This is a genomic window from Glutamicibacter sp. X7, assembly GCF_054889245.1.
The window spans coordinates 905,369-1,020,174 of record NZ_CM142678.1; the positions used below are offsets into that span (position 1 = coordinate 905,369).

Annotated in this window: 106 protein-coding genes, 1 tRNA gene and 1 riboswitch (1 of these 108 cut by a window edge); of the genes, 67 read left to right on the forward strand and 40 right to left on the reverse strand. The window is 61.0% G+C overall.

The annotated features are described in order from the left end of the window. Window positions 1-1,022: the 5' portion of a DUF885 domain-containing protein gene (locus ACYU0X_RS04485; protein ID WP_461902222.1), read on the reverse strand. It extends 646 nt beyond the left edge of the window; only the first 1,022 of its 1,668 coding nucleotides appear in the window; the start codon lies at window positions 1,020-1,022; the stop codon falls past the left edge of the window. A gap of 268 nt (window positions 1,023-1,290) precedes the next feature. On the opposite strand from ACYU0X_RS04485, the gene ACYU0X_RS04490 reads away from it, so the two are divergent. From ACYU0X_RS04490 to ACYU0X_RS04530, 9 genes are read left to right on the forward strand one after another with little or no spacing between them, the layout of a single operon-like run. Beyond that, a complete protein-coding gene (locus ACYU0X_RS04490; protein WP_461902223.1) occupies window positions 1,291-7,494 on the forward strand; it encodes an Ig-like domain-containing protein in 6,204 nt (2,067 codons plus the stop codon). A gap of 41 nt (window positions 7,495-7,535) precedes the next feature. Further along, window positions 7,536-8,516 (forward strand): AAA family ATPase, encoded by a 981-nt coding sequence (locus ACYU0X_RS04495; RefSeq protein ID WP_461902224.1) that lies wholly within the window; start codon window positions 7,536-7,538, stop codon window positions 8,514-8,516. Window positions 8,517-8,524: 8 nt separating this feature from the next. Beyond that, window positions 8,525-9,829, forward strand: coding sequence for a DUF58 domain-containing protein (locus ACYU0X_RS04500; RefSeq protein ID WP_461902225.1), 1,305 nt, complete (start codon window positions 8,525-8,527; stop codon window positions 9,827-9,829). Continuing rightward, complete coding sequence (locus tag ACYU0X_RS04505; protein ID WP_461902226.1) at window positions 9,826-12,189, forward strand: transglutaminase family protein; 2,364 nt, start codon at window positions 9,826-9,828, stop codon at window positions 12,187-12,189. The genes ACYU0X_RS04500 and ACYU0X_RS04505 overlap by 4 nt, the downstream gene beginning before the upstream one ends. A gap of 3 nt (window positions 12,190-12,192) precedes the next feature. Continuing rightward, window positions 12,193-13,317, forward strand: coding sequence for an RDD family protein (locus tag ACYU0X_RS04510; RefSeq protein ID WP_461902227.1), 1,125 nt, complete (start codon window positions 12,193-12,195; stop codon window positions 13,315-13,317). Next, window positions 13,314-14,120, forward strand: a complete 807-nt coding sequence (locus ACYU0X_RS04515; RefSeq protein WP_461902228.1) for a PP2C family protein-serine/threonine phosphatase — start codon at window positions 13,314-13,316, stop codon at window positions 14,118-14,120. The genes ACYU0X_RS04510 and ACYU0X_RS04515 overlap by 4 nt, the downstream gene beginning before the upstream one ends. After that, window positions 14,117-15,592 (forward strand): FHA domain-containing protein, encoded by a 1,476-nt coding sequence (locus ACYU0X_RS04520; protein ID WP_461902229.1) that lies wholly within the window; start codon window positions 14,117-14,119, stop codon window positions 15,590-15,592. The genes ACYU0X_RS04515 and ACYU0X_RS04520 overlap by 4 nt, the downstream gene beginning before the upstream one ends. Further along, window positions 15,589-17,163: a serine/threonine-protein kinase gene (locus ACYU0X_RS04525; protein WP_461902230.1), complete on the forward strand. Its 1,575-nt coding sequence runs from the start codon at window positions 15,589-15,591 to the stop codon at window positions 17,161-17,163. Before ACYU0X_RS04520 ends, ACYU0X_RS04525 begins: the two co-directional genes overlap by 4 nt. Next, window positions 17,156-17,884, forward strand: a complete 729-nt coding sequence (locus ACYU0X_RS04530; protein ID WP_418908618.1) for a hypothetical protein — start codon at window positions 17,156-17,158, stop codon at window positions 17,882-17,884. The genes ACYU0X_RS04525 and ACYU0X_RS04530 overlap by 8 nt, the downstream gene beginning before the upstream one ends. A gap of 160 nt (window positions 17,885-18,044) precedes the next feature. Here ACYU0X_RS04530 and ACYU0X_RS04535 read toward each other — a convergent pair whose 3' ends face one another. The 6 genes from ACYU0X_RS04535 to ACYU0X_RS04560 all read right to left on the reverse strand — a co-directional run bounded on the left by ACYU0X_RS04535 (window position 18,045) and on the right by ACYU0X_RS04560 (window position 22,263). Beyond that, window positions 18,045-18,623: a hypothetical protein gene (locus tag ACYU0X_RS04535; protein ID WP_461902231.1), complete on the reverse strand. Its 579-nt coding sequence runs from the start codon at window positions 18,621-18,623 to the stop codon at window positions 18,045-18,047. Then, window positions 18,620-19,150: a hypothetical protein gene (locus tag ACYU0X_RS04540; RefSeq protein WP_461902232.1), complete on the reverse strand. Its 531-nt coding sequence runs from the start codon at window positions 19,148-19,150 to the stop codon at window positions 18,620-18,622. The genes ACYU0X_RS04535 and ACYU0X_RS04540 overlap by 4 nt, the downstream gene beginning before the upstream one ends. A gap of 70 nt (window positions 19,151-19,220) precedes the next feature. Next, complete coding sequence (locus ACYU0X_RS04545) at window positions 19,221-19,727, reverse strand: hypothetical protein (RefSeq protein ID WP_461902233.1); 507 nt, start codon at window positions 19,725-19,727, stop codon at window positions 19,221-19,223. A 125-nt stretch (window positions 19,728-19,852) separates the two neighbouring features. Beyond that, window positions 19,853-20,374, reverse strand: coding sequence for a GNAT family N-acetyltransferase (locus tag ACYU0X_RS04550; RefSeq protein WP_461902234.1), 522 nt, complete (start codon window positions 20,372-20,374; stop codon window positions 19,853-19,855). 28 nt (window positions 20,375-20,402) lie between these two features. Further along, entirely contained in the window at window positions 20,403-20,624 is a 222-nt protein-coding gene (locus ACYU0X_RS04555; RefSeq protein ID WP_309408386.1) for an acyl-CoA carboxylase subunit epsilon, read from the reverse strand. A gap of 28 nt (window positions 20,625-20,652) precedes the next feature. After that, window positions 20,653-22,263 (reverse strand): acyl-CoA carboxylase subunit beta, encoded by a 1,611-nt coding sequence (locus ACYU0X_RS04560; protein WP_461902235.1) that lies wholly within the window; start codon window positions 22,261-22,263, stop codon window positions 20,653-20,655. Between the two features lie 198 nt (window positions 22,264-22,461). On the opposite strand from ACYU0X_RS04560, the gene ACYU0X_RS04565 reads away from it, so the two are divergent. From ACYU0X_RS04565 to ACYU0X_RS04600, 8 genes are all read left to right on the forward strand, one after another. Continuing rightward, window positions 22,462-23,322, forward strand: a complete 861-nt coding sequence (locus ACYU0X_RS04565; RefSeq protein WP_461902236.1) for an SDR family oxidoreductase — start codon at window positions 22,462-22,464, stop codon at window positions 23,320-23,322. Window positions 23,323-23,364: 42 nt separating this feature from the next. Next, the gene (locus tag ACYU0X_RS04570) at window positions 23,365-24,231 is read left to right on the forward strand and encodes a biotin--[acetyl-CoA-carboxylase] ligase (RefSeq protein ID WP_461902237.1); all 867 of its coding nucleotides are present in this window, start codon (window positions 23,365-23,367) and stop codon (window positions 24,229-24,231) included. An 84-nt stretch (window positions 24,232-24,315) separates the two neighbouring features. Continuing rightward, window positions 24,316-24,864, forward strand: coding sequence for a hypothetical protein (locus tag ACYU0X_RS04575; protein WP_418908626.1), 549 nt, complete (start codon window positions 24,316-24,318; stop codon window positions 24,862-24,864). Beyond that, window positions 24,861-26,075: an adenylate/guanylate cyclase domain-containing protein gene (locus tag ACYU0X_RS04580; protein WP_309408376.1), complete on the forward strand. Its 1,215-nt coding sequence runs from the start codon at window positions 24,861-24,863 to the stop codon at window positions 26,073-26,075. Before ACYU0X_RS04575 ends, ACYU0X_RS04580 begins: the two co-directional genes overlap by 4 nt. Then, window positions 26,075-26,992: a PP2C family protein-serine/threonine phosphatase gene (locus tag ACYU0X_RS04585; RefSeq protein WP_309408375.1), complete on the forward strand. Its 918-nt coding sequence runs from the start codon at window positions 26,075-26,077 to the stop codon at window positions 26,990-26,992. Before ACYU0X_RS04580 ends, ACYU0X_RS04585 begins: the two co-directional genes overlap by 1 nt. Then, window positions 26,955-29,315 carry an NAD-dependent DNA ligase LigA gene (gene ligA, locus ACYU0X_RS04590; protein WP_461902238.1) on the forward strand — a complete coding sequence of 787 codons (2,361 nt, stop codon included), beginning with the start codon at window positions 26,955-26,957 and terminating at the stop codon, window positions 29,313-29,315. Before ACYU0X_RS04585 ends, ligA begins: the two co-directional genes overlap by 38 nt. A gap of 2 nt (window positions 29,316-29,317) precedes the next feature. Then, window positions 29,318-30,112: an inositol monophosphatase family protein gene (locus ACYU0X_RS04595; protein WP_461902239.1), complete on the forward strand. Its 795-nt coding sequence runs from the start codon at window positions 29,318-29,320 to the stop codon at window positions 30,110-30,112. Beyond that, complete coding sequence (locus ACYU0X_RS04600; protein WP_461902240.1) at window positions 30,102-30,719, forward strand: nucleotidyltransferase family protein; 618 nt, start codon at window positions 30,102-30,104, stop codon at window positions 30,717-30,719. The genes ACYU0X_RS04595 and ACYU0X_RS04600 overlap by 11 nt, the downstream gene beginning before the upstream one ends. On the opposite strand, the gene ACYU0X_RS04605 is transcribed toward ACYU0X_RS04600, so the two are convergent. From ACYU0X_RS04605 to ACYU0X_RS04615, 3 genes are all read right to left on the reverse strand, one after another. Next, a complete protein-coding gene (locus ACYU0X_RS04605; RefSeq protein WP_459274743.1) occupies window positions 30,716-31,522 on the reverse strand; it encodes a glucosamine-6-phosphate deaminase in 807 nt (268 codons plus the stop codon). The genes ACYU0X_RS04600 and ACYU0X_RS04605 overlap by 4 nt on opposite strands. 156 nt (window positions 31,523-31,678) lie before the next feature. Further along, window positions 31,679-33,085, reverse strand: a complete 1,407-nt coding sequence (locus ACYU0X_RS04610) for a glycoside hydrolase family 3 protein (protein ID WP_461902241.1) — start codon at window positions 33,083-33,085, stop codon at window positions 31,679-31,681. Window positions 33,086-33,153: 68 nt separating this feature from the next. Beyond that, the gene (locus ACYU0X_RS04615; protein WP_461902242.1) at window positions 33,154-34,305 is read right to left on the reverse strand and encodes an ROK family transcriptional regulator; all 1,152 of its coding nucleotides are present in this window, start codon (window positions 34,303-34,305) and stop codon (window positions 33,154-33,156) included. 206 nt (window positions 34,306-34,511) lie between these two features. Here ACYU0X_RS04615 and ACYU0X_RS04620 point away from each other — a divergent pair, with 206 nt between their 5' ends. The 3 genes from ACYU0X_RS04620 (at window position 34,512) to ACYU0X_RS04630 (ending at window position 37,615) form a co-directional block, all read left to right on the forward strand. Then, complete coding sequence (locus tag ACYU0X_RS04620) at window positions 34,512-35,042, forward strand: GNAT family N-acetyltransferase (protein WP_461902243.1); 531 nt, start codon at window positions 34,512-34,514, stop codon at window positions 35,040-35,042. 90 nt (window positions 35,043-35,132) lie between these two features. Continuing rightward, on the forward strand, window positions 35,133-37,046 hold the full coding sequence (locus ACYU0X_RS04625) for a penicillin-binding transpeptidase domain-containing protein (protein WP_461902244.1): 1,914 nt from the start codon (window positions 35,133-35,135) through the stop codon (window positions 37,044-37,046). A 14-nt stretch (window positions 37,047-37,060) separates the two neighbouring features. Further along, on the forward strand, window positions 37,061-37,615 hold the full coding sequence (locus ACYU0X_RS04630; RefSeq protein WP_461902245.1) for a maltokinase N-terminal cap-like domain-containing protein: 555 nt from the start codon (window positions 37,061-37,063) through the stop codon (window positions 37,613-37,615). Here the strand turns inward: ACYU0X_RS04630 and ACYU0X_RS04635 are convergent. Beyond that, a complete protein-coding gene (locus ACYU0X_RS04635; RefSeq protein WP_461902246.1) occupies window positions 37,598-38,203 on the reverse strand; it encodes a GNAT family N-acetyltransferase in 606 nt (201 codons plus the stop codon). The genes ACYU0X_RS04630 and ACYU0X_RS04635 overlap by 18 nt on opposite strands. Before the next feature lie 206 nt (window positions 38,204-38,409). Between ACYU0X_RS04635 and gatC the strand changes: the two genes are divergently transcribed. Genes gatC through gatB form a run of 3 tightly spaced genes read left to right on the forward strand, consistent with a single transcriptional unit; the run spans window position 38,410 to window position 41,768 of the window. Further along, on the forward strand, window positions 38,410-38,706 hold the full coding sequence (gene gatC, locus ACYU0X_RS04640) for an Asp-tRNA(Asn)/Glu-tRNA(Gln) amidotransferase subunit GatC (RefSeq protein ID WP_309408360.1): 297 nt from the start codon (window positions 38,410-38,412) through the stop codon (window positions 38,704-38,706). Between the two features lie 3 nt (window positions 38,707-38,709). Further along, window positions 38,710-40,248 (forward strand): Asp-tRNA(Asn)/Glu-tRNA(Gln) amidotransferase subunit GatA, encoded by a 1,539-nt coding sequence (gene gatA / locus ACYU0X_RS04645; protein WP_461902247.1) that lies wholly within the window; start codon window positions 38,710-38,712, stop codon window positions 40,246-40,248. An 11-nt stretch (window positions 40,249-40,259) separates the two neighbouring features. Further along, window positions 40,260-41,768 carry an Asp-tRNA(Asn)/Glu-tRNA(Gln) amidotransferase subunit GatB gene (gatB, locus tag ACYU0X_RS04650; protein ID WP_461902248.1) on the forward strand — a complete coding sequence of 503 codons (1,509 nt, stop codon included), beginning with the start codon at window positions 40,260-40,262 and terminating at the stop codon, window positions 41,766-41,768. Between the two features lie 79 nt (window positions 41,769-41,847). Here gatB and ACYU0X_RS04655 read toward each other — a convergent pair whose 3' ends face one another. The 5 genes from ACYU0X_RS04655 to ACYU0X_RS04675 form a co-directional block, all read right to left on the reverse strand. Beyond that, entirely contained in the window at window positions 41,848-43,047 is a 1,200-nt protein-coding gene (locus ACYU0X_RS04655) for an IS30 family transposase (RefSeq protein ID WP_461902777.1), read from the reverse strand. A gap of 574 nt (window positions 43,048-43,621) precedes the next feature. Beyond that, complete coding sequence (locus ACYU0X_RS04660; protein ID WP_461902249.1) at window positions 43,622-44,968, reverse strand: flavin monoamine oxidase family protein; 1,347 nt, start codon at window positions 44,966-44,968, stop codon at window positions 43,622-43,624. A gap of 9 nt (window positions 44,969-44,977) precedes the next feature. Beyond that, the gene (locus ACYU0X_RS04665; RefSeq protein WP_461902250.1) at window positions 44,978-45,310 is read right to left on the reverse strand and encodes a cupin domain-containing protein; all 333 of its coding nucleotides are present in this window, start codon (window positions 45,308-45,310) and stop codon (window positions 44,978-44,980) included. 35 nt (window positions 45,311-45,345) lie between these two features. Next, complete coding sequence (locus ACYU0X_RS04670) at window positions 45,346-46,812, reverse strand: APC family permease (protein ID WP_461902251.1); 1,467 nt, start codon at window positions 46,810-46,812, stop codon at window positions 45,346-45,348. A gap of 17 nt (window positions 46,813-46,829) precedes the next feature. Further along, window positions 46,830-47,630 carry a MoaF C-terminal domain-containing protein gene (locus ACYU0X_RS04675; protein WP_461902252.1) on the reverse strand — a complete coding sequence of 267 codons (801 nt, stop codon included), beginning with the start codon at window positions 47,628-47,630 and terminating at the stop codon, window positions 46,830-46,832. Window positions 47,631-47,787: 157 nt separating this feature from the next. Here ACYU0X_RS04675 and ACYU0X_RS04680 point away from each other — a divergent pair, with 157 nt between their 5' ends. Both ACYU0X_RS04680 and ACYU0X_RS04685 read left to right on the forward strand, forming a co-directional pair. Further along, complete coding sequence (locus ACYU0X_RS04680) at window positions 47,788-48,375, forward strand: TetR/AcrR family transcriptional regulator (RefSeq protein WP_461902253.1); 588 nt, start codon at window positions 47,788-47,790, stop codon at window positions 48,373-48,375. A 935-nt stretch (window positions 48,376-49,310) separates the two neighbouring features. Further along, window positions 49,311-49,541, forward strand: coding sequence for a hypothetical protein (locus ACYU0X_RS04685; protein WP_461902254.1), 231 nt, complete (start codon window positions 49,311-49,313; stop codon window positions 49,539-49,541). A 13-nt stretch (window positions 49,542-49,554) separates the two neighbouring features. Here the strand turns inward: ACYU0X_RS04685 and ACYU0X_RS04690 are convergent, their stop codons facing one another. After that, a complete protein-coding gene (locus tag ACYU0X_RS04690) occupies window positions 49,555-50,097 on the reverse strand; it encodes a HutD/Ves family protein (protein WP_461902255.1) in 543 nt (180 codons plus the stop codon). 242 nt (window positions 50,098-50,339) lie between these two features. On the opposite strand from ACYU0X_RS04690, the gene ACYU0X_RS04695 reads away from it, so the two are divergent. From ACYU0X_RS04695 to ACYU0X_RS04735, 9 genes are all read left to right on the forward strand, one after another. Beyond that, on the forward strand, window positions 50,340-50,930 hold the full coding sequence (locus ACYU0X_RS04695) for an isochorismatase family protein (RefSeq protein WP_461902256.1): 591 nt from the start codon (window positions 50,340-50,342) through the stop codon (window positions 50,928-50,930). Window positions 50,931-50,939: 9 nt separating this feature from the next. Further along, window positions 50,940-51,836: an aminoglycoside phosphotransferase family protein gene (locus tag ACYU0X_RS04700; RefSeq protein WP_461902257.1), complete on the forward strand. Its 897-nt coding sequence runs from the start codon at window positions 50,940-50,942 to the stop codon at window positions 51,834-51,836. Between the two features lie 356 nt (window positions 51,837-52,192). Then, window positions 52,193-53,125 (forward strand): ROK family protein, encoded by a 933-nt coding sequence (locus ACYU0X_RS04705; protein ID WP_461902258.1) that lies wholly within the window; start codon window positions 52,193-52,195, stop codon window positions 53,123-53,125. Between the two features lie 142 nt (window positions 53,126-53,267). Then, a complete protein-coding gene (locus ACYU0X_RS04710) occupies window positions 53,268-54,869 on the forward strand; it encodes a peptide ABC transporter substrate-binding protein (RefSeq protein WP_461902259.1) in 1,602 nt (533 codons plus the stop codon). Between the two features lie 74 nt (window positions 54,870-54,943). Then, window positions 54,944-55,867: an ABC transporter permease gene (locus ACYU0X_RS04715; RefSeq protein ID WP_461902260.1), complete on the forward strand. Its 924-nt coding sequence runs from the start codon at window positions 54,944-54,946 to the stop codon at window positions 55,865-55,867. 117 nt (window positions 55,868-55,984) lie between these two features. After that, a complete protein-coding gene (locus ACYU0X_RS04720; protein ID WP_461902261.1) occupies window positions 55,985-56,782 on the forward strand; it encodes an ABC transporter permease in 798 nt (265 codons plus the stop codon). Continuing rightward, window positions 56,782-57,801, forward strand: coding sequence for an ABC transporter ATP-binding protein (locus ACYU0X_RS04725; RefSeq protein WP_461902262.1), 1,020 nt, complete (start codon window positions 56,782-56,784; stop codon window positions 57,799-57,801). Before ACYU0X_RS04720 ends, ACYU0X_RS04725 begins: the two co-directional genes overlap by 1 nt. Continuing rightward, window positions 57,782-58,819 carry an ABC transporter ATP-binding protein gene (locus ACYU0X_RS04730; RefSeq protein WP_461902263.1) on the forward strand — a complete coding sequence of 346 codons (1,038 nt, stop codon included), beginning with the start codon at window positions 57,782-57,784 and terminating at the stop codon, window positions 58,817-58,819. Before ACYU0X_RS04725 ends, ACYU0X_RS04730 begins: the two co-directional genes overlap by 20 nt. A 53-nt stretch (window positions 58,820-58,872) precedes the next feature. Continuing rightward, window positions 58,873-60,054, forward strand: a complete 1,182-nt coding sequence (locus ACYU0X_RS04735) for a Gfo/Idh/MocA family protein (protein ID WP_461902264.1) — start codon at window positions 58,873-58,875, stop codon at window positions 60,052-60,054. A 120-nt stretch (window positions 60,055-60,174) separates the two neighbouring features. On the opposite strand, the gene ACYU0X_RS04740 is transcribed toward ACYU0X_RS04735, so the two are convergent. From ACYU0X_RS04740 to ACYU0X_RS04750, 3 genes are all read right to left on the reverse strand, one after another. Next, entirely contained in the window at window positions 60,175-61,212 is a 1,038-nt protein-coding gene (locus tag ACYU0X_RS04740) for a YkvI family membrane protein (protein ID WP_461902265.1), read from the reverse strand. 252 nt (window positions 61,213-61,464) lie between these two features. Then, window positions 61,465-62,073, reverse strand: a complete 609-nt coding sequence (locus tag ACYU0X_RS04745) for a GNAT family N-acetyltransferase (RefSeq protein WP_461902266.1) — start codon at window positions 62,071-62,073, stop codon at window positions 61,465-61,467. Between the two features lie 9 nt (window positions 62,074-62,082). Continuing rightward, window positions 62,083-63,048 (reverse strand): LysR family transcriptional regulator, encoded by a 966-nt coding sequence (locus ACYU0X_RS04750; protein ID WP_461902267.1) that lies wholly within the window; start codon window positions 63,046-63,048, stop codon window positions 62,083-62,085. Window positions 63,049-63,186: 138 nt separating this feature from the next. On the opposite strand from ACYU0X_RS04750, the gene tdh reads away from it, so the two are divergent. From tdh to ACYU0X_RS04815, 13 genes are all read left to right on the forward strand, one after another. After that, window positions 63,187-64,233 (forward strand): L-threonine 3-dehydrogenase, encoded by a 1,047-nt coding sequence (tdh, locus tag ACYU0X_RS04755; protein ID WP_461902268.1) that lies wholly within the window; start codon window positions 63,187-63,189, stop codon window positions 64,231-64,233. Window positions 64,234-64,249: 16 nt separating this feature from the next. Continuing rightward, entirely contained in the window at window positions 64,250-65,464 is a 1,215-nt protein-coding gene (locus ACYU0X_RS04760) for a glycine C-acetyltransferase (RefSeq protein ID WP_461902269.1), read from the forward strand. A 177-nt stretch (window positions 65,465-65,641) separates the two neighbouring features. Next, on the forward strand, window positions 65,642-66,832 hold the full coding sequence (gene hutI, locus ACYU0X_RS04765; protein WP_461902270.1) for an imidazolonepropionase: 1,191 nt from the start codon (window positions 65,642-65,644) through the stop codon (window positions 66,830-66,832). Between the two features lie 74 nt (window positions 66,833-66,906). Next, window positions 66,907-67,404, forward strand: coding sequence for a thiol peroxidase (gene tpx, locus ACYU0X_RS04770; RefSeq protein ID WP_309408323.1), 498 nt, complete (start codon window positions 66,907-66,909; stop codon window positions 67,402-67,404). Window positions 67,405-67,635: 231 nt separating this feature from the next. Then, the gene (locus ACYU0X_RS04775) at window positions 67,636-68,508 is read left to right on the forward strand and encodes an SIS domain-containing protein (protein WP_461902778.1); all 873 of its coding nucleotides are present in this window, start codon (window positions 67,636-67,638) and stop codon (window positions 68,506-68,508) included. Window positions 68,509-68,517: 9 nt separating this feature from the next. After that, window positions 68,518-69,447, forward strand: coding sequence for an ROK family protein (locus ACYU0X_RS04780; RefSeq protein ID WP_461902271.1), 930 nt, complete (start codon window positions 68,518-68,520; stop codon window positions 69,445-69,447). Continuing rightward, window positions 69,447-70,376, forward strand: a complete 930-nt coding sequence (locus ACYU0X_RS04785) for a 1-phosphofructokinase family hexose kinase (RefSeq protein ID WP_461902272.1) — start codon at window positions 69,447-69,449, stop codon at window positions 70,374-70,376. The genes ACYU0X_RS04780 and ACYU0X_RS04785 overlap by 1 nt, the downstream gene beginning before the upstream one ends. 16 nt (window positions 70,377-70,392) lie before the next feature. Further along, entirely contained in the window at window positions 70,393-71,229 is an 837-nt protein-coding gene (locus ACYU0X_RS04790; RefSeq protein WP_461902273.1) for a class II fructose-bisphosphate aldolase, read from the forward strand. A 270-nt stretch (window positions 71,230-71,499) separates the two neighbouring features. Continuing rightward, on the forward strand, window positions 71,500-72,753 hold the full coding sequence (locus tag ACYU0X_RS04795; protein ID WP_461902274.1) for an extracellular solute-binding protein: 1,254 nt from the start codon (window positions 71,500-71,502) through the stop codon (window positions 72,751-72,753). 95 nt (window positions 72,754-72,848) lie between these two features. Beyond that, window positions 72,849-73,772: a carbohydrate ABC transporter permease gene (locus tag ACYU0X_RS04800; protein ID WP_461902275.1), complete on the forward strand. Its 924-nt coding sequence runs from the start codon at window positions 72,849-72,851 to the stop codon at window positions 73,770-73,772. Between the two features lie 3 nt (window positions 73,773-73,775). Beyond that, window positions 73,776-74,633, forward strand: a complete 858-nt coding sequence (locus ACYU0X_RS04805; RefSeq protein ID WP_309408312.1) for a carbohydrate ABC transporter permease — start codon at window positions 73,776-73,778, stop codon at window positions 74,631-74,633. A 16-nt stretch (window positions 74,634-74,649) separates the two neighbouring features. Continuing rightward, window positions 74,650-75,372 (forward strand): copper homeostasis protein CutC, encoded by a 723-nt coding sequence (locus tag ACYU0X_RS04810; protein WP_461902276.1) that lies wholly within the window; start codon window positions 74,650-74,652, stop codon window positions 75,370-75,372. Next, window positions 75,369-76,154: a DeoR/GlpR family DNA-binding transcription regulator gene (locus tag ACYU0X_RS04815; RefSeq protein WP_461902277.1), complete on the forward strand. Its 786-nt coding sequence runs from the start codon at window positions 75,369-75,371 to the stop codon at window positions 76,152-76,154. Before ACYU0X_RS04810 ends, ACYU0X_RS04815 begins: the two co-directional genes overlap by 4 nt. Here the strand turns inward: ACYU0X_RS04815 and ACYU0X_RS04820 are convergent. Continuing rightward, window positions 76,151-76,990, reverse strand: a complete 840-nt coding sequence (locus ACYU0X_RS04820; RefSeq protein ID WP_461902278.1) for an aminoglycoside phosphotransferase family protein — start codon at window positions 76,988-76,990, stop codon at window positions 76,151-76,153. The genes ACYU0X_RS04815 and ACYU0X_RS04820 overlap by 4 nt on opposite strands. A gap of 91 nt (window positions 76,991-77,081) precedes the next feature. Here ACYU0X_RS04820 and ACYU0X_RS04825 point away from each other — a divergent pair, with 91 nt between their 5' ends. Continuing rightward, window positions 77,082-77,855, forward strand: coding sequence for a CPBP family intramembrane glutamic endopeptidase (locus ACYU0X_RS04825; RefSeq protein WP_461902279.1), 774 nt, complete (start codon window positions 77,082-77,084; stop codon window positions 77,853-77,855). A gap of 10 nt (window positions 77,856-77,865) precedes the next feature. Continuing rightward, entirely contained in the window at window positions 77,866-78,303 is a 438-nt protein-coding gene (locus tag ACYU0X_RS04830) for a GNAT family acetyltransferase (RefSeq protein WP_461902280.1), read from the forward strand. Between the two features lie 53 nt (window positions 78,304-78,356). Here the strand turns inward: ACYU0X_RS04830 and ACYU0X_RS04835 are convergent, their stop codons facing one another. After that, window positions 78,357-79,001 (reverse strand): VOC family protein, encoded by a 645-nt coding sequence (locus ACYU0X_RS04835; protein WP_418908664.1) that lies wholly within the window; start codon window positions 78,999-79,001, stop codon window positions 78,357-78,359. 353 nt (window positions 79,002-79,354) lie between these two features. Beyond that, a riboswitch (SAM riboswitch) is annotated at window positions 79,355-79,474 on the forward strand. A 92-nt stretch (window positions 79,475-79,566) separates the two neighbouring features. On the opposite strand from ACYU0X_RS04835, the gene ACYU0X_RS04840 reads away from it, so the two are divergent. Together ACYU0X_RS04840 and metX are read left to right on the forward strand one after the other, a co-directional pair. Continuing rightward, complete coding sequence (locus ACYU0X_RS04840; RefSeq protein ID WP_461902281.1) at window positions 79,567-80,910, forward strand: bifunctional o-acetylhomoserine/o-acetylserine sulfhydrylase; 1,344 nt, start codon at window positions 79,567-79,569, stop codon at window positions 80,908-80,910. Window positions 80,911-80,915: 5 nt separating this feature from the next. Further along, a complete protein-coding gene (gene metX / locus ACYU0X_RS04845; protein WP_461902282.1) occupies window positions 80,916-82,067 on the forward strand; it encodes a homoserine O-acetyltransferase MetX in 1,152 nt (383 codons plus the stop codon). Between the two features lie 13 nt (window positions 82,068-82,080). Here metX and ACYU0X_RS04850 read toward each other — a convergent pair whose 3' ends face one another. The 3 genes from ACYU0X_RS04850 to ACYU0X_RS04860 are packed head-to-tail and all read right to left on the reverse strand — an operon-like array spanning window position 82,081 to window position 83,908. Then, window positions 82,081-82,305, reverse strand: a complete 225-nt coding sequence (locus tag ACYU0X_RS04850) for a hypothetical protein (RefSeq protein ID WP_461902283.1) — start codon at window positions 82,303-82,305, stop codon at window positions 82,081-82,083. A 4-nt stretch (window positions 82,306-82,309) separates the two neighbouring features. Continuing rightward, on the reverse strand, window positions 82,310-83,047 hold the full coding sequence (locus ACYU0X_RS04855; protein ID WP_418908667.1) for a class I SAM-dependent methyltransferase: 738 nt from the start codon (window positions 83,045-83,047) through the stop codon (window positions 82,310-82,312). Window positions 83,048-83,062: 15 nt separating this feature from the next. Further along, entirely contained in the window at window positions 83,063-83,908 is an 846-nt protein-coding gene (locus ACYU0X_RS04860) for an SGNH/GDSL hydrolase family protein (RefSeq protein WP_418908668.1), read from the reverse strand. 54 nt (window positions 83,909-83,962) lie between these two features. Between ACYU0X_RS04860 and ACYU0X_RS04865 the strand changes: the two genes are divergently transcribed. Continuing rightward, window positions 83,963-84,622: an alpha/beta hydrolase gene (locus tag ACYU0X_RS04865; protein ID WP_418908669.1), complete on the forward strand. Its 660-nt coding sequence runs from the start codon at window positions 83,963-83,965 to the stop codon at window positions 84,620-84,622. On the opposite strand, the gene ACYU0X_RS04870 is transcribed toward ACYU0X_RS04865, so the two are convergent. Further along, complete coding sequence (locus tag ACYU0X_RS04870) at window positions 84,619-84,843, reverse strand: RNA-binding S4 domain-containing protein (RefSeq protein WP_418908670.1); 225 nt, start codon at window positions 84,841-84,843, stop codon at window positions 84,619-84,621. The two genes, ACYU0X_RS04865 and ACYU0X_RS04870, sit on opposite strands and share 4 nt — an antisense overlap. A gap of 163 nt (window positions 84,844-85,006) precedes the next feature. Between ACYU0X_RS04870 and ACYU0X_RS04875 the strand changes: the two genes are divergently transcribed. The 3 genes from ACYU0X_RS04875 (at window position 85,007) to ACYU0X_RS04885 (ending at window position 88,397) form a co-directional block, all read left to right on the forward strand. Continuing rightward, window positions 85,007-86,392 carry a glycine--tRNA ligase gene (locus ACYU0X_RS04875; RefSeq protein WP_309408289.1) on the forward strand — a complete coding sequence of 462 codons (1,386 nt, stop codon included), beginning with the start codon at window positions 85,007-85,009 and terminating at the stop codon, window positions 86,390-86,392. 3 nt (window positions 86,393-86,395) lie between these two features. Continuing rightward, complete coding sequence (locus tag ACYU0X_RS04880; RefSeq protein ID WP_418908671.1) at window positions 86,396-87,316, forward strand: GNAT family N-acetyltransferase; 921 nt, start codon at window positions 86,396-86,398, stop codon at window positions 87,314-87,316. A gap of 94 nt (window positions 87,317-87,410) precedes the next feature. Continuing rightward, entirely contained in the window at window positions 87,411-88,397 is a 987-nt protein-coding gene (locus ACYU0X_RS04885; RefSeq protein WP_461902284.1) for a DMT family transporter, read from the forward strand. A gap of 101 nt (window positions 88,398-88,498) precedes the next feature. Here the strand turns inward: ACYU0X_RS04885 and ACYU0X_RS04890 are convergent, their stop codons facing one another. The 4 genes from ACYU0X_RS04890 to ACYU0X_RS04905 all read right to left on the reverse strand — a co-directional run bounded on the left by ACYU0X_RS04890 (window position 88,499) and on the right by ACYU0X_RS04905 (window position 92,894). Next, window positions 88,499-88,849: a hypothetical protein gene (locus ACYU0X_RS04890; RefSeq protein ID WP_418908674.1), complete on the reverse strand. Its 351-nt coding sequence runs from the start codon at window positions 88,847-88,849 to the stop codon at window positions 88,499-88,501. 347 nt (window positions 88,850-89,196) lie between these two features. Further along, window positions 89,197-90,993 carry an ATP-binding cassette domain-containing protein gene (locus tag ACYU0X_RS04895; RefSeq protein ID WP_461902285.1) on the reverse strand — a complete coding sequence of 599 codons (1,797 nt, stop codon included), beginning with the start codon at window positions 90,991-90,993 and terminating at the stop codon, window positions 89,197-89,199. Window positions 90,994-91,234: 241 nt separating this feature from the next. After that, the gene (locus ACYU0X_RS04900) at window positions 91,235-91,798 is read right to left on the reverse strand and encodes a dihydrofolate reductase family protein (RefSeq protein ID WP_418908676.1); all 564 of its coding nucleotides are present in this window, start codon (window positions 91,796-91,798) and stop codon (window positions 91,235-91,237) included. An 88-nt stretch (window positions 91,799-91,886) separates the two neighbouring features. Next, window positions 91,887-92,894: a LacI family DNA-binding transcriptional regulator gene (locus ACYU0X_RS04905; protein ID WP_418908677.1), complete on the reverse strand. Its 1,008-nt coding sequence runs from the start codon at window positions 92,892-92,894 to the stop codon at window positions 91,887-91,889. A 131-nt stretch (window positions 92,895-93,025) separates the two neighbouring features. On the opposite strand from ACYU0X_RS04905, the gene ACYU0X_RS04910 reads away from it, so the two are divergent. Both ACYU0X_RS04910 and ACYU0X_RS04915 read left to right on the forward strand, forming a co-directional pair. Further along, complete coding sequence (locus ACYU0X_RS04910; RefSeq protein WP_461902286.1) at window positions 93,026-94,435, forward strand: APC family permease; 1,410 nt, start codon at window positions 93,026-93,028, stop codon at window positions 94,433-94,435. A gap of 46 nt (window positions 94,436-94,481) precedes the next feature. Beyond that, window positions 94,482-96,104 (forward strand): amidohydrolase, encoded by a 1,623-nt coding sequence (locus tag ACYU0X_RS04915; protein ID WP_461902287.1) that lies wholly within the window; start codon window positions 94,482-94,484, stop codon window positions 96,102-96,104. Here ACYU0X_RS04915 and ACYU0X_RS04920 read toward each other — a convergent pair. The 4 genes from ACYU0X_RS04920 to ACYU0X_RS04935 all read right to left on the reverse strand — a co-directional run bounded on the left by ACYU0X_RS04920 (window position 96,101) and on the right by ACYU0X_RS04935 (window position 99,630). Further along, entirely contained in the window at window positions 96,101-96,529 is a 429-nt protein-coding gene (locus ACYU0X_RS04920) for a hypothetical protein (RefSeq protein ID WP_418908680.1), read from the reverse strand. The genes ACYU0X_RS04915 and ACYU0X_RS04920 overlap by 4 nt on opposite strands. 413 nt (window positions 96,530-96,942) lie before the next feature. Beyond that, on the reverse strand, window positions 96,943-97,386 hold the full coding sequence (locus ACYU0X_RS04925) for a ribosomal protein L7/L12 (RefSeq protein WP_461902288.1): 444 nt from the start codon (window positions 97,384-97,386) through the stop codon (window positions 96,943-96,945). A 160-nt stretch (window positions 97,387-97,546) separates the two neighbouring features. Further along, window positions 97,547-99,169: a DUF5671 domain-containing protein gene (locus ACYU0X_RS04930; protein WP_461902289.1), complete on the reverse strand. Its 1,623-nt coding sequence runs from the start codon at window positions 99,167-99,169 to the stop codon at window positions 97,547-97,549. Continuing rightward, the gene (locus ACYU0X_RS04935; RefSeq protein WP_461902290.1) at window positions 99,169-99,630 is read right to left on the reverse strand and encodes a hypothetical protein; all 462 of its coding nucleotides are present in this window, start codon (window positions 99,628-99,630) and stop codon (window positions 99,169-99,171) included. Before ACYU0X_RS04935 ends, ACYU0X_RS04930 begins: the two co-directional genes overlap by 1 nt. Window positions 99,631-99,732: 102 nt before the next feature. Between ACYU0X_RS04935 and dusB the strand changes: the two genes are divergently transcribed. The 7 genes from dusB to ACYU0X_RS04970 all read left to right on the forward strand — a co-directional run bounded on the left by dusB (window position 99,733) and on the right by ACYU0X_RS04970 (window position 106,919). After that, complete coding sequence (gene dusB / locus ACYU0X_RS04940) at window positions 99,733-100,929, forward strand: tRNA dihydrouridine synthase DusB (protein ID WP_459274668.1); 1,197 nt, start codon at window positions 99,733-99,735, stop codon at window positions 100,927-100,929. A 38-nt stretch (window positions 100,930-100,967) separates the two neighbouring features. Further along, entirely contained in the window at window positions 100,968-102,251 is a 1,284-nt protein-coding gene (locus ACYU0X_RS04945) for a deoxyguanosinetriphosphate triphosphohydrolase (RefSeq protein WP_461902291.1), read from the forward strand. Between the two features lie 83 nt (window positions 102,252-102,334). Next, window positions 102,335-104,215 carry a DNA primase gene (gene dnaG, locus ACYU0X_RS04950; RefSeq protein ID WP_461902292.1) on the forward strand — a complete coding sequence of 627 codons (1,881 nt, stop codon included), beginning with the start codon at window positions 102,335-102,337 and terminating at the stop codon, window positions 104,213-104,215. A gap of 53 nt (window positions 104,216-104,268) precedes the next feature. Beyond that, window positions 104,269-104,341: transfer RNA gene (locus tag ACYU0X_RS04955), tRNA-Asn, on the forward strand. A gap of 185 nt (window positions 104,342-104,526) precedes the next feature. Further along, complete coding sequence (locus ACYU0X_RS04960) at window positions 104,527-105,012, forward strand: hypothetical protein (RefSeq protein WP_461902293.1); 486 nt, start codon at window positions 104,527-104,529, stop codon at window positions 105,010-105,012. A gap of 132 nt (window positions 105,013-105,144) precedes the next feature. Continuing rightward, a complete protein-coding gene (locus ACYU0X_RS04965; protein ID WP_461902294.1) occupies window positions 105,145-105,645 on the forward strand; it encodes a GNAT family N-acetyltransferase in 501 nt (166 codons plus the stop codon). Window positions 105,646-105,998: 353 nt separating this feature from the next. Further along, window positions 105,999-106,919, forward strand: coding sequence for an aminoglycoside phosphotransferase family protein (locus ACYU0X_RS04970; RefSeq protein ID WP_461902295.1), 921 nt, complete (start codon window positions 105,999-106,001; stop codon window positions 106,917-106,919). Window positions 106,920-106,994: 75 nt separating this feature from the next. On the opposite strand, the gene ACYU0X_RS04975 is transcribed toward ACYU0X_RS04970, so the two are convergent. Continuing rightward, window positions 106,995-107,645, reverse strand: a complete 651-nt coding sequence (locus ACYU0X_RS04975) for an HAD family hydrolase (RefSeq protein WP_461902296.1) — start codon at window positions 107,643-107,645, stop codon at window positions 106,995-106,997. Window positions 107,646-108,153: 508 nt separating this feature from the next. On the opposite strand from ACYU0X_RS04975, the gene ACYU0X_RS04980 reads away from it, so the two are divergent. Both ACYU0X_RS04980 and ACYU0X_RS04985 read left to right on the forward strand, forming a co-directional pair. Further along, entirely contained in the window at window positions 108,154-108,555 is a 402-nt protein-coding gene (locus ACYU0X_RS04980) for a nuclear transport factor 2 family protein (RefSeq protein ID WP_461902297.1), read from the forward strand. Window positions 108,556-108,898: 343 nt separating this feature from the next. Beyond that, a complete protein-coding gene (locus ACYU0X_RS04985) occupies window positions 108,899-109,600 on the forward strand; it encodes a GNAT family N-acetyltransferase (protein ID WP_461902298.1) in 702 nt (233 codons plus the stop codon). Window positions 109,601-109,858: 258 nt separating this feature from the next. Here ACYU0X_RS04985 and ACYU0X_RS04990 read toward each other — a convergent pair whose 3' ends face one another. The 5 genes from ACYU0X_RS04990 to ACYU0X_RS05010 form a co-directional block, all read right to left on the reverse strand. Next, window positions 109,859-110,497, reverse strand: coding sequence for a LysE family translocator (locus tag ACYU0X_RS04990; RefSeq protein ID WP_461902299.1), 639 nt, complete (start codon window positions 110,495-110,497; stop codon window positions 109,859-109,861). A gap of 728 nt (window positions 110,498-111,225) precedes the next feature. Then, the gene (locus tag ACYU0X_RS04995) at window positions 111,226-111,990 is read right to left on the reverse strand and encodes an ABC transporter permease (protein WP_461902300.1); all 765 of its coding nucleotides are present in this window, start codon (window positions 111,988-111,990) and stop codon (window positions 111,226-111,228) included. After that, on the reverse strand, window positions 111,987-112,778 hold the full coding sequence (locus tag ACYU0X_RS05000; RefSeq protein ID WP_461902301.1) for an ABC transporter ATP-binding protein: 792 nt from the start codon (window positions 112,776-112,778) through the stop codon (window positions 111,987-111,989). The genes ACYU0X_RS04995 and ACYU0X_RS05000 overlap by 4 nt, the downstream gene beginning before the upstream one ends. A gap of 2 nt (window positions 112,779-112,780) precedes the next feature. Further along, window positions 112,781-113,152 carry a DUF1048 domain-containing protein gene (locus tag ACYU0X_RS05005; RefSeq protein ID WP_418908688.1) on the reverse strand — a complete coding sequence of 124 codons (372 nt, stop codon included), beginning with the start codon at window positions 113,150-113,152 and terminating at the stop codon, window positions 112,781-112,783. A gap of 2 nt (window positions 113,153-113,154) precedes the next feature. Then, complete coding sequence (locus tag ACYU0X_RS05010; RefSeq protein ID WP_418908689.1) at window positions 113,155-113,499, reverse strand: PadR family transcriptional regulator; 345 nt, start codon at window positions 113,497-113,499, stop codon at window positions 113,155-113,157. Between the two features lie 317 nt (window positions 113,500-113,816). Between ACYU0X_RS05010 and ACYU0X_RS05015 the strand changes: the two genes are divergently transcribed. Beyond that, entirely contained in the window at window positions 113,817-114,782 is a 966-nt protein-coding gene (locus ACYU0X_RS05015) for a squalene cyclase (protein WP_461902302.1), read from the forward strand. Window positions 114,783-114,806 lie beyond the last annotated feature (24 nt).

Consider the following 114,806-nt stretch of genomic DNA (forward strand, 5'->3'; position numbering starts at 1 on the left):
ATCCCGCCATCCTGGGTCGGGGCGATCATGCACTCGATCTGATCCATCGGCGCCGGGATTTCGAAGTGCACATCCTTTAGATCGCGAATGGCCGCGTCGGCCTTGGCCTGCATCCATTCGCGCAGGGCATCGGTTCCCTGCAGACGGCGTTCCGGGTCGTCATTCAGAATGCGTTTGGCCTCGGCGATATCGGCACCCGGCTTGATCTGCTCGGCCACCATCCGTTGCTCGGCGATGATGCGATCGAGCTCCTCCACGCCCCACGCGTAGGTTTCCTCCAGGTCCACCACGGCGCCGAGGAAGTCTTGGGACACCAATTGGTAGTACTCGCGTCCCACCGCGTCCTTGGCCGGGGCGATGGGCAGTAGCTCGTCGGCGACGCACTGGGCCAGCATGCGATAAGCCTGCTTGGCCGCCGCGGCGCCGCGCTGGAGCCGTTCGGCTAGCTCCGGGGCGGCGGTAGCGCCGGCACTGGCGAGCTGGTCGAAAAAGCCTCCGTCCTTGGCGTAGTCGGTGGCCTGCTCGATGGCGATCTTCAGCTGGCGCACCGGGGCAATATGTCCGGCGCTCGCCGAGCCGCGCAGCGACTGCAAGTACCCTTCGATGGCCGCGGTGACATTATGCAGCCGGTCGCCGATATGCCCGAAATCTTCGGCGCTGTGCTGTGGCATCAGGTCAAAGGCGGCACGGATTCCCTGCACCGGGGAGGCGATGTTGTTCAGTTCGGTGCGGCCGGTTTCATGCAGCGTGACCGCTAGCGTCAGTCGCTCGGTCATGGCATCGAGGGTCACCTCGTCGATCTCGTCGACCGGCTGGGTCTGAGCTAGCTTGCTCAGCGCTTGGCGGGCTAGATCCGCAACGGCTTCGCGGCCGGCGGGGGAGTAGTCCGAGTATTGGCTCTCGTATCCGGGCAGGCCGAGTTCCGAGCCGAGTTCGGGCGTCAGTTCGAGGGACTGCTCGAAATAGGCGTCGGCGATGGCGTCAATGGCGCTGGGCTGCCGGGAGGTTTCTGTGGCTGTCATGTGGCCTACATTACTTGATCTGAAACAGATGTTGAAGAGATTTCTGACGGCTCTTCGTTACGCGGCTTGCCGTAAAAGTGACCTCCCGGCCCTGCCCGTGATGAAGTTTAACCCCACTGGTCAGCCGCGATTCTGCGGCTATGGGGAGTTCTCTCCATGGTGATGATTTTTTCTTTTCCTTAGAATTGGATGAGGAACCGGTCTAGCTTGCGCACCCGCGTGGACCGGAACCATCACTCATCACTCGCACTGCAAGGACAAAGTAGCCATGGCGAAAGCCCCTCGGACCGGATGGACCGGGTTGCTCAAGAGCACCGGTTTTAAGGCCACCGCCATTCCGGTGGCGGCCGCGCTGGCCGTTACCGGTGCCATCATCTACCCGGGTTTCGAAACCGCCGATGTCGAATTGAATGACGGCGGCGTCTGGGTTGTGAACCAATCCGAGGGCAAAATCGGGCACATCAACTACCAGTCGCGCACCATCGACGGGGGCGTGGTAACCCCCTTGGCGAACTACGATCTGGCCCAGAACGCCGAAACCGTGCTGGTGCGCAACCTCGAGCAGGCCTCGCTGACCACCATCGACCCGGCCATGGTGCAGTTCGCCGGAGATAACGCGCTCCCGGCGAACTCTTCCTTCTCCTTCGGCGCCGCAGTCGTTGCCGTCACCGATGACGAGCACGGCACCGTGCAGGCTACCCACCTCAAGCAGATCTCCAACTTCAAGGGTGAAAGCGCCGAACCCTTGGTCGAATCCAAGGGCGAAGTCGACGCCGTGGTGGGCGCCGATGACACCGTCTGGACCGTGGACTACGCCACCGGCACCATGGCAAGCTTCACCATCGACGAAGAAGGCCAAGCCCAGCCTGGCATCCAGCAAGAGCTTCCGCAATTGAGCGAACTCGAAGAGCCCCAGCTCAGCGCCGTGGGCGACACCGGTGTGGTCTTCGACCCGGCCAGTGGGGTGGTCATCACCTCAACCGGTAGCACCGCCCACCTTGAAAACACCGCCAACGCCCGCCTGCAGGCCCCGGGGCCGGAGGCCGACTCCGTGGCCATCGCGCTGGATCAGTCGCTGGCCACCGTCTCACTCGACGGCAAGGAGACCGGCTACGACCAGGTGGACACACCCGGAACCCCGATCCAGCCGGTGCGCGTCGGCAGCTGCACCTACTCCGCCTGGCAGACCAGCGGCGAATACTTGCGTCACTGCACCGATGAATCACAGAACCAGCGCATGCTGATTCCAGACATGCTCACCGGTGCCGAACTGGCCTTCCGCGTCAACCGCGATGTCGTGGTGCTCAATGACGTGCACTCCGGGCAGGTATGGCTGGCCAACGAGGGCATGGAGATCGTAAGCAACTGGAGCGATCTGGAGCCACCGGCCGGCGAGGGCGAGGCGAAGGAGGAAGAAACCAAGGAAATCACCGACGCTATCGAGCTGCCCAACCGCACCGAGGAAAACCAGGAGCCAATCGCCGAAGACGACAGCTTCAGCGTGCGCCCCGGACGCACCACCTTGCTGCCGGTGCTATATAACGATGTGGATCCCGACGGCGATCTGCTCACCGCCCAGCTCGAGGGGCCGGGACCTAAGCTCGGCGAACTGCAACCGGTTTACGATGGCACCGGTTTCCAGATTGTGGTGCCGGAGGATGCCGCTGGCGCCGGAAGCTTTAGCTACACCACCGAGGATGGACGCGGCGGACGCGATACCGCCACGGTGAAACTCAACGTGGTCAACGAGGAGACAAACACCGCCCCCGAACAGCAGCGCACCACCGTGCTACGCGTGCAACAGGGCGAATCGGTCAGCCGCAACCTGCTCAGCGACTGGACCGACGCCGAAGGTGATGATCTGCAACTGCTCGGCGGCACCTCCGAGGGCGATGACGTGATTCGCGTGCGCCCCGATGGCACGCTGACCTTCCAAGACGATGGCAAGAAGCTGGGGCAGAAGGAAGTTGCCATCCAGGTCTCCGACCGCCGCGAAAGCACCAAGGGGCGGGTGATCGTCGAGGTGCTGGCCGATGCCACCGTCAAGCCCGTCACCGCCACCGACCACGTGCTGGCCCAGGCCGGGGAACCGACCACCTTCGAGCCGTTGGCCAACGACACCGATCCCTCCGGCGATGGGCTTCGCCTGGCCGGGGTGGACGACGTGCCGGGCCTCGAGCTGACAACCAATGTGCAGACCGGCGTCGTCAGCGTGAAGGGGGACCGTCCGGGGACCTACTACGCCGAATATATGGCCACCAACGGACCGGCTAGCGCCCCCGGGCTGGTGCGCATCGATATTGCCGCCCCGCAGGAACAGCCGCGGGACCCGGTCGCCGTGCGCGATGTCGCGCTGCTCCCGGCCGGACAAGACGTGCTGGTCAATGTGCTCGATAACGACACCGATCCTTCCGGCGGCGTGCTGGTCACCACCGCGGTGGAGGGGGCCAACGATCTGCCCTTCACCGCCAGCGTGGAACGCAACACCTTCGTGCGGATCACCGATGTGCGCGGACTGACCGACCCGACCACGGTGAACTACACGATCTCCAACGGCGATGGCCAGGCCACCGGCGCTATTCGTGTCATCCCGATCCCGGCGCCACCGCGCATGGACCCGCCCCAGGCGAACCCGGACACCGTCAGCGTGCGCGAAAACGACGTCGCCACCGTGAAGGTGCTCGACAATGACATTCACCCCAACGGTGGCAAGCTGACCCTGCGCCCCGAATTGCAGGAGGCCGACCAGCTCGGCGAAGGCTCCCTGATCTCGGTGGCCGATGACACGGTGCGTTTCCGCGCCGGCGACTTCGGTGGCAAACCGCGCCAGGTCAGCGCCGTGTACACGGTCGCTGGCCCCGATGGCCAGGAAAGCAGCGCGAGCGTCACCTTTAACGTGCAACCGGCCGCGGACGCCAACGACCTGGAAAAGAACAGCCCGCCCAACCCGGTGCCGGTAACTGGCCGCGTCTTCGCCGACAGCAGCACCAACGTGGTGATCCCGTTGGAGGATATCGATCCGGAAGGCGACTCGGTATCCCTCGTGCAATTCGGTGACTCGCCGCGGCTTGGCACCGCGAAGATCCGCGGCGCCTCCATCGACTACACGGCCCACCGCAATGCCAGCGGCACCGACGAATTCAGCTATGTTGTCGAGGATCGGCTCGGTGCTCGGGCTACCGGCACGATCAAAATCGGCATCGCCCCCTTGGCCGAGGCCAATAACCCGCCGGTAGCTGTCAATGACTTCATCACGGTACGCCCCGACCGCCCGGTCGCGGTTGATGTGATGGACAACGACACCGACCCGGACGGGGATCCCATCGCCCTGCTGCCCGAGGTATCCACCGAATCCAGCCAGAAGGTTGAGGTTCAGGACGGACGGGTGGTACTGACCAGCCCGCCGGAGGACGGCAGCGTCTCGGTGCGCTACCGGATTTCCGATGGCCGCGGTGGTACCGCCGCCGGCACGTTGACCGTTTCCTCGGACCCCGAGGCACAGCTGCTGGCCCCGATCGCCCGCGATGACCGCGTCTCGCTCGAAGAAGTGATCGGCACCGACACGCTAACCGTGGATATTCTGCGGAATGACGAGGATCCCGACGGTAGCGCCAGCGAACTTGAAGTTTCGCTTCCCGACGCCCCCGAGTCGGCCCGCGTCACCGACGAAGGCCTCCAGGTGCGCGTGGGTGAGTCCGCCCAGGTCATCGCCTACACGCTTACCGACCCCGACGGCTTGACCTCCACCGCCTTCGTGCATGTGCCGGGCATCGCCGACGCCCGTCCCATCCTGGCCAGCGGGCTGAACCTGCAGGTCCAGGCCGGACAGAGCTTGCCGTTGAACCTCAACGACATTGTGCTCGTGCGCGAGGGCCGCAGCCCCCGGCTGACCACCGAGGAATCGGTGAGCTCCGTGCCGGAGAACGATGGGGAACTGGTGCGTTCGGCCACCGAACTGACCTTCAAGGCCCCGCTCGATTTCTCCGGCCCGGCCGCCGTGAGCTTCGAGGTGACCGACGGCAGCGGACCGGACGATGAGCGCGGTCTGACCTCGAAACTGACCGTGCCGATCAATGTCACCCCGGCGCCGGCCAACGAGCGCGGCGACGAACGCGTCGATGAGAAGCAGGACGGCCAGCCGGAGGAAGAAGAGAGCGAGGAGCCCTCGGAGGAACCCACCGAGCAGCCCGACGAGGAGAACTTCCCGCCGACCTTGCAGTCCAACGCGCTGACCGTGGGCCAAGGCGAAGAGCCCGCGTTGATGGATCTGCGTTTGGCGGCCAACGACGCGAACCCCGAGGACGTGCCGAACCTTTCCTTCGCCCTCGGCCAGGTGGACATTCAGGGAGTACAAGCCCAGCTGATCGATGGCCACACGCTGCGCGTCTCCGCCGAGGCAAGTACCCCGAAGGGCACCAGCGGCACTATCGGCGTGAGCGTTTCCGATGGGGTCAACCCACCGGTGACCGCAACCATGAGCGTGACCGTGACCGGTTCCACCCGTGAATTGCCGGTGGCGGTGGCCGACAATGTCGCCGACGCCCACCAGGGCAAGACCGAGCTGGTGGACGTTTTGGCCAATGACCACAACCCATATGCCGATCAGGGGCCGCTGCGCCTGCTCAACGCCCGCGCCCTGCAGTCGGGGACCGGCGCCGTTGCGGTGCGTGGAGACAAGGTTTCGATCACCCCTGCCGATAAGTTCGTGGGCACCATGCGCGTGGAGTACACCATTGGCGATGTCACCGAGGACGTTTCACGCAATGTCATCGGCACCATCACGCTGAACGTCAAGGGTGCCCCGCAGGCGCCGGGACTGCCACGCGTGCAATCCACCGGCGACCGGAAGGTCGTTCTGGCCTGGGACCCACCGGCAAATAACGGTTCGCCCATCACCGGATACACGGTCACCGGCGGCGGGCACACCCAGCAGTGTGCCGCCACCACCTGCACCATTACTCCGTTGACCAACGACAAGGTCTATAACTTCACGGTGACCGCCACGAACGCGGTGGGCACCTCCCCGGCCTCGCCGGCTTCGGCCGACGCCCGCCCCGATGTGGAGCCCGAACAGCCCGCGGCCCCCACCGGCAAGGACGGAGACCAACAGGCAAGCTTTAGCTGGACCGCACCGGTTAGCCGAGGTTCAGCCATTCAGAGCTATACCCTGGAACTGTCTCCGGCCCCACCCAACGGGGTCACCCAGGTCACCGGGATCACCGGCACCTCGTACACCTGGAAGGGCCTGAAAAATGGCACCGCCTACCAGGCCCGCGTGCGCGCGGTGAATAAGGCCTCCAAGCCTTCGGCCTTTAGCTCCTACTCGGCGGCGGTCACCCCCGCCGGCGTGCCCTTCAAACCGGGCGCGCCCACCGCTTCGCGCAAGGATTCGGCCGTGGACGGTGGCGTGGTGAACGTGGCCTGGAAGGCCCCCGGCGGCAACGGGGCGCCCATCACCGGGTACACCCTGCGCGTGTTCAAATCCGGCACCCTGGTCAAGACGATCGGCTCGATCGCAGCCAACCGCACCACCCAGACCGTGACCGGACTGAGCACCTCCGGGTCCTACACCTTCTCCATTCAGGCGAAGAACCGCGTGGGTAACTCCGCACAGAGTGCGCGTTCGGCGGCGGTCACCCCCTACGGGCGTCCCAAGCCCGTGGGGTCGGTGAAAGCCAACGCGACCGGAACCAACCGCATGGTGCAGCTGAACTTCACCGCGCCCGGGGCCAACGGCTCAAAGATCACCGGCTACCAGTACTCCACCGACGGCGGCGGCTGGAAGCCCTTCGGCGGTCCCGGAGCGGTGATCGATACCGGTTCGAACGGCACCGTGCACACCTGGCGGGTGCGGGCGCTGAACGCGGCCGGACCGGCCCAAGCCAGTAGCCCAAGTAATAAGGAAAGCGCCTACGGGCCGCTGCGCAAGAATGCCAATATTTCCGCCACCCACGGGGATCACTGGATCAAGTTCACCTGGAATAAGGACGCAGGTGCCCCGAACGGACGTAATGTCACCCAGACGGTGACCGTCAACGGCAATAAGATCGCCAACGACGGAGCCAAACGCATCGAAGGTTTGGGCTACTCTACGGAGCGCACGCTGAAGATCGTGGCCACGGACACCGAGGGGCAGCGACAGGTCTGGAGGAAGACGGAGAAGACGAACCCGAAGCCGGCGCGTTCGGTCAAGCTTTCCAAGGGCCCGAACTACAACGGGTACTCGAACTCCACCTGTGACCCGAACTGCTACAAGTACCATGTCGAGCTCTACAACTTCGACCCCGGTACCCACACCTATATGGCCAAGTGCTACCACTCGGGCGGTAACTTCTCGAGCAACTACGTGACCTTCTCGGTGAACGGCAAGGGACGGGCCTCCAAGGACCTGCCTTGCGTGGTTGAGCCGGGATATAAGCAGCCCTATTACGCCACGGTGGACGGCGTAAAATCGAACACCACCAACTTCTGACCCGCCCATTGAGCCCTTCACGGATGTATGAAAGAGAGACCATGTCGAGAACGATGAGCACCGAGCAGGCCAGCTGGTTCTGCGATACCTTCGCCAAGCTGGTGTCCAATGTGGGCCAGTCGGTGCTGGGCAAGGAGCAGACGATCAAGCTGGTGCTCACCGCGCTACTGACCGAGGGGCATGTGCTCCTCGAGGACGCTCCGGGCACCGGTAAGACCATGCTGGCCCGCTCGCTGGCCGCCACCGTGAAGGGCACGAACTCGCGCATTCAGTTCACCCCGGATCTGCTGCCCAGCGACGTCACGGGTATCACCATCTACGATCAGCGCACCCAGTCCTTCGAGTTCCATCACGGGCCGATTTTCGCGAACCTGGTGCTGGCCGACGAAATCAACCGCGCCAGCCCGAAAACCCAGTCGGCGCTGCTCGAAGTGATGGAGGAGGGCCGAGTCACCGTCGATGGCACCACCTACACGCAGGCCCGCCCCTTCATGGTGATCGCCACGCAGAACCCCATCGAACAGGCCGGTACCTACCGCCTGCCCGAGGCACAGCTGGACCGCTTCTTGATCAAAACCTCGATCGGTTACCCGGACCGTGCGGCCACCGTGGCCCTGCTTACCGGCAGCGCCCAGAAGGATCGCTCCGCGGCGCTCAGCCCGGTGATCACCACCGAGGCGCTGGCCGAAATGGCCGACCTCGCCACCGGGGTGCACGTGGATGAGGCCGTGCTGGACTATGTCGCGGCACTGTGCGAAGCCACCCGCGAGGCCCCGGAAACCCGGCTGGGCGTATCGGTGCGTGGCGCACTGGCCATGGTGCGCGCGGCGAAGGTGTGGGCCGCCGGCCAGGGACGCAACTATGTGCTGCCCGACGATATTAAGGAACTGGCACCGCACGTGTTCACCCACCGTCTGGTGTTGGATCCGGAGGCCGAATTCACCGGGGCCACCGCCGCGAAGGTCATTGACGCGGTGTTGCGCGAAGTACCGGCTCCAACCCGCCGCGGTAGCGAGGCCTAGGGCAGATCATGGTGAGCAGACGGGCCGCGCTACGCCGCGCCGCCGGAAAAGTACCGAGCCTGCTGAGCGAAAGCTCGGCGGTGCTCGGCCAATACCTGCGCCCACTAGGCGATGGGGTGCGGGCCGTAAGCCAACGCTACCTGTCCCCGGTGGCCCGCGTGGTCTCCCCGCTGGGCTTCGTGGTGGCCGGTACCGCAATACTGCTCTGGGTGCTTGGCGCCGGCTTCGGCTGGCAGGAAGCACTGCTCGGGGCCTTCATGGCCAGCGTACTGCTGGTGGTCGGGGTCGGGTTCATCCTGGGTCGCAGCGACTTTGACGTGAGCCTGGATCTAAACCGCACCCGGGTGGCCGTGGGAGACCGCGCAGTGGGCGCGATGCAGGTGCGCAACCGGGCCGCACGCAGTTCGGCCGGAGTCATGATGGAGCTGCCGGTCGGCGCCGGGGCCGCGGAATTCCGTATCCCACGGCTAGATCCCGGGGCCAGCCACGAAGATCTGTTTACCATTCCCACCCGTCGCCGCCAGGTGCTCGAGGTTGGTCCGGTGCGCTCGGTACGCCAGGACCCCTTCGGCCTGCTACGCCGCCAGGTGCGCTGGACGGACACCTACGAGCTGTTCATCCACCCGAAAACCACCGGACTCGATGGTTCCTCGGCCGGCTTCATCCGCGACCTGGAGGGTATGCCCACCCGAGACTTGTCGAACTCGGACGTGTCCTTTCACGCCCTGCGCGGTTACCAGCCCGGCGATGACCGGCGGCATATTCACTGGAAGTCCACCGCCCGTACCGGCGAACTCATGGTGCGGCAGTTCGAGGAAACCCGCCGCTCGCATTTGGCCGTCGCACTCTCGCTGAATTTAGGGGACTACGGACCCCATGCGGAAGCAGCCGAAGATGTGGAGCTGGCCATTTCGGTGGCCGCCTCGATCGGGCTGCAGGCTGCGGTGGAACAACGCAAACTGGACGTCTACAGCCAGTTCGGGCCGGTCCGCGCCGACACCGGGCGTCACCTGATGGACGGGCTAACCCGTCTGGAGGTGCGCACGGGCCTGCGCGAAAACGTGGTGGATGTGGTGCGCCACACCGCCGACGCGGTTCCCGGCGCCTCGGTGATGTTCATGCTCACCGGCGCACAAACCACGGCGCGCGAACTGCGTGAAGCGTGGATGCATGTGCCGGTGGGAGTACGTGCCATTGCGATCCGGTGTGGGCTGGGACTGGCACCGGCGCGGGCCAGCATCGGTGAGCTGACCGTCCTGACCCTCGGAAACCTCGACGAGCTGGGGTTGATGTTGCGAAGGGCCGTCGCATGAGCCAGCCGCTTCCGCTCTGGCGCTATTGCGTCGACGCAGCCTGCCTCGGTGCGGCGCTACTACTCGGCGCCCTGGGGCTCTTCGACGCCTACGGCGGCAGCCTGGCCTTCCTGTTGGCCGCCATCGGCGGCATTGTTGCCGGGCTCGGGCTTGCCTGGGCCAATGTGTGGTTCCGGCTGGGCACCTGGCGTACCGCCGCCGGCTTCGCCGTGCTCTACCTGCTGCTCGGTACCCCCTTGGCGACCCCGCGCGAGGCCGCCTACTCGGTGCTGCCGACCCTCGAATCGCTACGCACCCTGCTGGCCGGGCTGGTGTTCTCCTGGAAAGACATGCTCACCGTAGCCCCACCGGTGGGTTCCTTCGGGGGCGTGCTCATCGTGGCCTTTTTCTCCACCCTGCTCACCGCTTTACTCACCGGGCTGGCCGCCTGGCATCTGCGTTCGCCCTACCTCACGCTGCTACCGGTGCTGGCGATGTTCGTGGTGGGTATCGTCTTTGGCACCCGCGATGTGCCGATGCCGGTGGTGCGCGGCGTCGCCTTGATCGCGGTACTCGTGGGCTGGCTGTCCTGGCGGCGCTATGTGGCGCAGATCGTCAGCGATGGTTTCCGCTCGCTCAATCATGCGCCGGAGGACCTTGCCGGCGGGCACCAGCTCCGGCTGCGCCGGGTAGCCATCGGCGCACTAGTGTTGGCCGGGGCCGGGGTGCTCACCGCCGCGGCGGCCCCACTGCTCAGTCCGCAAACCCCGCGTCAGGTGCTGCGTGATGCGCTTGAGCCGCCGGTAGACCTCTACGACTACCCAAGCCCGCTGACACGTTTCCGTAAATACGTGAAAAACATGGCCGATGACACGCTGCTCACCGTCAAGGGGCTTCCGGAAGGCGAACGCATTCGGCTGGCGGCCCTGGACTCCTACAACGGCATGGTCTTTTCCGTGGACCCGAAGTCCGGCGGCAATTTCGCCCCGGTCGGTGATTCGAGCGATATTCGCTCGGCCGAGGGCGGCAGCAGCCGCAACCAGGGCGAGCTGCAGATTGAAATTCGTGACTATCAGGGCGTATGGCTGCCGGCCGGCGGTAAGCTCGCCGGGCTCGAGCTGACCGGGGAACGCCGCGACGAGCTGGCTCGCTCGCTGTTCTACAGCGACGAGGCCGAAACCGCGCTGAGTTCCATCGGCCTGCGCTCCGGCGATGCCTATACCGCCCAGGTGTACTTCCCGCCGCGACCCAGCGACGAACAGCTGGCGGAGTTGAACTTCGCCGAATTGCGCCTACCGGAACTGGCGAATGTGCCGCCGCTGGCGGGGGCCAAGGCCGTGGACTTCATCGGTTCGGCCCAAGGGGACCTGAACCGGGCACGCAGCCTCGAGAGCACCTTCGCGAATACGGGCTTCTTCTCCAACGGAGCCGAGGGGCAGGTTCCCTCGCTCTCCGGGCATGGTGCCGGGCGCATAACGAGCCTGCTCGATGCCGAGCAGATGATCGGCGATGATGAGCAGTATGCCGCGGCCATGGCCCTCTTGGCTCGAGAACAGGGGATCCCGGCCCGCGTGGTGATGGGTTTCTACCCCGAAGAGTACGCCCCGCAACGTGCGGTGGAGCTGACCGGTTCGGATGTGCACGCGTGGGTAGAGATCGCCTTCGAATCGGTGGGCTGGGTGGCCTTTGACCCGACCCCGGACGATGATGAACAGCCCACACCGCCGGAGCAGGAACCCAAAGCCGTGCCGCAGCCGCAGGTGCTGCAGCCGCCACCTCCGGGGCAGGAAGAAGCCGACCTGCCGCCAGAGACCGCGCCGGAACCCCAAGAGGTCGAAGAGGAACCGCAGACCTGGTGGGAACGCTGGGGAGTGCTGGTGAGCATTATCGGTATTTCGGCCGGCTCACTGCTCGTCTTGGCCTCGCCCTTCCTGCTGATCTTGTTGCTGAAGGTACGCCGTCGCCGCCGCCGCGAACGCACCGGCGGTCCCGAACAGCGCATGGCCGGCGGCTGGCAGGAAATCCTCAGTACCGCCACCGACCATCAAGTCATCAGCCGTGTGGGAGCCACCCGCTCGGAGAATGCGCGCCTGGTGGCCGGGGGCTTCCCCGCCATGAGCGAACCGGTGCTGAACCTGGCCCGCCGAGCCGATGCGGCCAGCTTCTCACCGGTGCAGCCCACCGAGGAAGAGGTGCGTAGCTACTGGGAAGAAGTGCATCGCCAGGCCAAGGAGATGCAGGCCTCACGTGGCTTCTTCGGCCGGCTGCGCGCCAAATATTCCCCGCGCTCGCTCGTCCACGAGGTGGCCGGTGCACTGTCCACCTCCGGGCGGCTACCCCGTCGCCCGCGCCGTAACCGTTTCGAACAACCACAGGAGTAAGCCATGGCACAAACAATGAACCTGGTGGATGCCAGCGCAACCCAGCGATTGCTCTCCTGGTTGCTCGACAGCGTGCCGCTGATTATTCTCGCGGCGATCTTCATGCCGATCATCAGTTCCAAGTTGTTGCAGGCCGCCGTTGACCCGCAAATCCTCGGACAGATTGCCGGGACCTATCTGCTCTTTGGCGTGCTGTCGCTGGCTTATACGGTGGGGATCTGGTGGTGGGAGGCCACGAGCGGCAAGACCCCGGGCCAGTTCCTGCTCAAGCTGCGCACCACGAATCTCGAAGGCAACCTGCCCGGTTGGGGTAAGGTGATCGGTCGCCGTTTGTTGATCGCCGTTGCCGGAATTATCCCGGTGGTCGGCCCGGTGCTGACGGTGATCTCCAACCTCTTCGACGCCAACGGCAAACGCCAGGGCTGGCACGATAAGGCCGCCGGCACCCTGGTGCTGGACGTCGCCGCCGGCCGCGACCCGCTGACCTCCGGCGGAATTGCCGGACCGCAGTCCTTTGCCCCGCAGGAGCACCCTTCGCCGGCACAGCCGGAGTCACACGATGAGGATGAGCGCGCGGTGGACGCGCCGGAAGGCCCTGAGGACGTGCCAGAGTCTGCGGGACCGGCCGTAATCGATTCGGTGCCCGGCGCCATCCGGCAGGCCAACGAGGAGCCCAGCCCTGCCAAGGCCGAGGTCATCTCCGAGGTTAACGCAGCTGCCCCGGCTTCCGCCCCGGTGCCAGAGCATGCCGATCCGGACGATGAACTTGGCTCCACCCGGCTACGCGTCGAGCGGGATCCGGTGCTGGTGCTGCACTTCGATGACGGCCAAGCGCTCACCATCGAGCACAGTGCGCTGATCGGCCGCAACCCGGCCCCGGCCGCAGGCGAACAGGTGGACGAGCTGATTAGCCTCGATGACCCGGAGCGCACCGTGTCGAAAACCCACCTGCTGGTGCAGTCCGGTGCCAGTGGTCTGTGGGTTACCGACCGCCAGTCGGCCAATGGCTCCTACATTGTCGATGGCCAGGGCGGCACGCGTGATCTGGTGCCGGGGCAGCCCCAACAGGTCAGCCCCGGACAGACCGTGTACTTCGGAGAGCGTAACTTTAAGGTCGAACGCGCGTGAGTGCGGTTCCCGAAGAGCACTGGGTGGCGCTGCACCACGGGCAAAGCACCGACCGTGGCTTGCGCCGCGCCTTGAACGAGGACAGCATGCTCGCCACCGACACGCTGCTGCTGGTCGCCGACGGCATGGGCGGACATGCCGCCGGGGACGTGGCCAGTTCGGTGTGCGTGCAAACCTTCGCCGAAGGGGTGCGGCAGGCCCACGGACTCATCGATGCCCAGTTGATCGATGACCTGCTGCAGCGCGCCGACCGGGCCATCCTTGCGGCCGGGTCGGCCCGCGCCGGCACCACCGTGTCCGGAGCGGCAGTGATCTATCAGGAGGGGCAGCCGCAGTGGCTGATCTTCAACGTGGGGGATTCGCGTACCTACCGGATGGCCGATGGCCTGCTCGAACAGGTGACGGTCGATCATTCAGAGGTGCAGGAGCTACTGGACAGTGGTCGGCTCAGTGCCGGTGAGGCCGCCGACTACCCGCGCCGCCATGTCATCACCCGGGCGTTGGGGATGCGCGCCGATAACCGCGCGGACTTTTGGATGCTCCCGGTCAAGGCCGGGGACCGGCTCCTGGTATGTTCCGACGGGCTGAGCGGGGAACTGAGCGATGAGCAGATGCAACAGGTGCTCGCCCGCTTCCCGGACCCGCAACAGGCCGCCGACGAACTGATCCAGGCGGCCCTGCGTAGTGGGGGACGCGATAATATCAGCGTGATCGTTGCCGATGTGGCAGCCGGGCACCCCGACGACATCGACATCACCGTACCGCGCCAGATCATCACGACCGACACAGAGGAGAAATCATGAACAGCCTGCGTTACCTCCCCGGCGACGGGTATGCCCTGGTGGGTACCGGTCACATCCTCATGCTGCCCGTGGGCACCGAGCCGGAACTGCTCGATCGGCTGTGGTCGAGCCTGGGCCCCGAAGCCAGCGTCGAATCGTTGCTGTCTGCCCTGCTGGGCAGCGTCGAGATGAAAATCAACGAGCTACCCGACCTCGCGATAATTTCGCGGCAGCCAGCCGCCCACGTCGTGGTGCGCGGTACCGCGACGTTCACCGGTCACACCGGCGCCGGCAGCGAAACCGCCAGCGGAGCCGACATCGCCACCTGGCAGGAACGGCGCTTCGCCGCGTTGGACTCCTGGACGGCCAGCCTGCACGCCGAGACCCCCGAGGGGCAGCAGCTTCCCATCAACGAGGGCGTGGTGCGCGCCGCCGCGCTGAACTTCGGATCCCCATCCGAGACTAAGAATGAATCGGAGGGCACCGCGCAGAGCGTCGCGGCACCGGCCACCGATGACGTCGCCGGTCCCGAGGCGGATTCGGAGGTGACGCAGTTGGCCAGTGCGCCAGCGAAGCCAGCTACCGAGCAGGCCAGCAGCACCCCGGATCGCACCGAGGCACCCACGCGGGCCCAAGCCGTCGTCGAGCCGGCCGCGGCCAAGGAGGCACCGGCGGCAACCGCCGGGGTGGAGGACTCGGCGGGCAAGCCCGAAGCGGACGAGGCACCGGAAGATACCCAGGACCCCGAGGTGTACGAACATTCCACCGGCACCGACGAACTGTCCTTGGCCAGTGAGTTGCTCGGACGTCGCGGCGATGCGGCCACCGAATACGAGCCGGTCGACGCCGATGATTCGGACACCATCCTCAAACCGCGCCCGGCCGGCGTTGCCGCGCCCGATGAACTCCCGGATCCGGACCGGGACGGAGACACCATCATCCGTAGCGCCCCACGCGATCATTCCGGTTCGCTGGGCGAGTCCATCTCCTTGGCCGGGGCGCCGGTGAGCGCGGAACCCAACGAATTCGTGCTGGCCCGGGTCTGCGCCGACGGCCACCCGAACCCGCCCACCGCTTCGAGCTGCCGCAGCTGCGGCGCTGCCCTGCGCGGCGAGGCCCGGCAGGTGCGTAAACCGGCCATGGGCCGCATGCTCGTCTCCGACGAATCGGGGCAGAGCGAGTCCTCCCATGAGTTGACCCGCTCGGTGATTGTCGGCCGCCAGCCCAGCGCCCAAGGATTCACCGGAACCCCGGAGCCGAAGCTGATGAAGGTGCACAGCCCCAGCGGCGACATTTCCCGTTCGCATCTGCAGGTGCGCATCGAAGGATGGCATGTAGAACTCGTCGATCTCGGGGCCACCAACGGCACCGTGCTCTTACGCGAAGGACAGGCACCTCGCCGGCTTGGCAAGGCGGAGTCGGTGCTGTTGCTCAGCGGAGACGTGGCCGATCTGGGCGATGGCGTGAGCCTGCGATTCGAGGAGCTTCCGTGAGTTCGCGGCGCCCTCCGGCGCCGGCCCCGCAGATTCCGGGCTTCAGCTATATCAAGCCCCTGGGCACCGGGGGCTTCTCCGACGTCTACCTCTATGAGCAGCACCGACCCCAGCGCAAGGTGGCCATCAAGGTTTTGCTGGCCGATGTGAGCGAAGCGGAGGCACGTGCGCGCTTCGAGGCCGAGGCGAACCTGATGGCGCAGCTCTCCACCCACCCCTACATCGTCACCATCTACCAGGCGGAGATCACCGCGGATTCGCGCTCCTACCTCGCCATGGAGTACTGCTCGCGGCCCGGTCTCGACGCGCGCTACCGGCGTTCGGTGCTCAGCGTGGACGAAGCCCTGTCGCTGGGGATCCAGATCTGCTCGGCGGTACAAACCGCACACCTAGCCGGCATTATTCACCGCGACATTAAACCGGCGAACGTGTTGACTACCGACTACAACCGGCCGGCACTGACCGACTTCGGGATCTCCGGCACCATCGGTTCCGAGGTAGCGGGCCTGTCGATCCCTTGGTCGGCGCCCGAGGCCTTCGAAGGCGGCACGCCACCCGGCGTCCGGATGGACGTGTACTCGCTCGGCGCCACGATCTATACCGTGCTGGCCGGGCACTCACCGTTCGTGCGCCCGGGACGCGATAATTCGCAGACCACACTGATCGAACGCATCACCAACACCGAACTGCAGCCGCTGCAACGCCCCGACGTGCCGCAATCCTTGAATCAGGCCCTAGCGGTGGCCATGGCCAAATCCCCGGCGGCACGCTTCGGGTCGGCCGCCGAACTGGCGCGTTCGCTGCAACGAATTCAAGCCGAGCTGGGCCTGTCCGTCACCCCCTTCGAGGTGCTCGAAGAGCACGGCGCGCACAACCCCGCCGATGAGGAAGGGGAGTCCACCCGGGTACGCAGTGTCACCTCCATCGAGGATGCACAGCGCCCCCGCGGCTCCGGACCGCTGATCTCCTCGGTGCCCGGACGACGCGCCCCCGCCCCGCGGGCCACTGATCTGGCAGGAACCCCGGCACCGGTGGAGGAGCCGGATGTCTCGCAGCGTTTTGACGCGCCGCTGCGCGGCGATCAGCAGGTACCGGTTCAGGCACCGGATGCGGCCGTAGCGGAATCGCTAGAGGTGCGGCGCAAGATGCCCAAGGCACTGCTCGGTGTCGCGCTGGCACTGGCCCTGATCGTCTCGGTCGCGATCGCTGCCAACCTGCTCGGAGATACCGACGAAGATCCCCGCAGCAGCACCCCGCCGATCAACGCCTCACTCGATCCGAAGGATCCGATTATCGGGGCCAACGCCCCGCAGGTCACCGATCTTAAACACTCCAGTGTGGGCAAGAACGTCACCTTTACCTGGAAGAACCCCGACCCGATGGACGGGGACTTCTATATGTGGGCGCCGGTGACGGCCACCGAGACCGGCGATGCGCAGAAAACCGATGCCCCCAGCGCCACCTTGCCGCGAGCCAAGGGACAAACCTGCATCGAGGTCAGATTGGTGCGCAAGAATGGTGGTAGCGTGTCCGAGCCTAAACGCGCCTGTGCGGAGGAGAACCATGGATAGTTGCCAAGAAACGCAACCTGCCGAAGATGTGTATGTCGAATACTGCGGCCAGTGGTTCCCGGTCGCCGAAGGGCAACTATTTACCATCGGCCGCGAGGGAGACCTGGCGGTGGACGACAACCCGTATCTGCACCGCCAGTTTCTGACCGTGGGACAGTATGAGGGCATGTGGTGGCTATCGAATATTGGTGCCCGGTTAACCGCAACGATCGCCGATAAAACCGGGGGACTGCAGGCCTGGCTCTCACCCGGGGCACGTCTGCCGCTGGTGTTCAACCGGACCTCGGTGGTTTTCACCGCCGGGCCCACCACCTACGAGTTCGCTATCCACGTGGCCCAACCGACCTTCCGGCAGGAACCCCTGGCCGGGGATCCCGACGGGGCCACCACCATAGGTCCGGTGACCCTGACCTCGGCGCAGCGGGCCCTGGTGGTGGCGCTCGCCGAACCCATGCTACGCCGCGATGGAACCGGTCTCAGCGCGATTCCCTCCAGCGCTGCGGCCGCCGAACGCTTGGGCTGGAGCATCACGAAATTCAACCGCAAACTCGACAATGTTTGCGACAAATTGGATAAGGCCGGGATCGTTGGGTTGCGTGGCGGGCCCGGGAAACTGGCGACCAATCGCAAGGCTCGCCTCGTGGAACACGCGGTCAGTTCGCACCTGGTGACTCGCGCGGATTTGAAATTACTGGAACTGGAGCTCGGCGCCGACGACTAGCACGTGGCCTTCCACGCTCCATAGGGTCTCCGTTGGAGGGTGGAAGGCGGCTCGAGGCATCGTTTAAAAGCGATCACGATCAGGCTGAGGGCCACGAGCCAAGACAGCGACAGCTCGAGCACCGCAACACGCCAAGCCGGCTCTCAGTGCCATCCTCGGCTTAGTCCTCATAGTCATCGATGGCCACAGTGTCATCATCGGATTCATCGATGGGCATTTCTTCGGGAGGTTCGGTGTACTTGCGCTGCTCGGTCGTGAGCGCGGTGACGGTGGCGGACCAGCGCACCGGGCCCTGAATCTCAACGGACACTGCAGTGCGCTCCAGATTCTTGAGGGCGAATTCATTGAGCGAGGGGACGGCAGCGCCACCGCAATTCAGCGGAAAATTGCCGTGGTTTTTGACCTTGAGGGTGATCTGACTAGAGCCTTCGCAGCGGATGTAGACCGCGAGGACCGGCTTAACGACCTCGAACTCTGCCACCAGGGCATCCTCGGTCCTATCATCGACGTAACCTAGGATCTGCTCGCCCTCTGGCACGTAGTGGGTCAGCGGACCAGAATGCGAAGGGTCGGACTCGGACGGTACCGCGACCGGTTCATTGGATTCCACCGACGGAAGGGGCCGTTCGGTGGCCTGTGCCTGCGGCGCTTCGGTTGCCGGGTTCGAGCATGATGCGGCGACAAGTATTGTGCCAAGCGCTAGCAAGAGGCCAGCGCGTGGAGAGCGAAATGCGTTCACCAGGTACTCCATCCCATGGTTTCCACCACGTCCTGATTGGTGCCACCGTCCCACGTGCCGACGCACGCTGCCGCTGATTCGTGGGCATCGCCCTCAAAGCTATGCATGCTAGAGATCAGCTGAGCAGAGACGATGGTGTTCGCCGGAGCGATGAGATCGACACTGGTGGGATAGCGTTCCCAATAGGCTTCCCCGGTGCTCCCGAAGAGGAAGGGGCGCATTTGCTCCACCAAGGTGTAGAGATCATCGGTGGGCTCGAAGTAAAGTAGTTCCTCCATTGCAGGGTCGGGGACCACCTCCAGCCTTGCCGACGTTTTTGTGGTCCCGCGTCGATTATCGAGAAAGAGCGCGTTGCTGGAGCCTTGCCGGTCAACGGTTTCGGTGCGCGGGTGATATTCCGCGACGGGGGAACTGCAACTCGCCGCGTGCGTTTCATCGGCCATACCAGAGGCCAGCGCGCTGGCAGGAATCAGACAAACAGCGGCGAGGGAAAGCAGGCTCGCAGCGGCGACGGGTCTTCTGTTCACAAGGGTCCTTCTATCGGGGCGACTAGCGGGTAGGAGATGGCGTAGGTCTAAGCCGACAAAGTCGGCGAGCTTAGCCACCGGAAATCTCGAAGACGGGAATGCCCACGAGCCAGTAGGTCGTTTCCTCCGCGATATCGACGGTGACCGTGACCTGCCCAGCTTCTTGTTCATCGGTGCTGACCGGAATCTTCCCCGTCGCACTGAATTCATTGATGCAGCCGCTGGCAAAGAATCCGGAGGCCGTGACCTTGTACTGACTCGGCGGGGTGCAGGCTAGGAAATATTCGACAGCGGCTGGGTCGTGTTCCAGCTCGAAGGTGTACGTCGCGGGGCCGTGACCTTGTACGTGGAGCACGGGGTTGGCGGATTCCTCGCGGTATAAGGCAGAGGAGACATCCGAGATTTCGCCGAGCGGATCCACCAACTCGGGCTGACTCGGTGTTACCGGGGCCGGGGATCGGGGCGTGGGTTCGGAAGGTGAGGGGGTGGAAGTGCACGCGGTCAGGGTCAGCGAACCGAAGACCAGAGCAGCAACGATAAAGTGTTTGGTGCGCAATTCCCACCCCTCTAAAGGCACATTTCAAGCGTATTTTTTAGCAGACGCTATGAAATATGACAGTAGTGCATATCAAACGATTTTAGTGATTCGCGAATCGAGTGTGGCCGAATCGTTACTTAGCAGTAAATGTAGGGCCGGTGGGTTCAGCTAACCGGCGCGGAACCGGAGCGGTAGAGGTAGGAGTCTTCGAAGTGATCCCGGATCCACATATGCTGGGCCAGCAGGCTCTCACGACGCATCCCGATCTTCTCTAAGACGCGCCAAGAGCCGATGTTCTCGGGTCGGCAGGTAGCGATGACGCTGAGGCAACCACCGGTGTTGAGTGCCCAGTCAAGCAGGGCTTGGGCCGCTTCTGTGGCATAGCCCCGCGACCAGAAGTTCCGCTCCAGTGTGTAACCGATTTCGCCGTGTTCCGCATCGAGGCGGGTGAAGCTGGCCGCGCCGATCACTTGCGCGTTGCACTCGATGGCCAGAGTGAAGCGGGTTCGTGGATGCCTGGCCGCTTCGGCGATGGCGGAGTGAATAAAGTCGCGGGTCTGCTGCTCGCCATTCGGTCCCCATGTTGAATAGCGGCAGACTTCGGGGTCGGAAGCGAAAGCATGAACGGCTGCGAAATCTTCGGTACTCAGTTCCCGAAGCCGCAGCCGTTCGGTGTGCAGCAACATGGCGCTCGCCTATCCTTGCTTGGCGCGGTTAGCGCCGCCCCAGGTTCCATGACAGGCGTGGGGTGGTGAGCGCCCGACGCTTGCGGATGCGCGCCACACGACGCTTGGCCGGAGCTGGCTGGGCCTCCGGGGCCGGCCGGTTCGCCAGCGACGCGACGATCGCGGTGAGCGCGGCGAGTTCCTCGGGCGTGGGGTTGCCCTTGGTGACGGACAGCAGTGGCTGTGCCTCGGCGGTGGTGTGAGTACTCATCGTGGTGGTTCCTCTGGGCGTCGGCGGCTTAGAGCGGGATGTTTCCGTGCTTCTTCGGCGGCAGCGTGGCGTGCTTTTCGCGTAGCGCACGCAAGCCGCGCACCAGCTGCAGGCGGGTGTCGCTAGGGGCGATCACCGCGTCGATGTAGCCCAGCTCGGCGGCCTGGTATGGGTTGAGCAGCTCCGCCTCGTAGTCGTCAATGATCTGCTTGCGACGGGCCTCGACGTCTCCGCCCTCGGCCTCGACGGCGGCCAGATCGCGGCGGTAGAGGATGTTTACCGCTCCGGCGGCGCCCATGACGCCAATCTGCGCGGTGGGCCATGCCAGGTTCAGATCCGCACCGAGCTTCTTCGAGCCCATCACGATGTAGGCGCCGCCGTAGGCCTTGCGGGTGATCACGGTCAGCTTCGGCACGGTGGCCTCGGCGTAGGCGTAGAGCAACTTTGCGCCGCGGCGGATAATGCCCTGGAACTCCTGGTCCTTGCCGGGCAGGAAGCCCGGCACGTCGACAAGGGTCACGATTGGGATATTGAAGGCATCGCAGTTGCGCACAAAGCGGGCGGCCTTTTCCGAGGCGGCAATGTCCAGTGTGCCGGCGAACTGCATGGGCTGGTTGGCCACCACACCCACGGTATGCCCCTCGACGCGGCCATAGCCGACGATGACGTTCGGCGCGTAGAGGGCCTGCATTTCGAAGAAGTGCCCGTCATCGAGTATCGATTCGATGACCGCACGCATGTCATAAGGCTGATTCGCGGAGTCGGGAATCAGCGTGTCGAGGGCCAGATCTTCCTCGGTGAGTTCGAGTTCCTCCTCGAAATCGGCGACCGTCGCATCTGCCAGGTTCGAGGAGGGCAGGAAGTCGAGCAGTTCCTTGCAGAACTCAATGGCATCGGACTCATCGGAGGCCAGGTAGGTGGCGGTGCCGGTGGTGGAGTTGTGCTGCCGGGCGCCGCCGAGGGTTTCCATGTCCACGTCTTCGCCGGTGACGGTCTTGATGACGTCGGGGCCGGTGATGAACATGTGGCTGGTCTTATCGACCATGATCACGTAGTCGGTCAGTGCCGGGGAGTAGGCCGCGCCACCGGCGCAGGGACCCATGATCAGCGAGATCTGCGGGACCACGCCGGAGGCGTGGACGTTATTGCGGAAGATATCGGCGAACATGGCCAGCGAGGCCACGCCCTCCTGGATGCGGGCGCCACCGCCGTCGTTGATGCCCACGACCGGGCAGCCGTTGCGTAGCGCGAATTCTTGAACCTTGACGATTTTCTCGCCGTTGACCTGGGAGAGCGAGCCGCCGTAGACGGTGAAGTCCTGCGAGTAGACGGCGACGAGTCGGCCGTCGACGGTGCCGTAGCCCGAGACGACGCCATCGCCCATGGGCTTCTTCTTTTCCATGCCGAAGGCGGTGGAGCGGTGCACGGCCAGGGCGTCGAACTCGACGAATGAGCCCTCATCGAGCAGCATGTCGATGCGTTCGCGGGCGGTGTTCTTGCCGCGTGCGTGCTGCTTCTCGATTGCCGCCTCACCGGATGGGGCCTGAGACAATGCCTGCCGGCGCCGGAACTCGGCGAGTTTGCCAGCGGTGGTGGATAGATCGATGCTCGTCTCCAGCTCGGTGTGGCCCTGCGTCATGCCGTTGGCTCCCTTTCGGGTCGATCGTTATGTGTAGGAATGGCACAATCCAAAATGCCATCCTCGCCAGTCTAGCCGTCGATTGGGTGCAATCTGTTGTAGGAATCTTACAAAATGTCGCCGCGTGGCATAAAGCACCGACTCCCGTAAGTTACTCTCCAGTAGCTTCGTGGCGAATTCTCGAGTAACCTGAGTCACATGAGTGAAGCAACCCGTAGCGTGATCGCACCACGCCCCGAAACCCTCAGTGGCCGCACCGTCGTGATGTCCGGCGGCAGTCGCGGCATCGGCCTCGCCATTGCCCTCGAACTGGCCAAACACGGGGCCAACATTGTCCTGTTATCCAAAACGGACACCCCGCACGCGACCCTCGAGGGAACGATCCATACCGCCGTCGAGCAGATCAACGCCGCCGGTGGACAGGGCCTGGCGGTAGTGGGCGATGTGCGTGTGGACGCCGACGTGCAACGTGTGGTCGACACCGCGGTGGAGACCTTCGGCGGAATCGACATCGTCATCAACAACGCCTCCGCCATCAACCTTGCTCCCACCGACAAGCTGGATATGAAGCGCTACGACCTGATGGCCGATATTAATGTGCGCGGTACCTTCTTGCTGTCCAAAACCGCCCTGCCGCACCTGCGTGCCTCGCAGCATGGCCATATTCTCACGCTGTCTCCGCCGCTGAATCTGGACCCGAAATGGGCCGGAGCACACCTGGGATACACCATGGCCAAGTATGGGATGTCGCTGACCACGCTGGGTCTAGCCGAAGAATTAGACGGCGATGGCATCGGCGTGAATTCGCTGTGGCCGGCCACGCTCATCGACACCGCCGCCATCCGCAACCTGCCCGGCGGCATGGAAATGATCAAGGGCGCCCGCAGTGCGCAGATCGTCGCCGATGCCGCGCTGAGCATCCTGGCCTCGGACCCTGCATCGGTCAGCGGCAATTTCTTCACCGATGAACAGGTCCTCGCCGCCGGAGGACTGAACGACTTCTCGGCCTATGCCATCGATCCGGAGCATGAGCTCGAAGAAGATATCTTCCTTTCGTAACCACAGCATCCGCTGCCGATGATGCTGGGCTAGGGTTGAGTTATGACGCACAATGCCAATTCGGAGAGCCGTGGTGCGCTACGCCGCGACGATTTTCCCGCCCTGGCCCAGCACCTCGGTCTTGCCCGGGTCGACATCGTGGCCGAGTCAGGTTCAACCAATGAGGACCTCGCCGCCGCGGCGGCTTCCGGTGCGGCCGGGCATTTGAGCGTACTCTGCGCCGAGCACCAGGTGCAGGGCAAGGGACGCCTAGGACGCACCTGGGTAACTCCAAAGGGCTCGGCCTTGACCGTATCGGTACTCGTGGCACCCAAGCCCACGCTCGGTATTGAGGCTCTGTCCTGGTACACGATGCTCGCGGCGCTGGCCTTCAGTGAGGCCGTGGAAAAAGTCTGCGACGTTCAGCTGGGCATTAAATGGCCCAATGACCTGCTCGTTGGGCAGAAGAAAGTCTGCGGTATTCTCGCCCAGCTGGTGACCACGCCCAGCGGCCTCGGGGTCGTGGTGGGCACCGGAATGAACGTGGACCAGCACCCCGAGGAACTTCCGGTGGATACCGCCACCTCGCTGCGCATCGCCTCCGGCGGCGGCGTGGACCGCACTGAACTCCTGGCGGAATATTTGCGCCGCTTTGCCGGACTCGATGCCGCCTTCCGCGCCGCCGGGGGACAGGCCGACACTCCGCTGGCCGGCAGGAACGAGAGCCTGCGACTCCTGGTGCAACACCGGCTACGCACGCTAGGCCAAATCGTCAACGTCGAATTCCCGGATGGAACCAAGGTTACCGGTGAGGCGTTAGAACTTGAGCGAGACGGTGGACTGGCCGTACGCGCCTCCGACGGCACACGCCACCATGTCCTGGCCGGCGATGTGCAGCACGTGCGCCGCGCCGATGGTAAGTATGCCTAACCGGCGCGCGGTCCACTTGCGGGACTAGAATAGTAAGCGGTGGTCACAGCAGGCATGACAGGGCAGGGGGCGAGAGGCTCAGGGATGAAACTGCCGTTGCAGGAAAAAGAACGTGTCGTGGTCAAGACCCGGGAACATGCCCGCGTCTTGCGTCAGCCGTTCGTCGCACTGCTACTGCTCAGCGCCATCTGTGCCTTCTTGGTCGGCTACTTTACCCGTGATGACCTCTCCGAATGGTTGCGTGCGAACACCTCGGTAATCCTTGTGTTGATCGCCATTCTGTGGGTGGTGCTGGTGCTGATCTGGTGCGTGGCTCCACTCCTGCGCTGGTCGCGTAGCCGGATCGTGCTGACCAATCAACGAATCTTTTACCGCAGTTCGACCAATGCCGGACGGATGCAATCGCTCGGCCTCTATTCGGTGCGGGACGTGGTGGCTCATGCCAAACACGGACAAGCCGAACGGCGCCCGGGGACGCTGGATATCGTCTTGCAACATGGCTATGTGCGGTTAACCAATGTTCCAGCGGTGGGCTACTTCAGGGAATTAACCATGGAACACATGATGCGGCTGCGTCAGGAGATTCGCGGGGGACGACGCGACGAGTTGAACAGTGAGGGGCTTGGGGCATGAGCGAAACGGCCGCGAACAAGGAAACTCGCATCGATAACTCCCCGCAGGCAGCCAGTGAGGCCGCCCGCGAGGCCCGTGAACACACCTCGCACGAAAACCATGTGGTCGCCGACCCCATTGCCGAGCTCACCCAGGCCCTCAAGTCTCCGTTGCAGGTGCCCGAGAGCACCCCGAAGGACGTGAAGAACCTCGTCAGCGAGCTGGAAGAGCGTCTGATCGGGGGACCGCGTGAATTCAAGCGTCGCGATGTTGCCGCCGATGCGGGTATCTCCTTGCACTCCGCCCGAAAGCTCTGGCGCGCTATCGGGTTCCCCGAACTCAGCGATGATGAGGTCTTCTTCACCCGCGGTGACGAGCACGCCCTGAAAACCATGGTCTCCTTGGTGCGCGAAGGCAAACTGACCGAAGAGACCGCGATCTCGCTGATGCGCTCGGTGGGACAGATGACCGACCGCATGGTGGTCTGGCAGATCGAGGCGATCATCGAGGATATGATCGCCAACCAGAACATGTCCGACCGGCAGGCACGGCGGCAGTTGATCGAAATCTTGCCGGAGATCATCTCCCCGCTCGAGGAATTGCTGAACTATTCCTACCGCCGTCAGCTCAATGCCGGTATTCACCGGTTGGCCCTGCGGGCCGAAACCGGGGTGGCCGCGTATGCCCAGGACTCCGGGGATGATGACGACACCCCGTTGCCGCTGGCCCGTGCCGTCGGTTTCGCGGATCTCGTTTCCTACACCTCGCTCTCGCGCCGCATGACCGAACGCACGCTGGCCCAGCTGGTCCAGCGCTTCGAATCGAAATGCGCCGAAATCATCTCCATCGGTGGCGGGCGTCTGGTCAAAACCATTGGCGACGAAGTGCTCTTCGTGGCCGAGACCCCGCAGGCCGGAGCCCAGATTTCGCTGGCCCTGTCCAAGGAATTCGAAGCCGACGAACTCCTGCCGAAAACCAGGGTCGCCGTGGTGTGGGGGCGCATCCTCTCCCGACTAGGTGACATTTACGGACCGACGGTGAACCTCGCCGCACGGCTGACCTCGCTCGCCGAACCTGGTAGCGTGCTGACCGACGCGATTACCGCAAACACACTCAAGGGCGATCCGCGCTTTGTGCTGACGGCCCGAGAGATAACCAGTGTGCGCGGATTCGGGGACATTCAACCCTTCGACCTGTCCGCGGGCGAAGGCGGACGGCTGGTGATTGACTGATGAGTGGGCCAAGTACACGCTTTCAACTGGCCGCCGCTGGGCGCACCCACGTCGGATTGCGACGCACCGAGAACCAGGATCGCTATCTGGTGACCGAACATATTCAGGCGGTCGCCGACGGTATGGGCGGGCACGAGGCCGGAGAGGTCGCGGCCCAACTCGCAGTGGAAACCCTCGAAGAGCTGCAGGTGCTGGTGCACAAAACCAGCGAACCGGCGGTACTGACCCAACAACAGGTAGTCCGTCAGGTGCAGCTGGCCGATGACCGAATCCGCGACGCACTCGAGGCGCGCGGCGGCACCACGCTGTGCATGCTCTGCATGATCGGTGCCGAAGAGCCGAGCGAGGAAACCCAGCCGGTGCCCTCGGCGGTACCACCGTGGACCGGAAGCTACCAGCGCGGCCCGAACACCGATGTGGTGCGGCGTATTACGCCGCAGGCCTTGGAGGAATATCGACGTCAGGCGGCCGATAACTTACGCGGCCAAGACAACCCCAAGGCCAAGGGACGAGCCCTTCTGCTCGTTAATGTCGGCGACTCACGCGGTTACCGACTACGCAACGGTCAGCTGGTGCAGCTGACCCGCGATCATTCGGCGGTGCAGGAAATGGTGGATGCGGGGCAGATCACCGAGGTGGAAGCCCGCAACCACCCGCACCGCAACCTCATCACCCGGGCCCTAGGCGCCGGAGCCGACAGCCACCCCGACACCACCGTGCTGCGCCCGCGGGTGGGGGACCGCTACCTATTGTGTAGCGACGGGCTCAGCGGCGAACTATCCGTTGAATCCATCGCCGAATTGCTGATTTCCTACCGCAACCGGGATGCGGCAGCCGCCGCACTGGTCAGCGCCGCGGTCGAGGCCGGCGGCCGAGACAATGTGGCCGTGGTGGTTGTGGACGTGCTCGCCGAGTAAGCGCGCCGCACCGGCCAAAGGGTCAGGTCCGTGGGGCAGAATAAGATACGTGAGTGAAAATTCTTCAGCCCCAGCCAGCGGCGGCGAGCTACCGCCGACCGAGGTCCGTGAGCGTCACAGCGAGTTGGCACAGCAGGTCCGCGAGCATCGCGAGGCCTACTACCAACAAGATGCGCCCACTATCGCCGATGCCGACTATGACGCACTCTTTCACGAACTTCAGGCCCTCGAGGCCAGCTACCCGATCCTAGCTGGGGGCGACTCACCCACGCAGGAGGTGGGAGGCGAGGTCAGCGCCGCCTTCTCCCCGGTCACCCACGCCACCCGCATGTACTCCCTCGAGGACGTCTTTTCCCTCGAGGAACTCACCGCCTGGTTGGAACGCGCCGAAGCCAACGCCCGACGTCTGCACCCGGAATCTGTCCCGGCTTGGCTCTGCGAAGTCAAAATCGATGGGCTCGCGCTGAATCTGACGTACCGGGACGGCAAACTCGTGCGGGCCGCTACCCGCGGCGATGGCACGACCGGTGAAGACGTCACCCATAACGCACTGACCATTGCCGACATCCCGCAGACGCTCTCCGGTGAAGGTTGGCCCGCCGAACTCGAAGTACGTGGCGAGGTGTTTATTGCCACCGATGACTTCAACGCCTATAACGAAGCGTTGATCGCCCAAGGCAAGGCACCACTGGCTAATCCGCGCAACGCTGCGGCGGGCTCGCTGCGGCAAAAAGACCCCGAGCAGACCGCAAAACGCCCGCTCCGCATGTTTGTCCACGGGCTGGGACGCAATCAGGAGCTCGGGTTGAGCAACCAGTCCGAAGCCTATGAACTCATGCGCGGTTGGGGCCTTCGCGTCTCACCGTATTCGGTCGTGGTCTCCACCCTCAACGAAGTGCTGGCGTTCATTGAACGCAATGGCGAACAACGCCACGAACTGATTCACGATATTGACGGCATCGTGGTGAAGGTCGATTCGCTAGCAACCCAAGAACAGCTGGGGTACACCTCCCGCGTGCCGCGCTGGGCGGTGGCCTATAAGTACCCGCCAGAGGAGGTCCACACCAAGCTGCTCGACATCCAAGTGCAGGTGGGGCGCACCGGGCGCGTGACGCCCTTCGGCGTCATGGAACCGGTGCTGGTGGCAGGCTCTACCGTGTCGCGAGCGACCCTGCACAATCAGGAGGTAGTCAAGGCCAAGAACGTGCTCATCGGCGACACCGTGATCCTGCGTAAGGCCGGAGACGTTATCCCGGAAATTGTCGGACCGGTTCTGGCATTGCGCGAGGGAAATGAAGAGAAACTTCGTCCCTTTGTCATGCCTACACACTGCCCCTCCTGCGGCTACCCGTTGGCTCCGGCCAAGGAATCCGATGTCGATATTCGATGCATGAACTCCGAAACCTGCCCGGTGCAGCTCACCGAACGCGTAGCGCATCTCGGGGGCCGCAACGCGTTGGATATCGAAGCGCTGGGTTATGAGGCCGCCATGGCACTGACCAGTGGCCCGGGCCCCGACCCGGCCACCCAGGGTGGGCAAATTCTGCCGGCCGGTCCCGGTCCGCTCCGTAACGAGGCGGAGATCTTTGACCTGAAGGACAAGCTCGAGGAGCTGGCCCAGGTCAAGGTGTGGCGCGAAAAGCGTTCGAAGGGGGAGGGGACCGGGGTCTTTGAACTCGTTCCCTACTTCTACACGCGCGGCACCAAGACCAAGGAGCCGGCACCGACAAAGAATACGCTTAAGCTGCTCGAAGAGCTGGAAAAGGCCAAAGCCAATCCGCTATGGCGTGTGCTGGTGGCGCTATCAATCCGACATGTTGGACCGAACGCCTCCCGCGCGCTGGCCACCCGCTACGGCTCGATGGACGCGCTGCTTGAGGTGCTTGAGACTCCGGATGCGGTGCAAGAACTGAGCAATATCGATTCCGTGGGTTCGATTATCGCCGAAGCCATCGTCGAGTGGTTCTCCGTGGACTGGCATCGAGAGATCGTCGCCGCCTGGAAGCGTGCCGGGGTACGCATGGAAGACGAGGTCGATCAGAGCATCACCAAGCACCTCGAGGGGCTGTCCATCGTGGTCACCGGAACGTTGGAACATTACTCCCGTGACACCGCCAAGGAAGCAATTATTGTTCGTGGCGGTAAGGCCACCGGTAGTGTGTCGAAGAAGACCGACTTCGTGGTTGCCGGGGAGTCCGCTGGCTCGAAGTTGGATAAGGCGCTGTCCTTGTCCGTGCCCGTCTTGGACGAGGCAGGGTTCACCGTATTGTTGGAGCAGGGACCGGAGGCCGCCCGCGAGGTGGCCAGAATTGGGGCGGAATAACTATGACCGAGCCGATCAATCACGACCCGCTGGTGCTGTTGGCCCGCCGGGCCGCTGCTGCCGGTGCCGAGGTGCTAGCTCGGCGCGAGGTAGCCGAGTTCAACCTGCAGGATAAGTCGGCCGCTGGCGACTGGGTCACTGATTTTGACCGTGCAGCAGAGGAAGCGATTCGGCGCGTGTTGCTGACCACGCGACCCAACGACGAACTCACCGGGGAAGAGTATCCCAGTGCCCGGCCCACCCATCCCAGCGGATACCGCTGGAGCATCGACCCGCTCGATGGCACCGTTAACTTCGTGCGCAATATTGCGTACTACTGCTCATCGGTGGCCGTGCGCCGCGAGTCCGACGGCCAATGGCTGGCCGGTGCAATCCACGCCCCGGCCCTTGGCGTCGAATATTTCGCCGGGCACGGTTTGGGCGCCTGGAAGTTGGATGTGAAGACCTCAAAGCTGGAGCGGTTGCACGCAGCCGAAGCCAGCGACGCGATGGTGATTGCCACCGGCTTTGGATATGACGCTACCCGCCGCCAATTCCAGGCCGAGGTGCTCAAGAACCTCATGGTTGATTACGTCAATGTGCGCCGCATCGGTTCGGCCGCGTTGGACCTTTGCCTGGTGGCCGAGGGCGCCATTGAGGCCTACGCCGAGTACGGCACCCAAGAATACGACTGGGCCGCCGGAGCCTTGATCGCGGAGGAAGCCGGAGCCAGAGTCGTGCGCCCGGAGCAGAGCCCCGGATGGCAGTACGCGGGGCACGTGGATCCCTCGAAGCTTCCGGCATCGGATGGACGCTAACCACCCACCTCTGGCGGCCGGCGATGAGCCGGCACAGCGGCGGTTCGTGCTCGAGGCGGTACTCGCCGATCCGGTGTGCCGGGCTTTACTCGAGCGCCTGCCGAGCCTTGGACTCAAGGACTGGTGGCTGACTGCCGGTGCAGTGTTTCAGAACGTATGGAACGCCCGCACCGGCCAGCCAGCGGGGTTTGGCATCAAGGATTACGACATCTTCTATTTTGACGATGCCGACCTTCGGTGGCGGGCCGAGGATCAGGTCATCCGCCGCGTGGCCGCGCACTTCGAGGATCTTGAAGCCAACCTCGAGGTGCGCAATCAGGCCCGAGTGCACCTGTGGTACCGGGAGCACTTCGGGCACGACATTGACCCCTTTGCCGATAGTCGTCAGGCCATCGACTGCTTTGCGGTCACCAGCTGTGCGCTGGCCGTGACGGTGGATGCCGAGGGCGGCTACCGGCTGTATAGCCCCTATGGAATCGACGATGCGCTGGAACTTCACCTGCGTCCGGGGACACGGATTGCTCCGCGGGAAGTCTACGAACGTAAGGTCACCGAATATAGTGCCCGCTGGCCGCAACTTCGTGTGGAACCTTGGCCGGTGGATTAGCCCAGATACAGATCCGCATCGCTGATGCCTGCGGCCGAATCGTTGTAGTACTGAACCTGAGTCAGGCCGGCGGCGGCCGCCTCGTCGAGGACCACGACCGCATCCTCATGTAGCTGGAGCACGGAGCCGGGGCACGAAGCCGAGAGCGGACCTTCCACGGCGGCCGCGATGGCCTGTGCCTTGCCTGGCCCGGTAGCCACCAGGACCAGGCGTTTTGCCTCGAGCACCGTGCCTAACCCCTGCGTGACGCAGTGCGTGGGTACCGAATCGATTCCCTCGAAGAAGCGGGCGTTATCTTCCCGCGTCTGGGCGGCCAATCGTTTGATTCGGGTGCGACTGCGCAGCGAGGAGCCGGGCTCGTTGAATCCCAAATGCCCGTTGGCGCCAATGCCCAGAATTTGGACCTGCACGCCGCCGGCCTGCCGGATCGACTCGTCGTACGCGGCGGCCGCTTTTTCGAGAGCCGCTACCGACTCGGCTACCCCCAATGGCACGTGCAGACCCTCGCGCGGCAGGCCAATGACTGAGCACACCTCATTGATCAAGGTCTGCCGGTAGGACTGTGCGTGCGTATCGGGGATCCCAATATATTCGTCGAGCGCGAATCCCTGCGCCCGCGAGAAATCCGCGCGACCTTCACTGACAGCGACGGCCAATTCACGGTAGAGCCCCAGTGGTGAGGAGCCGGTGGCTAGGCCCAAGACCGGCTCGGATCCGGCACCGTGGAATTTCAACCCCGCTAGCACCTGATCTGCGGCGAGGCGGGCGACTTCTTGCGGCGAGGAACCAATGAGTACGAGCATCTGTGTGGCTATCCAATCTCTGTCGGGGATGGGCGTCTTGCGGCGGTTAGTGTGATCGCCATCGATCGAAAGGAACACGGAGCACGCGGCACAAACCACCCTCCGTCTCCTACTTTGAGTAACTTTGCGTGAAGATACGCGACGTCACTCAAGTTTTCAGGGTGTCAGGAGGTTGAGTACGCAACGGGCAACCGCGGGGGACGCACCGAACGTCGTGACATCCGCCCCGTCGGTGGGCCACCCAAAGTTGACCAAGAGAACTCGGTGGCCAGCCGCGCGCAAAGTTTCCACCGTGGCGCGCGCCGGGTGATTCGCGTGCAGTCCGCGGGCCGCCAAGAGGATTTTGGAACCGGTAACGATGCTTTCCAGTCCGACGGTCGGGGCAACACTGGCCAACCCCCACGGCACGTGACCCACTGCGGGATTGCTGGTCGAGTCCACCTGCACCAGTTGCACCGGTGCCGGGTCGCTGATCCACTCCTCGACCCGGCAACCCAGGTCAAAGGCTCGGCTCCACTGGCCGCTGGGTAGTATTTCGCCGCGCGCCGACACTTCCCGCGGACGGTAGCGGCTGGCTAACTGTGCAGTGCGTTCGGTAGCCTCGCGCAGCCGGGACTCGCTCAGTGCACCGGAGTGCACCGCCTCGATGATTGCGTGCACAATGGTGTCGAAACTCTCCGCGGTGGTACCGGTGCCTAGGCATAACAAGTCAGCGCCGGCCTGCAGGGCCCGCACTGCGGCGGTGGGGATGCCGGTGTGCGCGCTGGCTCCGGCCATATCGAGCGCATCACTGATGATGACGCCGCGGAATCCCAAATCGCCGCGCAGTAACTCGTGCAAGATCGTGCGCGAGAACGTCGCTGGGTTCTGCGCGTCCACATCCGGGACGAGAATGTGACTGGTCATGATGGCCGCGACGTCGGTGGCGATGGCCTTAACGAAGGGAACCAGTTCGCGTTGTGCCAACAACGATTGCTCGGCCGAAACCACCGGAAGGGTGAGGTGTGAATCGGCGTTGGTGTCGCCGTGGCCCGGGAAATGCTTTGCGCAGGCGGCCACCCCCTCGCCTTGTAGGCCCACGGTATAGGCGGCGGTGTGGGCGGCGACCATGTCGGGATCGGTGCCGAAGGAGCGCACTCCGATGACCGGATTCTCGGCACAGGAATTGATGTCCGCATCTGGCGCCAGATTCAAATTGAATCCCAGCGAACGCAGTTCGCGGGCAATGGCGCGCGCACTCGCACGGGTCAGTTCCAAATCGTTGAGGCGTCCGAGGATGGCATTGCCCGGCTGGTTCGACCCGTCGCGATAGTGAATCCGGGTGACGTCCCCGCCTTCTTCGTCGAGGGCCACAATGGCCTCTGGGGCGGCCGCGCGAATCTGGGCGGTCAAGTCACGTAGCTGCGCGTGGGTGGAAATGTTGTCGCCGTAGATGCACACCGCGGCCAGGCCGCGGTCGAATTCTTCGGCCACCCACTCCGGCAGCGTGGTACCGGTAAAACCGGGCATGAGGGTGCCTGCGGCTAGGCGCCGTAGGGTCTCGGCGGAACTATCTTGGATCATTTTCTGCCTTTCGCGGCCGGCGGGGCGAGGAGGAGCGCTAGGTAACAGTGCTGGGTTGATTGCAATGATCAGGCCACACCGAGTTGCTCAAAGAGCACGTTGACCGCCGCGCCACGCAGCACAATGTCATCGGGGTGTTCGCAGAGCTGGACCTCGAAGCGGGGACGCTGTTCAGTATTGGTGCGCGCCGCAATGGTTTCCCGCACCGCGCCAAGTACGTCGGCATCGATATACTCGGGCGGACCCGCGAGCACGAGGTTTTCGATATCCAGTACCGAGACCACCGGAGCCAAGGCAATCCCGAGTCGTTCTCCGGCGCCGTGTAGCACCGCACGCCGGTGGGCTTCCTTGTCGCCGGATGCTGGCTGCTGGCCCAACGCCGCGCGCAGGGCCGGGATCGCGGTATAGGACTCCACGCAGCCGCGGCGCCCGCAGTCGCACTCCGGGCCTTGGTCGGTGCCGACCACCACATGGCCGATTTCGCCGGAGGCCGAGTTTGCCCCGCGCACTGGGGTGCCGTTGACGATCGACCCACAGCCGACACCGCGCCCGATCTTGACCAGCATCATATGCGAGCCACCGCTTCCAAAGGTGTGTTCGCCCATGACGGCGCAGTCGGCGTCATTGCCGACGACCACCGGCAGATTGAACCTCGACTCCAGCAGTGTGTGGAGGTCGAAGTCTTTCCAACCGAAGTTCGGTGCGGTGAGGATGACGCCCGCGTCGGACACGATGCCCGGGCTTCCCACGCCGATACCGATGATCTTTTCGGTGGCCGCGGCGATAGCTTTGGTGGTCAGTTCGATGACCTGGGCTGCCGCCTGTTGACCCGTTTCGTCGTTGGTTAGTAGCTGAATGCGGGTGAGGATGTTGCCGTCGAGATCCATGACCGCCGCACGCATCACCGCGGAATCGGCAAGGTCGATGCCGATAATTTGTAGGCCGGTCCGGTTCAAATCGAGCATGATCGCGGGTTTGCCGGGCCGCCCCTGAGCGTTCTGGCCGAGTTCCACCACATGGCCACGGGTCAGCAGCTCACTGACCAGATCCGAGATGGTCACCCGGGTCAGACCAGAGGCGCGGGCCAGCTCGGCGCGGCTCATGGGGCCCTGGGTGTGCAGGTGCTGGAGTAACAGCGAAAGGTTTAGTTCGCGTCCATGCGCCGGAAGTGAGGCGGTGCGGCGCGCCAGGTCACGTCGTGGGCCGGGAGAGCTCTTCATGACAGTTAGTTAACTATACTAACAATTGCTCGGCAAGTGCCTTGGGGTAATTCGCGCTCCTGAAGTTACGCCGCAGCGCGGGAGCACTTTCGGATCGTGCCGCCAAAATCCATCCTCACCAGTGGATACGAAAACTGTCGCGATCGCTGCGGGTGCGGCTGGCGAGATATACATTTTTCACGCGACGCTGGCAGACTATGAGCATCATGACTGAGTTGCAGAATACCGGGGCGACGGCCCCGGACTTGTGTATCGAATTGGCCAAGCCGGATGACTACGCCGCCGTCGGTGACTTAGTGGCGCGCTCCTACCTCGCCGCCGGGTATTTTGATGACCCGCAGCATGCGTATCTCGATGTGGTGCGACAAGTAGCCGATCGTGCCACCCACTGCGAGGTATTCGTGGCCCGGCAGCAGGGGCATGTGGTGGGCACGATGACCCTGATTCGTTACGGTAGCCGCTACGCGGATATTGCTCGACCCGGAGAGCTCGAGATCCGGATGCTGGCGGTGGACCCCCAGATTCAGCGAGCCGGTGTGGGGCGCTTACTGGTGCGAGCCACCATTGAGCGAGCCCGCAAACTGCACGATGTCGATACCGTCTCACTGACCACCGGTGCCGATTGGCTGGGGGCACGGGCGCTCTACGAACGCCTAGGCTTCACGCACCGACAGGAACGAGACTGGACGGTACCGGGCACGCAGGTCCATCTGGTGGTCTACACGCTCAAGGTGTAACGACGTCAGCCATTTTCTGCTCAAGTCACAGCGGGGTAGTTTTCCTCGCCTCGGATTGTCTGTAGACATTCACTTCCTTAGACTAAGGCCATGCGCCGACTTTCACGCAGCGTCCTGACGCTTTCCGTATCCGCCTTGGTGGCCAGCTCTCTCGTCTCCTGTTCGGCCAAGACGCCAGATCCGGCACCGGCCGCCGAAGCGCTGGCCTCCGCACTGTCCTCGGGAGACTTTAGCCAGGTGCCGCTACTGGCCACCGACGCAGCCGAGGCGAAGGAAGCGCTTGAACACGCTTACGGGCCGATGAAGAAAATGCCGCACAGTCACAGCATCGGGCAGGTCGCCGCAGATGAAGACAAAGGCGAGGGCCCACCAACCGCCACCGCTACGGTCCACACCGTGTGGGATGTCGACGCAACCGATAAGGATCTGGCCTATGACACCACGGCAATCTTCGAATACGATGACGCGGCCGAGCAGTGGAAGCTACGCTTCGATACCGAGTTGCTCGCCCCGGACCTGAGCGACGGAGAGTATCTGGCCGCGGTCGGCACAGCGGCCGAACGCGGGTCGATTATCGGCGCCGGGGGCGAGAAGCTCGTCAAGCCGCGCCCCGTGGTGCGCATCGGCATCGACAAAACTCGCGCCGAATCGGACCAGTGGGAAAATTCGGCGCGCAAGCTTGCCAAACTCGTAGAGATCGATGCCGACACCTACGCGCAAAAGGTCCTGGCCGCCGGCGACAAGGCGTGGGTCCAGGCCATCGTGCTACGCGACGACGACAAGCGCGAAGCCACCGACGCCAAGGTGCATGCGATCGCCGGAGCCGTGGCCACCAAGGACGAACTGCCCTTGGCGCCGACTCGCGATTTCGCCCGGGATATTTTGGGTACCGTCGGGCAGGCTACCGCCGAACTCATCGAGAAGTCGGACGGGCGGCTCGCGGCGGGGGACCAGACCGGAATTTCTGGGCTGCAGTACTCCTATGACAAGACCTTGGCCGGTACCAAGGGGATCACCATCTCCCGGTACGACGCCAAACATCAGAAGCAGGAAGAACTATTCTCCAAGGAGCCGGTGGCCGGCGAGGATTTGGAGATTACCCTCGACGCCAAAATTCAGGGCGTTGCGGAGAAGCTGGTGGCAAAGACCGATTCCACCAGTGCCCTAGTCGTGCTGCGTCCCTCGGACGGTGCCATTCTCTCCGCGGCCTCGGGTCCTGCCGACAATCCGCAAAACACCGCCTTGACTTCACGCTACGCCCCGGGCTCCACCTTCAAGATTGTCAGTGCCCTGGCCATGTTGCGTGAGGGGAAGACCCCGAAGAGTACGGTGCAGTGTCCCGCGACGTTGAGCGTGGACGGACGAGAATTCAAGAACTTCGACGGGTATCCCTCCGCGCAACTGGGCAGTATTCCGCTCTCCGAGGCCATCGCCCAGTCGTGCAACACCGTCTTCCTTGCCGCCGGTGAGCAAGTCGGGGGCAAGCAACTTGCCGAAGCTGCCGCCGCCCTTGGACTCACCGGGGAAGATGGGACCGGAGCCGGCGCCTTTCTCGGCGAGGTACCCAGCGATTCGACGGGTACCGAACGGGCAGCAAATATGATCGGGCAGGGCGTCGTGCAGGCGTCGCCGCTGGGCATGGCTACGGTAGCCGCGTCGGTGGCCGCCGCGCACACCGTCCAACCGGTGCTGGTCACTTCTCCGGAACCTAAGAAGCCAGAGGCCGCAACCAGTGAACTGAGCGCCGAGGAAGCTAAAGACCTGTCCTCAATGATGGCCCAGGTCGTCGACCATGGCACGCTCACGCTCCTGAAAGATGTGCCCGGTCCAAAGGTGATCGGTAAGAGCGGAACCGCCGAATACGACAGCGAGCGAAACGCCCATGCCTGGACCATCGCGGTTCAGGGCGACCTGGCCGTCGCGGCCTTCGTCGAGGATGGCGAAGGCGGGTCACACACCGCCGGTCCCTTGGTGCGCGACCTGCTGACGGCGATCAACAAGTAGATAAGGAGGCCTGCATGGGCACCATCTATCAGACCACCATGACGCCAAGTAAGAACGAATTGCTCACGCGGTGGCTCCCGCAGCAGGACTTCTACCGCGGGCAGGGACAGCCTCAGCTGGTGGACGCTGGAGGGTTCCGTCTCGAGGATCCCGCCGGAAAGGTCGGACTGGAGTTCCGGATTATGGCGGATCGGCGACCAGAGAGTGAATCGATCTACGCGCTACCCATGAGCTACCGGGAAGCACCCTTGGATGGGGCCGAGGCGTCACTGATCGGTACCTCCGAACACGGCGTGCTCGGTACCCGCTACATCTACGATGCGGCCGGCGACCCGCTCTGGCATCGGGTTGTGGCCGACCTTGTCGCCGGTCGGTGTGTGCCGCAGCATCAGCAGGAGTCGGACACCGAGGAACCGCGAGTGCGGTTGGTCTCGGTGTCCGGAACCGAGCGTACGGGGCAGATTTGCCGTGTGCTGAGCTCGGCACCGATTACCGGAGCCTATGTGGAGGGGTTCTGGTACGACGCGTCGGGTCGCGAGCGGCGCGGGGCGCTACTCAGTCTGAGCTAAACCCGCGAAGTAGTCGCTGGAGAGCATGCTGAGGCTCAACATGTCGTAAAAACGCCCATTGCGGAATATCGACTCGCGCTCGGTTCCCTCATGAACGAAACCAGCCTTCAAATACGCGCGCACGGCGCGGCGGTTGTATGCGTGTACCTTCACGCCCACTCGGTGCAGGCCCAGTTCTCGAAAGCCGTAGCCTAAGATCAGGGCCAGCGCTTTCGGGCCGTAGCCGCGGCCGGTGAATTCTGGTCCGATGAGGATTGAACACTCTGCCGCACGGTGCATGAAGTTCGCGCCGTACAGGGTGATATGACCGATCAACTGACTGTTCTGCGCCGTGACGATGCTAAACCCGCAATTGGCGTCGCCGGGCCGATTCACGCTCCAGTCGGCGAACATCTCGGTTACCGGACGTTCGGGGCGCGGCTTGACCGTGCGCTGCTGCAAGACCGCCCATTCGGGATCATTCCACCAAGCGGCCAGCAGTGGCAGGTCCTGCTCCTGCAGTTCACGCAAGGTCACCACCGAATCACTGAGCAAGGTGCGCCCGAAGTCCTGTGCCATTTCCGTGTCCGTGAAACGATTGATCCTCATGATCCGATCCTGTCATATCGCGCCGGTGACCCAACGGTGCACCGCCGGGTTCCATGAGTGCCGGTGCCACCGTTATGCAGCTTCCAACCGCACCACAGGGAACTGTGTCCAACGGATCGGCCGCCCGCAGCCCGCCGATCGGGTCGAATCGGGCCGTACGGGCTAGACTTATAGCTGAAACCAACCGCCCACTTTCAGGGAGATATATGTCTGCCATCAGCCGTGAGGACCTCGTGCATCTGGCACGTTTGGCCCACATCGAGATGGGCGACGCAGAGCTGGATAAGATGACCGGCGAACTCGGCGTGATCGTCGATGCCATCGCATCTGTCAGCGAAGTCGCCTCCTCCGATATCCCAGCCACCAGCCACCCGATTCCGCTGAATAACGTGTTCCGTGAGGACGTGGTGGGGCAGACGCTGAGCATCGACGAGGTCCTGCTCAACGCTCCGGATTCGGACTCGGACCGCTTCAAGGTCCCGGCAATTTTGGATGGGGAGTAATCCATGAGCGAGCTGATTCACCTTTCCGCCAGCGAACTGGCCACCAAGCTGCACTCCGGTGAAGTCACCAGCGTGCAGGCCGTGCAGGCCCACCTGGACCGCATCGCCGAAGTCGACGGTGCCATCAACGCCTTCTTGCATGTCAACGCCGAGGAAGCGCTCGCCGTAGCCGCCGAGGTCGATGCCATTCGCACCGCCGGGGGAGAAGCCGCCCAGGCCCTGCACCCGTTGGCCGGTGTGCCGATCGCGATCAAGGACTTGATCGTGACCAAGGGGCAGCCGACCACCGCCGCCTCGAAAATGCTCGAGGGCTGGATGAGCCCCTATGACGCGACCGTGATCGAAAAGATCCGAGCCGCGAAGCTGCCCATGCTCGGCAAGACCAACCTTGACGAGTTCGCCATGGGTTCCTCCACCGAGCACTCCGCCTTTGGCGTGACCCGCAACCCATGGGACCTGAACCGCATCCCGGGTGGCTCCGGTGGTGGCTCGGCCGCTGCCGTGGCAGCCTTCGAAGCTCCGCTGGCATTGGGCACCGACACCGGTGGGTCGATCCGTCAGCCCGGTGCGGTCACTGGCACCGTGGGCGTGAAGCCCACTTATGGCGCGGTGTCCCGTTACGGGGCGATCGCCATGGCCTCCTCGCTGGATCAGATCGGCCCGGTCTCCCGCACCGTGCTCGACTCGGCGCTGCTGCAGGAACTCATCGGCGGGCATGACCCGAAGGACTCCACCTCGCTGCCCAATACCCTCGACGGTCTCGTAGCCGCCGCGGTGGAAGGCACCGCGGGGGATCTGACCGGCGTGCGCGTGGGCATCATCGAAGAACTGCAGGGCGAGGGCTATGAGCCAGGCGTTCAGGCACGCTTCGAGGAATCCCTCGAACTGCTCAAGGCCGCCGGCGCAGAGATCGTTCAGGTCTCCTGCCCGAACTTCAAGTACGCACTGGGTGCCTACTACCTGATCATGCCCTCGGAGGTTTCCTCCAACCTGGCCAAGTTTGACGGCGTGCGCTACGGCAACCGTGTGCTGCCCGAGGAAGGCCCAATGACCATCGAGCGCGTCATGGGTGCTACCCGTGCCGCCGGCTTCGGTGACGAAGTCAAGCGCCGTATCATCCTGGGTACCTACGCCCTGTCGGCCGGCTACTACGATGCCTACTACGGGTCGGCCCAGAAGGTGCGCACCTTGATTCAGCGTGACTTCGACGCCGCCTTCGAGGCCGCCGACGTGCTGATCTCCCCAACCGCGCCGACCGTGGCCTTCGAACTCGGTTCGAAGACCGACGTTCCGCTGGCCATGTACCTGAACGATGTGGCCACCATACCGGCCAACCTCGCTGGCGTTCCGGGCATCACGGTGCCCGGCGGTCTGTCCGAGGGGCTGCCGGTGGGCATCCAGTTCCTGGCGCCGGCCTACGAGGACAAGCGCCTCTACAAGGTCGGTGCCGCGCTGGAGACCCTGCTGGAACAGCGCAGCGGTCACAGCTTCATTTCGCAGGCGCCGTCCATCGACGCCGCCACGATCGGGCAGAAGGGCTAGGGCTTTCTTCAATGGCTAACTACACCGATGAATTGGTCGATTTCGACGTAGCACTGGAAAAGTACGATCCGGTGCTGGGCTTTGAGGTCCACGTCGAACTGAACACCAAAACCAAAATGTTCTCCGATGCGCCCAACGCCTTCGGCGACGCTCCGAACACCAACGTGACCCCGGTCGACCTGGGGTTGCCCGGTGTCTTGCCGACGGTCAACAAGACCGCCGTGGAGTACTCCATCCTGATCGGCCTGGCGCTGAACTGCCAGATCGCCGAGAAGTGCGGTTTTGCCCGGAAGAACTACTTCTACCCGGACACCCCGAAGAACTTCCAGACCTCGCAGTACGATGACCCGATCGCCCACGACGGCTACCTGGACATCGAGCTCGAGGACGGGGAAGTTTTCCGAGTCGAGATCGAACGTGCCCACATGGAAGAAGACGCCGGCAAGCTGACCCACATGGGTGGCGCCGCGGGTCGTATTCAGGGGGCCGACTACTCGCTGGTGGACTACAACCGTGCCGGTGTGCCGCTGGTTGAGATCGTCACCAAGCCGATCGTCGGGGCCGGTAAGCGTGCCCCGGAACTGGCTCGTGCTTATGTGGCGGCCATCCGCGAGATCGTGAAGAATCTGGGTGTCTCGGATGCCAAGATGGAACGCGGCAACGTGCGCTGCGATGCCAACGTTTCGCTCATGCCCAAGGGCTCGGAGAAGTTCGGTACCCGTACCGAAACCAAGAACGTGAACTCCTTGCGCGCCGTCGAGCATGCCGTGCGTTTCGAGATCGAACGTCACGCCGCCGTGTTGGAGTCCGGGCAGAGCATTCTGCAGGAAACCCGTCACTGGCACGAGGACACCCGTTCCACGACCTCGGGTCGCCCGAAGTCGGACGCCGATGACTACCGTTACTTCCCGGAGCCGGATCTGGTCCCGATCGTCACCACCGCCGAGTGGATCGAGGAACTGCGCGCCCGGTTGCCGGAACCACCGTCCGAGCGCCGCAAGCGTCTGAAGGCCGAGTGGGGTTACGCGGATAAGGAATTCCGTGACGTGGTCAACGCCGGTGTTCTCGACGAGATCGAGGCGACCATCGCCGCCGGTGCTTCGGCCGCGGTAGCCCGCAAATGGTGGATGGGCGAAATTGCCCGCCTGGCCAAGGCAGCGGATAAGGAGATCGCCGATCTCGGCGTCACCCCGCAGACCATCGTGGAGCTGGACTCGCTGATCAACGCGAAGAAGATCAACGACAAGATCGCCCGTCAGGTTCTCGAATACGTGCTCGCCGGAGAAGGTATTCCGAGCGAAATCGTCGAGAAGCGTTCGCTGGCCGTGGTGAACGACGAGGGCGCGCTTGGCAAGGCCGTGGACGATGCCATCGCCGCCATGCCGGACGTGGTCGAGAAGATCAAGGGCGGCAAGTTGCAGGCCATCGGCGCCCTGATGGGCCCGGTCATGAAGGCAACCCGTGGACAGGCCGACGCCGGTCGCGTACGCGAAATCGTCATGGAGAAGCTGGGTCTCTAGCACTCAGCCGAACCGGCAACGGCCCGCACCATCCCGATTCTCGGGGGCAGGTTCTAGTGGTCGTTGCAACACCGGCGGTCTAGGCTACCGATAATAATTCATGCAGACGCTCGGCTGGAGTCTTCCAGTCGAGCGTTTTGCGTGGACGCCCATTGAGCAACTCAGCTACCTGCTTCAAATCCTGCGGACCATACTTGCTCAAATCAGCACCTTTGGGAAAATACTGGCGCAACAACCCGTTCGTGTTCTCATTCGATCCACGCTGCCACGGACTATGTGGATCACAGAAATACACGTCCATGTCCGTCGCCGCGCTAAACGATTTATGCAATGCCATCTCAATACCTTGATCCCAGGTTAGAGATCCGCGTAACGCGTCAGGCAACGTCGCCATCGTCGCGATCAGCCCGTCACGCACGGTTTCTGCGGTATGGTCCCCGGGCAAGTGCACCAGCATCACAAACCGGGTGCTGCGCTCCACCAGCGTGCCAATCGCTGATTGGTTCCCCGCCCCCATAATCAAGTCGCCTTCCCAATGCCCCGGCACGGCACGATCCTCAACCTCAGCAGGGCGTTCACTGATATTGATCATCGGGTCGCGAAAACGTGGCCGGCGCTCATCAATCTTCTTCTGCGGCTTACGCCGTGCCCGTCCGGAACGTAGTGCTTGAGCGATTTCTCGTTTTAACCCACCACGGGCTTGCAGATAGATAGATTGATACACCGTTTCCTGGCACACTCGCATCTCCAAATCATCAGGGTGATCAGCTGCCATGCGGGAGCAGACTTGTTCCGGTGACCACCCTAGACCCAAACCATGAGCAACGTAATCACGTAATGCTCCGGAGCGGGCAAGCCTGGCTTGCTTCGGTCGTGCTCTGCGGTACGCAGCTTGGCGGTGTGCCGGGTGAGGGTAGTAATCACCGTTTACTGTGCAATTTCGCCTCAGTTCCCTGCTGATGGTGGACGGCGAACGGTGAAGCTTCTGCGCGATCTGACGTATCGAGTGTCCAGCAATGCTGAGCGCATAGATTTCCTCACGTTCCATCATGGACAGGAAGCGCGGATTAATCTGCTGCTCCAACGCCAGGATGCTGGGATTCGCTGTGTTCTGCTGCCGGCCTGACGGGGCAGTGTGGGTGATCATTCCACTGTTATAGTCCACGACTCGGCCATCTGGATAGAACCGCTTGTCGCCGCTCCTACGGATGCCGTTGTCCCAGTCTCCAGCGGTTCTGATGTTGGCTCTGACATGCTCGGCGGCTTCCCGACGACTCATGCCTTGCTTGCGTAGGCGCAGGAACTGTTCACGCTTGCCCGCGTGGGGATTCGGGACTTTCAGTCCTGCTTTGGCGACCCATTGATAGCACGTAAACCGTGGAATGTTGGTCTCTCGGGCCGCGGTGGTGACGTTCTGATACTTCTGAAACGCAGTAAAGAACGCGTCTTTCTGTTCTTGGGTGTATCGAGTTTTGGGCTTTCCGAGAGCGCTAGAGGGGGTTGTTCGAGACGATGTCCAGCCCATTGTTTTGGCGAGTTGATAGGCCGTGGGTAGCGAGACGTTGATGGCCTGGGCCGCATCTTTGACACGCTGAGTTTGCTTCAGCACCTCATAGAAGCGCTGTTTCTCGTGCTCTGTGATTCTTGCTCTTGTGGATCGTTCAGGGGTGGTAGGTAATGACTCTTGGGTTAAATAAGGTAATGACTCTTGGGTTAAATGAGGCACGGTCGTTGCAACTCCTGATTGTTCAGGGTGTTGCAACGACCGTTAGAACCCGCCGGGTTGGTACGGGCCGTTCGTTATGTCCAGGCGGCATGCGCCGGATCAATCGCCCATGAGGTGACGAGGTGTCTTAGCGAGCACCCGTCGTGCAGGGCAAGCCGTTCGCGGAGTCCGCAGGTGGGGATTGAGCGTCCAGGGCGAATGCGGCGGAACGTGCGGCACGGATCCCCGATTCGAGGGCACCGTCGATGAATCCGCCCCAACCGTCGGCGAGATCCGATCCGGCGAGACGGATACGGCCTTCGGTCCTCTGCAGTTCGGCAAGTGACTGCGAGAGAAACCCGGTTCGGTGCATTGACCAGGTCGAACGCGAGTAGGCGTCGTCGACCCAGTCATGGCCGGCAACCTCGATGACCTCCAACTCCGGGACGAGCCGATTAAGGGCAGCCTGTGCGCCGGCGACATCCTGGACGTCGATCGCGGAGGCATCGGGGCCAAAGCAAACCAGCGTGGTGGAATCCTCATCCAGGTACTCGGCCTGTGCGAAGTTCAATGGCGCATCCTCACCTGCGAAGGCTATGAACCGCTCCTGCCGTCCCTTGACCTTGATCCAGAGTTTGGCGCCTCGACCGGCGTGGCCGGAGGTCGAAGCGGCCACTTTACCTGCCGAAAGCTCGGGGTGGATGTCGATATCGCCGAGTACATGCAGGGGGACTGCCAGGATGAGTTCACGGGCGGTGAAGGTGTGGCCGTTGGCGGTGCGCACCGTGACCGACTCAGAGTCATGGTGAATTGAGTCCACGGCGTGCTCAAGGCGGATATCAGCGGTTGAATCCGCGGCGATCGCCTCGGCCAGACGGTGAGTGCCGCCAGCGATCTTAAACGTCGAGCACGTTTCAAACATGAGCCGCCAGGAGCCGCTCGCCGCCGCACACCAGCGCAGGGCCTGCGTGTATGCGGCGTCATCCAGCCGACCATTGAAATTCAACGCCCAGAACGAGCGCAACAGCAGGCGACGGTCCTCGGGCAGATCGAGCCGGTCTATGACCTCCGACAGCGTGAGTGCATCGACGTCCTTGACCCTGGCATCAGCGAGTGGCTGCCAGGGCAACGGAAAGTACTTCCTGGCGTCGGCGAGCAGCGCTTGGTTTGGTGCGTCGAGCAGGTCGAGGATTTCGTCCGCATGACCTGTTTGACGTTGCCCGCCGATGTTCCAAAAGGCCTTGGTGAATTCGGGTCCCGCGACAGGTTCTATGCCGTATCGGCCCATTTCGGACCACACGTAAGGCTGGCTCCAATGCACCCAGGTACCGCCGAGCTCCAGTTGCCGGCCCATGCGTTCGCTCGTGTGGGTGCGTCCGGCGATGCGGTCGCGGGCCTCAAGAACGATGACCCGGTGGCCACGGTGCGTGAGTTCGCGAGCCGCGACAAGTCCGGCGAATCCAGCCCCCACGATGATGACGTCAGTGTTTTCCATGGTGCATCCTTAGCTGTAAACGAAGAACTCGACGGTTGGCTCGAGGACGGTCCACCGCGTCATCGCCCCTTTGGAAAGCGAGGCCATGGTGCCGCCGGTCATCTCGTGCGTCGGGCCACCGGCCACCTCGATGCGCAGATGTCCGGAGACGATGTAGATGGTTTCGTCCTCCTCGATCGGTAAATCGAAGGGGTCGGGTGCTTCATCCGGCGTGATGTGCCAGATACCCGCGGAGAGCGCCTGATTGCCATTGTCGCCTGGCCTGCGAAGCCATTGAACTGTGCCGACAGCAAATGGCTCGGCGGCTGATCGATCATGTTGTGCATAGAAGACGTGTGACATGGTTTTCCTTGATTTGAGGGGAACGTGACAGCGCGTCACGGGCTGACTGGGGGCTCGGATTCACTGGGAAGTCGCGGTTCATGCAGAAGGGGTAAGCGATCTTGGAATCGCCGACGGATGACGAATAGGACGAGAGACAGCAGAAGGATTCCGACCCCGATGGTTAGTTCCGCGGTGCCGCCGTAGCCTGATATCTTCGCGGAGGAGGCACCGATGATCAGCACTGCGCCCCCGTAAACACTTAGGACGACGGCTACCGGGACTGCCCAGTTTCCCAGCTTGAAAGTGCGTGGAGCATCGGGTCTGTCCTTGCGCAAGATCAGGAATCCGGAGACGGCAAGGAGGATCGCCAGCAGATAACCGATATTCGCCGCCACCAGGATCGCAATGGGGTTTGATACGAAGATCACCAGCAAGACGTTCATGACAACGGCGGCTACGATGGCCCGGGCAGGAACCTGATGGCGATTGAGCACTTCAAGCTGGCGGGGGACCAACCCGTCTATGGCCGCACCGTAAAGCGCGCGGGAACCATCGGCCATGCTGGCATTTACGCCCATCAGAAGCGCGCCGATGGTGATGATCAGCGCAATATCGCCGGCGAGGCCGGTGGGTAGCACGGTGGCGAATCCGTTGACGAACACGGAGCTCGGGTCCGCGGCGGCGTCGGCGTGGGACACGATGCCGCCGATTCCCAGTGGAACAAGGGCGAACATTATGAACGTGAAGGCCCCGGAGCTGGATAGGGCGCGGCGGGCGTCTTTGGCGCTACGGTATTCGGGGGTGAAAGCGGCGCACATTTCGGTGCCATAAGCGGTCCAGCCCACCAAATACAGCCAGACTGCAGCATCTTGCCAGCCGCCCCAGTGATCGGCTCCTGGCTGGCCAAGACCCCACGTGATATTGGAGGCGTCCCACTGGCCGCTTGCCAGTGGAGCAATGACGAAGGTCAGCAACGGCACCAACAACAGGATCCCAAGGACCTTGTTGACCCAGGCAGCCGGTTGGGCACCAAATAGGTTGGGCACCATCAGCACCAGGATGAAGGCGATGCCTATCAGCTGGCCCGCACCGAGTTGCACCACACCGAGATCCAACGGCTCCACAGCATTGGGGAGCCACCGGTGCTGGACGATGGTGCCGGCGGTGAGGCTGACCACCGAAATCACGGCTGACCAGCCAAACCAGTAGCCGAAGGCAGCCAACGCCCCGGCCGGGGCGAATCGTTCCTTCCATGCTTCGTGCGCATAAACCGGGACACCACCTGGTTTATCTGGAAACATCGAGGCCATCTCCGCGAAGAGGTGGTTCTGCAACCAGCCGATCCCGGCAGCCAGCGCCCAGATGAACAAGGCGGACAACGCGCCGATCGCAGCCATGGTGGGGCCGAAAGAGACGAACAGGCCTCCGGATACAGCCATGGCCAAGGCAAAAGCGTCCTGCCATCGCAGGGTTCGATGCATCGGCTGTGGTACTTCAGGAAATTGTTCTGAGTTAGCCACGGGACTGCCTTTCAGGGTCAGAGTTTGGCGAGGTCCTGCGGGTATTCGGTGGTGTTTAACACCGATAGCCGAGAATTGAAGGGGAGCGAGACGACGCCGGCGGCAGAGTGATCCCATCCGAACATGCGCCCAATTGAGCGTTGTTCTCGCAGGTCAACGAGCAGAACGGCCTCGACCGCCATGACCTTTTCGGTCCAGAAGAAGATGAATACGTCCTCGGCGACCTCCCACGCCATGCAGCGGTCGGTATCTGCCAGCCCGGCTTCACCGCCGCGCAGGCAGTGCCACGTGAAGGTTCCCGAGTTCAGGTAGATGTGTTCGTATGTTTCGCTGTCGCTGTAACGGTAGAAAACCCTTTTTCCGACAAGGCCGGACGAACGTTCCCGTTGAATTGGCTGCCCGTCAATGCTGGTATGGCTAAAGTCGGTGACACTGCGGACATTTCCGTCGATGGTCACTAAACGAGAAATTCCGGAAGTTATGATTCCGCTGGTTCGATCCAGAACTATGGTCACGTTCTCGGTGTCCAGCCCGGTACCGCGCAGGAAATTGATGATGAACAGACCCGCGCGCGCCTCGATGGCCTTGTATGGTGCGGTGCCCTGCGTGCTGCCGGGGTTCCCGGTAGAAGACCATGCCACGGTTTCGCCGTCGAGGAATGTGTATACGGTGTCATGCTCGTCACCGGGCATGAGGATGGTCGAATCGCTCAAGGCCGTGGTGGCAGACAGAGTTTGTTCTCCGAACCCGTCAAGCATGACTGAGATTGCCGGCCAGTCGGTTTCGGGGACGAAGTCTTGGGAATTTGGAATGGACATTATCGAGTAGCTCTTCCGTGCTGGGGATACCCACAAGCCGGTGTGGCGTAGGTCATGCTTAAGAACTATACACTTGTCTAGTTCTTGGTCAAGGGTCAAATTCGAGGGTGAAGTTCACCGGTCGGGGTGGGCCCACGCCGTGGCTAAGATGGGATTCATGAGTCAGACTTCTACCCGCTTGCCTTACGGAGATGGCCGGGAGGCCCTACTGGAAGCGGTCATCGCCGTCGTTGCGGAGAAAGGGCTACGGGGAGTCACATATCGCGCGGTCGCCGGGAAGGCCGGAGTGAACCACACGCTGGTCGCCCATCATTTTGGCTCAATTGAGGGGCTACTGGCTGCCACGATGGAATGGGCTGCTCAGCGGTCTATTGGCGAGACGGGACTGGACCGAGTCGTGGAATTCGACGAGTCCTTTGCGAATTCACTCATGCAGTCGATTTTGGACGCGCCAGAACTCCAGGTTTTCCAGTTCGAAATGATTCTCCAATCTCGCAGGGACGAGAAAATTCGAGTGCTGGTGGAGAACCTCTATATGAACTACAACTCCGCCATCGAACGTGCGCTGGAGCGCCGGGGGTTGGCGGTGATCGGTGAGATTGCCTCTGCGATCTTCGCCGCGTTCGATGGGCTGATGCTTCAGCTCCTGACCATAGGGGACGAGGAGCGGATTCGGGAGGCCGTTGTCGGCGTGGGTCGCTTGGTCTCACTGCTTGAGCGATCGGCTGCGGGCGAAGAAGGTTGAATTGCCGAGCATGACGAAAGCTGCGTTGGTGGTTTGTAGTATTCCGTCATTGCGCAGTCGAGATGCGGACTCACCGTGAGGTGTGTGCACGTTGGGTAGGACATGCACTAGCCAGGGTGGATTCTTCACCTGCGGCCAAGGCTGTTTCGTCGATTCCATCAAGCCCAAGCCGCCGTCGGTTACCACTACTTTCGGAGCGGGGAAACCCGCGGCAGCGAGGTCCATGTCTCGGCTCAATCGTGATTACTCTACTGGTCGCCGCTAAGGTGTCCGTAGCTGATAGTGCTCAACAAACACATCCCTGGTCGAATGGCGTTGCCATCGACTTGAAGCCTCGTTGAAGACCTTGCCGGTGTGGCGTGGGGAGGGCGAAGGTTTAAGCGCCGCGCGTTCTGGTGCCGAAAGGTCCGGCCGGTGTCGCCGCCGAATTCGGTCTGCCATTGTTTGCTCATCAACTAGGCAACGAAGCCGCTGAGTTCGTTGCGCGAGGTGGTGAGATTCAGGCCGATGGGCCCAGTACCTCTGCGAACCGAGACCTTGCCCCGGTCATTCTGAGGCCGGATAAGGATTTCAGGCACAATTAGGTGCTTACCGCCGGGGAATGGGCTATCTGAAATCAGTTACCGGTACACAGGGCGGGTGTCGCGCATTATGGTGTGAAGATGAGAGTTGCCCGTTCGGTGTCGCGAAGGTCGTGGCATACTCAGGTCGCGAGTACGTGCGGAACCCTCGCACTGTTGCTCGGTTCGGTCGTAGCCTGTGCCGCGCCGGATCCCGTGCCGCCTTCGTGCAATCCGCCAAAATTCGCGGTGGAACCCTCCAACGCTCGCGTGGGTGACGAGGTGACAGTCTCCGCACCGGCTGCGACCTGCAATCCGAGTTACGGAGAAGACGCGAAGGTTCGAGTGATACTCACGGATGCGTCGGGTGCAGAGGTGCTGAACACGACCGCCGAAATGAGCGACACCGGTGCTTTCGAATTCACTTTCGTCATCCCGGACAGAACCCAGACGGGTACGGCCACGGTCTTGGCGATGCCCGACGCACTGGATTGGTGCGATGACACCGGCGTGAATAACCGCCTGAAGTCCTCGGATGCTCTGCTTCATCGCACCGCCTGTGCCGAACCAGCTCGAGCACTTGAGATCGTGCCTGCGCTTCAATAGCTCAGTCGACCGGCTAGCCTGCAGGGGTTATGCGAGCCAGGACGAAACGACCCACGCCACTCTGTGCGCCAGGGGTGAGCAGGAGGGCATCGAGGCGAGCGAAGCGGTGATCACCGAACGTACAGGAATCTTCCAGAGCAACCACTGCCCAGAAGCCGTCCTCGGGGACTTGCAGTGCCGGATCGTTAATGATGCTCACGTGCGGTGTCCACCGTGCTCGGGCGACCATGACGTTGAGATCGAGAAAGCCTTCGCTGTGTGGGGTAGCTGAGACTTCCTCTTCGCCGTCAAAGACGATGGTGCCCTCCACCGGAAGCTCGGTGATTTCGCCGTTGAGGGTCAGTTCGACGGCACCAGGGCCGAGGGCGACCTGGCCGCGCCGCACACCGGGGTAGCGGCTATAGGGCTGCGTCCCGGTGATTTCGGCGATACTGATTCGCCAACTCCACTGACCCGCTCGGTCGCTGTCGTCGAAGAGATTTCGTGTGATGCCACGCCCGTTCTTCCAGGGCTGTGGCGTCACCGCGGTGTACTCGACGAAGACTGGGCTATTCATGAGGCAGTCTCCTTTGCACTGTCACCATCGACAGTTGCCTAGATTCGGGTGTGCCTCCTGCGGGGACACGTGCGGGCGCACAGTTATCGTTTCACTTGTGCGCATGGCCCGCCATTTCTGAATCTTCGATGTCCTCGCGAGCCCAGGTGGTTTCCGGGGGAGAGCGTCAGCATCCGCCAGCGCCTTAGCGGGCGAGTAGATTGATAGGTGAACAGCAGGTCGTGGGCCAAAGGGACAAATGGATGAGAGTCACGGATACGGAGCACGAGGGATCGACGGTGTTGCTCGTCATCGATATGCAGCAAGGTGTGGTGCCCGGTTGCCTGGCCGAAGATGAAGTGACGATGCGTGTGGCCGCGCTGGTGGAGCGGGCACGTGAACAAGGGGTGCCGGTTGGGTGGGTGTTCCATGATCCAGTTGGTGTCGGCACACCGAAGTGGGAACTCGTGCATCCACTGGCCACTATGAGGGATGAGGCAGTGATCCGGAAGAGCTACCGTGATTCCTTCACGGACACCGAACTTAGCCAAACCCTGGAGAGATTGGGTGCACGGCACTTTGTGATTAGTGGTGCCCAGAGTGATTTCTGTGTCCGCACCACCGTGCAACGGGCCGCGATTGAAGGTTATGACGTAACCCTAGTGGCCGATGCCCACACAACCTGCGACAGCACCTGGGGCGGAGTGGACATCAGCGCCGAGCAGATCATTGCGCACACCAACATGTATGTCTCCGGCCTCCGTTACCCGGGTCAGCGTTTTGCCGTTACCAACCACGACGCCATCGAGTTTCCCGGCGGCGTTGATAGCTTGGCGACCGGGTTCCTGACATAGCATGAGCAGATGAAGCCTACCCCGCCCGCCGTGACTCGGATGCCTGCCGCTACGGTCCAGATCGATCACCATCTGGCCAGCCGATTACTTCAAGAACAAGCAGCGCACTTTGCCGCCTACGAGCTCCGCTACGTCGCCACCGGCTGGGATAACGTGGTTTATCGCTTGGGCGAGCAATTTCTGCTTCGGTTACCGCGGCGGGAACTCGGGGAGGAGATCGGGCGCAAAGAACGGACGTGGCTGCCCGTTCTCGCACAAGACACCGGCCTGGCCGTGGGGGAGGTCTTGTTCGAAGGTCGCCCGACCGACTACTACCCCTTCACCATGAGCATCACCCGGTACGTTCCGGGTAGGAGCGCTGCCACGCTCAGCCGCGAGGAGCGAGATTGCTATGCCCCAGAGTTTTCATCGCAACTCTCCCGTCTGCATGTGCCGGCCTCACAAGGGCCGCGAAGTGCGTTTCGGGGTTGCGCCCTAGCGAGTCTCGACGAGCGCACCACTGAGCAGATCGCGCAGTTGAACGGACGTGAGCAGGCCAAGACACGAGAAATCTGGGAGGCGGGCCGGGGCGCGGAACCCTTTGACTCGGCACCACGTTGGCTCCACGGCGATCCGCACCCACACAACACTATTGCCACCGTTGCGGCGCACGGCGGGCACTTCGTAGGACTGGTCGATTTCGGAGACCTATGCATCGGAGATCCTGCCTCAGATCTCGGGATGCTCTGGCTGCATTTCAGTCCGGCGGTGCGAGACGTAGCGCTCGCCGCATTGGGCTACGAGCACGGTGGAAATACATGGCTACGAGCACGGGCCTGGGCACTGCGTTACACCTTGCTGATTCGGGGCCTGCCCGCCGATGACCTGCTGGGTGCGGTGGGCCGTGAGAGCTTTTCGTTGCTCTGAGTTAGATACGCATACTGCGGCGATAACATCTGAATTGGGCATCGGTGGCAGAATTAGCTCAGCTTCCTGATGTTGGTGGTGAAAGAATACGCATGTGAAAGGCAGGCAGGTGGATGGCCCGCAAGTCCGACCCGATACGTGAGCGAAATTTTGCTTCGGTCTTACGCGAAGTTTTTTCGAATCCCGGTCAATCGCGGAAGGACGTTGCCGATGCAGTCGGCATTAGCGCTGCGTCGGTGACCAGCATCGCTCTGAAGCTTGTCGAAGCCAAATTGCTGTGTGAAGCGTCTCCCGTCGCTGCGGGACAAGGGCGGCCTCGCGTGCCTCTACACGTTGACTCAACTTCGCACCTAGTCATGGGGATTCATTTAGGGCCGCGGGTGACTGGCGTGGTCTTGACGGGCCTCGATGGAATCGCCCATGCTTCCGCGCTGGTTCCGCATTCTGGTTTTAGCGCTGAGCAGACCTTCGACGTTGTCGTAGCGGAGGCTACCAAACTGGTTGAGGAACATGCGTCGGGACGCCATGTTCTTGGTACGGGCGTGGCCACCGGCGGCATCGTCGATCGCGAGCGCGGGATCATTGTGGAAAATTCCGGTGCGGGCTGGTTTGATGTGCACGCCGTGGAACAACTGGCAGGTCGCCTACCCGGACCTGTGGTGCTGGATAATAATGCGCGGGCCGCGGCTCAGCATGAATTACTTTTTGGTCATGGGGCACAGCAGCCTGATTTCGTGCTCATGGTCAACACCTCGGATCTGGGCGCGGTACTGGTCAGTGACGGTGTCATCCGTGCCGGTCATTCGCAGCACGCCGGGAAGATTGCGCACTTGCGGGTATCGGACGGGCAATTCCGTTGCGACTGTGGACGCCAAGGATGTCTTCAAACGGTGGCCACAGACGAAGCTACGGTGCGATGTGCGCAAGCGGCCGGTCGTCAGGACGTGCGCACTTACGCCGACGTTGACCGACTTTATGATGCGGGGGATGAGCAGATCCGTGCGATTGTGGCCGAACGCGATGGCTATGTGGCGCGGGCTGCGGCCGTACTCATGGATCTGTTGGATCCTGGGCTCGTAGTCATCGCAGGAACACCCGCCGAACGCCCGGAAACTCTAGCTCATGTCCGACGGGTGGTTGCCGCGCGTGCCGGTCAAGGAGAACTGGCGGCGCAGCGTGTGGTGTACTCCAGTGACCACGAACTATCGCTCTCCATCTTTGCCGCAAGCATTATGGTCAATGAGGTCCTCGAGCGCCCGCTGGGTGTGCTTGAGTCGCTGTCCTCGTAGCTTCGGCGTAAGGTCATTTTCTCGGAAAGTGTTGACAGGATCACATTGGCATGTTTACTTTATTTCATAAAATAAAGTATGTGTTGGCAGCCAAGCACCGAGATGTGGGTGAGTCGGATGCCGCACCCAACTAGGAGTCCCAATGAAGCGATCCCCCAAAATGGTGTTGGCCGCCGGAGCGGCAGCGCTCGCGCTCGTCGCCACCGGTTGTGCCTCGGGTGAAAATGGTGGCCAGCCGCAGAGCGACGCGCAAGGCAAACGGTCATTGTCATTTATGACCAGCGAGCCGAAGAGTATCGTGCCGCAAAAAGATCCCGGCAGCCAAGTAGGTATGGCGTTGTGCGCCAACCTCATGGAAGTCAATGTTGAAACTCAGAAGCTTGAGCCCTTGGCGGCCCAAGCGGTCGAAAGCGAAGATGCCAAAGTCTGGAACATCGAGCTTCAAGACGGCTGGACCTTTCATGATGGATCTCCGGTGACCGCACATTCTTTCGCTGACGCATGGAACGCGACGGCGACAGGGTCAAACGCATGGCAGGGTAACGGCACGTTCGTCTCCTTCGAAGGTTACGACGAGTTGAATCCAACGGATGGATCCGAACCGAGCACCGATGTGCTCTCTGGCGTGAAGGTCATTGACGAAACGCACCTGGAAGTTACGCTCAAGGCACCTAACGCCGACTTCCCGAAGGTTCTGAGCACAAACCCAACGTGCCCGCTACCCGCTACGGCACTGGAGGACGAGGCATCTTATGATGAAGCCCCGGTGTCCAACGGACCGTACAAGTTTGTTTCCTGGGACCACAATCAACAGATTGTGTTGGAGAAATGGGATGGCTTCAAGGGTGCAGCCGGTTTCAGTGGTGGTGCCGATGAACTCGTTGGTAAGGTTTACACCTCGGTAGATCCGGCCTACACCGATATGACGGCCGGTAATCTCGACATGATTCGGAACGTGCCGGCAACCATGGTCGATAAAGCAACTAGCCAGCTTGGCGATAAGGTGCTTTACAAGGTTTCCATTGGATCGAAGCAGCAAACACTTCAGATTCCCGACTATGTTGATGAGCTGAAGTCGCCGGAACTGCGTAAAGCCATTTCACTGTCGATCGACCGCGATGCCATCGCAAAATCATTGCTCAAGGGGCACGCCACCCCTTCGGATTCGTTGGTCCCACCGGCACTTGCTTCCTATGTGGAGGGTGCCTGCTCCGAGTGCACCTTTGATCCAGAACGCGCCAAGAAATTGTTGGCCGATTCCGGTGGCTTCGATGGCACATTGATTATCGAGAGTAACTCGAATTCTGATCAGCAACTCGTCCAGGCAGTGGCCAAACAGATCCAGGACAATCTGGGAATCGAAGTTCAGCAGAAACCAATGTTGGGCACCGAACTTTCAGAGCGTCGCAATAATCAGAAGCTCGAAGGGGCGGCCTTTGGCCTCTGGGGATGGTCATACATGTCCTCCGACCAGTACCTGAGCCAGTACGAAACCGGAGGCGACGGCAACGCGTCCACCGGCTACTCGAACCCGGAAGTTGACAAGCTCCTACGCGCAGCACGCGCCGAGCAGGATGAAACCAAGGCGGCAAGCCTGTATCGCGATGCCGAACAGATCATCCTGAAGGACCTGCCGGCCATCCCCTTGTTCATTCCGACCGACTACGGGCTGCACTCCGAATGTGCAGTGATGAACGACGTCCAAGGCGACCTGCAGTTCTACCGCGCCGGCTACGGCTGTTAAGCAGTTTCCGACCGCTGGTGGCGGTCCATACGCAGCGATGGACCGCCACCGACTGTACTGAGTGAGGTAACCCCATGTTGGGCTATGTCCTACGACGCATCTTGCAGATGATCCCTGTGCTCCTTGGCGCAACGTTCATTATTTACGCTTTGACCTTCCTCATGCCGGGAGACCCGATTTCGGCGTTGACAGGAGAGCGTCCACTACCAGAAGCCACGGTGGCCCAGATTCGTCAGGCGTACCACCTCGATGATCCATTTCTCATCCAATACGGCAATTACATGCTCGGAGTTTTCCGCGGAGATTTCGGCATCGACTTCTTTGGTCGGCCGGTGATGGGGCTGATTCTCGAACGCCTGCCCGCCACATTTGCTTTAGCGATGACCGCCTGGGTGCTGAAACTATTTATTGGCTTGATCATTGGCGTCTACGGAGGGCTACGCCACGGAAAGGCGGCCGATCATTTCGCGCTGGTCTTCACCGTGTTGTTCATGGGAATCCCCGGATTTGTGATTGCACTCGGAGCCCAAACCTACTTCGGGGTGCATCTGGGCTGGGTTGACCCGGCTGGCGTCCGAGCAGGGTGGCCCATGGCATTTATCCTGCCCGCGCTGGTGATGGCCATCGAAGCGGCAGCCGGTTTGGCCCGTCTCACGCGAACCTCGTTGGTAGATGTGCTCCGCGCCGAATATCTCAGGACCGCTAAAGCAAAGGGCCTTTCGGATCAACGCATTATCTGGGGCCACGCACTACGTAACGCGCTGATTCCTGTGGTGACTTACTTGGGGCTTTCACTCGCTGGAATGCTCGGGGGTGCGGTAATCATCGAGGCGATCTTCAACATACCTGGCATTGGAGGGCTCATGGTCAGTTCCATCAATAACAAGGAGGGGACCATCGTGGTGGGTATCGCAACGATGCTCGTGTTGGTGTACCTCGTGTTCAACCTGTTGGTTGACCTCACCTACGGCCTGATCGATCCTCGAGTAAGGGTATAGAGACGTATGAGCACGGCAACGAATACCGTAACTCCCACAGAAGGTGCGCAGGCGGCTGCGCGTATCCCCGGGAAGACCAAAGGAGGGCACCACCATTGGTGGCTTCGACCGCGTTTCATGATTTCCGGATCCATCGTGCTCTTGGTGATTCTGATGGCGGCCTTTCCGCAAATCTTCACCGGCTTCGGTCCGGGGCCGACCGAGAATTGTGACATCCTCAATTCCAACCTACCGCCCAGCGCGCAGCACCCTTTCGGCATGGACGTTCAAGGTTGCGACTACTACACTAACGTCATCTACGGGGCACGCGCCTCAATTCTCGTGGGCATAGTGGTCTCGCTGATTGCCTTCGCCATCGCCGCTGCGGTGGGAGCTATCGCCGGCTACTTCGGAGGCTGGATTGACGCAGTCATCTCGCGCATATGCGATATGGCCTTTGGATTGCCCTTTATCTTGGCTGCCATCGTAGTGCTTCAGCTGTTCGGACAGCGCAATGTATGGACCGTGATCTTTGCCTTAGCCCTGTTTAGTTGGCCCGGCGGGGTACGGTTTATGCGCTCGTCCGTGCTCGAAGTGCGCAATCGCGAATATGTTCAGGCCGCACGGCTCCTTGGAGCCAGCAACTCTCGTATTATCCGAAAGCATATCGTTCCCAACGCCATCACTCCGCTGTTGGTTTTGCAGACACTGGGCGTGGGCGGGATGATCTCGGCCGAGGCCGGACTGACCTTTATCGGCATCGGATTGACCCCGCCAGCTGTATCTTGGGGCCTGCAGCTAGCCGCAGCCCGTGACTACATCGACGCAGCTCCTCATTTGCTGATATTCCCTGCAGTTTTCCTGACCGTTACCGTGCTCGGCTTCGTCCTATTCGGTGAAGCCATGCGCGATGAGTTCGATCCCAAGGGTAAGTGATGAGCAATCAAACAGATGCGAAGCAGACTCCGTTATTACAGGTGCGCGATCTGCGTGTGGAATTCTCTACCAGTCAGGGAATCGCCACGGCCATAAATGGGGTGGATCTGTCAGTTTCGGCCGGTCAAAGCCTCGGTATTCTTGGTGAATCCGGATCCGGCAAGTCTGTAACCGCCCGCACGATCATGGGCCTGCTGGATACGCCTCCGGCCAGAGTTGTTGGTGGACAGATCATGCTTGAGGGTGAAGACCTATTGAGCTTGCCCTCAAAGGTTCGACGAAGCTTGAACGGCCCACGGATGGCCATGGTTTTCCAAGATGCGCTGAGCGCCCTCAACCCAGTGCATCCGGTGGGCCGGCAAATTGGTGAGCTTTTTCGGGTCCATCGCGGTTACAGCCGTGCCGCAGCCAAGAGAGCCGCGATAGAACTCATGGATCGTGTGAAGATTCCGGCTGCAAGCAGTCGTGTCAACGACTATCCGCACCAGTTTTCTGGCGGCATGCGACAGCGCATCGTGATCGCTATGGCCTTGGCGTTGGATCCGCAATTGCTCATCGCTGATGAGCCCACCACCGCGCTTGACGTCACGGTGCAGGCCCAAATTTTGGCGCTGCTCAAGGAACAACAGGTTCAACACAACATGGGACTGATCCTTATTACGCACGATATTTCGGTCGTACGCGAAGTGACCGATCATGTGGCGGTCATGTACGCCGGGCGCGTTGTCGAGCAAGGTCCTACTGCTCAAGTTCTGAGCGCGCCACGGCATCCATATACTCGAGGGCTAGCTGAGTCGGTGGCCAGCGAGGAACTGAAGGGTTCCCGCTTGCCCGCTATCCCGGGTAGTCCGCCGGATCTGCTTAATTTGCCCAGTGGCTGCTCGTTTGCGAATCGCTGCTGGCTGGCCACCGAAGAATGCAATGGACGCGTTCCGGCGCTCACAGAGCTCGGCGAATCCCGAGCCACCGCCTGTTTCCATCACGAGGAGGTGCAGCCATATGCCGCACATAGTCGCTGAACAAGCCCGCCGCGCAACGAACACGTCGCCGATCATGGAATTGCGAGGGGTCAAGCAACATTACGCCATCGCCCGTCCCCTGCCTTTCGCACCGAAAAAAATCGTCCGTGCCCTCGACGGCGTCGACCTCAGGGTGAAGCTCGGTTCGACCCTCGGGATCATCGGTGAGTCTGGGTGCGGAAAATCGACTCTGGCCCGAATTCTTTCCGGGCTGGAAGCTCCGTCCGAGGGCGAAGTGCTATTCGAGGGCGTGGATATTAATTCGCTGCGCGGTGCTGAAAAACGGCACATGCGCCAGAATATTCAACTTATATTCCAAGACCCTTACGCCGCGCTTGATCCGCGCATGAATATCGAACAGATACTCAGTGAGCCGTTCGAAATTCATCCTGGGCTCGTTCCCGAATCGGGCAGGCGACGTAAGGTGCAGGAATTAATGGAACTGGTCGGACTCAATCCCGATCATTTGGGGCGCTACCCACATAATTTCTCCGGGGGACAGCAACAACGCATTGGTATTGCGCGTGGAATCGCGTTGAACCCGAAGGTGTTGATTTGCGATGAGGCAGTCTCCGCGTTGGACGTGTCAGTTCGTGCTCAGGTCGTGAATCTACTTCAGGACCTACAGCAAGAACTGGGTTTGAGCTTTGTTTTCATTGCTCACGATCTCCAAATCGTGCGGCATATTTCGGACGAGGTTGCCACCATGTATCTCGGTCGGATCGTTGAACACGGAACATTCGCACAGGTGTATGACCACAGTGAGCATCCGTACACCCAAGCCTTACTGTCTGCGGCCCCGGAATTGCGGCAGGGCAACGGTACCAAGCGAGAGCTAATCATGTTGCAAGGTGACCCGCCGTCACCCATCGATCCGCCGTCGGGTTGCCGGTTCCATACCCGTTGTCCCATCGCTCAAGCGCGCTGTGCGCAAGAGGAACCCACGCTCGATGTAGTGGATGAGGACCACAGCGCCCGATGCTTTTTTCCCGGCCCGATACCCGTCCGGTCTGCCTAAATTACCGCCGTCTGCCCTCAGCGCTGGGGGCAGACGGCACACAAGGAGTTTCTATGGATATGAAAGTTGGCATCGTAGGTTTCGGTCTGCGGTCTTCGCTCTACCGATACGTACAGCGTCCAGGGGAGGGATCGGAGATCACCGTGATCTGCGATAGCAGTGAACGTGGTCGCGCCGATGCCCGGCGAGCCGTACCCGATGCGGTGGTGACAGGTGACCTCGAGGTGTTATTGAATGCCGGGGTCGACGCGGTGCTGGTGCTGACGCCCGACCACACGCACCGTGACGTGGTGGTGCGAACTTTGGAGGCAGGAATTCCTACCTTCTGCGAAAAGCCTCTGGATATCACCATCGAACGAGCCGACGAAATTCTGCAGACAGCCCAGCGCACCGGAACACGACTTTATGTGGGACATAATATGCGCCATATGCCTGTGATCCGACAGATGAAAGAACTCATCGAGGGCGGTGCTATCGGTGAGGTGAAGGCCGTCTGGTGCCGCCACTTCGTGGGTAACGGCGGGGATTATTACTTCAAAGATTGGCATGCCGAACGTCGCTATACGAATACGCTGCTCTTGCAGAAGGGCGCGCATGATATTGACGTCATCCACTGGTTAGCTGGTGGATACAGCACTCAAGTGACCGGACTGGGCACACTAGCCGTGTACGGGCAGGTTACCGATCGCCGGGATAACACCGATCGCCGAATGGGCGAGTGGTTCTCGGTAGAGAACTGGCCGCCGCTGAAGCAACACGATCTAAATCCAGCTTTGGACGTGGAAGATCTCTCGATGGTGCAGATGCGGTTGGATAACGGTGTGCTGGCGTCTTATCAGCAGTGTCATTTCACGCCGGACTATTGGAGGAACTATACGGTGATCGGTACCGCCGGTCGGATCGAAAACTACGGGGACGGGCCCGGGGATTATATTCACCTGTGGAATACGCGAACCACGCACGGATTTGTCGAACCAGATAGAAAAATTCGGGTGCTCGGTGATGAGGATGGGCATGGGGGAGCAGACCCAAACTTGATTGCCGAATTCTTGCGCTTCGCCCGCGAAGGTGGATCCACCGATACTTCACCGTTAGCCGCCCGGGCCGCCGTTGCAGTGGGCGATCTTGGGGCCCGGTCGATCCGTGGCGATGGTTCAACATTGACAGTGCCTGAGCTCAGTAACGACGTGGTCGAGTATTTCGCCCAGAATCAGGAACCGATCGTAGCCCGCTAGGGCCGATAATTCTTACACGAACAGCAAGGTCGGGCTCACCAATGGTGGGTCCGACTTTGCTCTATGCAGTCGCCTTGACGGTTGCTGTCTCGCTATCCAATAGGGAGCCGTGGCGTATGGTCAGGCGCATTCCCCAGCGATTACACGGCGCCCTGTCTTGATTAGCATCAGGACGAGCAAGGCGATGCCGACGTAGCCGTTGATGACATACACGACATTAACCATCTGGCTAAACGGTACGGCTAATCCGATCACCGTACCGAGTCCTGCTAAGCCTACGGTGGCGGACTTGAACTGTCTGGTGCCTTCGGTGAAGAACCGCGAGGAGACCGTCCAAAGCAAGGGCACCGCCGTGGTGTAGATGCCGGTAAGGATCATGACCGAGATGCCCGAGGCTAGAAGCGGACTCACGTCCTGCGCCAGTACGAGCATGGGTATTTCAGTTCCTGCAACCCGCGTGATATTGGCCAGTAGGCTCAGCGCCACGATGATGCAGGCTGCCGAGAAAGCCAAGGCGCCGAGCGATCCGCCGGCGACGGCTTCGCGCTTAGAGCGTGCTGTTTTACCCAGGGCGGCAAGGAAAGCGGCGAGCCACAGCATGCAGAAACCCACGTACGATAACGCCGACATGAACCAGGTGCTCGAGGCCTGGGTTACTTCTAATGACGGCAAGAGAACGGCGCCTTCGGAGATCCCCTGCGGATTGCGTACGATCCCCAGCACGCCCAGGCCCACTGCAATGATCACGATCAGCGGCCCGATTTTGCCGATAATGTCGACAAGCGACTTCAGGCCGAACCACACGCTGGCGGCCACCAGTAGCGCCAGGCCAATGCCGCCGATGTATTTTGAGAGTCCGTAGTGTTCCTCGAAGACGGCGCCAGCACCTGCCACCATAACGGTGAAGCTCAAGAAGACAAAGAGGATCGAGAAATAGTCGAAAAAGGTGGCGCCAATCTTGCCGCAGTAATAGTGGTAGATCTGTGACGGCTTGTCGAATCGATAGCGCTGACCCGCCGTGAAGAATTCGACGATTACATACGTCATTAGTGCTGCGACCAGCAGGCCCGTACCAACAATGCCCTGATAGCCGTAGGAGGTGAAGTATTGCAGGATTTCCTGTCCGGTCGCGAAGCCTGAACCGATGAGAAATGCCATGATCGCTCCGGCGTAGGTCAGAACCCGACTGAGACGAACCTTCCCCGCGGCACGTCGGGTGTGCGGGACTGAGCTTTGTTCTACCATTGCGTGCTAATTCTCCCTGAGGCCTAACTAGGCCCAACATTGATCAACTATTGATATATCTGATGTGGCTCACATTAGATTTAATCAACTGTGCTGGTCAATGAATTGCGGGAATATTTAGCGGATCACGCCTGGCGCGGGTGAATCCGGGCATGATCCGCTAGGCTAGCGCCGCTTTTGGATTCGAAGATCCAGTCCACTACGCACTTGCGGCCACTCCGAAGCGAGGATCGAGAAGACGACGGTATCGCGTAATGAGCCGTCGGGCATCCGCCGATCCGCGCGTAGCACGCCATCTTGCTTGGCGCCGAGCCGTGCTATGGCTGTGCGCGATTGCATGTTCATCCAGTGCGTGCGGAACTCAACTGCCACGCAACCTAGAGTTTCAAAGGCGTGTCCCAAGAGCAGTCGCTTGCTATCCGGGTTGCTGCCCGTGCCGTGACTACTAGCAGCATTCCAGGTATAGCCAATTTCCAGCCGCGGCAGTTCATGGTTGATATCGCAATACGTAGTCATCCCAATGATTTTGCCTGGCTCGTCGGTGACTGGGTCGTTCAGACGTGTCGTAAAGGGCACCATGCTGCCCTTTTCTTGCATCGCTAAGCGACGTTCGATCTCCGCGCGCATCTGCTCTGGACGCGGTACCGAGGTGTACCAGAGGTTCCAGAGCTCTCCGTCGCTGGCGGCCGCGACGAGTCCGTCGTGGTGTTCAAGGCTAAGTGGTTCGAGCGTTACGTACTTTCCACGCAGGACGACGGGGGCAATATTTGTCATGGGAAAAGTCTAAGCGTCGGTCGGTGGCCCGGGAAACGTGTGGGTGGAGGCCGTGCCCTCGCGGGTGTGCTCGGTGCCCACCAGGCGCCGAACGGTACGGCGGATGGCGTGAATGACTTCGTTGATAGGGCGACGATGCAAGTGCTCGGCGCGAACAAGAAGATCGATTTGTCGACCAGAATTGAGTCCGTGAATTGGTCGTAAAGTCACCGAGTCGTCCAAGGACTTTCGGGCGGTGAAACGTGGCAAGATGCCCAAGCAGTTACTTGCTTGAACTAGCGCGCCGGCCGTGGCGTAGTCGTTGACTCGGTGTTCGACTTGCGGGGCGCTGCCCGCCAGCGCGGCGATAGTTTCAAGTACGTCAGCGGGGGAGTAGCCAGCCTTCGAGACGACCCACGGTTCATCGATGACCTGAGTCGGGGTGAGTTTTTCGAAGCGGGCAAGTGGATGGTCGCGATGCAGGGCGATGTCGAGCGGCTCAAAGGCCAACGGTACGACGCTCACGCGGTCCGAGGGCCATGGGGCGGTGTGCGGCATTCGATGTGCCAGCACCAAATCGTAGCTCGAGGTGAGTGAGGGAAAGTCTTGCTGGGAAACATCTTCATCGAAGAACCGCAGCGGTGGAAGTCGATCGTCGGAAGTAGTCAGTAGCGGCGCGAAGATCGTCTGACCGATTGAGTGGAAGCCGGCGATGCGAATGGGGGTGTCCACCGCTTGCTCGTGGGCATGAATCTTCGAGGTGGCTTCGGCCAGCGTCGAGGCTACCGCGGCTGCCGCGGTCGCTAGTAACTGCCCCTGTGTTGTTAAAACCAGCGAGCGGCCTTCTTTGCGCGTCAATGGGGCATCGAAGCCACGCTGCAGCGCGGCTAGATGTTGCGACACCGCAGAGGGCGAGACGTAGAGCGCCTTGGCCACGGCATTAACGCTCCCCAGGTCCCCTAGTTCCCGCAGAATCCGAAGCTGGTGCAATTCCATGAAGTAAACACTAAATCATCAGATCAGAGATTCGCGGGCAAACTTAGGTGTTTTACGGGTTGGGCCGGTGTCAGACTGGAAGAAACCATGGCTTGGGACACGGCACCCTGTGCCACACACCGCAAAGGACGTGACGCAATGAAAGCACTATATAAATCTGGACCGCATGCCGGACTGGAACTTGTCGACCGCCCGGAACCGAGCACCGGTGCGTCGGAGGTCAAAATCAAGGTGATGACCGCCGGTATTTGCGGTACCGACCTGCACATTGAGGCCTACGATGACGCGGCCAAGGCGATGATCAACACCCCGCTTGTGCCTGGCCACGAATTTTACGGAGAGGTCGTCGAGGTCGGCGCCGATGTGCAGGGCGTCAAGGTGGGTGACCGTGTCTCCGGTGAAGGCCACGTGGTCTGCGGGTTGTGTCGAAACTGCCGTGCGGGGCGGAAGCAGATGTGCATCAACGTCAATTCCGTGGGTGTCCAGCGTGACGGCGCCTTCGCCGAATTCGTGGTGATCCCGGAGGCCAATGTCTGGGTCCACCACGATGAACGTATCACCCCAATGCTCGGAGCGATTTTCGACCCCTTCGGCAATGCGGTGCATACCGCACTACAGTTCCCGATGGTGGGTGAAGACGTCCTGATCACCGGCGCCGGGCCCATTGGCTTGATGGCCGTGGCTATCGCCCGCCATGTCGGTGCACGCAAGGTAGCTATCACCGACGTTGCTGAGGAACGCCTAGCACTGGCTCGCGATATGGGCGCGGATCTAGCCATTAACGTGGCGAACTCGCGAATTCATGACGCGCAACGCGAACTGGGAATGCGCGAAGGTTTCGACTTCGGCATGGAAATGTCCGGGCATCGCACCGCGTTGCCGGAAATGATCGACAATATGAACCACGGCGGCAAGATCTGCATGCTCGGCTTGCCTAGTGAGTCCATCGAGATCGACTGGGGCAAGGTGGTCACCCATATGCTCACCCTCAAGGGTATCTATGGCCGCGAAATGTTTGAAACCTGGTACGCCATGAGCGCCATGCTGACCTCCTCCGATGTGCTTCGCGAACGCGTGGCCTCGGTGGTCACCGACTTCATCCCGGCCACCGAATGGGAACAGGGATTTGCCGCGGCGCGCAACGGCGTCGGCGGCAAGGTTGTGCTCGACTGGACCGTCTTCTAAGCAAAGGGAGTTTTAGATGTATACCGATCTCAAGGATCAGCTCGCCAGCGAGCTGGCCGAACTGCAAACCGCAGGGCTCTACAAGCACGAACGTCACATCGACTCGCCACAGTCGGCTGCCATCAAGGCCGGTGAGCTGGGTCAGCAGGCCGGCGATGTGCTGAACTTCTGTGCCAATAACTACCTAGGCTTGGCCGACGATGCCCGCATTATTGACGCGGCCAAGCAAGCGATGGATCAGCGTGGCTTCGGCATGGCCTCGGTGCGCTTTATCTGCGGCACCCAAGACTTGCACCTGGAACTTGAGCGCAAGGTCTCCGAGTTCCTCGGTACCGAGGACACCATTTTGTTCTCCAGCTGCTTCGACGCAAACGGCGGAGTCTTTGAATCGCTCTTCGGCAAAGAAGACGCGATCATTTCCGACGCTCTCAATCACGCCTCAATTATCGATGGCATCCGGTTGTCCAAGGCGGCCCGATTCCGCTACGCCAACCGGGATATGAAGGACCTGGAGCGTCAGCTGCAGGCCGCAGCGCAACACAATGACGGTGCCGGGGCACGCCGCACCATCATCGTGACCGATGGTGTGTTCTCCATGGACGGATACCTGGCGCCGCTGCAAGAGATTTGCGATTTGGCAGAACGCTACGGCGCGCTGGTGATGGTCGATGACTCGCACGCGGTGGGCTTCATGGGATCTACCGGTGCCGGTACCCCAGAACACGCTGGCGTTTCGGACCGCGTAGATATCTACACCGGTACCTTCGGCAAGGCGCTGGGCGGCGCCTCGGGCGGTTACGTCTCGGGACGTGGCGAAATCGTTGCGATGCTGCGCCAGAAGGCCCGTCCTTATCTGTTCTCCAACTCGTTGGCCCCGGCCATCGTTGCGGCAACCTTGAAGGCCTTGGAACTTGTAGTTGGTTCGGGAGAACTACGCGAAAGGTTGCAAGCCAACGCCGAGCTCTTCCGCAACAAGATGACCGACGCCGGGTTTGAACTGCTCGATGGGGAACACGCCATCGTGCCGGTGATGTTTGGCGATGCGGTGTTGGCCGGAAAGATCGCCGCCGCCATGCTGGAGCGCGGGGTCTACGTCACCGCGTTTTCATTCCCCGTGGTCCCGCGTGGTGAAGCTCGTATTCGCGTCCAGCTTTCGGCGGCGCATTCGCCCGAGGATATTGACGCATGTGTGCGCGCATTTAGCGAAGCACGCGCTGCCGTGAACGCGTAGTTACCGGCACGCTGTTCAGTGGGTGCTCTCGTTGATGACGGGGGCACCCACACGTGCATCCTGCCGCTGTCCGAAATCCCGGATTCAACGTGCCAAGGAGGCGCCCGGCGCGATGGTGACAAGGCTAGGGTGGAGCGCAGATGCATCTGACTTCCCACTAACGTACTTGGAGGGGCCGTGGCCACCGAACTCTTAACTAATATCGCCCAATTGACCACCGTAGACGCCCAGGGCACTGTGATCAGCGACGCGGCGGTGCTTATCGACGGTGAGACGATTGCGTGGATCGGTGCGGCCACCGACGCCCCGAGCGCCGATATCGTCACCGATCTGGGAGGGCGTGCGGTGCTTCCTGGCTGGGTCGATTCGCACAGCCACCTGATCTTCGCGGGCGACCGATCCGAGGAGTTTGTCGCACGCATGTCTGGCCAAGCCTACGCGGCCGGCGGCATCGCGGTGACTACCGGTGCCACACGCGAGGCCAGCGAACAACAACTACGCCAAATGGTCGCCGAGCGTCGCGCCGCGGCCCTCGCCACCGGCACCACATGGATGGAGACGAAAACCGGATATGGGCTCTCGCTGACCGAAGAAGTGCGCCACGCAAAGCTCGGCCGCGATCTTGTGGATTCCCTGACCTTCCTCGGTGCTCACTTAGTGCCCGCTGGAAGCGACGCGGATGAATACACCGATCTGGTGGCCGGCCCGATGCTGGAGGCGGTGGCCGATCAGGTCGACTTCGTCGATATCTTCTGCGAGCGCGGCGCATTTGATGAGGCGCAGACCCGCCGAGTTTTGGATGCTGCGAAGGCTCGCGGGCTTGCCACCAAGGTACACGGCAATCAACTCGGGGAGGGCCCGGGTGTGGCGCTGGCTGTGGAGTATGGTAGTCACTCGGTGGACCACGTGAACTTCCTCAACGAGCACGATGTGGAGGCACTCGCCGGAAGCTGGACTGCGTGGGACGCCGCCTCGCGCTCCGGCAGTCCAGGTGTTGTGGCAACCTGCCTGCCAGCATGCGATCTGTCCACGCGGATGCCGTTCGCGCCGGGAGCCGAGCTACTTGAACGCGGCGTGCGCATTGCGCTGGCCAGTAACTGCAACCCCGGCACCAGCTACACCAGCAACATGAATTTCTGTGTGGCAACCGCCGTGTTGCAGATGAAGCTGAGCCTCGAGCAGGCCATCGAGGCAGCGACCTTCGGGGGCGCGTTGGCTCTGGGTGTGCAGGACCGCGTAGGTTCGCTCGAGGTGGGCAAACGCGCGGATCTGCACGTACTCGATGCCCCAAGCGCGGCCCACCTGGCGTACCGTCCGGGTATGGCGCTGACTCATGCCGTCTACCGGGCCGGGCGCCGCGAACTCTAGGTTCGGCCTCTCGACTCTGAGTGCCCGGTGTCACAGATGGAAGCGGCCGCGCAGTTCGTGATAGACAGTGGAGTATGGCAACTACTGCATTTCAAGGAACTCCTGTCTCCACCGTTGGCGAACTGCCGGCCGTAGGCACCAAGGCTCCCGAATTCACCCTGACCGGTGGCGATCTGTCCGACGTCACCAGCGCATCGTTGGCTGGCCGCCGCGTTGTTTTGAACATCTTCCCGTCGGTGGACACCGGCGTCTGTGCCGCCTCGGTACGCCGCTTCAATGAACTGGCAGCCGGTCTGGAGAACACCACCGTGGTGTGCGCCTCTGCCGACCTGCCCTTCGCACTGGGCCGCTTCTGCGGTGCTGAAGGTTTGGAAAACGTGGTTCCGGCCTCGACTTTCCGCTCGAGCTTCGGGAACGACTTTGGTGTGGCTCAGGCCGACGGCCCGCTGCGTGGCCTGATGGCCCGCGCCGTTATCATCCTCGATGAGCAGGGCAAGGTGTCCTACACCCAGGTGGTCCCGGAGATCACCACCGAACCGGATTACGATGCTGTGATGGCCGAGCTGAGCTAAGCTCCGCCAAAGGCGGGATGGCCGGGATGCCCCAATGGGCATCCCGGCCATTCGTATTTAAGGCACCCGTTTCCTTTTCAACGTTCCCCGCCTATACTCGATTATGGATTGATTGTGATTGTAATGTTGGTAAAACAATCACAAAGCATCATATGAGTGGATGGCTGTCGGGCAACCGACAAGGCGAGAGGACCAAACAACGTGAGCGAAGCGGCTGATCTGGGTAGCAAGATGGAGGCCGAGCTGCACTCGCAGCCGAGCATGTGGCAACGTGCCATTGCCCAGCAAGCGGAAGAAGAACTTCTGCCGACCCCGGGGCAGAAGGTGGCTGTGGTCGGATGCGGCACTTCCTGGTTCATGGCGGAGTCATATGCCGCCGCCCGGGAGGCGGCTGGCCACGGTCTCACGGATGCCTTCGCGGCCTCCGAGGCACGCATCGCTGGCCGCGGCTACGACGCGGTGGTGGCGATTACTCGTTCGGGTACGACCTCCGAAGTTCTGGAACTACTTGAGGGCGTGGAGCCCGGGCTGCGTTCCGTGGTCCTGCTTGGTGACACGTCCTCGCCGGTGCGCGACAAGGTCGATGCGGTGATCGAGTTGCCCTACGCCGATGAACAGTCCGTGGTGCAGACGCGCTTCGCCACCAGCGCGCTGGCGTACCTGCTCTCCAGCGTCGGCATGGATCTTAGCCCGGCTATCACGCAGGCCAGCGAGCTTCTCGCCGAGGAAACCGATCAAGCCCTATTACAGGCTGAGCAGTTCACATTCCTCGGACGTGGCTACAGCGTGGGCTTGGCCCATGAAGCGGCCCTGAAAATGCGTGAAGCCGTCCAGGGATGGACCGAAGCCTACCCGGCCATGGACTATCGCCATGGACCAATTTCCATCGCCGCACCCAACCGGGTGACCTGGATGTTGGGCGAGGAGCCGGAAGGTCTGAGCCGCGATATGGCCGCGACCGGCGCGCTGTATCTAAACCGGGATCTGCACCCGTTGGCCGAGTTAGCCCAAATCCATAAGGTGACGTTGGATCGAGCCCGGGCCCGCGGGCTTGACCCTGACACCCCGCGCAACTTGACCCGCTCCGTGATCCTGGAAGGCTAACCCTCAAGCATGGGTGCGTTCTACCTGCTCTTCGACGTTGGCGGAACCGACGTGAAGGCCGCACTGGCTACCGCGGACGGAGAACTGTTACATATTCTGCGTGAGCCGACCGCACGCCCGGAGCCGGGCGGCGACGGTGCTACGGCCGTGCTCGAACAGCTCAGCGACTTGGCGGACCGACTTGGGGCGATGTCGGCACAATCGCCCATCGGGGTTGGGCTGCTCGTCTGTGGACTGGTCGATGCCGAGGCCGGAGTGGGGCTGTATTCGGTCAATCTCGGATGGCGTGATGTGCCGCTCCGCGCCATGGCCGAACAACGTTTAGCTTTGCCCGTGGGATTCGGTCACGATGTCACGTGCGCGGCTCGTGCCGAACTCGAGTTTGGCGCCGGTGCCCACGTGCCCGGTGGTGTACAGAATGCTGCAGTGCTGATTATCGGGACCGGCATCGCCTCGGCACTGGTCGTCGATGGTCGTCTGGTGCTCTCCGGCGGCTACGCCGGAGAGTTGGGCCATGCCCAGGTCCCCGGCGGGTTAGCCTGCCCTTGCGGCGCCACCGGATGTTTGGAGACGTTGGGGTCGGCTGGGGCGATTGCGCGACGCTATTACGAGGCCACCGGAGTAAGTGGTGGCGCCCGTGAGGTGTTCGCCGCCCGTGCGCAGGGGGATCACGTGGCGCAACGCATTATCGACGAAGCGCTCGATGCCCTGAGCTTCACGCTGGCGCAGCTGGCAGCGTCAGTAGCCCCCGAGGTGGTCATTATCGGCGGCGGACTTGCCCAAGCCGGGTCCCCGTTTTTTGATGATCTTCAGGCACGGCTGGCCGCGCGGCTGTCCTACCACCGCCTACCTCAGGTGCTGCCCGCGCGCCTTGGCGCCGACGCGGGACTCAGAGGAGCTTGGCTAGCCATTCGGGATCGGATGCGGGAGGAAAGCTAGTGATTCTCTGCCTTACGCCGAACCCCGCACTGGATTTGAGCTACACGCTACAACGCATCGATCTTGACGCCTCCCACCGGGTGGACACCGGGCACGCCCAAGCTGGCGGCAAGGGACTGAACGTGGCACGGGTTTTACATCAGCAAGGCTATGCCACGCGTTCGGTACTGACCGCCGGCGGGATCAACGGCGCCGTGTTGTTGGAAGAGTTGGAGAGTACGGGCCTGCCGTTTAGCGCCATTGCGGTCTCCGGCGCTACGCGCCGTTCGATGGCTTTTCACGCTCTCAGCCAGCAGCAGAGCACGATCTTTAATGAAACGGGACATCCGTTGAGCTTGGACGAAGGCGAAGCGCTGTTGGAGTCCTTTAGCGCGGAGCTTACCGCGGCGCAGGCGGTCGCCATCTGTGGTTCGTGGCCGCCTGAGACCACGTTGGAATATTTTACACAGTTCGTACGTCGTGCGGTCGAAAGTGCGTGGACCGTGGTGGACACCAGCGGCGCGTTGCTTCTCGAGGCAGCGCGAGCCGGGGCTGTACTCAAACCAAATCACCACGAGCTCCGACAAGCCACTGGTACATCGGATGTGGCCCAGGGCGTTGCGCAACTGCTACGACTCGGTGCTCCCGAGGTTTACCTCAGTGCGGGGGAACATGGTCTGTTCCACTTCTCCGCTTCAGCCGCCGGAATTGCTCATGCGTTCTTGCCAACGGCGCTTCCCGGGAATCCCACGGGGGCAGGTGATTCAGCCGTCGCAGCCCTGACGGCTAGTGCGCTAGATGGTGCGGACCGGGAGCAGACCTTGCGACGAGCAGTGTCGTGGTCGGCCTCAACGGTACTGATGCCGACCGCAGGGGCCACTCACCCGTCCCATGCCGAACTTTTCGAGCAGGTCAACTACGCCCTGCTCGAGAGCGTGCCCGACTTCTAAAGAAAGCTGGATATTCATGCCATTGGTACCAACCCGCGACATTATGACTCAGGCCGTCACCGGTGGATATGGTCAGGGGGCATTCAACGTTATTCATCTCGAGACCGCGCAGGCGCTGATCGCCGGCGCGGAACAGGCCCACCGACCCTTGATTCTGCAGATCAGCGAAAATTGTGTGGCCTATCATGGGGCTCTGGAGCCGATCGCCCTTGCCACTATGGCTAGTGCGCGGGCAGCGCAGGTGCCGGTGGCTGTCCATCTGGATCACGCCCAAGACGAACATCTGGTGTATCAGGCAATTGAGCTTGGGTTCGGATCGGTGATGTATGACGGGGCGCACCTAGATTATGCACGGAATCTGGCAAGTACTCGCCGAGTGGTCGAGGCTGCGGCACGTCAGAACATTTACGTGGAAGCCGAATTGGGCGAGATCGGTGGGAAAGATGGGGCACACGCGCCCGGGGTCCGAACCGACCCGGAACAAGCCCTGGAGTTCGTGGCCCGTACCGGAGTCGACGCTCTCGCTGTGGCAGTCGGATCGTCGCACGCGATGCTTGAACGGCGCGCCGAACTCGATACCGAGCTGATCTCGCGCCTCGCGCAGAGTCTCGATGTTCCGTTAGTTCTACACGGTTCCTCCGGAGTTTCCGACGAGAACCTACGCGCGGGTATTGCCGCAGGCATGCGCAAGATTAATGTCTCCACGCACCTGAATGGTTTCTTCACCCGCGCGGTCCGTGACTGGCTCGCAGCACATCCCGAGGCGGTGGATTCGCGTAAATATGTGGCGGCCGGGCGCACCGCAATGGCCGCGGAGACTGCTCGCTTATTGCAGCTTTTCGCGACGACCTAGGCCTGCATCCCTGCGTCGGCGTGCCGCCGATGGCTCTCCTGCATGCTGCGCTCACCAACGAGGCAAGATGTTAGGACTCCTTTAGATTGATTTTGATTGATTCTTGATTGTTTCGCTGAAAAAAGATCGAAAATCTCTTGACGAGTGATTCAGGGCACACCATAATCGTAGAGAAGTGATCGTTTGGTGAATGCAAAGTACCAAAAACAAGCACAAACGTTCACCTGCGATTCCATCACCGGCACGCACGACATTCCATGGGGAGCAATAATGAAACGCACGGCACGCACATCCATCCTGGCCCTCTCGGCCGCCTCAGCACTGCTGCTGACCTCCTGCGGTTTCTCCGGCGGTGGTGGCTCTCAGGGTGGTGAAGACGGTGGCACCACGTTGAACATGCTGGTTCCGACCTATTCGACCGGGACCAAAACTCTGTGGGAAGGCGTGATCAAGGACTTTGAAGCCGAGCACGAAGATATCGACATCAATCTCGAGGTGCAGTCTTGGGACAATCTCGAAGGCGTGCTGAAGACGAAGTTGCAAGGCAATCAGGCTCCGGATATCTACAACGGTGGTGCCTTCGCCGAGTACGCCGCCGAAGGGTTGCTCGCCCCGGCCTCTGACATTGCTTCGGCCGAAACCCTCGCCGACTTCCAGCAGTCTTTCGCCGACGCGGAGACCTATGAGGGCACCCAGTACGCCCTGCCGTTGATCGCTTCGGCTCGTGCACTGTTCTACAACGAGACGCTCATGAAAGAAGCCGGCGTTGAACAGGTGCCAACCACGTGGGACGAACTCTACGAGGCCTCGAAAAAGATCAGCGAGAAGACCAAGGCCGCGGGTTACGGAATGCCATTGGGCAGTGAAGAAGCCCAGGGCGAATCGCTGATCTGGTTCGCCGGTAATGGGGGTAACTTCGGGGACGCGGAGAAGATCAGCGTGGACACTCCGGCCAATATCGAGGCGGCGAAGTTCATGCAGAAGATGATCGAGGACGGGGTCACGCAAAACGATCCCGGCGCCACCCAGCGAACCCCGATGCTCAATACTTTCATTCAGGGTAAGGTCGGCTTTGCCTACGGCTTGCCGCAGACCGCGGTGCAGATTGAGAAGGAAAACCCGGACCTGAAGTACGGCATTGCGCCGGTTGCTACCAAGGACGGCTCCGCAGCCACCCTCGGTGTGGCCGATCGCCTGATGTCCTTCAAGAACGACGGTTCGAAGAGCGAGGCAGTGAAGGAGTTTATGGACTACTTCTACTCCGCACCGGTCTACACCAAATGGGTGAGTGCCGAGGGCTTCCTGCCGACCACCAAGTCCGGCTCCGAGCAGTTGGACGGGGACCAGACCCTGAAGCCATTCCTAGATTTGCTGCCGAATGCCGTTTTCTACCCAACTACCAACCCGGCATGGAACGCGACCGACGGTGCTTTCAAGTCAATGATGGGTGAAATCGCCACCGGTAAGTCCGCTGAGGACGTACTGGGCGGCATTCAAGCCAAGGCCGACGCCGCGAGCAACTAGTCGGCAACCACCCACCCAGGTCAACGGGCCCGGCGAAAGCCTTCGCCGGGCCCGTGCCATGAGTAGGTATCCGGCATCATGAAAGAGAGAACATCATGAGTACCGCAGTGCGCGACGCAACCGCCCCGAAATACCGGGTTCGCAAACATGATCAAAGCTGGTGGGCCTCACTGCCTTGGATCGGCCCCGCGCTGGCCCTGATTCTAGCCATCGTCGTTTTCCCGGCCGGCTACATGATCTATAACTCCACCCGGAAAATTTCGCAGGTGGGCACCGATCTCGAATCGGTAGGGTTCAAAAATTTCGCGACCATCTTCGCCGACCCAGCCCTACCTCGCATATTGATCAACACCTTTTTCTGGGTGATCATCGTGGTACTGCTGACCGTGGTGATTTCACTGGCCCTAGCGCAATTCTTGAACAAGCCCTTTCCCGGACGCACCTTGGTGCGCATGGCCGTCATCGTGCCATGGGCAGCCAGCGTGGTGATGACCACGACCCTGTTTTACTACGCCATGGATCCCAACTACGGGCTGTTCAACAAGTTTCTCGTTGACCTAGGCGTGCTGGAGGAGGGGTTCGGGTGGACCAAGAACGCGGTACCGGCCATTGCCGTGTCCATCGTGGTGGCGGTCTTCGTATCCATTCCCTTCACGACCTACACGATCCTAGCCGGGCTACAAGCCGTGCCGGACGAGACCCTTGAAGCAGCCAAAATGGATGGGGCAGGACGGTGGCGCACCTACTTCTCCGTGATCCTGCCGCAACTGCGAAGCGCGCTGGCGGTGTCGGTCCTCATCAACATCATCAACGTATTCAACAACCTGCCGATTCTCCGTGTGATGACCGGTTCAATTCCGGGCAACGACGCCGACACCCTCATGACCTACATTTTCAAGGTGCTGCAGTTCGATCGCCGGCTCGACTTGTCTTCGGCACTGTCCGTGGTCAACTTCGCCATCGTTCTCGTGATCGTCGCGATCTACGTGAAAACCGTCAAGCCGATGCAGGAAGTCTAAGCCATGGCGCTGCTAACTACAGAGGACCGCGCCCCGCGTAAGGTCGTCATCTCCCGAATGGCCGTCGGACTGATCGTGGCCGCCGTTTTCTTGATTCCCTATGTCACGATGTTCATCGGGTCGCTCAAAACCCAGTCTGAGATCCTCTCGATTCCGCCGTCCTACATGCCGCGCGACGGATTTCAATTCTCGAACTATGCCAGCATGTGGGATACACCGGAAACGCCTGTCCCATATAACCTGATCTCCACGATCGTCATCTCCGTCTGCGCCACACTACTCGTGTTGTTAGTCGCAACCCCAGCTGCGTACTTCACCGCACGCTTCCGCTTCCCCGGCAAGATGGTCTTCATGTTCTTGGTGATCGTCACGCAGATGCTACAGCCTGCGGTACTGACCGCCGGTCTGTTCAAACAGATGTTGGCCTGGAACCTGCACGACACCTGGGTGGCCATGATCCTGATCAACGCCGCCTTCAATCTAGCCTTTGCGGTCTGGATCATGCATTCATTCTTTGCCGGTGTACCCAAGTCGATCGACGAGGCCGCGCAAATCGACGGTGCAGGCAAGCTACGAGTGCTGTTTACGATCAACCTGCCACTAGTCTGGCCGGGCATCGTGACTGCGGTGATCTTCACCTTCGTCACCTGCTGGAACGAATTCGCCGCCTCGCTGGTGATCCTCTCCACCGCCGAGAACCAGCCGCTTTCGGTCGCGCTAACGAAGTTCGTGGGACAGTACGCCACTGCGTGGCAGTACGTGTTTGGTGTCTCCATCGTGGCGATCGTCCCGGTGATTATCCTCTTCGCCCTGATCGAGAAGCGTCTGATCGGCGGTCTGTCGGCCGGTGCGGTGAAGTAGCGTGGCTCCGCTTTGCTTGGAGATCGTTGCGACCAGCGGCCGTTGCGCAGAACGTGCAACGGCCGCCGGAGCCGACCGGGTTGAGGCTTGCCAAGCTCTGGAACTGGGCGGACTGACGCCCAGCCTTGAAGTTCTTGAATTGATCTTGGAGCACGCGCCAGCGCGCGGCGTTCACGCTCTGTTACGGCACCGGCCTGGTAATTTTCACTACGACGCCGACGACCGCGCTGTGTTAGTCGCTCAGGCCCGATCCTTGGCGCGCTCCGGTGTGCACGGCTTGGTGCTCGGCGCCCTGGACGCTTCGGGAGCAGTGGATTCGCACTGCCTGCAGGAAGTGACCGCGGCCGCTTTTGAGGTAAACCCCGAACTGGAGATTACCTTCCATCGGGCCATCGACGAGGCCACCGACCCACTTGCGATTTTGGACTCATTGTTTGCTCTGCCCGTCGATCGCGTGTTGACTAGTGGAGGGAAAGAATCCGCGGTTGATGGCCTGGCGATGATTGGGCGGCTGGCCACGCGATCCGCGGGACAGATCCAGATTATGGCTGGAGGCGGGATGACCGCCGAAGCCATTGCCCAGGCCGTGGCCTATGGAGCTAGTGCGGTGCATTTTTCGGCCAAACAACCTTGGGCCGGAACCATCGGTGTCGATGCTGAGATGGTCGGCTTACTACGACAAAGTGTGGATCGGACCATGTCCGCTGCGGCTCAACTAACGAGCGAGGAAACATCATGAAGCGCGAGGAACGTCTCAACCAGATCTTGGATCTTTTGGGAGCCCGAGGACAACTCGATGTTGACGAAATCGTGCAACGGCTCGAAGTATCTCCAGCCACTGCCCGCCGCGATTTGGATTCGCTGGCCGCAGCGTCCTTGCTGACTCGCACCCATGGCGGTGCCGTCTCCAATACGGTGGCCTATGAATTGCCGGCTCGATTTCAAAAAGACACCAACGATGGGCTAAAGGCGCAGATCGCCAAGCGCGCAAGCTCGATGGTGCGACAAGACATGGTGGTCGGGCTTTCCGGCGGCACGACTACCAAGGCAATTGCCACCGAACTTGGGATGCGCGAGGATCTGGTGGGCGAACCGGGGCGAACTACCTTGACCGTGGTAACCAATGCGGTGAATATTGCTGCGCTACTGGCGGTGCGACCTCATATTCGTGTGATGGTTACCGGAGGGGTGCTCAACGCCCGTTCCTACGAATTGGTCGGCCCGTTGGCCCAGAGCGCTTTAGCGAAGATCACTCTGGATCTGGCTTTCGTGGGAGTCAATGGGCTCGATCCGACGATCGGACCCATGGTTGGCGATGAGATGGAGGCAGCCATTAATGAGCAGATGATTCAGCAAGCCGAACACAGCTACCTAGTGGTTGATTCCACGAAAATTGGGTCCCGGTCGTTCATTATCTTGGACCGTGAAGAAGTTGACGGCGTCATCACCGATGATCAGCTCAGCGAACCGCAGCGCGCCGGGCTTGAAGCCTCCGGGTTACCGGTGATCAACGCGGACTAAAGTACCGCCGCGGCGTCCATTACGCGCGGGGCGACCTTGGCCAGGAGCTTATCCATCCGTGGGTTGTCGTCGCGCGAGAGCGTATCGCTTACCCGTTCGAGGGACATGAGCCCCAACCAGATCTTGGCGCGGTGGGCGGTTGCCGGATCGGGTGCAATCTTTTCGATCAACTCGCGCCCATGCCATAACCCAAGGTACGCGCTGTTGAGCGCAGGATCCCATCTGGCGGCTAAGTCCCAGTCGAGAAGCCCAACGAGTTCTCCATCGACCCAATGCATGTTATGACCCGCTAGATCGCCGTGAACGAGGCCCGCGGGAACCTGAGCCAGCATCGGAAGCTGGGCCCACAACGCTTGGGCGGGGGCGCGGAGCTCAACGGGCAACCCGTTGTAGGTTTCGGCGATCCGTGTTTCGGTCCATGGACCTCGGAATGCGAAAGGTTCGGCTAGTAATCCCTCAAGCTCACCGAGGGGAATCCGAGCCAGCTCGGTCACCACGCGGCGTAATACCTGAGGATCGCCTTGATGCGGCGGGTGAGCGGTACCCGGAACATAACTCATCACGACCGCGTTGAGATCTTGAAACCGTCCAACGCCACTCAACGGCCGAGGGACTTGATAGTCCAGTAGTTCATTCATGCGTGCGTGCAACTGCACCGACCGCGGCATGTCGTCACTTGCCTGCTTAGTACGGGCCATTCGGATCACGGCCTGCCCTTCGGCAATGAGCACCCGGTGAAATTGCCCGCCGGTATTGATAGTGGCCTGCTCCCAGTCGACGGACGGATAAAAGTCGCGGGCAAATTCTCGTTCGGCAGTTAAAGCTAACGACGTCATCAGGATCCTCGCATTGACATGTGGGTTCAGAACCAACCCTAGCCGCTACTCGCTCAGCGCAAACACAGCAGTCACTGCCTATGATCATGGGGTGAGACCTCAACTGCCTGCCGTTACGTCCCGCACCGATCGTTCACCGCGTCTCGAAGTGCTACTGGTGCTGGCCCTATCACTGGGACAAAGCGCCGTGTATTCGCTGGTCAGTTTCCTCGATAAGCTCACGCGTGCGCCGCTGGGGGAGCAAACTACGTCGCTGAATGACTCACTAAGTTCGCGGCCCTATCTGGACCTGACTTACCAGCTCCTCGACATACTTTTTGCGCTCGTCCCGGTGGTGCTCAGTCTGTACTTCCTGCGCCTGACCCTCGGGCGTACCATCCATGACATTGGTTTCGACCTGCGGCGTCCATTCCGGGACCTGCTAATGGGTGCGGCACTTTTCCTCGCCATGGGATTAGGCACCTTGGGCCTCTATGCGGCAGGCCGGGCTCTAGGGATCACTACAGCGCTGCACGCAGCAAACTTAGCCGAATACTGGTGGAGCATTCCGGTACTACTGCTATCCGCAGCGCGCCATGCAATTCTCGAAGAAGTCATCATGCTGGCCTTTCTCGGTGCCTACCGGAAGTTCTTCGGGCTCTCGCCTATGGCGATCATTGTGGTCTCAGCGCTCGTGCGCGGTAGCTATCACATCTATCAGGGCGTCGGACCGTTCCTCGGCAATTTCGTCATGGGACTGGTCTTCGGCTGGATTTATCAGCGTTATGGCCGGGTAATGCCACTAGTGATAGCCCATTTCCTCTTAGATGCGGTGGGCTTTGTCGGGTTTATGCTCATTGGCCCGGCCATCGGCATCGGAAATTAGGAGATGGATCATGGACATCAGAATTGTTGCCGCCACCGAAGAACACGGTACCGCCCTGATTTCATTGTGGGAGGAGGCCGAGCTATTGCGACCCTGGAATGATGCTCGAGCAGATATCAGCCGCGCTATCACTGGGCCCTCGTCGGATCTGCTCCTCGGGATGGTCAACGGGCAGCTGGGCGCTTCGGTGATGGTAGGCCACGACGGGCACCGTGGGTGGCTTTATTATCTTGCGGTAGCTCAGAGTGCGCGACGTCGAGGCTTCGGGCGTGCAATGGTGCAGGCGGGGACGAGTTGGCTTGAGCAGCGAGGAGTACCCAAGGTCCAATTGATGGTGCGCGATGGCAATGAGCAGGCCCGTGACTTCTATCGGGCCTTGGGTTTTGAAAGACAACGCGTCGAGGTGCTGGGAATGGTTCTTCCGCAGACGCAGGATGCATTGTCTTAAAACGTGGAGGTCGGCACACCCCAATTGGTATGCCGACCACACACTGCAAAGTTCTAAAGAACCACGGTGCCATTCGGAGTTTCGAAGGTAACCGACATGATGCCAGGAGTCCCGTTCGGCGCCTGGTAATTCATGATGACGTCGCCTAGGACTACCTCACGCGGTTGTCCAAGCCATTCGAGTACCCGATCACGTGATCCGGCGATTGAGATCTGCGAAATCGAACCGCGCGGTTCTAGCGCGCGTGAGGGGTGCAATTCCTCTGTGCCCTCGTCCCAGCGAATTAGGTAGGGGACCTGCGGATCGGCGATGAGTCCCTTGATGCCGATCTGGCGCCAGGTCAGCTCACGGCCATCTGGGAACTTGCGGTTACCCGGCACGGACTCACGACCCAGCCGTTGCTCGGCGTCCGAGAGGTCATCGAGTGAGACAACCCAGCCCATCCAGCCGCCGCCGGCCTCGGAGCGGGCCCGCACCGCTTGGCCGAAGGGGGCCTTGTCACTGGCCGGGTGATTCAGTACCTCGACAACTTCGAGGTACTGATTGTTCGTTAGCGGAAAAATTACGTTGCGAGTTCCGAATCGTGGATGCACGCCACCTTTGACGAAATCCAATCCCAAGGTCTTGGATACCCGCTCGGCAGTAGGCATCAGCCCATCTGGGCCACAAGCGTACGAAACGTGATCTAGCCTCATCATGGCTACATCATTGCACCATGTGATTCAAGTCTCGACTTAGGTTCACCTTAGTTGCGTTTGGGCCCGTCATTGAGCCTATTTGCTGGAGTAAACCGCAAGGCTCATCCTAAGTGCCGCCCTCGAGTTGGTTTGCTCGATCGCTGTGTAGCGATGTGAGGCATGGGGGATGGTGGTGTCTAGGTAAGCGCGTTGCATTCTGAAGGCGCGCGGTTTTCTGTCCAGAGTTTCCCGCCTCGGGGTCCTAGTCGAATATTCTTTGATCAAATTCCCTGATTACGTGATTGTGACCCACTGCGTCACGTCAATAAGTCTCAGATTGCAAAATTCTTCGACAGTCGGCAGACTTATAGCTAGGTCATGAGTTCCAGTGACAAGCCCCGGCTCGCTGGACGGCAACCCTCCAACCGCGGTGGGGTGCCCCGGGTGAAGACCTGGCCCTGCACGCAGATGCGTGCTCAGGACAAGCGCGGGTTACTCCCTGGAAGGCGCCACCGTGTGGTCTTCCATGCAGGTGTGTTTTCAGTGGTGTACCCCTAACTAGTTATGAACTAATTGGAGGAAAACCATGAGCCAAAATTGGTCCTTTGAAACTCGTCAGATCCACGCAGGACAGACACCCGACCCGGTGACCGGTGCACGTGCGCTACCGATCTACCAAACCACATCGTTCGTCTTCCCGAGTGCCGAGAGCGCCGCGGCACGATTCGCACTTCAAGAACTCGAGCCGATCTACACCCGCATCGGCAATCCAACGCAGGAAGCCGTCGAAAACCGCATCGCAGATCTCGAAGGCGGCGTGGGCGCACTGCTACTGTCCTCCGGGCAGGCGGCAACCAGTTTCGCTATTCTGAACCTCGCCGAAGCCGGCGATCACATCGTGGCCAGCCCCAGCCTTTACGGTGGTACGCAGAACCTGCTCAAGCACACCCTGAAGCGTCTGGGCATTGAGGTTACCTTCGTGGCCGATCCGGACAATCTCGAGGCATGGCGCGAGGCCGTGCGTCCAAACACCAAGGCCTTCTTCGGTGAGGTAGTCTCCAACCCGCGCCAGGACGTGCTGGACATCGAAGGTGTGGCCGCCGTGGCCCATGAAGCCGGTGTGCCGCTGCTCGTGGACAACACCCTAGCGACGCCGTACCTGGTCCGTCCGATCGAGTGGGGCGCCGATATTGTCATTCATTCGGCCACCAAGTACCTCGGCGGACATGGCACCGCCATCGCTGGCGTAATCGTTGACTCCGGGAATTTCGACTTCGCTAAGGACCCGGAACGATTCCCGGGCTTCAACACCCCGGATGAGTCCTACAACGGCTTGGTTTTCGCCCGTGACCTTGGCGTCAACGGCATTCTCGGGGCCAACTTGGCCTACATCCTCAAGGCCCGGGTCCAGCTCCTGCGTGACCTCGGTTCCGCGGTGGCACCTTTCAACGCGTTCCTGATCGCACAGGGACTTGAGACGTTGTCGTTGCGCGTGGAGCGCCACGTGGCCAATGCCAAGGCCGTGGCGGAATTCCTTGAACAGCACGAACTGGTCGAATCCGTCAGCTACGCAGGGCTACCTTCGTCGCCATGGTACGAGCGCGGGCAGAAGTACGCTCCGCAGGGTGTTGGGGCCATCGTGGCCTTCGAAGTGGCCGGTGGCACCGCCGCCGGGCAAGCCTTCGTCGATGGACTCAAGCTTCACTCCAACCTTGCCAACATCGGCGACGTGCGCTCGCTGGTGGTGCACCCCGACTCCACCACCCACGCGCAGCTCTCCGCCGAGGAACGTCTGGCCGCCGGTGTGCGTCCGGGCCTCGTGCGGTTGAGCGTGGGCATCGAAAATATCCAGGACATTCTGGCCGATCTCGAGCTCGGCTTCGCCGCCGTAGGTGAGCTCGGCTCGAAGGAATTGCAAGAGACACACTAAGGCATATGAGCATACCCGTGACTACCGAGCCGACGTATTCGGATCACCCGACCATCGACGGGAAGGACGGCATTGTGCGCCGCCTGTCCGTGGGTGAGCACCATTTTGAAACCGGCGGGTACCTGCCCGAGGTGGAACTGGCCTACGAAACCTTTGGCACGCTCAATGCCGAGGGCAGCAACGCGGTGCTGGTGCTGCATGCGCTGACCGGAGATGCACATGTGGCAACCGGGCATGCCGCACAGCCCGGCTGGTGGGCGGACTTCGTCGGTCCGGGGCTCACCGTGGATACGGATAAATATTTCGTGCTCAGCGTCAATATGCTCGGTGGGTGCAACGGTTCCACCGGGCCATCGAGCCACGACGCGCAGGGCCGTCCCTACGGGTCGCGCTTCCCGTTCACCACAATTCGCGATGCGGTGCACGTCGAGGCGAAACTCGCCGATGCACTGGGGATCGACGTGTTTCATGCGGTGATGGGTGGTTCCATGGGTGGAGCGCGCGCTCTGGAATGGGCCGTGCAGTATCCGGATCGGGTGAGGAATCTGGTGGTTATGGCTGCCACCGGTCAGTCCACTGCCGAACAGATCGCCTTCGCTCAGGTGCAAATCGAATCGATTCGGCAGGACCCATACTTCGCTCAAGGGGACTACTACGCAAATGCCGTAGGCCCCGATGCGGGTTTGGGTATCGCCCGCAAATTGGCCCACATTACGTACCGTTCCGAGGCGGAACTGGAACACCGCTTCGGGCGGACGGCGCAGGGCCAAGAACAACCACTGGGATCTGCAACCTGGCCACGCGGTCGCTACCAGGTGGAGAGCTACCTCGACCACCAGGCCGGCAAGCTGGTCAACCGTTTCGATGCGAACAGCTATGTGGTGCTCACCGAGGCGCTGATGAGCCACGATATCGCGCGTGGTTTCGATTCCTTCGAGGCGGCATTGGCCCGGCTCGCGGAGGTCAACGTGGTAATTGCGGCAGTGCGTAGCGATCGACTGTACTTCCCGGAACAGTCCGAACGGCTGGCCGCGGCACTGCCTGTGCCGAAGCCGGTGTACTACATCGACTCACCCATTGGCCACGATGGTTTCCTGACGGACGCCAAACAGCTGCACGGGGTGCTCAGCCATCTGGTTTTCGAGCAAGAGCCCTAAATATGGAAATGCGCTACGGCCCGTAATCCGACTCCTCAGTATGCGATGGAGCTTCGCGGTTGCGGGCCGTAGTTCGTTGGCGGGAGCGCCAGAGGCACACGCCCACCCAGAGCACGGCCATAGCGCCACAGCCTATAGCTGCCCGGTCGTTCCCTGTGCCCAGAGACCAGAAGCTCAGCATGGCAAAGAGGGCGCTGATCAGCGCCGCCATGCGGACGGAGATCGACGACCGGCGCATCTGATCAGCTCCGCCGCGTCCCGGCAGTAGCCACGAAGATCATCAGCGGCTCGGTACCGGTAAAAGCGGAGTGCTGCCAGTCGCTATACACGGCCCTGAGGGTAAATCCAGCGTGTACTAGCTGTTCCGTGATGCGCTGCCGCGTGCGGAAGACTAGGTCCAGGTCCTCAACGATTTGCTGCCCCGTAGTTAGTCGCTGGGTTTCGAAACGCAGCGAAACCACCTCACCGGTTATGCCACGCAGCTGCGTGGATTCACGAAGCGGGCCGAGGGCCGCGGTGTGCCTGGTCGTACTACCTTCGCCGACCCAGGATTCCCAAGCGCGCGCCTGCGGATTACGTGATTCGAAGGCGATCATCCCGCCCGGCCTGAGCCGTTCGTGCAGGTCGTTCAGCGTGCGTTGCCACTGCGGATCGGGGATATGCTGCGCCACATTGCCGCTGAGCACCGCATAGTCTGCCCGCAACGCAGGTAGTGAAGTGCTATCTCCCTCAATCCACTGCACGCGCTCAGCGCCGGGGCGTTGCCGTGCCTGTTCGAGCATCACCGCGGCCGGATCTAGTCCTACAACCGTTCGTCCTTCGGCGGCCAAGCTCACCGTCAGCAGGCCGGTGCCACAGCCCACATCCACAATTACCTCGGCCTGAATCTCTTCGGCTAAGGCTCGATAAAAATCATGATCCGGCCCGTCGGGATTATCCTCATCGTAGAGCGTTGCCAATTGTGGGTGGGTGTAAGCCATGGCCGGTCCTTTGCGCTAGAGCTGGTCGCTTTCGGCACCGGCGCCGAGCGAATCGTTTGCCCGTTGCGTTGAAAACGGTACCGCTTCGGGACGCTTGGGGGTGATTCCGTCGCCGGAGGACTGGTGCCGCAGACGGCGTAGCACCCACGGGGCGAGATGCTCACGGGCCCATTGCAGGTCATCGATGCGAGCCTCGCGCCAAGAACGCAGATCCGGGTCGACGGCGATGTCCAGGTCGAGTTCATGCGAGACGTTCAGCGAATCTAAGGCCATGGCTGCGATCTGCTGGTGTCCTAGCGGCGAGAAATGTAACCGGTCTTCTGACCACATGACCGGCTGATGCAGCTGCCGCATGGCCCACAAGTCCGCCACAATCGCGTCGTGGCGTGCGGCGACCGTGCGCACGTTCTCGTTATAGATGGCAACCTTGCCGCGAATTCCGCCCAATACTGGGGTATCTCGGATATCCGGACCGGTGAACAGCAGGATGCTGGCGCCGGTACTGGCCAAATCCGCGATGAAACCATCGAGAAGTTCGGCGATGCTATCCGGGTCCCCGCCGGGGCGCAGCACATCGTTGCCGCCTGCACAGACGCTGATCAGATCGGGGCGCAGGGCCTTGGCCGGCTCGGTTTGCTCATCGATGATCTGCCGGATGAGGCGTCCACGGATGGCGAGGTTGGCATAGGAGAAGCCCGGATTTTGCCGGGCTAGCTCCTCCGCTACCCGATCGGCCCAGCCACGGTGCCGTCCGGGGTTATGCGGATCGGGATCGCCGATGCCCTCGGTGAAAGAGTCTCCCAATGCGACGTAGCGGTGCCAGGGATGCTGCGGTGCTTCGTGGTCAATATTTTGGGTCACAGTAGTTATGTTACTCATCAGTCATAAAAGGTACATAGGTAGGCTTGGGGCATTATGGGAATTGAAAACACCGCTCCGGTCGCCCTGATTTCGCGAACCGACGATGAACGACTTGGTACCCCGTTGCTCGTGCTCCTGCACGGATACGGTTCAAATGAAGAAGACCTCATGTCCTTGGCCCGCTACTTGCCCGAGGACTTCACCTACCTCTCGGTCCGCGCGCCCTTGTCCGCCGGCCCCGGTTTTAGCTGGTTCCCGCTGACCAGCGAGATCGACTACTCGGTCGACGCAGTGCAGTATGCGGTGCGCGGCCTCTGGGAACTGCTCGAGCCACTGTGCGCCGAACATTCATCGGTGACCCTGTTGGGATTCTCGCAGGGCATGGCCATGGCCACGTCGCTGGCGCGCCACCGCCCCGAGGCCATTGATGCGGTGGTCGGACTGTCCGGTTTCGCGGTACAGATGCCCGAGGATGGTTTCTTTGACGATGAGGCGCTGCGGGCCCGCCCGCTACCGATGTTCTGGGGGCGTGACACCGCCGACCCGGTAATTACCGCGGATAAGATCGCCTATACCTTGCAGTGGGTGCCGGAACATACCGTGCTGACCAGCGAGCAGTATCAGGGGATCGCGCACTCCGTGTGTGCCGAAGAGATTAGCGACGTGGCCCGCTTCCTCGCCGACCACGTCCTGGCTCAGGCCGAGCAAGCTTAGTTGCTGCGGACCCGTACGCATTCGCCGTTAACGCAGACCACGTCGCCGGGCTGAATCTGTGCGCCACGGCGCGTGTCGACCTGACCGTTGACGGTCACCTCTCCGGCCTGGATCAGTTCCTTGGCGTGAATGCCATCCTCGGCGAGGGAGGCGAGTTTTAGTAGCTGCCCGAGGCGAATGGACTCGTCACGGATTTCCAGGTCAAAGATTTCGGTGCTCATACCCCCATTGTTCCGCATCCAGCGGTGAGCCGGTGCGGGCAGGGATGTAAAAGATGCCACATGGCACACACTTCGTCCATCCCTGCCCGGGGCGCTAGGCTTAACGGGTATGTGTTTCCTACGGACCGCAACCAGCGGCCTCGTAATGTCCTTTGGAGTTGATATGGCGCCACAGTCCAAGCTTGATCAGGTAATCTCTCTGGCAAAACGCCGGGGTTTCGTGTTCCAGGCCGGTGAGATCTACGGCGGTTCCCGCTCCGCATGGGATTACGGACCGCTGGGAACCGAGCTGAAAGAAAACATCAAGCGCGAATGGTGGCAGCACTTCGTGCGCAGCCGCGAAGACATGGTGGGTCTGGATTCCTCGATCATCCTGCCCAAGGCTGTGTGGGAAGCCTCCGGCCACGTCGCAACCTTCACCGACCCGTTGGTGGAGTGCACCCAGTGCCACAAGCGTCACCGTCAGGACCACCTGATCGAGGCCTACGAGGCAAAGAAGGGTCGCGCCCCGGAGAACGGCATGGCCGATATCGCCTGCCCGGATTGCGGCACCAAGGGACAGTTCACCGAGCCGCAGCTCTTCTCCGGTCTGGTGAAGACCTACCTGGGGCCCGTGGATAGCGAAACCGGCCTGCACTACATGCGACCGGAGACCGCTCAGGGCATCTTCGTGAACTTCAACAACGTGCTCACCGCTAGCCGCAAGAAGCCACCGTTCGGCATTGGCCAGATCGGTAAGGCCTTCCGTAACGAAATCACTCCGGGAAACTTCATCTTCCGCACCCGTGAATTCGAGCAGATGGAAATCGAGTTCTTCACCGCACCAGACGAGGCAGCACAGCACTTCGACGAGTGGGTCAAGTACTGCTGGGACTGGTTCATCGACCTGGGCATGAACCCGGAGAATCTGCGCCAGTTCGACGTCCCCGAGGACGAGCGTGCGCACTACTCGGCCGGAACCATCGACTTCGAGTACCGTTTCGGCTTCCAGGGCTCCGAGTGGGGCGAGCTGATGGGTGTGGCCAACCGCACCGACTACGACCTCTCGAGCCACTCCAAGGCCTCGGGCACCGAGCTGTCCTTCTTCAACCAGGCCACCGGCGAACGCTTTATCCCCTACGTGATCGAGCCGTCCTTCGGCCTGACCCGTTCGATGATGGCCTTCTTGGTGGATGCCTACACCGAAGACGAGGCACCGAACACCAAGGGCGGGGTGGATAAGCGCACCGTGCTGAAGCTCGATCCGCGCCTGGCGCCGGTCAAGGCCGCCGTGTTGCCGCTGAGCCGCAACGAGAACCTGTCGCCGAAGGCGAAGGACCTGGCCGCCGAACTACGCAAGCGCTGGAATATCGACTTTGACGACGCCGGAGCCATCGGGCGCCGTTACCGTCGCCAGGATGAGATCGGTACCCCGTTCTGCATCACGGTGGACTTCGACACCCTTGAGGACCAGGCGGTGACCATCCGCGAGCGTGACACCATGGCGCAGGAACGCGTCGCGCTGGACCAGGTGTCGGCGTACCTCTCCGAGCGTCTGAACGGAGCCTAGGGTTTGGGCGAGCTGACCTTCCGACCCTGGCGCTCCGGCGATGACCTGGAACTACTTCAGGTCCTCGGAGACCCGCGCTCGCCGCAGGCGCATCAAGACCGCACGATGCTGCGTGCCGACAGCGATGCACCGTTTTCCCGCACCCTGGTAGCCACCGAAGACTCGGTGGCCATCGCCGCGGGCGTGGTCTTTGCCTCGTCGCTGCACCCGCAACGCCTGTGGCTCTATGTTGAGGTGGCCCCGGCGCACCGCCGGCAGGGTGTGGGCCGAACCCTTGTGGCCAAGCTCCGCGAGCTCATCCCGTCCACCGAGACCAGTGAGCTCAAGGCGCGGTACACCGTGACCGCAGGAGATGACGCGGCCGCGGCCGCCGGGTTCTGTGCCGCGTTGGGGCTCAAGGAAATTCAGATCTCACGCGATGTGATCTTGGAACCGGGTGCCCTGGCCGAACCGCGTTTCGACGACACCGAGGCGGTCATCGAAGATATCGCCACCGGTAGCGTGGAACTGACCCAGGTGGTCATGGACTTCTACAACGCCACCCATCAGTGGGATCCGGCGCAGATGACCGTTGGTTCGGCGCAGCGCATGCTGTTGGACGTGAATACCGGAGCGCAGGGCGCCCTGGTGCTACGCGACCGTCCCAAGATCCACGGCGGTAAGATTCTGGCCTTCGCCATAAGCTACATTCCGGCCCGCGAACAGGCACCCAGCGATGTGCTGGTTGGCTTCAACCCGGAATTCAGTGATGACGAGGTGGCCGAACCACTGCGTGACCTTGTATCGATGCTGATTCACCAGTACCCGATCAAGCTCGAAGTCGACTCGTCGATGTTCGTGCTGTCCTCGCTGGTTGATGCCTTGGCCAGCGTTGAGCAGGCCACGGTCATTTCGACCACGCATATTCTCGCTTCGGACGGCTAATCCCGCCACCGAAGCTTGGGCCCGGGTGGAACCTCATGGTTCCGCCCGGGCCCTTGCCGACCCACCGCTTTTAACCCACTGGAGCCAGCCGATAATGGCCTCACCCACCCGCCCGCCGAAAAACCTCGGCTTCTTGCTACTGATTGTGGCCCTGCTTGGCGGTTCCCTGTTACCGATCCAAAGCCGGATCAACGGAGCGCTGAGCACCACGTTGGGCGACCCGGTGACCGCCTCCACCATTAGTTTCTGTATGGGATTGGTGGCGCTCAGTTTGCTGGCCGTCGTGTTACCGAAAGCCCGCCGGGCGGTGGTGGGAATCCCGCGAGTGTTGAAACGTCGTGAATTTCCCTGGTGGTTCCTGCTGGCCGGTGTGGTGGGAACCTTTACCGTGGCCAGCCAATCGGTCGTCGTTCCCGCGCTTGGCGTCGCCCTGTTTACCGTTGCCTTGGTGACCGGTCAAAGTATCGGATCGCTGGTTATCGATCGGATCGGGTTCGGTCCCGGTGGGCCCCGCCGCATTAGTGCCACGCGACTGATTGGCGCACTCTTGACCGTTGGCGGGGTGCTCTGGGCCGTGAGCCCACGCTTGGAGCTTGCGAATCACCTGGGACTGATTGTGTTGCCGGTGGTCTGCACGCTCACCGTCGGTGTGCTTCTCGGGTTCCAGTCTGCCGCGGTAGGTGTGCAGGCCAACGCCTATGGCTCTGCCCTGGCCGCGACCTTTATGAACTTCCTGGTCGGCACCCTGATCTTGGGATTGCTCCTTGCCCTGCGCTGGTCGGCCAATGGCATGCCGCAAAGTTTTCCAAGTATCTGGTGGTACTACTCAGGGGGCCTTCTGGGTTGTATTTTCGTGGGGGTAGCCGCCTTCCTGGTGCGCCGACTCGGGGTGCTGGTTACCGGGTTGAGCATGATCTGTGGGCAGCTACTTGGTTCGTTGTTATTGGATCTGCTGGTGCCAACGGCCGGTACCGTCCTGTCACTGGCTACCGTGGCCGGAACCGTGCTGACCATGCTCGCCGCGGCTATCGCCGCCTTGCCGAGCCGCTCGGCACCGGCCGAGGCCCGGCGCACGGTGTAGTGGGCCGGGCCTCGGAGCGTGCAATACTTCGCGGGCAAGCTGCGCGGTGAACGAGCTCCTGAGGACAGAGAGCGAGCCGGCGTTCCGGAGAGCGAACCAGCTCAGATGTCACTGGTCCGTGCAACAACCCCGCGGCCACCATTCGATCTGCGGCGTTCGAGACAGATGCCGGCGCCCACGGCCAGGCTGAAGAATGCCCAGCCGTTCATGGTCTCACCCGTCGACTTGACTGCAATCACGCCCATGACAATCGCCGTCAAACAGAGTGCCCCGGCCAAAGCCAACGTGGGCATCGTCGGCGCCTTCGGCAGGAACCAGGCGAGGGCTGCGAGGCACAGCGCCCCAGCGACGAAGACGACGCTGAGCGCGAATGGGACCTGCTGCCATAGCGCCCAGGAAACGAGCGGAATTGCTGCCGTGATGGCAAGCGCCCACCATTGGTTCGACGTCATGTGGTTCACTCCTAGCACGTGTGTGAGGTTCGAATGGTGCACTCTTCGCGAATGCGGTAGTCCCCAGACCGCGATGCGCAGAGCGGGCAAAGCACTCCAACGCAAGCGGCGCGGGACCAAACCGCCCCGCATGCGCGCGCCTTGCGCGCACCATTTCACCCGGTTTTTGACGATGTACTCGGTGTACTGGCTACACTAACACCGACGGTTGGCCGGTAGCAGTAGTTCGATCCGCTTCCGCGCCTCGTCTGTGAGCGCTCCGAGTCCAAGTAAGGCATCGGGTTAACGGAAGAACCCGGTGACTTAAAGCGGGTTCACCGAACCATCAACTGACGTACCGGACACCCCTAGGCCTCGGGCACTAGGTTCAGCACCTGGCCCTTCCAACGGGAGCGCAGCCAACGGTCATGCGTGGCGATGAGCAAGGTTCCGGCATACTGGTTCAACGCCGTTTCAAGCTCCTCCACCAGCGCTAACGAAAGATGGTTGGTGGGCTCATCGAGCAACAACAGCTCCGGGGGATCGGCCACGAGGGTTGCCAGCGCCAATCGGCGGCGTTGACCCACGCTCAGCTCGCCCACCGGACGGTGCAGGTCGCGTTCGGCCAACAAACCACTTAGTGCCAAGGGCGTGGCCTCGGCGCGATCGAACCCCACCACAGAGCGGTAATACTCGGCCGCAGACTGCCTCGGGTGCTCAAAGCTCACCTCCTGGGGCAGATAGCCGACCCGGTGACGGCTCTCGTCGGTGCCGATCTGTAGCGTGTCTTCCGGAGCGTCGAGCACGCCGGCAAGCACCGAGAGCAACGTGGATTTACCTGCACCATTCGGACCGCTGAGCAACAGCCTGGCACCGGGCTCGAGGGTGAAGGACACCTCAGCCAAGCGCCCGGGTATGCGCAGCGAGTTCACCCTAAGCTCCGGGGCTGAATCGTGGAATTGTTCACCGAAACCGGCGAATTCCAGAGGTTGTGGTGGGCGGCGTACCCGGTCGCGCTCGAGCGCTTCGAGCCGCATCCGCGCATTGCGGGCCCGCCGGGCCGTGACCCGGGCGTCCTTGTCGGCATAGAACTTCTGGCTAATCTTCGACTCGGATTTGGACTCTTGCTTACGGTTTACCTCACGCGAGCCCACCGCGACTTCATGGTGCAGGGCGTTGCGTTGCTCGAGTTCCCGGGCGTAGCGCTCCCGCCAGCGCCGCAATTCCTCGCGACGTTCCTGACGGGCCTGCGAATAGCCCAGTCCCCAGAACCGCGCGCCGTACCCGGCGCCGGTGTCGCTGGTTTCCTCCGAATCCGCGGCAATCGCGTCGGCGGCAGAGCTTTCGCCGTCCGCTGCGGCAGCGTCGGCGAGTTCACTGGCCGGCACCGGCAACGGGTCGAGATCCAGAATCCCGGTGCTGACCGCATCCAGTAGCGCGCGGTCGTGGCTGGCAAGAATCACGATCCCCGGCCAGCGGCTAAGCACCTGTTCCAAATAGGCGCTGGAGGCGTCGTCGAGGTGGTTGGATGGCTCATCAAGCAACAGCAGATAGGGCGCCCGCAACAGCAGGCAGGCCAGCGACAACCGCACGATTTGACCACCGGAGAGCTCGCCCAGTCGTCGACGTTCGTCTATGCCGCCGAGTCCGAGGCCGCGAAGCATTTCGGCACGCCGGGCCTCGGCGGCGAAGGCTTGGCTACGTTCGGCCTCGTCGAGCGCGGCCGCGAAGGCGTCGGCGATCTGCGGATCGTGCGGATGTGCCGCCAGCTGATCGCCCAGTGATTCCATGGTCGCCAGCGACGTCAGCGCATGGTGCTGCGCGTCGTCAAGGATCTGCACCAGTGGGGTATCGGGCGGGTAGGGCAACTCCTGCTCGAGTAGTCCCACGTGTTGCGGGCGCAGTATCGATCCGCTTTCGGGCGTGAGCTTGCCGGCGAGCAGCGCCAGCAGTGTGGATTTACCGGTGCCGTTTTCACCCACGAGGCCAATGCGTTGGCCAGCAGAGGCGGCGAAACTAATTTTGCTCAGTACCCGCCGATCCGGGTAGCTAAAGCTCAGCGAATCCACGGTGAGTTGCTGTTGTCCACCACCGGTATCGGTGCGTGTGCCGGCACGCTGTGCGGCGGTTAGGGAAGGAGACGTAGAGGTCTGGGAAGCGGGCATGGGCCACCGCCTTTCGGAATGAAGGTGACATTCCGCCGGGCTACACGGACAACCGCGGTCTGGGGCCTGAACAGGGAGGGGTCCCCGCTAGATCAAAAGCAAAGGGGGAGAGGAAAACCTAGATGCAGAGCCAACCGGACGCCTCGGGCGCGGAATGAGGGGCTAGCTGCAAGTCTTCATGAGCACGAATGTACGCCATGAATCGTTCGTGGACAAGTGCCCGGGCCGGCTGAGGCGGTGGTTAGCGGTTCACGTAGTGCAGATAAACGGTACCGTTGCCGAAGATTCGATGTTCGGCCAGGCGCAGATCTAGCGACACTTGGGCAGGTAGCGCGGCGAGGCCGCCCCCGAGGGTTTTCGGGACGATCAAGAAGCGATAGTTGTCGACCATTCCGGCCTTGATCGCCGGTGCCGCGGTGGTGGGCCCAAAGATTTCGACCTCGCCCGGAGCCTGCTGGACAATCTCTCGCAATGACTCCAGCGGTAGGTGCGGACGAAGCTCCGTACCCGGATGACTCAGGTCGTGGTCAGTGAGCGTGGAAGAGATCACCATACGCTGCAAATTGCGCCACCGGCGTGAGAATTCAGCCTCGTCGGCCCTCCACTGTTCACCTTCGGGTGCTTGTTCCCAGTAGGTCATGAGCTGGTAGGTTTTGCGCCCTAAGATTTCGGTGGAAATATGCTCCATGCGTTGAACGTGGAAAGCGAAAACCTCTGCATCGGGAGCCCCGAACTGGAAGTCTCCATCCGGGCCGGCCGCAAAGCCATCGAGCGAAATGGTCGCGGTATAGCTCAAGCTGCCCATGGAACGCCTCCGGTGTCATCTCGCTGTCCTAGGCCGTGCACGCCCAGCCTAGGACCGGGTGCGCGGTAGCGCAATGGCTACCCACGCTCTAGCCGCCGGTCGAGTCTCGGAAGACGACCCTCGTGGGCACGAGTTCGGTGAGCGGGCCTTGGTCTTCGGCCTGCTCCGAGTCCAGAACGCGTTCGAGCATGTTCATGCACCGCTGCCCGAAATCGCGGGGGTTGAGATCAACGGCGGTTACGCTGGGGTTCATGTAACCGAGCACCGGGGAGTCCACGGCGGCGGCGATGAACAGGTCCTTGCCGATGCGTCGGCCAGATTCGGCGGCGTATCCGGCGACCGTAAGCACCGAACCGTCCGTGAGGGCCAAGATGGCGTCGGTGGTTCCGTCATCGAGCAACTTTCGCGTGGCCCGTCGGGTGTCCTCGACGATCAGGTCCATGGCGGAGACCTCGATGCGGGCATCCAGCCCGCGTTCGGCACACCAATCCCGGTAGCACTGCTCGATGCTCATCGACCACGACATGCGTTCCTTGGTGGTGATAATGGCCGGTGCCCGGGATCCGGCCGCGGCGAAGCGGTCCAGGATGGCGCGGGTGGAGCTGGCGTGATCGGCAATGACGGCACCGGACACCCGATGGTTTGGATCGGGCATCTCTTCACCGGTAACCACCGGTAGGCCCAGATCAAGCAGCTTATCGACATGGGGGTCTTCGAGAGTGGGGTCGATGATGATCAGCCCGTCGGCGTTCAGCCGGGTGGCGTGGGGTGCCCCGTTCGTGTGTGGCACCAAGGTGACGGTGCGTCCGGAGAGTTCCGCGGCGTCGATGATGCCGAAGGTCGCCTCCATGTAATACCCCAGGGCGGACACATTTTCGGGCAGGTAGACCGCGACGATCCCGGTGCGTGACGAGCGCAGATTCTGTGCGGTTTGGTTTGGACTATAGCCAAGTTCGGTGGCAATTTTGAGCACTCGGTTGCGGGTATCTTCCGAAACCCCGGGACGCCCGGAAAGTGCGAAGGAAGCGGCGGCGCGCGAAACCTGGGCGGTTTCGGCGACCTGCTTGAGGGTGACGGGGCGAAACTTCGGGGCCATGCATTGAACGTAACAGATGTTCAGCCTGCGGGACGGCTATTGCGCAGCTCACTTAATCGATTTAGTGTTAACCTCATTGGCGCCGCTCGCGCCCCAATCATCACCGCGCTGACCGTCTCAAAGGAGAGTTCATGGAACAGCAAACGACCCCACAGCTACGCCGGGCCCTAGGGCTGATCGGGCTGACCCTCTTCGGGCTCTCGTATATGGCCGTTGGCACGGTCTTTACCACCTATGGCATCGTCAACCAGATCACCGAGGGGCGCTTGCCACTGGCCTACGTGGTTGCCCTGATCACCATGCTGTTCACCGCTTTGAGCTACGCGGCGATGGTGCGCAAATTCCCTGTCGCCGGTTCCGCCTACACCTATGTGCAGCAGTCCTACGGGGGAGCGGCCGGATTCATTACCGGTTGGGTGCTGCTACTGGACTACCTGTTCATTCCGATGTTGAACTTCCTGATCCTGGGACTCTACGTCAGCAGCCAATTTCCCAGTATCCCCATGCAGATCCCCGCCTTCGGGGCGGTGTTGCTCGTCTACCTGTTCAACGTCTTGGGCATTAAACTGGCCAGCCGGTTCAATATTGCGACGGTGGCCATCTCCACCGCCGTCGTCGTGGCCTTCGGAATACTCGCGCTGAAACTGGCCGTCAACGATCCCAACGCACCGGGACTGCTCGAGCCCTTCCTCCCCGGCGCCGCGGGCTTTAGCCCGATTCTCACCGGCGCGGGCATCCTTGCGCTGTCCTTCCTTGGTTTCGATGCGGTCTCCACGCTCTCCGAGGAGGCGCGCCGTCCAAACCGCGATATTCCCCGGGCAATTATTCTCACCACGCTGATCGGCGGCGGTATCTTCATCGTGGTCTCGTGGATTGGTGCCCTGGCCTACCGTCCGGAGAACTGGGCGACCGTGCCACAGGACCTGCTGGACTCCGCCGGTGTGGTGCTGGCCAACTTCGTCGGCGGCCCGGTCTTTGGCATCGCCATGGTGATCGCCACCATCGCCGGTTGCCTCGGTTCGGGACTGGCCGGTCAGGTCTCCGTCTCTCGCATCCTTTACTCCATGGGCCGTGACGGGATTCTTCCGCGCCGATTCGGCGCCCTCTCGGCACGCTACAAGACCCCGGTCTTCTCCACCACGATCGTCTCGCTCATTGCACTGTCTTGCCTGTTTCTCTCGCTGGACCAGGTCGCCTTCATGATCAGCTTTGGAGCCCTGGCCGCCTTCAGCATGGTGAACCTTTCGGTCATCCGCAGTTACCTGTTCCCGCGCGACGGAGAGCCCGCACGAGGTGTGCTCTCGCTGATTCGCTACGGCCTGTTGCCCGGCATCGGCTTCGCCCTGAGCATCTGGTTGTGGACCTCGCTGGATCCGGTCACTTGGGTCGTTGGTGGCATCTGGGCGCTATTGGGCGTGGGCATTCTCGCCGCCAAAACCGGATTCTTCCGCCGCCCGGTCCCGACCATGGACTTTACCGAGGTCGAGACCGAGGCCAGCGGAGAACCGGTCTCCACGGCCACCGGCCCGCAACACAACTGACCTGACCCTACCCATCGCCTACCTCACCGAACGGAATCGTGAATCTATGACCGCCACACCCCAGGCCGCACCGGATCTGATCGTTGTCTCCCGTCGCATACACCCACTGACGGAGCAGAAGACGCAAGAGCTGAACGCCATTGCCGTAACCGACGGCATTATCAGCGCGCTCGGAAATGCCTCCGATGTCGTGCCCTTGGCCGGCGAACACACGCAGCTCATTGAATTGCCCGGCACGCTGGTTCCTGCCTTTACCGACGCGCACGCCCACCCGATCATGAGCTTGAGCATGGCTCGCGGAGCCGACTTGTCCGGGTGCTGTTCGCTGGATGAGGTCGTCGTGGCGTTGCGTGCGGAGGCAGAGCAGCAGGGACCGGATGACTGGGTTCTGGGGTGGGGGCTGGATCCGAACCTCTTCGTGACCGGAGGAATCAGTAATCAGGTGCTGGTAGACGCTTTGGGCGAGGAACGGAAGGCATATGTCACGCTGTTCGACGCGCATTCGGCAATCGTCTCGCCGGCTGCCCTGGCGGTGGCAGGCATCGACTCCGCCAGAACTTGGCCCAGCGGTTCGAGTGTTGTGGTCGATGCACAGGGGCGTCCGACCGGGCACCTGATTGAGTTCGAAGCCATGAGTCAGGCGCAGGCTCACCTGCCCGAGCAAGGCCTGGACGAGGAGGTCGCTGCCTTGCACGAATTGCTTGCGGCGATGGCGGCGCAGGGCATTGCTGAGGTGCATGTGATGGACATGAACCATCCGCGGACCCACGAGCTGCTCACCGCCGCCGAGGCGCAGGGGCCGCTACCGGTGAAGTTGCGCATTTCGCCCTGGTGCACCCCGGCGCTCAGCGATGAACAGTGCGCCGAGCTAATCACGATCCAGGGTGATGGCGGGGCCCGATGGCGCGTGGAAGGGGTGAAGTTCTTCATCGACGGAACCGTGGAGGGCGGAACCGCGTGGCTTGAGACCCCGGATACCAAGGGGGAGTCGACCGCCTCGGCGTGGGGCGAAATCGGTGCCTACGCACGGCGCGTCGCCCAGTTGCACGCCGCCTCGGTGCCCACCGCCACCCATGCCATCGGTGAACGCGGGATTCGCGAGGTAGTTCAAACGTTGGCTGCCCTGCCGAGCAATGGCGTGCAGCACCGCATCGAACATATCGAATCGGTGCCTCGTCCGGTCATCGACCAACTGGCGGCAGCCGGCATCGCCGCCAGCATGCAACCAACGCATTGCACGCATTACACCAAGGCCGACGGCAGCGATGACTGGTCCACGCGTCTGGGCCGGGACCGGGCGGCTCGTGCGTGGTGTACGCGTGATGTGCTGGACGCTGGGGCAATTTTGGCTCTCGGGTCCGATTTCCCGGTCGCCCCCTATCCGGTGTTGCCGATTATGGCCGATGCGCAGCTACGTCGGCCGGTTCATGACTCGAACGCCGCACCCATTCTGCCCGAGCAAGCGATTACTGCCGCCGAAGCGTTGGCTGGATTCACCACCGGCCCGCAACGGGCCATCGGTCGCAGCGGAGGAACGCTCGCCGTCGGCGCCGCAGCATCCTTTACGGTGTTAGACGTAGACCCGCTACGTGTCGCCCCCGAAGAACTTGCCGAGGGGCAGGTGCTGTTGACCGTATCCGATGGACTGATTACCTATCGGGCCCACTAGTCCGCCTGGGAAGTCCAACGATCGATTCGTTCCTTCGCCTCGAGCAAGTTGAGGTCGGTGTGGCGTCGAAGGCGCTTGATGGCCTTCACCCTTTGCCCGTTGGCTAGTAAGAGCTCTATTTCGGACCTAGCCGCCGGGCTCAGAGCGCTGGTGGCGCGCTGGTTCGGATCGATGATGAGGCGTTCTCCTGCGGGTGGCCAGTGGTCAATCAACTCTTTGGCCGCCCGCAGGCCGAGCTGCGGCACCGCCGCACGTAGTGCCTTGATGGCCGCAATCTGGTGGCCCTCGGTCAGGAGCCGACTGATTCTTTCCTGCTCATGGGCGGAGAGCTCAACTGGTTCCGCTCTGCCACGCTTTGTTGTCGTCCGATCGAGCACTAGATACAAAAGTACGGCTGCTGCCAGAGCAAAAAATGTCCACTCCATGGTTTCGAGTCTATGTGATTCGGTGGCGTGGGAATCCATGCGCTCAATCGGCGGCATAGAACGGGCCTGCACGTAGCTACTAGGCGCCGCAGGCTTCCCGCACCGCCGAGACGATCAGGGCTCGCGCCGCGCGGGCTTCTGGCACCGGCAGGAGCGGATACACATGAAGCTGGCCAGCGCCTTCAAAATAATCCACCTGCACCCCGGACTCTCGGGCTGACCGGACGAAAAGTCGGCTGTCTGGATTGAGGATGCCGAACGTTCCGCTAAACAGCAGATAGACCTGCAGGATGGGAGCCGGACGGTGCGTCGAGGATTTGCTGATCGATATTCATGAACGCAGTAGGACAGCGCACCGCGATGGAACGAGAAGCATTGCTCCAAGTCCTGTTGTGCCACACGGGGAGCATTAGCTAGTTACGTCCCGGAACCCAGCGGTCAATGCGGGCTTTGGCCTCGCGTAGGCCGAGGCCAGTGTGTTCGCGAAGGACCTTGATGGCCCGGACCTTATTATCGGCCGCCACCAGCTGATCGATTTCAACAATTACATGGGGAGGCAACGGATTGCTGTCCGGTTGTTGTTGTGCTCCGGGTGCGACGGAGTACGGCTTGGTTTCCGGTTGCCAACGGTCGATGCGCGCCTTAGCCTCACGCAGGCTCAGTGTTGGATCGGTTGCCCGCAACTTCTTCACGGCCGCGACCTTTTGGCCATTGGCTACGAGTTGATCAATCTCGTGAATTGTCCCGGGACGTGCCGCCGGGGAATCATAGGGATCACTCTCGACCCGCGGTCTCGCGAGCCTGATCACGATAACGAGCAGGGCAAGAACGACCAGTGCGAGGATGATCCACTTCATTATTCCACCCTACGAGATCCGTTCCCTCCTACGAAAGAGTAGGAGCCGGCGTTGCGCGAACGCTCAGGTTTGTGGCTATTGGCCAATAACAGTGGGAGTGAACGAAGCTGATTGAACGAGCTTGTTGGAGGCACATATCTTTGATGAGCTCCAGCTCTGCCTACCAAGGCGCAGAGCGTAACTCCACCAGGCGCCACTCGTGCTCCGAGTCGGTGAGCAACACTAGGTCCGTCTCAGCGAGCTGCACCGATTGACGTACCTCGTGAATTCTGTCTTCTGAAAAGGCGAGTTCTGATCGCGAGCCCTCGCTTTGGAGCCAACGTACCCGTACATTGGGCAACGCCTGAAGATCACGCCACAAGGGCTCGGCGCTCGCCGGGGCGATCAGAAGCACACGACGTGGAACTAAGTTGCCCGAAGCAGGAGCCAACGCTCGATCATGACGCCACAACACAAAGTGATAGGCAGCGACCAGCACCGTGGCTAGCAACCAACCCAGTGGCGCGCGAACCAGACCCAGTAGAGACTGTTCGGCAGCGTCTGGAGCCAATATATGGTCAAACACTCGATAGCCGACGACGAGCAAGGCACTGAGCGCGACAACCGCGCTGAGCCCAAAGACCAAGACAAGGTAGATACGCCGTTCGGCCACAACTGGCTGTTGCAACGGCCGGAAAGAGCGCACCCACACGGCCGCGCCCACCACGACCAAGGCGAGCCCCGAACGCACGAGTCCCGCCGGACCTTCACCGATCAGCGGTGGTGCCCAACCGGCTAGCAGAGCATTGATGAGGATCCCTACGCCCGTAGCGGTCATCGTGAGGCTGATCCCGCTGAGAGCCTGTTCTCCAATGGTGCGGACCTTCGGTGGGCGTAGCGCCGCGGCATTCCAGTGAAAGACCCAGAAGAACAGGCCGATCACGGTACCGGCAATCGCCAGCGGTGCGCCGTCGACGACTCGGAGCCACCATGTCGCACCGTCCGGTGGCAGCGGCAACACAAGCGAGATCACCGTTGCGAGCGAAAGCAACGCCGTCAAAGCCGGAAAAACCAGTCCCGCCAAAAGCAGTAGGACCGTCGCGAAGCCGCGCCGATTCTCCTTGGCGCGTAGGGTGCGCCAGTGCCACCACCAGATCAGCGCCCCGCCTAGGGCGAACACCGCGGCACTACGCATAGCAGAGGAGTAAGAGCCCACCAATAAGGGCTCCTCGAGTCCTCCGGAGAGGATTTCAAGGCTATGCCGCAGCAACGACAGGCTAGCCCCAGCGGTTAGCACCATCGCATAGGTATTGCCCAGCACCCAGGACAAGGCTTCTGGGCGATCCGGCTGAAAGCCCGGGCGCATTAACACGCGATACTGCCAAAACCACAGCGCACCATAGCCAAGGGTGACCCCGAGCCCGCGCGGCCACTGTGCGTCGTCACCGCCGAGGACGTCGGAGACCAATCCAAACAGGGTCACCGAACTGGTAATGAGTGCAATGAGATAAATGGCCGCGGACTGTAATGCCCAAATGACTCCATCGGCACCCCGCGCCCCGGGCAGTGAACGGCGAAGCCAGCGCCAGAGCAACCAAGCCAAGGGAGTCGCGATAATTGCTTGTGCTAGACCCACCGGCAAAGGCTCCACGTCCGGACGACCATTAAGCAGTGTCAGCGCGGAGGTTGCCAGCTTGCTCAGGCCGCTGGCCGCAAGCAAGAGGAGAGTTAGTAAAAGGCCATGGGCTACGAGCCGACGCACCACGCCTAAACCGCTAGAAGTTGCGGTCGTCTGCCCGTCCATTAGTCAAACTCCGGCTCGCCGGGTTGGCACGTTCCCACCGGCCAAGGTGCCGTGGATATGAGCCAAGACCCGCGATTGACCAATTCGAAGCGGTCCTCATAGCCGGTGTCGGAGCCGAAGAGCGGCGCCCGTTCGCCGGCATAACTGATGCGCACCACCAGCGTGGCACGCTCGCCCTCGACCGTGGAGGACTTCAGCTGAATCTGCAAGTCATGAGGAACTTCGTACAGGTACCGTTCACAGTCATCACTACGATCGGCCAGATATTCAGCGGCAACATCGCGCTCGCCGTGAAGCAGGGCGGTGACATAGCGTTGCACCGTACCCTCGGGAGTTTGCGCGGGATATTGCACAGTCAGTGGTCGTGCGGCCTGCACGATGAGTGCCGCCAGCACGATTAACACCACGACCGCCGTCAGTGCCCACAGCGTGCGGCGCCCCGGAACGGAATGCTCGCTCATGCTCCAATTCTCCGCCCGTACGGCCGCAGTTAACAGCACAATTTGGCCACAAGATGAGGCGTAGCTCATGGCCGATTTGCTCCCATTTGAGATAATGAATCGGTGAGCATTCTTTCCCCCGTTGATTCCCAGTCGTCGCAGCGCCCCGGCACCGTGCAGTTGCCGCCGCTGAAGCTGGGCAAGCACACCATCGAAACTCCGGTGGTCCTTGCCCCCATGGCAGGTATTACCAACCGTGCCTTCCGACGGTTGTGCCGTGAATACGGTGGGGGAGTGTACGTGACCGAGATGGTCACCGCCCGGGCCCTTGTGGAACGCAATACCGAGTCCATGCGCATCATCTCCCACGATGACGACGAGGATCTGCGCTCAATTCAGATTTACGGTGTCGACCCGAATACCGTTCGCGCCGCCGTGCGCATGGTCGTCGAGGAAGACCGAGCCGATCATATTGACCTCAATTTCGGCTGCCCCGTACCGAAGGTGACCCGTAAGGGCGGCGGTTCGGCCCTGCCGTGGAAGACCGACCTGTTCACCTCCATCATTGCTGCGGCCACGGAGGAAGCGGCCAAGGGCGATGTGCCACTGACCATTAAGATGCGCAAGGGCATCGACGAGGATCACCTGACGTACCTGGAATCGGCCAAGATTGCGCGCGATCACGGTGCGGCAGCGGTAACCCTTCACGGGCGTACCGCCCGCCAGTATTACTCGGGCAAGGCAGACTGGTCTTCCATTGCCACCTTGCGTGAGGCTCTGCCGGATATCCCCGTGCTTGGCAACGGAGATATTTTCAGCGCCGAAGATGCCCTTGAAATGGTCAAGCAAACCGGAATCGACGGGGTCGTGGTTGGCCGTGGTTGCCAGGGCCGCCCGTGGCTTTTCGGGGACCTGCAGGCAGCCTTCGAAGGACGCGAGGAACGATTCCGCCCTGGCGTGCGCAAGGTCGCCGAAACCGTTTACCGTCACGGTGAACTGTTGACCGAATTCTTTGAAGATGAGGGCAAGGGTATGCGTGATATTCGCAAGCACATTGCCTGGTACTTCAAGGGGTACCCGGTGGGCGGCGAAATTCGTGCCCAGCTGGCACAGGTTCCTTCCCTCGAACGGCTACGCGAACTGCTCAACGAACTGGATCTCGATCTGCCGTATCCTGGTGCGGCTGCCGAAGGCACTCGTGGTCGAGCCGGAACTCCGAAGAAGACCCACCTCCCCGATGGCTGGCTGAACTCCCGAGAGATGGCCGAGGAACACAAAGCCATGATCAAAGCCGCCGAACTGGACATCTCCGGTGGATAACGGTCACCGACAGCTAGCGGGCTGACTAGACTTGAAACATGCCCGAGCTTAACGGTTATACCGAGGCCGATCAGGAACGTTGGGTTCCGGAACCGGCCAAGAAGTCCTACCGCACCGCCTTCGAACGCGACCGCGCCCGCGTCCTGCACTCCTCGGCGCTACGACGCCTTGGTGCCAAGACCCAGGTGGTGGCCCCGTACTCGGATGACTTTGTCCGCACCCGGCTAACCCATTCTCTCGAGGTGGCACAGGTGGGTCGCGAACTAGGTGCCGCCCTGGGCTGCGATCCGGACGTGGTGGACACGGCTTGTCTTTCGCACGATCTGGGCCATCCTCCCTTCGGCCATAACGGGGAAAAGGCGTTGAACGAGCTGGCCCGTGACATCGGTGGTTTTGAGGGCAATGCTCAGACCCTACGCTTGCTGACCCGCCTCGAGACCAAAACGTTCCGCCATAACGGGCGGTCGGCAGGACTCAATCTTTCTCGTGCTTCGTTGGATGCCGCCTGCAAGTACCCCTGGCTGCGCGAAGATGCGCCGGTGATCAACGGCAAACAGAGCAAAAAGTTCGGCGTCTACACCGACGATCATCCGGTCTTTGCCTGGTTGCGTTCGGTGCCGGAAGCAACGGACGGCCGCGTGTGCATGGAGGGGCAGGTGATGGACCTCGCCGACGATATTTCCTACTCGGTTCACGACGTCGAAGACGCCATCGTCGGTGGCCGGCTTCAGCTACGCTGGCTACGAGACGAGGCCCAGCGAAGCAGGGCCATTAGCGTGACTCGCGATTGGTACCTGCGCGAGACCAGCGAGGATGATATCGACCGCGCCATGCGGCGGCTTGAAGACTTCGCCGAGTGGGTGCCTCATGCCGATGGGTCGCGTCGTTCCATGGCCGCGTTGAAGGATATGACTAGCCAATTCATTGGCCGATTCTGCCAGGCCGCTCTGGATGCAACCCGCGCCCAGTACGGTCAGGGTGAGCTGACGCGCTATAACGCGGAACTAATCATCCCCGAGGAAACGATGCAGGAAATCGCGGTCATGAAGGGCATCGCCGCGACCTATGTGATGACCAACGAGGAGCGCCAGCCGCTGTACCAGGGGCAACGGGTGTTACTAGCCGAACTGGTTGAGCTCTTGGTTGGAACGCACGATAAGTACCTCGAGCCGATCTTCGCCGCCGACTGGCGTGACGCTGCCGATGACGCCGCGCGGCTTCGCGTGGTGATCGATCAAGTCGCTTCACTCACCGATGCGTCGGCCAAAGAATGGCATGCGACCCTGGTCAAGGGAGAGAGCTTCACCGAGAAGCTCTTTTAGGTGGTCCGCACTCGATCAGGATGCGGTGCACATCTCGTATCCGCACCCGTTGGTGCGGAGCGTAAGTTTTTAGAATGGGGAGTATGGCCGGGCTGATTAAACGAGAAGATATCGACGAGGTGCGTAACCGCACCGATCTTCGTGAAGTCGTCGAATCCTATGTCACGCTCAAATCTGCGGGCATTGGGTCCTTTAAGGGCCTCTGTCCCTTCCACGATGAGCGCAGCCCGTCCTTTCATATACGCCCGCAACTTGGGACGTTCCACTGTTTTGGCTGTGGCGAGTCCGGTGATGTCATCGCCTTCGTGCAAAAGATGGATCACTCGACCTTTAGCGAGACCGTGGAGATGCTGGCCTCCCGCATCGGCTACGAATTGCGCTATGAAGATGGTGGTAGCGGGCCGAATAAGGAGGAATACGGCAAGCGTCAGCGTCTACTGGACGCGCACAAGGTTGCCGAAGAATTCTTCCGCTTCAGCCTCAACAGCGAGGAAGCCGCCACGGCACGGGAGTTCCTTAGCGGCCGTGGCTTTGACGCGGCGGCAGCCACACAGTTTTCCGTGGGCTACGCGCCGAAGGGTTGGGACTCACTACACAAGCACCTACGTTCCAAGGGCTTCATCGACGATGAGTTAAAACTTACCGGGATGTTCTCCGAAGGAAATCGCGGAATCTATGACCGTTTCCGTGGTCGGCTCGTGTGGCCAATTAAGGATCTCTCCGGAGCCACGATCGGTTTTGGTGCGCGCAAACTTTACGAGGATGATCAGGGGCCCAAGTACCTCAATACCCCTGAAACCTCCCTGTATAAGAAGTCGCAGGTGCTCTATGGCATCGATCTAGCCAAAAAGCAGATCTCTAAGAGCCGGCAGATCGTGGTGGTCGAAGGCTACACCGATGTGATGGCGTGCCACCTAGCCGGCATTACCACGGCGGTCGCTACCTGTGGCACGGCCTTTGGTACCGACCACATCAAGATTGCTCGTCGTTTGCTCCAGGATGACGGGACCGGTGGCGAGGTGATCTTTACCTTCGACGGCGATGCTGCCGGTCAGAAGGCGGCGCTACGTGCGTTCTCCGAAGACCAGCGCTTTATCGCTCAGACCTATGTGTGTGTCGAACCGACCGGTGCGGACCCATGTGATTTGCGCCAGCATCGCGGTGATGAAGCGGTACGAGAGCTCATCGAACGCAAACGACCGCTCTTCGAATTCGCCATTCGCGCCGAGCTGAAGAAGTTCAATCTCAACACCGTCGAGGGTCGAGTTCAGGCACTGCGGCAGACCGCGCCGATCGTGGCTGAAATACGTGACTCGGCAATCCGCCCTGCCTATAGCCGTGAGTTGGCTGGCTGGTTGGGTATGGCCAACGAGGACGTGAACCGTGCGGTGGGCGCGGCCATCAAACGTGCCAAACTACCCAAGGCCGCGCCCCAGCACCAGCACCCGGCGCCGGAGAGCCCGGAGGTAGCTGCCCCGGCTGGGCCCGTTTTCGAACGGCCCGACTTCCGAGATCCCGTCATGCGTCTTGAACGCCAAGCTCTAGAAGTGGTGATTCAGCAACCGCAACGTTTGGGGAATGAGCAGTGGCAAGCATTCTATGAAGCGCGCTTCATGGCGCCTGCGCATTCGGCGATCCACGACGGAATCGTCTCTGCCAGCGCGGCCGGGGCCTCGGCCGCCTCATGGGTGGAAGTAATTCGTGACGAGGTCCCGGAGCAACTCCGCCCCTTCGTTTCAGAGCTAGCGGTCTCCGTAATTCCTGCCCCCGATGAGGACACCCTCGCCCGCTACTGTGCGGATATCATCAACGGGCTCATTGAGTTGCAGATCACACACCGCAAGGCCGAGCTTATCGGGCGCTTGCAACGTGCCGAAATGGACCCGACGAGCGAAGAATACGTGCAGATCAACCGCGAATTGATGGAACTCGAGACGCGTCGCAGGGTGCTCCGAGGGACCTAAGCTTTGGATTTTGGAATCCACTAGGGTTCGTGTAAAGTATTATCTCGTTGTGATCCTCCATAGCTCAATTGGCAGAGCATTCGACTGTTAATCGAAGGGTTACTGGTTCAAGTCCAGTTGGAGGAGCTTACTAAGGCCCCGATCCTCATCTGAGGATCGGGGTTTTCCCTTTTAATCACTCAGAGTGCACCGACAAGGGGTTATGTGTCACAGGGGATGTGAACCTAACCTTGGAAGGTTCGGTTCGTTCCCCTTTTGGCACATACCCCCAGAATGGTCCCTACGCGGGACACTGAGCAAGGCGTAGCATCATGATCATGATCCGCTTCCCGGGCACGGCTGAAACATCGGTCACATGGCGAACCCTAGCGATCGACAACTCCAAGGCAATATTGGTTCTGATCGGAATTTTTGTTCTCGCATACCTGGTCCCGCACCTGCTCCTACCCGGCTTGATGCTTGGTATTTCAGGTCTCCCTATGGTCCCGCTGATGCTCGTGTTGAGCTTTGGAGCGCTCCTGTTCAAGGCCGGAAACCGCGTCCGCAAGCTTTGGTGGTTTGCCGCGGCAGGGATCGCATGGTTTCTTACGCCTATCTACGGTGAGCTACTCCTGCTGCCATGGATCGACCGACTTTTAGCCGACGAGGTAATCGTTTCGACGACGTCGGAGGGGCAATTCGTTTGGACTCAGTGGGTCTGGACTTTGCCATTTCTTGCGTTCAACGTCATTGTTGGCTTGATACGTTTGTGGCAGCTGAAGAGGGAGGTCGCTCAAATGAAGGTGACAACGTCCTAGATGGTAGCTTACGATGGCGCGTTTCCACGTGTTGACGTTCCATGAACCCATATAAATCACGGGCGATAAGGGTCAAGAGCAGCATGCGGGTCATGGCCTTTCTCCTGAGCGAAATACAATTACACTTACGGAATGCCAAGTTTGCAAATATTGAATGATAGCCACGCACCAGCGATTCTGACATTTGAAATGGAGAATCGCGCATTTTTCTCGGCGTGGGTCCCGGACCGTGGTGATGATTATTTCAACGAGTTTCAAGATCGTCACCGAGCTTTATTGGAGGAGCAGAAGAATGGTGATTGCGCCTTCTTCGTTCTCTTCGACGATGACGGATATGTGCTCGGCCGTTTTAACCTTTATGACATTCAGAACCGAACGGCTTCGTTGGGTTATAGGATGGCGCAGAAAGCGACAGGGTGTGGTGTGGCGACTTCAACCATTATTAGGTTATGTGCAGTGGCGGCTGAAGAATATGAACTCCATTCGCTTAGCGCAGTAGCGGCCGACGACAACCCAGCATCGCAGCGGGTCCTTACCAAGTCGGGTTTCCGCATACTAGGTCCGGCACGTCCAGAGGAGCTAGATGGCCGCGAAGGGAAACGCTTCTTTCGGGAACTCCGAAAGAAGCGATAGCTTTATCGTTCTGATGGCGAATGGCCTAGTCAGATTCCGAAAAGTGGCGTGTGATGGATGCAAACCACACCACTACGGCTCTGCAACTATGCGAGGAAGATAAAGGAGACGCGCAGATTGGCACGATTTTGGTGCCAGTGCCGCGGGCGTTTACCGCGCGTTGTTTATCGCGACATGAATCCAACGTGTCAGATCTAGATGTGATGATCGAGCCATTGGCGATCCGAAGGCCACGATGTGACTGTCTAATTCCGTCTATAGGTTGGTTGCGACACCTGTGGTGGGCGGTCGGGCCGAGTCAAAGGTGACAATTCCAGGGCCGACACCTCATTTTCTGAACTAGGGTGATTGATATGGCCATGCATGAAAATCAGCTGCGGATTGACGAGCGACTTGCTGCACGGATGATTGCTGACCAGTTTCCGGAGTATAGACGTGAACCAATCCAGCAAATTAGGTCCGATGGCACAGTCAATGCGATCTTTCGCATCGGGACTGAATTCACCGCTCGATTCCCGCTTCTAGCTGAAAACCTAGACCTTGCAGAAGCTCATATCGCAAGAGAATCAGCAGCTTTACGAGAGCTAGCTGTGTTTTCTACCGTGCCTACACCGGAGCCAATCGCTTTAGGGGAACCCACAGATGATTACCCGATGCCGTGGTCTATTCAAACGTGGATCCCGGGCCAAGTAACTACACCTAACGGGGTGGCCCATTCGGACGTATTTGCCTGTGACCTTGCCGAGCTGATTACGTCACTTCGTACTGCTGACGTTACAGGACGACAGTTCTCAGGTTCCGGGCGCGGCGGGACCCTGGCAGACTCGGACGAATGGATAGAGGTCTGCTTCCAAGAAAGCCAGGGGCTGATTCCTGTTGACGAGCTTCGACAACTTTGGGCCAGTTTCAGAAGATTGCCCCGTGCGGGAAAGGAAGCCATGACGCATGGCGATTTGATTCCCGGAAATCTCGTAGTTGAAAACGACCGTTTAGTGGGCGTTTTGGATGGTGGGGGATTCTCTCCCGCTGATCCTGCGCTTGATTTGGTATGTGCGTGGCATTTGCTCGACGCAGAAAGACGCAGTCTTCTTCGCCAAAGTTTAATATGTGATGATCTGGAGTGGAGGCGTGGTGCGGCGTGGGCGTTCGAGCAAGCCATGGGTCTAGTGTGGTATTACAGAAAATCGAACCCCACGATGAGCAGGCTTGGGCGATCGACCTTAACCCGTATTCTCAACGACCATGAGATTGTGGAGAGTTCCCGACGTGAATGAGTCCGACCAGTAACGACTGTTTTTGGCTCCCCAAGAAGAGGGAAATGTCCGGCCTGTTTAGTCAGCACCAACACGCTAGTAGTTCCTAATGCGAACGATAGCATCGTTGACTTCGGCAGCGGTGTCCGCGGTCAGGGTCGGAAAAATCGTTTCTCTTGACCATTCTTTACCACGTGAGACCCAGCCGGTATGTAGACCTGCTGCTTGGCCGCCTGCAATATCCGCGGTTGCATGGTCGCCGACCATCCAACCGCCTAATAGGTCGGAGCCTAGTCGCCGAGCCGCAATCCGGAAAATTTCGGGGTTCGGCTTCTTGACTTGTTCAGCTTCGGATATGACGACATCATCCACGTAAGAATCAAGCCCAACTTTCTGGATCTTGAGCCACTGTTGAGACGTTGTTCCGTTGGTAACGATGGCTATCTTCCAGCCGTGATCGCTGGCATTTCTGAGTGCTTGCGCAGTTGCAGTTTCCATCGTCAACCAGTCCACGTGTTCGTAGAGTAGCCGGTCCAAAATGCCCTCAACGGCCATTTCTAATTCAAACCGTTCATGGATCGCGTGCGCCAGTGAATCCCGAGGTTCGTAGCCGTCCCGGTCGGCTTGAATGAGCCACTCTACATCCGACTTGGATTTCCCGATTGACTCTACGAAAGCGGTAGCCCAAGAATCGAAAGCGGAAGCGCGGTCGACCAGCGTATTATCCAAATCAACGAGGAGTAGCATCGCTCCATCTTAGTTTGGTAACTATGAACGTGCTTGACGGGCTCCATGCTGGCGACTACTTCGGAATATGGGAAACTACCTGTTGAGAGTACGTATTACGGCACATCTACCGGGCTGGGCTTCTCCGCAATTCCTAGTTGCGTAACCTACTCCGCGGAACCAGCGTGAGGATGGCTTCTTGGTATTCATCTAGGTCTTGCTGACCGCGAAGCCGTAGCTCAAAATCTACGCAGGTGCCATTCCTGACTGGAATGTAACCACCGGCGGCTATACTAATCCTCAATCCACAGCCGACTTTCTGCTTCGTTTCAGACCTCGTTGCCCACCGGCACCGGCTTACGGGGCAACGTGGATTAATCTGCACATGGCAATGCTAGAAGAACGTACGCTGTAAATCCGCTCGGCCGAAAGTATCATTGCAAACAACTGCCTGTCTTTTGGGAACTTGGCTGCTCCTCCTCTCGAAAATCCACCAGCCTCCGCTCATCTAAGTCACGAGGAAACTAACATGCAAACTATCGAAGCTTCACAACGCTGGGCGAGGACTTGGGCCAAGGCGTGGCCACTCAAGGATGCAGACGCAATTGTCGAGCTGCAGGCTGAAGATGGCGACCACTGGGCATCGATGTTTAGGCCATTGCACGGGCCTAGTGCCCTTCGCGCTTATCTGGAGGAATGCTTCGCAGAAGAAACCAAACCGGCAGAGACATGGTTCGGTGAACCGCTTGTGGATGGAAGTTCAGCCTCCGTCGAGTACTGGGTCGTCATGTTTATCCGGGACAAGCCAATAACGGTCTCGGGGTGCACAGTCCTTACATTCGACGATTCCGGCTTGGTAACAACAGCACGAGACTACTCACACGTCAAAGATGGGTACCACCTGCGGCCCGGCTCTCCGCCCAGCATCTGAGCTCTGTTCGACGACCTGCCACCGAAGGTGACTCGTTCGGCCCACCTTACCCCGGTAGCCATTCACCTTTCGGTCTGCTCGACGCAGTGCTGACGACTTCGGAATCCGACAGATTTGACAGTGTCCCAAGTCGACTGAACTTGTACCGGTGAACGACCGGCTTACGGGAATGTGAAAATTCCTGATTGGGTATGGGGCTTATGGGAGAAAGCAACCCAAAATCAAGCCGGCTGCTAGGAAGCTAAATTGGGGTCCATTGATACTTGGCCTGAATCATTATTCACGTTCTTTCCTCGAAATTCGTCAAGTAATCCTCGCTTCTCGAATCCGCTAGTCTTTCTGGATGAAGCTAAAACCCAGCACCATCACAAGTATTCAATTTGCTTGGGCACAGATCCTTGGTGTCCCTCCGGAGGCTCTGGGAATCGAAGGCAATCGGGTGTATCGCGAAAAGGACGATAGTGCCCTGCTAATGTTTGTTTCTTTGTTCGGGACTGGGGTTTTGGTTGGCCCTTCCTGGGCGATAGAAGCAGCCCAAAACTTGACCGACGCCGAACTTGCCAGTCATGCGAAACTGATGGAAATCAGCGCTCCCTATGGCGGCCAGGCTCTCGGCGAAGCGGAACTGTATTACTGCGACACAGCGCCACCGACCCCAAATCTCCGAATGACAGCGAGCCGCGAGCAAGAGCACGCTATCGCACTGGAGAACATCTGCCTTCCCGACGATTCGGCGGAAGTAGGCTTGAGCGAGATGGAGAGTACCTTTGTCCTACTCAGCGAGTGCGACAATGGGCCACAGCCACTGGCAGGTGCCGGTTACGACATTTGGGAAGGCAAACTGGCTCACCTTGGAGTCCTCACAGCGCCCGATAAGCGGCAAAGTCGGCTGGGTTCTAATGCGGTTGCAATCGCAATGACACAAGCAATGAACTGCGCTCTCATTCCGCAGTGGCGCGCCCGCATGGACAATCCCGCTTCGATTCGTACGGCACTTCGCGCAGGATTTGAATACGTAGGAACCCAAACCAGCGTTATTCTCTAGGCGCATCCCTTCAACTGCCCGCAGGAGGTTCCTCTTACGGGCGGCTCGGCGCAGTGCTGAGGACTATGGACGGTTTTACTGAGGACTTCGGAAACTGACAAACTGACTGATTTCTGTACTCACAGGTATGACGAGCGTGCCGTGTATCCCGCCCGCGAAAATGCCCGGTGAAGGTGCCATACACGGACGCCGAAGACGGTGGGCAAACCACGTGGCCGATACCGAGTGCCTAGGCTTGTAGCTTTACTCGTTAAGTACTTAGCGGTGGTCGCCGGATATAGCGATGGAGATTCCTACGCCAATGATGGATGCCCCACCGATGCGTCCGATGGTGGTCATCCGTTGAGTAGATTTGGCGAGCCAGGTTCTGGCTTGACCGGCCGACAGTGCCCATACCGAGTCTGTGATCAGTCCGATCAACATGGGGATGATGCCAAGAACGACAATTTGTAGCGCGACGTTGCCCCGGCCGGTGTCGATGAACTGTGGCACGACAGCGGTGAAGAGGATAAAGCTTTTGGGGTTGGTTAGACCAACTATTGTTCCCGTCCGAATCGCGTTCCAAGTGGAGTTGTTTTTCAGTTCCTTCGTCGCCGATTCCGCCGCTGGTGCTGCGTGCCGAATTGCCTGAATGCCGAGATAAACGAGGTAGAGGATACCAACCCATTTGATGATCTGGAACAGAATCTCTGAGCGTTCCAGCAGTGGACCGAGCCCGAAGGCGATTGCCACACCGACAGTGAAGCAGCCAATGGCGTTACCTAGAACGCTAGCTAATGCGTTGCCTCGTCCGTGGCTGAATGCGCGGCCGACAACGAACATGACGCTGGGGCCGGGTACGGCTATGAGAACAATTGAGGCCAGAGCTAGGCCGATGGCTTGGGCTGCGGTGATCATTGGATGATTTTACCGGTGGTCTTGTTTGCGGCTCTAGCAATTGACTCATAATCAGTCCCTTAGCAACGAACTACTTCTGAATCGCTCCTAGAGTAACAAAGAGGAGGGAACGGTTCAGACCGATTCCAAACCATGAACAGAGGTACTGAACGCCTTGTGAGGCTAAGCGCAAAACTCAAGTAATCTTCAAAAGATTCAAGTTTGTCGTGCGGAAGATCCCTAAAGCGCAATCGTGCATCCGCTCTTGCTCGCCCTATCAACTAGCCATTGAGGGAGAAATGCATCTGCCCATTTTTAGGTTGTGCAATCTGCCGCAGTCCTACTGCGGACATCTTTGAGTGAGTGTGGTTGCCATCGACTCCATCGAGATTCTTAGAAGCTTGGGGCCAACGATTGCCGAAGAGCTAGGTTCAATCTCCTAACTAGTAGCGGGTATGCCGGACTTCGCGCGTGAATTTGCAGATTCTAGGATGAGCGTCCCAGCCCGGTAGATCTTCTGAGGCAAGGGTTTGATCAGCCGAGTTGCCTCATGTTCTAGTATCTGAACAGCCGGCAGCAGCCCACGGGCCAGGAACTTGTTGCAACCTCCTTGGTAACTTGTTGTTGAGGCTGAGATGCTAGCGGAAGCTAAGCAGAATCGGGCGTCCCACCCGTGGTGGAACGCCCGATTGATCTGATGTGCTAATAGTGGATGAAACTTGCTCGCCCCCTCTGTTCGGACGTGCGATCTAGTTAGCTTTGCGCCGGTACAGTGCGGTGGCTGCAAGAAACGCGACGAGTAAGATTCCTACGAGCCACATGATGGCATAGCCGAGTTCCTGTCCCACCGGTTGCTGATCAAAAAGTGACCGAATCGAATTCACGATGGCGGTGACCGGTTGATGATCGGCAAACCAGGCCACGGGCCCAGGCATTGAACTCGTGGGGACGAACGCCGAACTGATAAATGGCAGGAAGATTAGTGGGTAACTAAACGCGCTAGCTCCGTCCACCGTTTTTGCGGTGAGCCCAGCAATAACCGCGACCCACGTAAGAGCCAAAGTGACCAAAACTAGCAGGGCGATCACCGCCAACCAGGCGCCGAACGAGGCGCCGGTCCGGAATCCCATGAGTAGGGCTACGCCAATGACCAAAGCAACCGAGATCATATTCGACACCAAGGAAGTCAGCACATGCCCCCAGAGCACGCTGGATCTCGAAATAGGCATGGACCTGAAACGTTCCAGTACACCACCTTGCATGTCGAGGAATAGCCGGTAGGACGTGTAGGCGATGCCGGACGCGATGGTGATCAGGAGAATTCCGGGCAAGAGATAGTCAACGTAGCTACCGTCGGTGCCGGTGTTGATGGCACCGCCGAAAACATACACGAACAGTAGCATCATCGCGATCGGCGTGATCGCCGTGGTGATGATAGTGTCCGGGCTACGCAGGATATGACGCAGCGAGCGACCCGTAAGCACTCTAGTGTCGAAAAAGGCCATGGTACTCATGATTTGTTTCCTCCTGTCGAAGAGTCGGTGCCGACGAGAGCCAGAAAGACCTCTTCGAGGCTTGGCTCCTTCTCGACATACTCCACCGTGCTCGGAGGCAGGAGCGCCTTGAGCTCGGCAAGGGTGCCGTTTTGGATGATGACCCCCTGATGCAAAATGGCGATGCGATCCGCTAGCTGTTCTGCCTCATCGAGGTATTGAGTGGTCAGCAAGATTGTCGTTCCGGCGGCCGCCAACTCCCGCACGGTATCCCAGACCTCACTTCGAGCCTGCGGATCAAGACCGGTGGTTGGTTCGTCGAGGATGATGACGCTCGGATTGCCAATGAGGCTCATCGCAATGTCGAGCCGCCGTCGCATGCCACCTGAATAGGTTCCAGCTCGACGGGCTCCGGCCTCGGTCAAGGAAAAGCGCTCCAGCAGCTCGTCAGCCAGCGCACCAGGATTCGGCACGCGGCGCAGTTTGGCGATGAGGACCAAATTCTCGCGCCCGGTCAGTACCTCATCAACGGCCGCGAATTGCCCGGTGAGACTCAGCGACTCGCGCACCTTGGCGGGGGCAGACTGGGTGTCGAAACCATTGACCTGAGCTGTGCCCTCATCGGGCCGGAGTAATGTGCTTAGGATGCGGACGAGCGTTGTTTTGCCTGCGCCGTTTGACCCTAGCAAAGCGAAGATGCTGCCGGGTTCGACGCGAAAGTCCACTCCGCGGAGTACTTGAAGATCCTTGAAGGATTTTTCGATCCCAGCGACTTCAATTGAGCCGGCGGTCAAAGTTGGTGACTTCATGACTATTCCTTTTTCGTTTCGTCCGCGGCCGCGTCGATGCTCTTGGTCAGCCGCGCGCGTTCCTTATCGATCCAGCGCTGACCGCCGTAGGCCTGAGTAAACTCTTCGGCGAATTCCACCGGGTCGTCTCCCACGATGTCGCGGATTGGTGTGTTGTCGGCGGCAGCAGCCTCGAGCAGGTCGGCGAGGTCAGAAAGCATTGTGCAGAGGGTGTCCGAGTCGGTGATTCCACCTTGGTACATGAAGTACCGCTGCAGCGCCTTACCTGAATTCGCATAAGGCGCAGGCAGAGCCTCGATGCGAGCGACGTTTTGCTTGTACTGCTTCTTCTGTTCGAGCGATCCGGTGAGCGCTTCGATCCATTTTGCGGCCATGATTAGTTCTCCTTGAGTTGGTTGGTGGTGTGTGGAAGTTGTTCAATGCGTGTGACTAGCTGGTTCCAGGTTTCCCAGAAATCGGCCAGCTGTTGGCGGCCCACGTCATTGAGCGTGAAGACTTTGCGCGGAGGTCCCTTTTCGGAGGGAACCTTCTCCACGGCGACGAGCCCTTTTTGCTCGATTCTTACCAGCAGGGCGTAGATCGTTCCTTCGGCGATGTCGGTGAACCCGCGTTCACGTAGTTCGGCGGTGATCTCGTACCCGTAGGCTGATTTCTTGGCGAGAATCGCCAAGACAATGCCTTCGAGCGTGCCCTTGAGCATCTCAGTCATTTGAGTTCCCACGGGTCAGCTCCCTTCTACTTAGTGTTGCTGACTACAAGTAGATAGTAGAACTAAGTACCGGTAGTTAGCAATACTGAATACTAAAAATTTTTCCAGCAGGTTCGGGGACCGCTGTGTGTAAGCAGGTCGCGCCCATGTCAGTTAGCAGTATGTGAGTTCGAGTTTTTGCAATCGATGAAGCGGCCTGGCCAGATGCGCTGGCGTGGCGACACGCGGTTCGCTCTCGGCCTCAATCTTGAGCGTGGTGCGCAATCGCTTCGGCGGAAGCGGTACTTGGATCGGGGGTGGGGGACGAAGGCGGGGTATATGCTTCGTGCATGGCGCATAGCGAGGTTATCGACTGGTTGCTCGATTCTGACCCGGCTATTCGATGGCAGGTTGAGCGTGACTTACTCGGCGCGAGTGAATCGGTGTGGAAGAAAACTCGAGCGGTCGTGTCAACGTCGGGTATGGGTGCGCGCTTGCTTGCTCAGCGGGGCGATGACGGCCTTTGGGCCGGTGGCCCGTTCTTCCCTGCCGGGTGGGACATGGAGGGCGGGGGACCGCAGCCGTGGACTGCGACAACTTGGGTGCTGAAAGATCTTCGTGAGTGGGGTGTCGCGGCCAGCGCCTTAGGCGACACCGCGCACAAACTCGAATCGGTCACGTGGGAGTATGACGATCTGCCCTATTGGGGCGGGGAAGTGGATGTCTGCATCAACTCGTGGACCTTGTCCAACGGTTTGTGGCTGGGTGCCGACGTCGACGGAATTGTGGACTGGTTCCTCGAGCATCAGCTCGACGACGGTGGATGGAACTGTGAGTGGGTGGACGGTGCGAGGGTTGGGTCTTTCCACTCGACACTAAACGCTCTGATCGCATTGCTGGACTATCAACTGACAAGCGGCGATACCGAGCGCGTGGGTGGCGCTCGCCGTGCTGGTGAAGAATACCTGCTGCAGCGTGAACTGTTCCGGCGCCGATCAACTGGCGACACGGTGGGGGGCTGGGCCTTGAGCCTCGCGCACCCCCGCAGGGCCTACTACAACGTACTTGCCGCGGCAGATTACTTCCGTGCGGCCGCTGGGGCGGATGGGAGTGCCCCGGATCCACGTATGCGCCGGGCCATAGCTCATATCCGCTCGCTACAACAGCCTGACGGTCGATGGTTGCAGGGGCATCGGCTGGCCGGCGATGTGTGGTTTCATCAGGATGTTGGGAAGGGGGAGCCCTCGAAGTTCGTCACTTTGCAGGCATTGCGGGTGCTTGGCTGGTGGGATGCTCGAACTCCCGCTCACGGGTAGAGCTAGGTGCAGGTAAGTCGTACG

Coding starts and splice junctions, on each gene's coding strand:
- ACYU0X_RS04490 (WP_461902223.1), top strand. CDS start 1,291: ATGGCGAAAGCCCCTCGGACCGGATGGACCGGGTTGCTCAAGAGCACC.
- ACYU0X_RS04495 (WP_461902224.1), top strand. CDS start 7,536: ATGTCGAGAACGATGAGCACCGAGCAGGCCAGCTGGTTCTGCGATACC.
- ACYU0X_RS04500 (WP_461902225.1), top strand. CDS start 8,525: ATGGTGAGCAGACGGGCCGCGCTACGCCGCGCCGCCGGAAAAGTACCG.
- ACYU0X_RS04505 (WP_461902226.1), top strand. CDS start 9,826: ATGAGCCAGCCGCTTCCGCTCTGGCGCTATTGCGTCGACGCAGCCTGC.
- ACYU0X_RS04510 (WP_461902227.1), top strand. CDS start 12,193: ATGGCACAAACAATGAACCTGGTGGATGCCAGCGCAACCCAGCGATTG.
- ACYU0X_RS04520 (WP_461902229.1), top strand. CDS start 14,117: ATGAACAGCCTGCGTTACCTCCCCGGCGACGGGTATGCCCTGGTGGGT.
- ACYU0X_RS04530 (WP_418908618.1), top strand. CDS start 17,156: ATGGATAGTTGCCAAGAAACGCAACCTGCCGAAGATGTGTATGTCGAA.
- ACYU0X_RS04550 (WP_461902234.1), bottom strand. CDS start 20,374: ATGTTGCTGCACACCGAACGGCTGCGGCTTCGGGAACTGAGTACCGAA.
- ACYU0X_RS04555 (WP_309408386.1), bottom strand. CDS start 20,624: ATGAGTACTCACACCACCGCCGAGGCACAGCCACTGCTGTCCGTCACC.
- ACYU0X_RS04560 (WP_461902235.1), bottom strand. CDS start 22,263: ATGACGCAGGGCCACACCGAGCTGGAGACGAGCATCGATCTATCCACC.
- ACYU0X_RS04565 (WP_461902236.1), top strand. CDS start 22,462: ATGAGTGAAGCAACCCGTAGCGTGATCGCACCACGCCCCGAAACCCTC.
- ACYU0X_RS04570 (WP_461902237.1), top strand. CDS start 23,365: ATGACGCACAATGCCAATTCGGAGAGCCGTGGTGCGCTACGCCGCGAC.
- ACYU0X_RS04575 (WP_418908626.1), top strand. CDS start 24,316: ATGAAACTGCCGTTGCAGGAAAAAGAACGTGTCGTGGTCAAGACCCGG.
- ACYU0X_RS04580 (WP_309408376.1), top strand. CDS start 24,861: ATGAGCGAAACGGCCGCGAACAAGGAAACTCGCATCGATAACTCCCCG.
- ACYU0X_RS04585 (WP_309408375.1), top strand. CDS start 26,075: ATGAGTGGGCCAAGTACACGCTTTCAACTGGCCGCCGCTGGGCGCACC.
- ligA (WP_461902238.1), top strand. CDS start 26,955: ATGTGGCCGTGGTGGTTGTGGACGTGCTCGCCGAGTAAGCGCGCCGCA.
- ACYU0X_RS04595 (WP_461902239.1), top strand. CDS start 29,318: ATGACCGAGCCGATCAATCACGACCCGCTGGTGCTGTTGGCCCGCCGG.
- ACYU0X_RS04600 (WP_461902240.1), top strand. CDS start 30,102: ATGGACGCTAACCACCCACCTCTGGCGGCCGGCGATGAGCCGGCACAG.
- ACYU0X_RS04605 (WP_459274743.1), bottom strand. CDS start 31,522: ATGCTCGTACTCATTGGTTCCTCGCCGCAAGAAGTCGCCCGCCTCGCC.
- ACYU0X_RS04610 (WP_461902241.1), bottom strand. CDS start 33,085: ATGATCCAAGATAGTTCCGCCGAGACCCTACGGCGCCTAGCCGCAGGC.
- ACYU0X_RS04615 (WP_461902242.1), bottom strand. CDS start 34,305: ATGAAGAGCTCTCCCGGCCCACGACGTGACCTGGCGCGCCGCACCGCC.
- ACYU0X_RS04620 (WP_461902243.1), top strand. CDS start 34,512: ATGACTGAGTTGCAGAATACCGGGGCGACGGCCCCGGACTTGTGTATC.
- ACYU0X_RS04625 (WP_461902244.1), top strand. CDS start 35,133: ATGCGCCGACTTTCACGCAGCGTCCTGACGCTTTCCGTATCCGCCTTG.
- ACYU0X_RS04630 (WP_461902245.1), top strand. CDS start 37,061: ATGGGCACCATCTATCAGACCACCATGACGCCAAGTAAGAACGAATTG.
- ACYU0X_RS04635 (WP_461902246.1), bottom strand. CDS start 38,203: ATGAGGATCAATCGTTTCACGGACACGGAAATGGCACAGGACTTCGGG.
- gatC (WP_309408360.1), top strand. CDS start 38,410: ATGTCTGCCATCAGCCGTGAGGACCTCGTGCATCTGGCACGTTTGGCC.
- gatA (WP_461902247.1), top strand. CDS start 38,710: ATGAGCGAGCTGATTCACCTTTCCGCCAGCGAACTGGCCACCAAGCTG.
- gatB (WP_461902248.1), top strand. CDS start 40,260: ATGGCTAACTACACCGATGAATTGGTCGATTTCGACGTAGCACTGGAA.
- ACYU0X_RS04655 (WP_461902777.1), bottom strand. CDS start 43,047: ATGAGTCGTCGGGAAGCCGCCGAGCATGTCAGAGCCAACATCAGAACC.
- ACYU0X_RS04660 (WP_461902249.1), bottom strand. CDS start 44,968: ATGGAAAACACTGACGTCATCATCGTGGGGGCTGGATTCGCCGGACTT.
- ACYU0X_RS04665 (WP_461902250.1), bottom strand. CDS start 45,310: ATGTCACACGTCTTCTATGCACAACATGATCGATCAGCCGCCGAGCCA.
- ACYU0X_RS04675 (WP_461902252.1), bottom strand. CDS start 47,630: ATGTCCATTCCAAATTCCCAAGACTTCGTCCCCGAAACCGACTGGCCG.
- ACYU0X_RS04680 (WP_461902253.1), top strand. CDS start 47,788: ATGAGTCAGACTTCTACCCGCTTGCCTTACGGAGATGGCCGGGAGGCC.
- ACYU0X_RS04690 (WP_461902255.1), bottom strand. CDS start 50,097: ATGAATAGCCCAGTCTTCGTCGAGTACACCGCGGTGACGCCACAGCCC.
- ACYU0X_RS04695 (WP_461902256.1), top strand. CDS start 50,340: ATGAGAGTCACGGATACGGAGCACGAGGGATCGACGGTGTTGCTCGTC.
- ACYU0X_RS04700 (WP_461902257.1), top strand. CDS start 50,940: ATGAAGCCTACCCCGCCCGCCGTGACTCGGATGCCTGCCGCTACGGTC.
- ACYU0X_RS04705 (WP_461902258.1), top strand. CDS start 52,193: ATGGGGATTCATTTAGGGCCGCGGGTGACTGGCGTGGTCTTGACGGGC.
- ACYU0X_RS04710 (WP_461902259.1), top strand. CDS start 53,268: ATGAAGCGATCCCCCAAAATGGTGTTGGCCGCCGGAGCGGCAGCGCTC.
- ACYU0X_RS04715 (WP_461902260.1), top strand. CDS start 54,944: ATGTTGGGCTATGTCCTACGACGCATCTTGCAGATGATCCCTGTGCTC.
- ACYU0X_RS04720 (WP_461902261.1), top strand. CDS start 55,985: ATGATTTCCGGATCCATCGTGCTCTTGGTGATTCTGATGGCGGCCTTT.
- ACYU0X_RS04725 (WP_461902262.1), top strand. CDS start 56,782: ATGAGCAATCAAACAGATGCGAAGCAGACTCCGTTATTACAGGTGCGC.
- ACYU0X_RS04730 (WP_461902263.1), top strand. CDS start 57,782: ATGCCGCACATAGTCGCTGAACAAGCCCGCCGCGCAACGAACACGTCG.
- ACYU0X_RS04735 (WP_461902264.1), top strand. CDS start 58,873: ATGGATATGAAAGTTGGCATCGTAGGTTTCGGTCTGCGGTCTTCGCTC.
- ACYU0X_RS04740 (WP_461902265.1), bottom strand. CDS start 61,212: ATGGCATTTCTCATCGGTTCAGGCTTCGCGACCGGACAGGAAATCCTG.
- ACYU0X_RS04745 (WP_461902266.1), bottom strand. CDS start 62,073: ATGACAAATATTGCCCCCGTCGTCCTGCGTGGAAAGTACGTAACGCTC.
- ACYU0X_RS04750 (WP_461902267.1), bottom strand. CDS start 63,048: ATGGAATTGCACCAGCTTCGGATTCTGCGGGAACTAGGGGACCTGGGG.
- tdh (WP_461902268.1), top strand. CDS start 63,187: ATGAAAGCACTATATAAATCTGGACCGCATGCCGGACTGGAACTTGTC.
- ACYU0X_RS04760 (WP_461902269.1), top strand. CDS start 64,250: ATGTATACCGATCTCAAGGATCAGCTCGCCAGCGAGCTGGCCGAACTG.
- tpx (WP_309408323.1), top strand. CDS start 66,907: ATGGCAACTACTGCATTTCAAGGAACTCCTGTCTCCACCGTTGGCGAA.
- ACYU0X_RS04775 (WP_461902778.1), top strand. CDS start 67,636: ATGGAGGCCGAGCTGCACTCGCAGCCGAGCATGTGGCAACGTGCCATT.
- ACYU0X_RS04780 (WP_461902271.1), top strand. CDS start 68,518: ATGGGTGCGTTCTACCTGCTCTTCGACGTTGGCGGAACCGACGTGAAG.
- ACYU0X_RS04790 (WP_461902273.1), top strand. CDS start 70,393: ATGCCATTGGTACCAACCCGCGACATTATGACTCAGGCCGTCACCGGT.
- ACYU0X_RS04795 (WP_461902274.1), top strand. CDS start 71,500: ATGAAACGCACGGCACGCACATCCATCCTGGCCCTCTCGGCCGCCTCA.
- ACYU0X_RS04800 (WP_461902275.1), top strand. CDS start 72,849: ATGAGTACCGCAGTGCGCGACGCAACCGCCCCGAAATACCGGGTTCGC.
- ACYU0X_RS04805 (WP_309408312.1), top strand. CDS start 73,776: ATGGCGCTGCTAACTACAGAGGACCGCGCCCCGCGTAAGGTCGTCATC.
- ACYU0X_RS04815 (WP_461902277.1), top strand. CDS start 75,369: ATGAAGCGCGAGGAACGTCTCAACCAGATCTTGGATCTTTTGGGAGCC.
- ACYU0X_RS04820 (WP_461902278.1), bottom strand. CDS start 76,990: ATGACGTCGTTAGCTTTAACTGCCGAACGAGAATTTGCCCGCGACTTT.
- ACYU0X_RS04830 (WP_461902280.1), top strand. CDS start 77,866: ATGGACATCAGAATTGTTGCCGCCACCGAAGAACACGGTACCGCCCTG.
- ACYU0X_RS04835 (WP_418908664.1), bottom strand. CDS start 79,001: ATGATGAGGCTAGATCACGTTTCGTACGCTTGTGGCCCAGATGGGCTG.
- ACYU0X_RS04840 (WP_461902281.1), top strand. CDS start 79,567: ATGAGCCAAAATTGGTCCTTTGAAACTCGTCAGATCCACGCAGGACAG.
- metX (WP_461902282.1), top strand. CDS start 80,916: ATGAGCATACCCGTGACTACCGAGCCGACGTATTCGGATCACCCGACC.
- ACYU0X_RS04850 (WP_461902283.1), bottom strand. CDS start 82,305: ATGCGCCGGTCGTCGATCTCCGTCCGCATGGCGGCGCTGATCAGCGCC.
- ACYU0X_RS04855 (WP_418908667.1), bottom strand. CDS start 83,047: ATGGCTTACACCCACCCACAATTGGCAACGCTCTACGATGAGGATAAT.
- ACYU0X_RS04865 (WP_418908669.1), top strand. CDS start 83,963: ATGGGAATTGAAAACACCGCTCCGGTCGCCCTGATTTCGCGAACCGAC.
- ACYU0X_RS04870 (WP_418908670.1), bottom strand. CDS start 84,843: ATGAGCACCGAAATCTTTGACCTGGAAATCCGTGACGAGTCCATTCGC.
- ACYU0X_RS04875 (WP_309408289.1), top strand. CDS start 85,007: ATGGCGCCACAGTCCAAGCTTGATCAGGTAATCTCTCTGGCAAAACGC.
- ACYU0X_RS04885 (WP_461902284.1), top strand. CDS start 87,411: ATGGCCTCACCCACCCGCCCGCCGAAAAACCTCGGCTTCTTGCTACTG.
- ACYU0X_RS04890 (WP_418908674.1), bottom strand. CDS start 88,849: ATGACGTCGAACCAATGGTGGGCGCTTGCCATCACGGCAGCAATTCCG.
- ACYU0X_RS04895 (WP_461902285.1), bottom strand. CDS start 90,993: ATGCCCGCTTCCCAGACCTCTACGTCTCCTTCCCTAACCGCCGCACAG.
- ACYU0X_RS04900 (WP_418908676.1), bottom strand. CDS start 91,798: ATGGGCAGCTTGAGCTATACCGCGACCATTTCGCTCGATGGCTTTGCG.
- ACYU0X_RS04905 (WP_418908677.1), bottom strand. CDS start 92,894: ATGGCCCCGAAGTTTCGCCCCGTCACCCTCAAGCAGGTCGCCGAAACC.
- ACYU0X_RS04910 (WP_461902286.1), top strand. CDS start 93,026: ATGGAACAGCAAACGACCCCACAGCTACGCCGGGCCCTAGGGCTGATC.
- ACYU0X_RS04915 (WP_461902287.1), top strand. CDS start 94,482: ATGACCGCCACACCCCAGGCCGCACCGGATCTGATCGTTGTCTCCCGT.
- ACYU0X_RS04920 (WP_418908680.1), bottom strand. CDS start 96,529: ATGGAGTGGACATTTTTTGCTCTGGCAGCAGCCGTACTTTTGTATCTA.
- ACYU0X_RS04925 (WP_461902288.1), bottom strand. CDS start 97,386: ATGAAGTGGATCATCCTCGCACTGGTCGTTCTTGCCCTGCTCGTTATC.
- ACYU0X_RS04930 (WP_461902289.1), bottom strand. CDS start 99,169: ATGGACGGGCAGACGACCGCAACTTCTAGCGGTTTAGGCGTGGTGCGT.
- ACYU0X_RS04935 (WP_461902290.1), bottom strand. CDS start 99,630: ATGAGCGAGCATTCCGTTCCGGGGCGCCGCACGCTGTGGGCACTGACG.
- ACYU0X_RS04945 (WP_461902291.1), top strand. CDS start 100,968: ATGCCCGAGCTTAACGGTTATACCGAGGCCGATCAGGAACGTTGGGTT.
- dnaG (WP_461902292.1), top strand. CDS start 102,335: ATGGCCGGGCTGATTAAACGAGAAGATATCGACGAGGTGCGTAACCGC.
- ACYU0X_RS04960 (WP_461902293.1), top strand. CDS start 104,527: ATGATCATGATCCGCTTCCCGGGCACGGCTGAAACATCGGTCACATGG.
- ACYU0X_RS04965 (WP_461902294.1), top strand. CDS start 105,145: ATGCCAAGTTTGCAAATATTGAATGATAGCCACGCACCAGCGATTCTG.
- ACYU0X_RS04970 (WP_461902295.1), top strand. CDS start 105,999: ATGGCCATGCATGAAAATCAGCTGCGGATTGACGAGCGACTTGCTGCA.
- ACYU0X_RS04975 (WP_461902296.1), bottom strand. CDS start 107,645: ATGCTACTCCTCGTTGATTTGGATAATACGCTGGTCGACCGCGCTTCC.
- ACYU0X_RS04980 (WP_461902297.1), top strand. CDS start 108,154: ATGCAAACTATCGAAGCTTCACAACGCTGGGCGAGGACTTGGGCCAAG.
- ACYU0X_RS04985 (WP_461902298.1), top strand. CDS start 108,899: ATGAAGCTAAAACCCAGCACCATCACAAGTATTCAATTTGCTTGGGCA.
- ACYU0X_RS04990 (WP_461902299.1), bottom strand. CDS start 110,497: ATGATCACCGCAGCCCAAGCCATCGGCCTAGCTCTGGCCTCAATTGTT.
- ACYU0X_RS04995 (WP_461902300.1), bottom strand. CDS start 111,990: ATGAGTACCATGGCCTTTTTCGACACTAGAGTGCTTACGGGTCGCTCG.
- ACYU0X_RS05000 (WP_461902301.1), bottom strand. CDS start 112,778: ATGAAGTCACCAACTTTGACCGCCGGCTCAATTGAAGTCGCTGGGATC.
- ACYU0X_RS05005 (WP_418908688.1), bottom strand. CDS start 113,152: ATGGCCGCAAAATGGATCGAAGCGCTCACCGGATCGCTCGAACAGAAG.
- ACYU0X_RS05015 (WP_461902302.1), top strand. CDS start 113,817: ATGGCGCATAGCGAGGTTATCGACTGGTTGCTCGATTCTGACCCGGCT.